Raw genomic sequence first — 115,343 nt, 5'->3', positions numbered from 1 at the left:
ACTATCTGACCGCCCGCGCCTTTCATAATTACCTGCGCGAGCACGATATTCCATGGCGGGTTGAGGACCTTGCCGGTGCCCATGCGCAAGTCAAACAGCTCGAGCGCGAGCTTGAGCAGCGCTTGAGTGCGCCGGATGCTCCCGAGCTCATCTGTAGCGTTTTTGCCGTTGGTTCCGAGGTGGTCGCTGACGCGCTTGTTTCGAGCGGCAAGGCCGGCAAGGTCATGGTAATCGGCAACGACCTGTTCCCCGAGAGCGCCCTGGCCTTACGCCGTGGCATTTTTACCAATATCGTCTATAAGGACCCGGTGAGCTTGGCCTACCGTGGTGCCAAGACCTTGGGCGAGTATTTGCTGTGGGGTAAAACTCCGGCGGAGCCCGTGCAGAAGGGTGCTGTGGAGATGGTGTTTGCCAGCAACGTCGACCGCTACTGCGAGCTTGCGGGAATTTAGCCGTTTGGTCAGGTACCCCCTCTTGCGACGTGCATTTTTTGGAGTATTCAGCAATGGCGTGTTCCGAAAGAGGCTCAGAACGACTGTTTTAAGTGCCTCCGATGGCGTAAATCGCCATCGGAGGCACTTTTTTATGCCGATCGGGCGCGATATGCGCATCAAATAGGGCGTCGAGGACGGTGCGCAGTACGCCCCGATGCTGAATATTCCCAAAAATGTACGCCGAGACATGACCCACCTGAGCAAAAACGCCCAGGTTCGGTGTTCGGGGACGTTAGTCCATCCGCAATGCATGCGTGTCACGGCTCCAACAACCGTTGAACGGACAAAATCGACCGTTCACCCCATGGTGGTTAGGTGAACGTTCACCTTTTAAGTCGCAATGAATTAGTATAGTGAACGTTCACCTAGAGGATAACGAGCGCATCGTGCGCCCGCTCCGCCAACAAAAGGGTTGTTTGATGAAAAACTTCATGGACGATCAGGATTTCCTGCTGAGCACCAAGACCGGCGAGGAGCTGTTCCACAACTTTGCCGAGGGCATGCCCATCGTCGACTACCACTGCCACATTTCTCCCAAGGAGATCTGGGACGACAAGCGTTTTGAGAACATCACCGAGGTTTGGCTGGGCGGTGACCACTACAAGTGGCGCCTGATGCGTGCCAACGGCGTCGACGAGCGCTTCATTACCGGCGATGCCCCTGCTCGCGAGAAGTTCCAGAAGTGGGCCGAGACCCTGGGCCGTTGCGTGGGCAACCCCGTCTTTGAGTGGAGCCACCTGGAGCTTAAGCGTTACTTTGGCTACGAGGGTGTCCTGAACGGCAAAACCGCTCAGGAGGTCTGGGACCTTGCCAACGCCAAGCTCGCTGAGGCTAGCTTTACCTGCCGCAACCTGATCAAGCAGTCCAACGTCCGCATGATCTGCACTACCGATGACCCCGCCGACAGCTTTGAGTGGCACAAGAAGATTGCCGCCGACGACAGTTTTGACGTTCAGGTCGTTCCTGCCATGCGCCCCGATGCCGCCCTGCGCATCGAACGTGGCCAGGAGTTCGCCGACTACTGCAAGCATCTCTCCGAGGTTGCTGGCGTTGAGATCAGCGACTTCGAGGGCATGAAGGCCGCCATCTCCAAGCGCTACGACGTTGCCCACGAGCTGGGCTGCCGCGCTTCCGACCACGCGCTCGACTACGTTATGTACGTTCCGGCTACCGCCGACGAGATCGAGACTATCTTTGCCAAGGGCCTTGCCGCCGAGCCGCTTGCCGAGGACGAGATCCTCAAGTACAAGACGGCCTTTATGCGGTTCGTCGCCGGCGAGTATGTCCGCCTTGGCTGGGCCATGCAGCTGCACTTTGGCTGCAAGCGTGACAACAACCGCGCTATGTTCGCCAAGCTCGGTCCCGACACCGGCTACGACTGCATCTCCAACTACACGCCGTCCGACCAGCTGGCCGATTTCCTCAACTCCATCCAGGAGTCCACGGGTCTGCCCAAAACCATCCTGTATAGCCTGAACCCCATTGACAACACCATGATCGATACCGTGATGGGCTGCTTCCAGGAGGCTCCGACCGCCGGCAAGATCCAGAACGGCTCTGCCTGGTGGTTCAACGACAACGAGGTCGGTATGCGCGAGCAGCTCACGGCTCTGGCTAACGAGGGCGTGCTGGGCAACTTTGTGGGCATGCTTACCGATTCGCGCTCCTTCCTGTCCTACCCGCGTCACGAGTACTTCCGTCGCGTGCTGTGCGGCGTGATCGGCGAGTGGGTCGAGCAGGGCAAGTATCCGGCCGACATGGAGCTGCTGGGCGACATCGTGCGCGACATCAGCTACAACAACGCAGTCCGCTACTTTGGCTTTGACCTGGATACCGTCGAGGCTTAAACCCGCATCGAATCACACCGAACTCGGGAGCGCCGTTGCCACACGCGGCGCCCCCGTTTTGCCTGCACGCTAACAGCAATCTAAGGAGAGACATCGATGGAGAACATCAGCTACGAGACGCTCGAGAAGATCGGCTACAAGGGCTACCTGCTGCCCAAGGACGCGCCCGAGAAGGTTCTGCAGTTTGGCGAGGGCAATTTCCTGCGCGCCTTTGTCGACCGCTTCTTTGACATGGGCAACGAGGCAACCGGCTGGAACGGCAAGGTTGTCATGGTCCAGCCCATCAGCGGTGCCTTTGGCTTTGCCGACGGCATTAACGCTCAGGATGACCTGTACACCGTGCTGGTGCGCGGCAAGGAGAACGGCAACACGGTCGACGAGTCTCGTGTGATCAGCGCCTGCAGCCGCTGCCTCAATCCGTATCGCGAGGACGACTACCGTGCCATGATGGAGGTCGCCGTCTCCGACGATTTGGAGATTATCGTCTCCAACACCACCGAGGCCGGCATTGCCTACGATCCGTCTTGCAAGGCCGACGACATGCCGCCCGCGAGCTTCCCCGCTAAGCTTGCCCAGGTGCTCCACACCCGCTGGGCCGCCGGCAAGCCGGGCGTCATCGTGCTCGCCTGTGAGCTCATCGATCACAACGGCGAGGAGCTGCTGCGCATCATGAACCAGTACGTGAGCGACTGGGGCTGGGAGGACGAGTTTGCGCAGTGGATGGCCAACGACTGCACCGTCTGCACCACGCTCGTCGACACTATCGTCCCCGGCCGTATCCGCGACCCCAAGGAGGCCGCTGCCGTGGCCGAGCGCCTGGGCTACGAGGATCCCTTCCTGGCCGTGCGCGAGCCCTTCCAGATGTGGGGTATCCAGGGCGATGAGTCGCTCAAGGAGCGTCTGCCCTTCGTGAAGGCCGGCCTGCCGGGTGTCTTTGTGACCCCCGATGTCACCCCGTACAAGAAGCGCAAGGTCCGCATCCTCAACGGCGCCCACACTGCCTTTGTTCCGGGCTCCTGGGTTGCCGGCTTTGACATCGTGCGCGATTGCATGCACGACGAGACCGTTCGTGGCTTCATGAACACCATGCTCTACGACGAGGTCATCCCGACGCTTGCCGCCGATCTTGATGTCGAGGACTGCAAGGCCTTCGCCGCCGCCGTCGAGAACCGCTTCGACAACCCGTTTATCGACCACGCGCTGCTCTCCATTTGCCTCAACTCAACCGCCAAATGGCGCGCTCGCGACCTGCCCACGCTCAAGGACTATGTTGCCGAGACCGGCAGCCTGCCCAAGTGCCTGGCGACGAGCCTCGCTACGCTCATTGCCTTCTATACGCAGGAGCTCGTTGCTCGCGAGGGCGATGGCCTGCACCTGCGCCGCGCCGACGGCACCGAGTACACCGCTCAGGACGATGCCTTCGTGCTCGACTTCTACGCCGCCCACGCCGGTGCAGACGATGCCGAGCTGGTGCACGACGTGCTCAGCAACGAGCAGATGTGGGGCGAGGACCTTACGCAGATTGCCAGCCTTGAGGAGTTTGTCGTCAACGCGCTTGCCGTCGTGCGCGTCGAGGGCGCCAAGCAGGCCTTCGCCAACGCCCAGGCCTAAATCCTTCTGTGCGCCCGCCGGGCAACTGGCGGGCGCCCGCTGACTTCTGCTCAACCTGTAGGGTTAGGACTCTTTGTAATGAATACTATCCAGATCAATCCGGCCGACAACGTGATCGTCGCGCTGTCGCCGCTTGCCAAGGGCACCGCCGTCGCGGTTCCCGGGGTGGGCGAGGTCGTTGCCGCGGAGGATATTCCGCAGGGCCACAAGATGGCCGTGCGTGCCATTGCGGCGGGGGAGGACGTCGTCAAGTACGGTCTTCCTATCGGTCACGTGACGGGCGACATCCAGCCCGGTCAGTGGCTTCATACGCATAACGTCAAGACCAACCTTTCGGGCGAGGTCGAGTACGCTTACAACCCGACGCATCCGGTCGTTGAACCGGTTGAGCCCGAGACCTTTATGGGCTTCCGCCGCGCTGACGGCCGCGCCGCCACGCGCAACGAGCTGTGGATCATCCCCACGGTCGGCTGCGTCAACGAGGTCGCACGTGCCATGTGCGAGCAGGCTCAGGATCTGGTCGAGGGCTCGCTGGAGGGCGTTTACTACTTCCCGCATCCCTTTGGCTGCTCGCAGACCGGTGCCGACCATGCCCAGACGCGCCGTCTGCTGGTGGCGCTCTCGCGTCACGCAAACGCTGCGGGTGTGCTGTTCCTGTCCCTCGGTTGCGAAAACTGCACGCACCAGCAGGTACTCGACGAGCTCGGTGACTTCGATCGCGAGCGCGTTCGATTCCTCGCCTGCCAGGATGTAGCCGACGAGCAGGTCGAGGGTCACAAGATCCTGTCCGAGCTTGCCGACCTGGCCAAGCAGGCCAAGCGTGAGCCCATTCCTGCCTCCGAGCTGGTCATTGGCCTTAAGTGCGGCGGCTCTGACGGTCTTTCGGGCATTACCGCCAACCCCACGATCGGTCGCGTGAGCGATATGGTTGTCGCCCGCGGCGGCACGTCGGTGCTCACCGAGGTTCCCGAGATGTTTGGCGCGGAGAGCATTCTGCTCGATCGCTGTGAGAGCCAGGACGTCTTTAACGCAGCTGCCGACATGCTCAACGGCTTTAAGGACTACTTTATCAGCCACGGCGAGGTCGTCTATGAGAACCCGAGCCCCGGCAACAAGGACGGCGGCATTACCACGCTCGAGGACAAGAGCTGCGGCTGCGTGCAAAAGGGCGGATCTGCCCCCATCGTCGACGTACTGCCGTATGCCGGTCAGGCTACCAAGCATGGCCTGAACATGCTGTGCGGTCCGGGCAACGACATGGTATCCACCACGGCCCTGACGGCTGCCGGCTGCCACGTAATCCTGTTCTCGACCGGCCGCGGCACGCCGTTTGGCGCACCGGCGCCTACCCTCAAGGTGTTCACCAACCAGCGTCTGTGCGACCACAAGGCCAACTGGATGGACTTTAACGCCGGCGTGGTGGCTACGGGCGAGCGCACGCTCGATGAGGCTGCCGACGACCTGTATCAGATGGTGCTGGACACGGCGAGCGGCAAGCTTACGAGTGCCGAGCGTCGCGGCTGTCACGAGATCAGCATCTGGAAGGATGGCGTCTGCCTGTAGCGGTAAATGGGTTCGCATAGGGCGCTATTGACCATGGCCCCGTCGGGAGTGTTCCCGGCGGGGCCATGTTTGTTCTGTCTGTTCGGGCGTGTCTTTCTGAGAGTACGGGAGCGGCGAAAACAATAAACGTTCACCTAATCGACCTCAAATTTAAACCCACTCAATACCCATGTAATCGTGATTTTTTTCAAGTCAGATGTCCGTTTAACGGCAAAAAACGACCGTTCAAGGATAATATACAAGTGAACGTTCACCTATCATATTCAATCGCGCATAATCTAGCTAAACGTTCACCCTACGAGTGGGCGATATGCAGACAGACATCGGTATGGACTCCAATGTCTTGTTACAAGACAATCGAGAAAAGAGAGGGAGCTCGATGACTAACAAGATCGGTAAAAAGCGCAAGATCACATTCTGGACGCGCTTGGGCTTTGGTATGGGCGGCATGCTCAACTCCGGTGCCCTGAGCTTTACGCACAGCTACATGGTGCTGTTCCTGTCCACGGAGTGCGGTCTGTCCGCAGGCGAGGCTGCGCTGATCAGCTCGTTCGCCATCTATCTCAACGCCATTCTGTGCCCGCTCATGGGCTTTGTGGCCGATAACTTCTACGCTACTAAGATCGGCCGCATCTTTGGCCGCCGCCGTTTCTGGATCTTGCTGGCTATCCCGATGATGGTCGCCGAGCCGCTCATCTTTGTGGCTACGCCGTTTGGTTTCCCGTACTACTTTGTGTTGTACCTGATCTACAACGTCGCGTACACGTTCTGCACCGCCAACCTGTCGCCGCTTACCATCGAGATGACCGATGACTTCAAGGAGCGTACGTACCTCACCGGCTACAAGCACCTCTTTGGTAACGCCGCCGGCTTCCTGATGGCAGCACTCGTCGGCTTTGGCTTTGGCACCTTCGGCGAGACCAACCCGTTCAGCTACTTCATTATTGCTACGATTAACGCTTCGGTCATGGCAATCTCGCTGCTCTGCGTGTACCTGTCTACGTGGGAGCACACCCCCGAGGAGGTCGCTCAGGAGAAGATCGAGAGCGTCGGCGAGGGTATCAAGAAGTTTTTCATCGACGTTATCTCTACCTTCCGCAACAAGTCCTTCCGCAAGGTCCTGTATGCGCAGGTCTCCACGAAGCTCGCCGCTGCCTGCTGGTCTGCGTGCCTGTCCTTCTTCATCGTCTACTGTCTGCAGATTCCTAAGTCCTACGAGTCCGTGATGGAGATGCCCGGCAAGGTCGTCGCTATCGTCTGCACCGCCATCTGGGTCGCCCTCATGGCCAAGAAGGGCTTCCACAAGTCTTGGTACCTGGCAAACGTCGGTTGCGCCGCGTGCATCATCGCCTACAACTACTTCGCCTTTGGTCAGATCAACGGCACCTCCACGGTCGCCATCGCCATGATCGCCTACCCCATCATCTTCGCCATCTGGAAGTTCTTCTACGTTGGCTTCCAGTATCTGCCCGATGTTCTGCTCAACTACATCCCCGATGTCGATGAGCTCATCACCCTGCGTCGTCGCGAGGGCATCTACAGCTCCGCACAGCAGCTCTGCCAGCAGATCGCCCAGGCTGTTGCCGTCAACGTATGGGCTATCGTCCTTGCTGCCTCCGGCTTCATTCAGACCGCCGGCAACAGCGACGCCGTGACCCAGCCCGCCACCGTGCCTCTGTACATCTGCGGCTGCATGCTCATCGGCTGCGCCGGCTTCTTCCTGCTCGCGGCCGTCCTTGCCCGCGGCATCAAGATCGACAAGGAGCAGTGCGACATCCTTTGCGACGAGATCCACCGTGTCAAGGAGGGTGGCAAGATGGCCGACGTCAAGCCCGAGGTCAAGGCGCTTTGCGAGGAGCTCTCCGGCTTTAAATACGAGGACTGCTTCGCCCACAACAATGTTGGCTTCCAGGACGGCAGCGTAATTCCCGCCGAGTAGGGCAGGCGCATCGTCCAAACCACAGGGCCGTGCCACCGGAGATCCACCGGCGGGTACGGCCCTTTTTTAAAAACGACTAGTATGAACTTCTGATTACATTTGAGGGAGAGACCCATGGAGACGAACGTTATCTGGCGCAATGCCCGCGCGGCCGTTATCGAGCTCGACGATGGCGGCTACTTTACCTGTGCCGATACGTGGGAGATCTTTGTCAACGATGAGCCCGCCGGTACCACGAATACGGTCGAGACCTATGTCGATGGCCTGACTCCCGGCAAGCGCAACCTGATCCGCTTTGTCTGCGGCGAGCGCGAGTTGAGCGTAGGCGTCACCACGCCGGCGGAGCCCTTTACCATCAACGTTCGCGACTGCGGAGCCAAGGGCGATGCCGAGCACGATGACACCACCAACATTCAGGCTGCCATCATGGCCTGCTCCAAGGGCGGGCGCGTGCTGATCCCCGCCGGCAACTACCGCATCAAGTCCCTCTTCCTTAAGAGCAATATCAACATCGAGCTTGCCGAGGGCGCGGTGCTGCTGGCCCGTCACGACCGCGCGGCGCTTGCCTACATTCCGGGCACGGTCACGGGCGACGAGGGCGCCGGGTATGCCGGCACCGACATGCTGCCCCTGGGCCGCTGGGAAGGCGAGAGCTTTTCGACCTACTGTTCGACCTTTACGGGCCTGAGCGTGCACGACGTGTGCATCTATGGCCGCGGCGCCATCGACGGCCAGACCGATTTTGCCGAGGACAACTGGTGGAACAAGGACTTTAAGAACATCTTCCGTCCCGAGGAGGGCCGCGAGGTCGCCCGCCCGCGCATGATTTTCCTGTCCGAGTGCGAAAACGTGAGCCTTGCCGGCTTTACCGTGCGCAACAGCCCGTCGTGGAATATCCATCCCATTCTGTGCGAGCACGTCGATGCCCTGTGCCTGTCCATCGAGGGTCCCAAGAACTCCCACAACACCGACGGTTTCGATCCCGAGAGCTGCGGTTTTGTCCGCATCCTTGGCTGTCAGTTCTCGGTGGGGGACGACTGCATCGCCATCAAGAGCGGCAAACTGGGCATTGAACCCGAGCTCCGTCCCGCCACGCACGACGTGCTGATCTCGCACTGCTACATGCACGACGGCCACGGCGCCGTGGTGCTGGGATCCGAGGCCGCCGGCGGCATCAAGGACCTCACCGTGAGCAAGTGCCTCTTTGAGCGCACCGACCGCGGCCTGCGCGTCAAGACACGCCGCGGACGCGGCAAGGACGCCGTCAACGAGGGCATCACCTTCGAGCACATTCGCATGGATAAGGTGCTCACGCCCTTCGTGGTCAACTCGTTCTACTTCTGCGACAAGGACGGCAAGACCGACTACGTGCAGTCTCGCGAGGCGCTGCCCGTCGACGACCGTACGCCCGGCTTTGGCGCCACGACGTTTTGCGATATCGAGGCCACCAACTGCCATGCGGCCGCGGCCTATATCACGGGCCTTCCCGAGAGCAAGGTGACGCGCCTGACGTTCCAGGATGTCCATGTGACCTTTGCCGCCGATGCCGAGCCCTTTGTGCCGGCCATGGCCTGCGGCGTGGAGCCCATGGTGCGCCAGGGCATCATCGCGCAGAACGTGAAAGTCCTCGACCTGCAGAACGTGCGCATCGAGGGTCAGGATGGCGACGAGCTGCAGCTGCAAAACGTCGACAAGGTTATCCGCGCGTAGGGTAGTGCTCCTGCACAAGTGAATACGGCATGTTGAGGCGTGCGACGGTCGGGTCTGCCCGGCTGTCGCACGCAATCTATAGGTGCCGGTACTGCACGGTGGGTGTTCTGTGACAGAAAGCGTAATGACAGATGAGTGGTAAAGAACAGCTCTTTGAGGTATCGCTCGAACGCGAAGGCGCGTATCGCAGCATTTCGGCGGCGCTCGAGGCGGCGGAGCGGTGTGTGCCCGATGTGACCGTGCCGGTGCGAGTGCTGGTGGCGCCGGGCGAGTATCGCGAGCAGGTCGAAATTCGTCGTCCGTATGTGACGCTCGAGGGCGAGACGGCCGACAGCGTGCGTATCGTGGGAGGCCTGGGTGCCAAGATGCCTTCGGAAGATGGTAGCGGCCAGGATGGAAGACTCGGCACCTTCCGTACGTACACGGTGCTGGTCGATGCCGACGACGTGACGCTTGCGGGTCTAACAATCGAAAACAACGCCGGTGATGGGCGCGAGGTCGGCCAGGCGATTGCCCTGTATGCCGATGGTGACCGCCTGGTTGTCGATGCCTGCTGCATTAAGGGACACCAGGACACGCTCTTTTTGGGGCCGCTGCCGCCGCGCGAGGCCAAGCCGGGCGGCTTTATAGGCCCCAAGCAGTTCGCCCCGCGCCGCGTGGGGCGGCAGTATTTTCGACGTTGCCGGATCGAGGGCGATGTCGACTTTATCTTTGGCGGCGCGCGTGCTTACTTTGAGGGGTGTGAGATTCGCTCGCTCAACCGCGATATGGATGTCAACGGGTATGTAACGGCAGCCTCCACGCCTCAGGGCGAGCCGTACGGATTTGTGTTTCATGGCTGTTCGTTTACAGCCGATGAGGGCATTGCCCCCGGATCGGTCTATCTGGGTCGTCCATGGCGCGAGTGGGCCCAGACCGTTTTGCTCGAATGCTGGCTGGGCCCCCATATTTCACTCGAGGGTTGGTGGGATTGGAATAAGCCAGCGGCACATGACGGCACCCTGTATGCCGGCGGTGCCCTGTTTGGCCCGGTGGGTGATACTGCCGCTTGGGTGACGTGGGCGCATTGCCTGACCGGTCAGGATTCCGAACGCTATGCGCGTGACCAAGTGCTTGCCGGCACGGATGGTTGGGATCCCGAGGGCGGCGACGGTGATGCGGTAGAGACGGCCGGGCTATCTGCCAATGGCCGCACCGTGCACATCGAGACGTACTACGAGGACGAACCTGCGCTGCGCGCCCGACTGAAGCGCGAGGGGCGCTCGGCCGCATTTACGGGCAAGACTCCCACAGACTTTGAGGCATGGAAGGCTGCGACCAGGACTCGTCTGTACGATATTTTGGGTCTTTCGCTTATGGACCGCGCCCCAATTGAGATTCGTGAGCTCAATCGCGTACGGGTTGCCGGCAGCATCGTGCGTACTCATGCGGTGTTGCAGGTTGAGCACGATGTGTGGATGCCGTTTTACCTGTTGGAGCCGTCCCGCCCCAAGCTTGACGAGCGGGGACTCAAGCGCTGCTATATCTGCCCGCATGGTCACCAGGGGGCGGGTGCTGCAAGCATAGCCGGCGTTGCGGGCGTGCCGGCGGTCGACGATGCCGTGCGTAAGTTCAATTACGACTACGGTCTGCGTTTGGCGCGCATGGGTTACGTGACCGTCTGCCCCGATGCGCGTGGTTGGGGATACCGTCGTGACTGGAAGGGTCAGGGCGACGACGAGAACAGCTACCTGCGCGGTACGTGTCTGAATCAAGCACGTATGGCCGAGCCGCTGGGTCTTACGGTCGCGGGCCTCAACGCCTGGGACAACATGCGCTTGATTGATTACTTGGAGACACGCGGTGACATTGCCATGGGCGACCTGGGCTGCTTTGGTTTTTCGGGCGGCGGTTACATGACGTTGTACCTGTCCGCGCTCGACCCGCGCGTGCGCAAGGCGTTTGTCTCGGGCTATCTGTACGGCGTTGATGATTCGCTACTGCACCTCAACGGCAATTGCAGCTGCAATTACACGCCTGGACTCTGGCGTCTACTCGACATGGGCGACATTGCATCGCTTGTTGCGCCACGGCCGCTCTTGGTTCAGAGCTGCGAGAAAGACCATCTCAACGGCGCCCGCGGGCTTGCGAACGTAGACGAGCAGCTCGATATCGTTCGCGACGCCTACGCGCTGCTGGGCAAGGACGAAAACCTTCTGCACGAGGTCTGCCCGGGTGGACACCACCTGGGCGTGGCGCATCTTGCCGAGGATATCGAATGGCTCGATTCGCAAGTTGCGGAATGCGCCCACGCATAGCCCCTCGGATGTTGCGAATGAACGGTATGTACCTGTATGACCGCCGGTGTGCGGGTGAGGAGAAGAATATGGAAACGAAAAACTTGAGCGAATCGACCATCTGCTGCTTTGGCGATTCGACCACCTGGGGCGATAACGGATGCGGCGGGGGAGGCAACGATATCTCCTGGACTTCGCACCTGGGTGCGCTGCTGGGCGGCGCTACGATCGAGAACTTTGGTATTAAGGGTTCGCGTATTGCCGTCAAGGCCGACCGTAGCGATTCGTTTGTCGAGCGCTTGGACGGCATCGATCACACGGCAGATATCTGCATCGTCTTTGGCGGCGTTAACGACTTTAGCCGTAACGTGCCGCTGGGAGAGCTGGGCAGCACGGACGTGCACGAGTTCTACGGTGCGCTCGACTACCTGATCCGCACCATCACGGCGCGCTCGCCTCAGGCAAAGCTGGTGTTTATGACGCCGTGCAAGACGAGCGGCAAACACGAGAAGGATATTCCGGCAAGCAACGAGGCCAACCATCTGGGCCTGACGCAAGACGCCTATGTGCGCGCGATGCTGGAGGTCTGCGATCGCTACTCGGTGCCGGTGATCGACCTGTATGCGCAAAGCGGCATCAGCCCGTTTTTGCCGGAGCACCGCGAGCTCTACATGCCGGACGGTCTGCATTACAGCCCTGCCGGCTATGAGCGCCTGGCGCATCGCATCGCTGCGGGCCTCACCGCCGTTTGCCGTTAAAAGTTTGCCGTTCGCGGGGATTATAGGGTTAACGTTCACCCTATAATCCCCGTTCGCGTTACACTAGGGGAAACGTTCACCCATCAATAACGTCAGAGGGGACAGCAATGGGTTGCAATCAGATTCTGGACCGTTATATCGAGCAGTTGATCGAGACCTCTACGCCTCAGGCACCGGCCTGGAATATCGAAAAGCTTCGCGCCGGCAAGGAGAACACCTGGAATTACATTGACGGCTGCATGATCAAGGCACTCATCGAGCTGTACGAGATCACCGGCGAGCAGCGCTACCTGACCTTCGCCGACGACTATATCGACTTCTTTGTCCAGGATGACGGCACCATCAAGCATTACGATCCCCAGGAGTACAACCTCGATAACGTCAACGCGGGCAAAACCCTCTACAAACTCTATGACCTGGTGGGCAAGCCCAAGTACCGTGCCGCCATGGATACCATCTATCGTCAGCTCGAAACCCAGCCGCGTACCAAAGAGGGTGTGTTTTGGCACAAGGCCGTCTACCCCAACCAGATCTGGCTCGACGGCATGTACATGGCGCAGCCGTTCTACATGCAGTACGAGCTGAGCTTCCACAACCGCCGTGCCTGCTCGGATAGCTTCCATATGTTCCAGGTCGTGCATGACCTGATGCGCAACCCCCTCAACGGCCTGTACTATCACGCTTACGACGCGAGCCGCAAGCAGTTCTGGTGCGATCCCGTCACCGGCCTTTCGGCCAACTTCTGGCTGCGCGCCGAGGGCTGGTTTGCCATGGCGCTCATCGATACCTGGGAGCTCATGCCGCCTTCGATGTCGGCCGAGAAGGACGAGATCCGCAAGATGTTCCACGACCTGATCGACGCCATGCTGCCGTATCAGGACGAGAAGACCGGCATGTGGCACCAGGTCATCAACCTGCCCAATATCGCCCCCAACTATCTGGAGGAGTCGGGCAGCGCCATCTTTGCCAACGCCATCATGAAGGGCGTGCGCCTGGGCGTGCTGGGCGAGCGCTACTACCAGTACGGCCGTCGCGCTTTTGATGGCATCTGCGACACGTGCCTGTCCGAGCGCGACGGGCAGTTGGCGCTTGACAATATCTGTCTGGTGGCGGGCCTTGGCAACACCGCGCACCGCGAGGGCACGTTTGGCTACTACATGAGTGAGCCCGTCGTCAAAAACGACGCGAAGGGCGTGGCGCCGCTGGTGCTCGCCTATATCGAGACCATGCATCATGACAAGCTTGCCGGTAAGCGCGATCCGCTTGCCCCTTCGGGCGTGTGCTCCATCGACGACCCGTTTGGCGGCTACACGCCGGGCATCAATGCTCATAAGGGGCGTGAATAGCGTGGGGGCCATTACTCCGGGCGTGCGTTTACACGACCTTCCGCAGGGGACCGTCGAGGAACGCATTCGCATGGCAGGAGAGCTGGGCTTTTCGTGCATTCAGCTGCCGAGCAAGGTGCTCTATGCATCAATGGGAATCGATCGATGCGGTCTGACCCGCGAGCTCGCCGACCATTTGCGTGCGGTGCTCGATGAGGCGGGCGTTTCGGTCGCCGTGCTCGGCTGTTATAAGAATCTGGCGACGCCCGATCGACAACAGCTCACGGATAACTTTGCCGAGTACGAGGCGTGCTTGAACTTTGCTCAGATGCTCGGCGGCTGTCCGGTTGGCACCGAGACCGGTCGTCCCAATGCGCAGAACCGCGTTGCTGACGACCGTATGACCGACGAGGCACTCGATGCGTTTATGGATGGACTCGCGCGCGTCTGCGAGTGCGCCGAGGCCGTGGGTGGGCAAATACTGATCGAGCCCGGCTGGAACGAGACGGTCAACACGCCAGATCGCTGCCGTGAGGTGCTGGAGCGCGTCCCGAGTCCGGCGCTCGGCGTGATCTACGACCCGGTGTCGCTGCTGCATCCCAGCGTCGTTGGCGAGGCGCAGGAAATCACCGCGCGTATGCTCTACTTATGCGGCAGTAAGATTCGCGTGCTGCACGCCAAGGATTTTGAGGTCGTCGACAACGAGGACGAAGCCGGCTGGTGCGACGGTACGGGTTCTCGCCTGGTGTGCCACGGCGTGGGCGAGACGGGCCGCTATGACTTTGAGCCCGTGGTGGCCTGGGCGGCTGCCGCCTGTTCGGGGATTCCTTGCGTGGTCGAGAACAGCGTGCCGGCGACGGCGGCTAGCTGCCTGGCGACACTCGAGCGCATGTCCGCTCGCTGCGGGGCTCCGCATCGCGAGATATAGCATTGGCTTTTGCCGTGGCGGCATATTGAGTTTGCTTGACTGGGGGCGGCGGTGAAGGGTTTTTATCGTCGCCTCATTGGATTACATCAAAAAGGGGAGTTGCGTGGCTATCCACATTATCGAAGAGGCGAACCGTTGCCTTGGGTGCAAGAAGGCGTTCTGCCAGCTTAAAGGCTGCCCGGTGCAGACGCCTATTCCGCAGGTCATTGACTTGTTCAAGCAGCGTCGTCTGGAAGAGGCAGGTGAGCTGCTGTTCCAGAACAACCCCATGAGCGCGGTCTGCTCCATGATCTGCAACTATTCGGGCCAGTGCGAGGGCGCGTGCATTCAGGGCCGCAAGGGCGCACCGGTGCATTTTTCGAGTATCGAGAACTATATCTCGACGGCATATTTGGACCGTAAGGAGTGGAAGCCCGCGCCGTCGTGCGGCAAGCAGGTTGCCGTGGTCGGTTCCGGTCCTGCCGGCATTACCGTGGCCATTAAGATGGCCCAGCTGGGCTGTGCCGTCACGGTGTTTGAGCAACGCCCCGAGATCGGCGGCGTGCTGGAGTACGGCATCCCCGAGTTTCGCCTGCCCCGTGCTCTCGTGCAAAAGTACCGTCACGTGATGTGCTCGCTTGGCGTACGCGTCCGTCCCTCGACCACCATTGGCGGCGCGCTGCATATCGACGACCTGTTGCGCGACGGCTACGATGCGGTCTTTGTCGGTACCGGTACCTGGCGCGCCCGCAAGCTGGGTATTCCCGGCGAGTCGCGTGGTAACGTACTGTTTGGTATCGATTACCTGGTCGATCCCACGAGCGTGGCGATCGGTCAGAACGTGGCGGTTATCGGCGCCGGCAACGTGGCCATGGATGTTGCCCGCACGGCTCTGCGCTCGGGCGCTCGCAAGGTTACCGTGTATGCCCGATCGCGCCATATCTCGGCCATCGATGACGAGGTGGAGCTGACCGAGCTTGACGGTGCCGAGATCGTGCGCGGCAAGGCGATTTGCGCCATCGACGATAACGGTCCGGTTTTCGAGACGGCTATCTTTGACGAGGACGACAACGTGGTGGGCTACGAGGAAGAACTTGACCATGTGCCCGCCGACACGGTTGTGATTGCGGCCTCGCAGGTGCCCAAGGACAAACTGGTGCTTACGACGGGCGGTCTGGAGACCGACCATCGCGGTCTTCTTTCGGTCGATGAGTGCGGCATGACCACCGTGCCTGGCGTCTTTGCCGCCGGCGACGTGGTCAACGGCCCGCTCACCGTGGTCCATGCCGTAGCCGGCGCCAAGCTCGCCGTCGAAGGCATGACCAGCTATCTGGGCCTCTAACCCACCCCGCCCATCAGTTGCGGTGGAATACGGACTGTTTTGGCTGTCAAAGGCCTTATCTACTCCGTATTCCACCGCAACTTTTTGTGGGCTGAGTAAAAGCCGGGGGAGCGTGTACGGTCGGGTACAGCGCAGTTGCTGATACGATAAGTACGTTAGCAACTGCCGCCGAGCGGCTCAAACGAAAGGAACCCTGTATGGAGTCTTCCGCCTACCCGATGCTCTTTAGCCCGATCAAGGTCGGTACGACCGAGGTCAAGAACCGCGTCTTTATGCCGCCGGTGTCCACGAACCTGGCCGATCATGGCTATGTGACCGACGACTTGGTCGATCATTACCGTGCCCGTGCCAAGGGCGGCGTGGGCCTCATCATCACCGAGGTCGTGACGGTCGAGCCCACCTATACCTATCTACCGGGTGACATGTGCTGCTACGACGACACGTTTATCCCTGGCTGGGAAAAGCTCGCCGCGGCCGTCCACGAGTATGGCTGCAAGATCATGCCGCAGCTCTTCCACCCCGCCTACATGGCCTTTAACATTCCGGGCACGCCGCGCCTGATCGCTCCGTCCTTTGTGGGCCCGTCCTATGCCCGCGAGGCGCCGCGCCCCATCACGGTCGATGAGATCCACGAGCTCACGCATCAGTTTGGTGACGCTGCTGTGCGCATGCAGAAGGCCGGTGTCGACGGCGTCGAGGTCCATGCGGCACACGCCCACGGCATGCTCGGCGGCTTTTTGACCCCGCTCTATAACAAGCGCACCGACGAGTACGGTGGCTCGCTCGACGCCCGCATGCGCTTCCTGCTCGAGGTCATCGCCGAGATTCGCGAGCGCTGCGGCAAGGACTTTATCATCGACGTCCGTATCTCGGGCGACGAGTACACCGATGGCGGCCTGACCCTCAACGACATGATCTACGTCTCGCGTCGCCTGGAGAAGGCTGGCGTCGACATGATTCACGTGTCGGGTGGCACTACCATCAAGCGCGGCTCCGCCATTCCCGCCGCCGGCACCCAGCAGGCCTCGCACGCCGCCTGCTCGCGCGAGATCAAGAAACACGTGAACATTCCCGTCGCCACGGTCGGCCGCATCAACGAGGCATGGATTGCCGAGGAGCTGATCGAGGACGGCGCCGCCGACATCTGCATGATGGGTCGCGCCAATCTGTGCGATGCCGAGTTCTGCAACAAGGCCGCTGCCGGCAACGCCGATGACATCCGCCCCTGCATCGGTTGCCTGCGCTGCCTGAACGGCATCATGTTCGGCAAGCGCATCTCCTGCACCGTCAACCCGGACGTGGAGCGTGACGAGGCTGGCTACGAGCCTGCCGCCGAGGCAAAGAACGTGCTCGTTGTGGGTGCCGGTCCCGCGGGCATGGAGGCAGCCTACATTGCCGCCAAGCGCGGCCATAACGTGGTGCTCGTGGATAAGCAGGACGAGCCGGGCGGCGAGATGCGCATTGCGGCCGTTCCGCCGGCAAAGCAGGAGCTCACGCGCGTGATCAAGTATCAGTACCGTCGCCTGGCCGAGGCCGGCGTCACGTGCGTCTTCGGTACCGAGCTTTCGGCCGAGGACATCCAGCGCGACTACGCGGGCTACGAGGTTGTCCTGGCCTACGGCGCCGAACCCATCGCGCCGGCCTTTATGCAGAGCTTTAAGCAGGTCATGACGGCTGATGACCTGCTGGGCGGCAAGGCTTTCCCGGGCAAGAAGATCGTCATTGTGGGCGGCGGCACCGTTGGCTGCGAGACGGCCGATTACCTGGCCCCGTTGGTCAACGATCTGTCGCCGGCCAACCGCGATGTCACCGTCATCGAGATGACCAAGACGCTTGCCGCCAACGAGGGTGGCGCCGGTCGCGCGGTGCTCATCACGCGCATGCTCTCCAAGGGCGTTCACGTGCTGACCGAGGCCAAGGTGACTGAGATTACCGAGGACGCCATCAGTTACGAAAAGGACGGCGAAGTCCACACCATCGCCGACGCCGATACGCTGGTGCTTGCCATGGGCTACCGTCCTAACACCAAGCTGGCCGATGACCTTGCCGCTGCCGGCGTTGCCATCCACGTGCTGGGCGATGCCCAGAAGTGCGGCAACATCCGCGACGCCATCGGCGATGGCTACAAGGTCGCCTGCGAGCTGTAGGCTCTTGGCAAATAGGGGAGCGGCCACCTTGCAGTGGCTCAAGCGATAGCCAACCAAAAAAGGCGCCGCGACACATGGATTGTCGCGGCGCCTTTTGCTTGGCGGTTTGTTGGGGGGTTGGTGCGCCCCGTGGGCCTTATTACAGACCCAAGAGCTCCTTGACCTTGGCGATGATGGCCTCGTCGGTAGCGTTGGCAAAGAAGTACTCCTGGAAGTGCTCGCCGGCAAGTGCGCCCTTCACCAGGTCCTGATCGATCTCGCCCAGGACGTCGACGAGCGGACGCATGGTCACAGCGCGCACGCCGTCGAGGATCTTCTTGTTGCGCTGCTCGGGCTCAACGCGCTCGGCGGGGTAGCCGTTGCCCGAGCCAAAGCCAAAGAGCTTCTCGAAGGTGTACTCGAGGTTGAGCTCCTGGCCCCAGCCGTTCTTGAGCGCGAAGGGCATGGCGACGGCGTTGCCATCGTTGACCTGGGCAAAGGTGTAGGCATCCAGCGGATCGGCAACGTGGCCGCACAGCACGCCGGGGAAGGAGTTGCAGGCGAGCATGGCGCCCTCGCCGGTGCCGCAGCCGGTCACGACGTAGTCGGCAGCGCCGGAGTTGAGCAGCACGGCGGCAAGGATGCCGTTCTGCACGTAGGTGAGGGGCTTGGAGTCGGCGTCGGCATACATGCCATAGTTAAAGACGGTGTGCCCCATGGGCTCGACAACCTTCTTAAGGGCAGCCTCGATCATAGGGTTCTTGGAGTTCTGAGAGTTCTCGTTGATCAGAGCGATCTTCATTTGAGTTAACCTTTCAACCAAATGTTTCTTTTTTTGTTTCTGTATGCGGGCGGCGGCTAATCCGACCCGCGATGAGCTGTGCGGGCGGTCGGCAGTTAAGTCTGTCGCGAGTTCCGCACGCAAAGGAAAGCACTTAATGTGCTTTCCGTCTTGCGCAGGACTGTCCGAGCAGCAGACTTAACTACCGACCGCCTCGCCCAGTTTCCTTATTGCGGCTGTTTGCCGATGTACGCCAGAATGCCGCCGTCCACGTACAGAATGTGCCCGTTGACGAAGTTCGATGCGTCGGAAGCCAGGAACACGGCGGGGCCCTTCAGGTCCTCGGGCGTGCCCCAACGGGCTGCGGGCGTCTTGGCAATGATGAACTGGTCAAACGGATGACGGCTGCCGTCAGGCTGCGTCTCGCGCAGCGGCGCGGTTTGCGGCGTGGCGATGTAGCCGGGCCCGATGCCATTGCACTGGATATTGGCCTCGCCAAACTCGGAGCAGATGTTCTTGGTGAGCATCTTGAGTCCGCCCTTGGCGGCGGCATAGCCGGCGATGGTCTCGCGGCCGAGCTCGCTCATCATGGAGCAGATGTTGATGATCTTGCCGTGGCCCTTGGCGATCATGCCCGGCAGGCAGGCCTTGGACACGATAAACGGGGCATTGAGGTCGATGTCGACGACGCGACGAAAGTCCTCGGCGCTCATGTCGAGCATCGGGGTGCGCTGGATGACGCCGGCGTTGTTGACCAGGATGTCGGGCGTGGTGCCAAAATCGGCTTCGATCTTGGCAACGAGCTCGGCGACGACAGCCTCGTCGGTGACGTCGGCAACATAGCCGTGAGCATAAAAGCCCAGCTCGCGGTAGTGCTTCTCGGCTTCGGCAACTTTGTCGGCGTGACGGGCGTTAAAGGCAATCTTGGCGCCTGCCTCTCCGAGCGCCTCGGCAATGGCCATGCCGATGCCATAGGTGGCGCCGGTCACGAGCGCGACCTTGCCGTCTAGGCGGAAGCTGTCCATAAGGTTAGACATTACAATCCTTCCAAAAGAAACGTTCATCTATATAAGTCTTGCTTCTATTACAAGTTCAGTATAGGAGAAGCGGAGGAATTAAAAGTCAGGTTTTCCTAGAATCAGGTGAACGTTCACTTTTAAAAGGTGAACGGTTGTAGCCGCTCGTCGCGATATCTGCTACATGGAGTAGCGCCCGTGCGCATCGCATTTCTCCTCTCATAGATGCGCGGCGCAAGAGGTCCCGAGTTCAACACGAGCTCGGGGCCTTTTTGTTTGGATTACGGACGCATTGCCGGACGAAAACACTATGCGTTTGGTAAATAGTCGTATGAACGTGAAATTTGTATCTAGTTTCCGTACGCAAATAAGACGAAAACAGTTTGCGTCTGGTTCTAAGCCGTACGCAAATGTTTTTCGTCTTATAATACGGTTCAGATGAGCATGAAAAGGAGAGGGACCGTACGTATGGTTGTCAGAGAGAGTCCTACCGTCGAATACAAGGAAAGCGTAACGCCGACGTTTCTTAAAACGGTGAGCGCCTATGCAAACTACGGGACGGGCAAGATAGAGTTTGGCGTTGACGACGGTGGTGTTGCAGTCGGTCTTTCTGACCCGGTTGCGGAGTGTCTGCGCATCGAGAACATGATTAATGACAGTCTGGATCCTGCGCCTCGTTACACGCTCGAGCTCGACGAGAACCGCGGAACTGTAACGCTTACGGTTTACGAGGGGCAGGACAAGCCCTATCGAAGCAAGGGGAAGGCCTACAGGCGAAATGATTCGGCGACGGTAGAGGTCGACCGTTTTGAGTACGGCAGGCTGACGCTCGAAGGCAGCAATCTGACGTTCGATGCGCTCACCTCGGCTCGCCAGGACCTGAGTTTTCATACGCTCGAACACAAGTGCATCGAGCATCTAGGCATTTCTGAGCTCACGTCGGATATCATGCGAACGCTTCGCCTGCTCGGCAAGGATGGCTATACCAATGCCGCGGCGATATTGGCGGATAACAACGAATTTCCGGGCATCGACTGCGTTCGTTTTGGCGACACCGAGGACGTGCTTTTAGATCGTGAGACGACGACGGGCCTGTCTGCAATTGAGCAGGTTGATAGAGCAGTTGCCATGTTCGCGCGCTACTATCGTTATGAGCGCATCGAAGGTGTCGAGCGTGTTCAGACCGACCGGATTCCCCTCGAGGCATTCCGCGAGGCAGTTGCAAACGCTCTAGTGCATCGGACGTGGGACGTGCAAGCGAATGTTCAGGTTGCTCTGTATGATGATCGCGTCGTTGTGACTTCACCCGGGTCGTTGCCCGCTGGCTTGACGACGGAGCAATACCTGTATGGACAGATATCCGTGCTCAGAAATCCCATCGTTGCCGAGGTCTTCTTAAAGTTGGACTATATCGAGAAGTTTGGAACGGGAATTGCGCGCATTAGGCGTGCCTATCGCGATTCGATTAATCAGCCGGTCTTTGATATTCGTGGCGGCGTGGTAGCTGTCGCGTTGCCCGTTACCGATGCCTTTGAAGGGTCTGGAGAAGAGGCTCAGGTTCTTAAGGCCTTGTCGGGCGGACGAATTATGTCGCGAAGTGAGATTGAGAAACAGACGGGGCTGAGCCGTGCGCGAACACTGTCCGCGCTCGAATCTCTGCTCAGCCGAAACGCGATCATGAAACAGGGGACAGGCCGCGCCACGAAATACGAGCGAGCGTAGTCCGAAAGACCTGTGTTACCAGGCAGGCCCCAAGCCGCGAATGGCTTGGGGCCTTTTGCATGCCGGCTGGCAATGGACCAATTTATGTCAAGTTATAGCAACATATAGCTCCGCTTGCGGGGTTTGCGACGGGCTATTCCTCATCGTCCGTATAGCGCGTGCGTCGTTATTTGCGACATCGATATGCCGGGCACTCGAGCCTCGTTTGCTCCGCGGCTGTTCGCTATTTGGCGCCAAACGCCATGCGGACGAATCGCTGGGCAAACAGCTTGTTGGCGAAGTTGATGATGTGGCCCAAGAACAGTGCCGAGATGGCGGTGGTTACGCCAAAGCCGCCTAAGTTGTGCATGCATACCAGCGACAGCGTGAACGAGGCGGCGACATGCGAGCAATCGAACATGACCTTTACGTCTCCAAAACGGCGCTTGAGCTTTTCCGCAATGACCTGCACCAAGCCGTCGGGTGCGTTGGGGACAACGCCCATGTTGACGACGAGACTGACGCCAAATGCGGTGATAGCGAGGGAGAGCAGCATGGTCGCAACCTGCGCGGGGAGCGCCGTGGGATGCAGCGGGTTGAACGCCATGAACAGATCGGTGAAGCCGCCCATTAGCGTTGAAAAGCAAAGCTCGAGCAAAATGCGCGGTTGAAATTCGCGTCGCAAGATGGCGAGCTGCGCCGCGATGTAAGCGACATAGGTAGTTGTAATCCAAAAGCCGAGCGTCTTGCCCGTGAGCATGGATAGGGTCGTGGCAAAGCACGTGAGCGCGGCGACGCCCAGGCCAGATGCCGTCTGGAGGCTCATACCGAGTGCCAGCACGGCAACGCCCGCCTGATACATCAGCATTCTTATGACGGTATGACGCCAGTCGATCTTCTCGCCATGCATGATGATGAGCGGTCGCATGCTGCTGCATCCTTTCGATTGAAGGATATTTAAAGAGAAATGTCTGACCTGGGCCGGCAAAAAGAGGGTTATCGGAGGCACTGCCTCAACGGCAGAAAAGCCGGCCCCATGGTCAGTCGTCTAGGAATGTCTCGTTGTGCCAGAATGGGACTGAAGGGCTCAACAAGACGGGAAGAAAGCAAATGGCATGGCATGGGCAATAGGATGCCAAGATGGTAGGGTGCGTCTTAGCATCCTATTGCCCAGGCTTGACGAAATCGGTTTCGTTGAGATTTAGTATACGTATGGGAATCCATTTGCAAAGCGAAATAGAAGAAATTAGGTGAACGTTCACCTAATTGCAACAACTTATCGGTCAAAAGCCGAATCCCGGCCCTACCCCTCAAACATCGCCGTGGGATGGGGGATGCGATAGTATTACGTGGAGTTATTCGACAAACCGTGGGCTTCATTCGAGGGCTTTATGGAACAGCACCAGCATTATCAGAGCCTGCAAGATCAGGCATACAACGCATTGCGCTCCAAGATCATCTATGCCGAGCTCAAGCCCGGCACGCGCCTTTCGGCGATTGGTCTGGAAAAGGAGACGGGAATCGGGCGCACGCCCATTCGCGAGTCCTTTGTGCGCCTGCGCGAGCAAGAGCTGGTGGAGACGCGTCCCAAAAGCGGCACCTATGTCTCAAAAATCAGTATGGAACGCGCCGAGAACGCCTGTTTCTTGCGCGAGAAACTCGAGAGAAGTGTGCTCATTAAATGCTGCTCTGCCGCCACGCCCGAGCAAAAGCATCGGCTCGAGCAGATTCTTGCCGAGTCCGAGTCGCTCGACCACAGCGAAACGCGTCGCTTTTTTGACCTGGACAACCTGTTTCATGAGACATGTTTTGAGATTGCCGGCCGCCACATGTTGTGGGATTGGATGAAGAGCGTCAACACGCATTTTGAGCGATACAACTGGTTGCGTATGGTGTCGCAGGATCTGGATTGGGAGCCGATTCGTCGGCAGCATCGCCGGATTCTCGAGGCCATTAAAAAGGGCGATACCGACACGGCGAGCTACCTGGCAGAGACGCACCTGCATCTGATGCCCGAGGAGCAGGGCCCGGTTATCGCCTTGCATCCCGACTATTTCGAGCTGTCCAAAGACTCGGCCATCTAACTCGTTCCCTACATTAGTTGCGGTGAAATAGGGACTGTTTTGCGGCTTTGACGACGTAGGCAGTCCGTATTTCACCGCAAGTGCGGGGGTGCAATCGGGGCATGAAAAGGCTGCGGCGCCGCTTGGAGGAAAAGACCGGAAGCAAGGGTCCATTCCCCCAGACGGCGCCGCAGCTGTTTTGGTGGACTGGATTATGTTGAGTCGGTTGATTGACCGGGAAAGCAAAGCGGCTTGGGGGCGTGTCGCTTCCGTCACGTTCTATCAGCATACAAGACGGTTTCGGTTCTTGTTCGTGACGGAAACGGCGCGCTTCCGAGCCGCTTTAAAAGAAAGGGGGCGAGGTCTAGGACACGCCCCCTTTCACGATAGAGAGCTAAACCTAGCCGCGGACCTTCTTGACGACGTCCATGGCCTCGCGGGCGATCTGCTCGACCTTGGAAAAGTCGCCGTCGGCGAACAGGGCCGGCTTGACCATCCAGGTGCCACCACAGGCGATGATGGCGCTGGAGCTCAGGTACTCCTCGACGTTGGCAGTGTTCACGCCGCCGGTGGGCATAAAGCGATGGCCGACAAACGGAGCAGCGAGGGCCTTGATGGTGTTGAGGCCCCCATACTGAGCCGCGGGGAAGAATTTGGTGACCTTGAGGCCCAGATTCTCGGCAGCAGTGACCTCGGAGGGGGTCACGGTGCCGGGAAGGACGGGCAGGTCGATGTCGATGCAGTGCTTCACGACGTCCTCGTTGTAACCCGGCGAGACGATGAACTTGGCACCGGCGGTGCGGGCCTGCTCAACCTGCTCGACGGTCAGGACAGTGCCGGCGCCGACGCACATCTCGGGCTCGGTCTCGGCCATAGCGGCGATGCACTCGGCGGCGCAGGCAGTGCGGAAGGTGACCTCGGCGGACTTCATGCCGGCTGCCATAAGGGCATGGGCGAGCGGTGCGGCGTCTTCGACCTTGTCGAGCACGACGACCGGCACGATGCCCAGGGATTCAAGCGTGGTGTAGAACTGATCGAACATAGTGTTCCTTTCGATGTGAGGCGCGCACGGGCGCGTGATTGCCAAAGAAGATTGGCCATGAGCCGGTTCCGGATTGGTTATCGGAGGCACTGCTTGGGTCACAAGCAATTTCGGAACCGGCTACGAGGCCAGTCGTGAAGGAATGCCAGACAAAACCGGAATGGGGCTAAGTGGTTCTACCTGGCCGGAGGAATCGGGGAGCGGGCTGCAGAGGTATGGGTATGGAAAGCTGCGGCCCGCGGAATGGGGACGGCTTAGCGCGCGACGCGGGTGCCACCGTCGGCGGCGGATGCCACGGCTGCGATCTCGTCTGCGGTCACCAGGTTGGAATCGCCCTTGATGGTGAGCTTGAGGATCGAGGCGGCGATGGCGTAGTTGACGGCGTCCTGCGGGGCAAAGTCGTTGATGAGGGCATGGACGAGGCCGGCGTTGAAAGCGTCGCCGGCGGCAACGCCCTCGAGCACGTGCACGTCGTGAGCAGGGGAGAACCAGTGCTCGCCGCTCTCGGCGTCAAAGAGCATGCCCATCCAAATGGAGCGCTCGACGCAGGAGATGTTGCGGACGACCGAGGCGACCTTCTTGCAACCGTACTCGGCGCAGATCTGACGGGCCATCTCGACGTAGGTGTCGCGCTCCTCGATGCCGTGGGCAAGGGAGCCGGAGACGCAGGTCATACCGAGGCCGGCAGGAGCGTCCTCGTCGTTGGCAATGCAGATGTCAACGAGCGGCAGGAGTTCCTTCATGGTGGCCTGCGACTTCTCGGGCGACCACATCTTGCCGCGATAGTTCACGTCGCAAACGGTGGTGATGCCCTTGGCGCGGCAGGCGGTGAGGGCATCCTTGCAGGCGGCGGCCATCTCGTCGGAGACGGCGGGCGTCACGCCGGAGAAGTAGAAGACATCGACACCCTTGAGGATCTCGTCCCAGTCAAAGACGTCGCGCTTGGCCATGTTGATGGCAGAGTACTTGCGGTCGTAGACGCAGCCGTTGCCGCGCTGCGAGGCGCCGACCTCAAACACATAGGAACCAAGACGGTCGCCCTGGCGCACGACGCGCGAGGTATCGACGTCGTAGACCTTCAGCGAACGCAGGGCGCACTCGCCCAGACGGTTGGCCGGGACAACGGAGACGTAAGCTGCCTTGTCACCCTGGTAGGCCAGGGAAAGCGCGGTGTTGGCTTCGGCGCCGCCGTAGCGGACATCAAACTCGATCGCCTGCTCAATGCGCAGATGGTCTTTGGGCGAGAGCCTCATCATGATCTCGCCGAAGGTAAGAACCGTTTTACCCATGGTCGCGCAGCTCCTTCTTGCTCGTGCGTACACCTTTGATATGGCGTTGGCACGGAGGTGCCAAGACGGTAGGGTACATCTTTGCACCTCCGTGCCAACGCTTGCCGAAATCGGTTTACGAAATCGGTTTCGTTTCGAGTTGTAGTATACTCACCTACAGCGTTTTGCAAGCGAGATTTTTAAAAAAATGCCTAAAATGGCTCAGACTGCCGACAATTGGGAAACGGGGTGCGCTATGGCGCAGATGAGGATTAAGGACATTGCCGCCGAGGCGGGCGTGAGCCCGGCCACGGTCTCGCGCTATCTCAACAACCGCCCCGGGCAGATGACCGAGGAAACCCGCGCTCGCATCGCGGCAGTTATCGAGCGCACCGGCTATCGTCCACGTGCCGCCGCGCGCAATCTGCGCAGCTCGCGTACCAACCTCATCGGCGTGATTTTGGCCGACATCGCCAACCCGTTCTCGAGCGCCATGCTCGAAGGGCTTTCCGCCAGTGCCGCCGCGCGCGGCTGCTCGCTCATGACGGCCATTAGTGGCAACGACCCCGCCAAGGAGGCAGAGTCGCTCACCAGACTTATCGATGCCGGCGTGGACGGCCTGGTCGTCAATACCTGCGGAGGCAACGACAAGGCGATCGCCGCGGCTGCGGGACGCCTGCCCGTCGTGCTGCTCGACCGCGATGTTGCCGACGGCGGTGTCGATCTGGTGACCTCCAACAACCGTGAGCTGGTCGCCGGCCTGGTAGACGCCTTGGCCTCTGCGGGCAGCGAGCGCCTGTGCCTGCTCACCGAGGCAAGCGACGACAGCCCCGTGCGTCGCGAACGCGCCGAGGCCTTTGTCGACGAGCTTTCGCGACGCGGCCTTGCGGGTGAGGTCGTCACCCTGGCCGATGGTGGCGTCGAGGGTGTCAGTCGCCTGGACGAGACCATCCGCGGCTATGCGGGTAAAAAGCTCGGCCTCATTGCCGTCAACGGCCTGGTCTTTCTGCGTCTGACCGAGGCGCTGGCACAGTTGGGACCCTCATTGCCGGCTGGCCTCAAGATTGCGACGTTTGACGACTATCCCTGGAACCACGTCCTCTTTGGCGGTGTGACCACGGCAGCGCAGGACACTCTTACCATTGCCGAGCGCGTAGTCGAGCGCCTGTCCGAGCGTATCGACGTCGTTACCACTACGGTGGGCGATGCCGCAAAGCTCGCCCCCAAGCGCATCGAGGTCCCCGGCCACATCGAACACCGCGCTTCGACCTCGCGCTAACTACTCGTTCGCAACTGCCTGTTCGCACACGTTTTTTGAGCGCTTGATACGCTTTAACCCTGCGGAAACATTTTTCTGCGATAGTATCTGCGATATAGACCAGTCGAAACCCGCCCGAAAGAAAGGGGAGCGACATGAACCAGCAGAACATCGATTACGTACTCCGCTCCGTAGAGCAGCGTGACATCCGCTTTGTGCGTCTGTGGTTTGTCGACATTCTCGGCCGCCTCAAGAACTTTGCCATTAGCCCCGAGGACCTCGAGGTCGCTTTTGAGGAGGGTATTGGCTTTGACGGCTCCGCTATCGAGGGCTTTGCCACGCCCGAGGAAGCCGACATGCTGGCGTTCCCCGATGCTTCGACCTTCCAGATCCTGCCGTGGCGCCCGAGCCACAACGGCGTAGCCCGCGTGTTCTGCGACGTGTGCACTCCCGATCGCAAGCCCTTCGCCGGCGACCCGCGCGATGCCCTGCGCCGCATGTTCCGCAAGGCCGAGAAGGCTGGCTATCTGCTCAACGTGGGTGCCGAGCTGGAGTATTACTACTTCCCCGACGAGCACACCCCCGAGCCGCTCGACAACGTGGGCTACTTCGATCTTTCGGTGAGCGATGCCGCCCGCGACCTGCGTCGCAACACGGTCCTCACGCTCGAGAAGATGTCCGTGCCCGTGGAGTACACCTTCCACGCCGCCGGTCGCTCGCAGCACGGTATGAGCCTGCGCCATGCCGAGGCCCTGAGTATGTCCGACGCCATCACTACGGCCAAACTCATCATTAAGCAGCAGGCCTACGAGAGCGGTTGCCACGCCTCCTTTATGCCCAAGCCGTTGGCTGGCGAGGACGGCAGCGCTATGTTCCTGTGCCAGTCGCTATTCGACCACGACGGCAACAACGTGTTTTGGGGCGAGGACGACGAGAAGTACCACCTCTCCGAAATCGCCAAGCACTACATGGCCGGCATCTTGGCGCACGCGCGCGAGATCAGTGCCATCACCAACCCCACGGTCAACTCGTACAAGCGCATCACCACGGGTGGCGACTCCGTGCCGCAGTACGCTACGTGGGGCCTGCGCAACCGCGCGAGTATGGTCCGCATTCCGGTCTACAAGCCCGGCAAGCCGCTGTCCACGCGCATCGAGCTGCGCAGTCCCGACCCCATGGCCAACCCGTACCTGGTCAACGCCGTCACGCTGGCGGCTGGTCTGGACGGCATCGAGCGCAAGCTGGAACTCCCGCCCGAGGCCACGGCCGAGACGCTCAAGCTTACCGACCGTCAGATGGTCGAGGCCGGCTACGCGCCGCTGCCTCGCTCGCTCAAAGAGGCGCTCGACGTGTTTGAGGACTCGCAGTTTATGAAGGATGCTCTCGGCGAGCACATCCACAGCTTCTTCCTCAAAAAGAAGCGCGACGAGTGGCATAAGTTTGAGTCTACGATCACCGAGTGGGAGATCAAGCACTATCTGGCGAACTCCTAATCGCGCTGGCTTGTTCCAGTACGATTGAGCTCATTTCTTTGGAGGCCGATATGTCCGAAAAGAGTGCCCTGTTCATGGCGCGCACGACGCGCTTCCACGAGTTTGCCCGCAGCCTGACGACCACCCTGGGTGTCGAGGTGAGCCTGGCAACCCCCGATTCGCCGACTGCGGCGCACGACTTTGACCTGCTGATTCTCGATTCAGATGGCATCCGCAGCGACCGCATCGATCAGATTGCCAAGTGGCTTGACGATCGTGGTGGCGTCCCCATGTTGGTGATCGTTGACGACGAGGCGCTCGGTACCCTGCGCCTGCCGAATCACGCGCATGCCGACTTTGTGTGCCCCACGGCGACGCCCAACGAGCTCAAGGCTCGCGCGCAGCGCCTGATGGGCGAGGAGGAGACCGTCACCGCCGATGATGTGCTCAACATCGATAACCTCGAGATTAATCTGGCTACCTACCAGGTGACACTCGATAACGAGCCCATCGACCTGACGCTGATGGAGTACTCGCTGCTGAGCTTTTTGGCGACGCACCCCAACCGCGCCTACAGTCGCGAGGTGCTGCTGCACCGCGTATGGGGCTTTGAGTACTGCGGCGGCACGCGCACCGTCGACGTGCACATCCGACGCATCCGCTCCAAGGTGGGCCCGCAGATCGCGGCGCACATCACCACCGTCCGCGGCGTGGGATATCTGTTTAAGGACTAGATTTCCACCACAAAGGGGACAGGCACCTTTGTGGTGGTTTTGCCGCAGGTGCGGGTTCCCTTCGAGTTTGCAGCAGAACTTAAGCCTTCCTAAAAGATTGCGTTCTCGTACACGTACGCCCGCATATTGGGGTACAACTCAACGTGAACAATGATGGCCCGCCACGTGTTTGGCGGGCCATTGGTTATTTGACGAAAGGATCGTAGCTATGAGCGAGAACGATTCCCAGCGTCCCCAGGATGTTGGCAATGCCGGCGAGACTCAGCAGCAGCCGCGCGTGCAGGTGGAGTCGACGCCTGCCGACGGCAACAACATTCCCTACGTGCAGGCCTACGACACGCAGACCGGAAAGCCGCTGGGCAGCCAGCAGGTTGTAAACAAGCACACGGTGGTCAAGACCAAGACCAAAAAGCTGCCGATCTTTATTACGGCGCTCGCCGGCTGCGCCTGTGGCGCCCTGCTGGTCATTGCGCTCATTATGAGCGGTACGCTCAACATTGGCGGCGGCAAGAATGCCGTGACGGCGGGTGCTTCGGGTTCATCGACGCAAAAGATCACCATCGATTCCGAGGACACCACGCTGGCCGAGGCCGTTTCTGCCAAGGCCCTGCCCTCCGTGGTTTCCATTACCGCCACTTCGAGCGGCGGCCAGAATGGCTCGCTTTCGCAGTCTGCCGACGAGTCGGACAACTCGGGCAGCGTCGGTTCGGGCGTGGTGCTCGATACCGAGGGCCACATCCTCACCAACAACCACGTGGTCGATGGCTATGACCAGTACGTGGTGACCATGGACGACGGCACCACCTACGAGGCCGAGTTCGTGGGCAACGATGCCTCGAGCGACCTAGCCGTCATCAAGCTCAAGGACGCCGACGCCTCCAAGCTCACGCCGATCGAGATTGGTGACTCCTCCAAGCTCAACGTGGGCGAGTGGGTCATGGCGATCGGTTCGCCGTTTGGCAACGAGCAGTCTGTCTCCACCGGTATCGTCTCGGCGCTCTACCGCTCCACGGCCATGAGCTCTACCAACGGTAACACCATCTATGCCAACATGATCCAGACCGATGCCGCCATCAACCCGGGCAACTCCGGCGGCGCGCTCGTTAACGACAATGGCGAGCTTGTGGGCATTAATTCGCTCATCGAGAGCTATTCGGGCTCCAGCTCGGGCGTGGGCTTTGCCATTCCGGTCAACTATGCCAAGAACATTGCCGACCAGATCATCGACGGCAAGACGCCGGTGCATCCGTACCTGGGCGCCACGCTTTCGAGCGTCAATGCACTTAACGCCCGCACCAACAAGCTGAGCACCGATAGCGGCGCGTATGTGGCAAGTGTCGTCGAAGACGGTCCTGCCGCCAAGGCCGGCATTCAGGAGGGCGACGTCATCACCAAGCTGGGTGACGACGAGATTACGAGCGCCGATGGCCTGATCATCGCACTGCGCAGCCACGAGGTGGGTGAGAAGGTCGAGATCACGCTCATGCGCGGCAAGGAAGAGAAGAAGGTCACGGTTGAGCTGGGCTCCGACGAGGAGCTGCAGAACCAGCAGCAGAACGACAGCGCGACCGATACCGGCAACGGCGGTATTACCGACGAGCAGCTGCGCCAGTATCTGGAGGAGCTGCTTGGCCAGCAGGGCCAGGGTCAGGGCAACGGCCAGGGTTTCTAACGAGCTGTATCGCACATATCGAAGCCAGAGGGGCTGTTCCGCCAGCGCGGGACAGCCCCTCTTTTCGCGATGATCCCTTGGAGACGGAGGAAAACGGATCATTTAGAAACGGCAAGGGCATGGTTTGAACGCGCGATCCACTCCAGTTTGATGGCTGCCGATTCGGTGCGGTTTGAGACCGCTATTCGGCCCCATGGTGACCGGTGGTACTCTTGTATCCGTTTGAAATCGAGCGAAGGAGTGCCGCTATGGAGCAATCGAGCCTGTTTGGTGACGGCGTGGACATCGATACCGAAACGCCCGCGAGCACGGATACCGCTGCACCGGCCGATGCCCGTGCCCAGGCGGCAGCGCGTGCGGCCGAGCTGCGCCACGAGCTCGATTACCACGCCTATCGCTACTACATGCTCGATGCGCCCGAGATCACGGACGCCGCCTTTGACAAAATGCTCGTTGAGCTGCAGCAGATCGAGGCGACCTACCCCGACCTGGTGACGCCCGACAGCTATACCCAGCGCGTGGGCGGCTACGTGAGCGAGCAGTTTACGCCGGTCACGCATATGGCGCGCATGTATTCCATGGACGATGCCATGGATCTGGACGAGCTCGACGCATGGCTCCAGCGCACCGAGGATGCGCTCGGTGCCGGCAGCGTCACCTATACCTGCGAGCTTAAGATCGACGGTCTGGGCGTGGCGCTTACCTACCAAAACGGCACCTTTGTGCGCGCCGCTACACGTGGCGATGGCACCACGGGCGAGGACGTGTCGCTCAACGTCCGTACCATCAAGGATGTGCCCATGCACCTGTCCGAGCCGGCGCTCGCCCACATGGGCATCGACCGCGAACGTACCATCGAGGTACGCGGTGAGGTCTACATGCCCAAGGGCAGCTTTGTGCGTCTGAACGACGAGGCCGATGCCGAGGGCCGTGGCCCCTTTGCCAACCCGCGCAACGCCGCTGCAGGATCCCTGCGCCAAAAAGACCCCAAGGTCACGGCGCGTCGCGACTTGGCCACCTTTATCTACGCCATCGCCGATACCGATCCGCTGCACGTCCACAGCCAGCGCGAGTTTCTGGACTGGCTGCGTAGCGCTGGCTTTAGCGTCAACCCCAACGTTGCCCGTTGCGCCACGCCGGCCGAGGTCCACGAGTTCTGCGCCCAGGCCCTCGAGCATCGCGGTGACCTGGACTACGACATCGACGGCGTGGTCGTAAAGGTTGACAGCTTCCAGCAGCAGCTCGACCTGGGCTTTACTGCCCGCGCACCGCGCTGGGCCATTGCCTTTAAGTTCCCACCCGAGGAAAAGCAGACCGTCCTGCGCGAAATTCGCATCCAGGTGGGTCGCACCGGTGTGCTCACGCCGGTCGCAGAGTTCGACCCGGTGACGGTCGCCGGCTCCACCATCGCGCGCGCCACGCTGCACAACATCGACGAGATCCGCCGCAAAAACGTGCGCGAGGGCGACACTATCATCGTGCACAAGGCAGGCGACGTGATTCCCGAGGTCGTGGGCCCCGTGCTCGACAAGCGCCCGGCCGACAGCGTTGACTGGCAGATGCCCGAGGTCTGCCCCGTGTGCGGTAGCCCCGTGGTCCATGAGGACGGTGAGGTGGCCTACCGCTGCGTGTCCATTGATTGCCCCGCGCAGCTCAAGGAGCGCCTGCTCCACTGGGTGAGTCGCGGCTGTATGGACGTGGACGGCTTGGGCGACGAGATCGTCGACAAGATGATCGCCGCCGGTCTGATCCATGATGTCGCGGACTTCTACCAGCTCACGGTCGACGACATCGCCGGCCTGGACACGGGCCGCGTGTACGCCAGCTCCAACAGCAAAAAGGGCGTCAAGAAGGGCGACCCCATTCCGGTGGGCCTCAAGACGGCCGAGAAAATCATCGCCGAGCTCAACAAGTCCAAGAGCCAGCCGCTCGGTCGCGTGCTGTTTGCCCTGGGCATCCGCCATGTGGGCAAGAGTGTGGGCGAGGTTATCGCCGAGCGATTCCTGTCGATTGACAAGCTCATCTTGGCGAGCGAAGAGGACATCGCCGAGTGTGAGGGCATCGGTCCCAAGATTGCGGCGAGCGTCAAGCAGTTCCTGGCCGTGCCCGAGAACCTTGCCGTGCTGGAGCGCCTGCGTCAGACGGGCCTGTCGCTCGAGGTCGACTTGGGCGCCGCTCATGCGCAAGCCGCAGCCGACGCTGGCGTGGCAGGCGAGCTCGCCGACACCCAGCCGCTCGCGGGCCTGACGTTTGTGCTGACTGGCACGCTCGTCAACCGCACTCGCGACGAGGCGGGCGCGGCGCTCAAGGTGCTTGGCGCCAAGGTTTCGGGCAGCGTGTCGAAGAAGACGAGCTATCTGGTCGCCGGCCCCAAAGCGGGCTCCAAGCTCACCAAAGCCGAGCAGTTGGGTGTGCCCGTACTGGACGAGGATGCGCTCGAGCGGATCTTGGCTACTGGCGAGGTGCCCCGGGCTTAGCGCATCGATAACCAAATTGAAGATCCGCCCGGAAAGCATGATACCTTTCGGGCGGATTTTATTTGGACGGGGAAACGGGCACCGTGATCTGCGTCACGTAGGTTGCCGGGTCGTCGCTGATGATGTCGTCGATGAGGGCGATCTCGCGCGAGGGGCCGGCGGGCGTCAGGTTGTGTTCGTGCATGTAGCCGAGCAGCCGCTCGTAGCGAGGGGCTGCTTGTCCGTGCGTGCCACGGAAACTTATGGTCAGGCAGCGCGCGGCAGGTCGCGTCTCAACATCGCCCAAGTACTCATCGGTGTCATCGAGCAGCAGGAAGACCTCGTCGTAGCCATCAAAGTCGCCGGCGGCGAGGCGTTCGGGCGCGATGCCCACACCCAGATTGCCCAGATAGGCAAAGGTTTCGTGCTGCCCCTGCTGAAGCTGGCGGATATGCCATCCCAGCGAATAGGCGTCGGTGGGATTGACGCGCTCGTGCAGCGTGGCGCAGCGAAGTTCGGGTTCCTCGATTTCGCTAATGGTGTCGAGATCAGCATTCAAAGCGCCATGAAGCAAGGCAAGCCGCTGGTCAATCTTGCGCGACATGCGCTCCAACTCACGCCGCCTGTGCTCAATTAACTCCTGTTGCTTGGTCAGTTGCCGTTGTATCAAATCCATATCGCGCGTAGTGACAAACTCGCGAATCTGCGCCAGCGGCAAGTCGAGAACGCGCAGGTTGCCGATGGTGTTGAGGGTGGAGAGCTGCCGCGATCCGTAGTAGCGGTACCCACTTGCCGGATCGACATATGCCGGCTCCAACAGCCCCATCTGCTCGTAATGACGCAGTGTGCCCACGCTTAAATTGAGCAGGCGCGCCACCTCGCCAATGCGGAGCAGGCCCTCGGTGTGTTCACTTGGCATGTCGGTCACAGGACCACTCCTTTCGGTAAAAACAGGGGAGAGGCGCTAGGCCCGCGTCGCCCCGCTACGCCACCAGCTTGTCAAAAGCCCCGCGCCGGTTGAGCACGGTAAATGCAATCACGCAGATGCCCGCCGACAGAATCGACCCGCACGGTGAGGCGATGCCCATGGGGAACAGCGTGTCGGAATAGGCGTTCGACAGCAGCCATGCGCCGGGCACGCGAATGAGCACCACGGCCAGCACGTTGTGCGCAAAGCCAATGTAGCTCTTGCCATACGCAGCGAAAAAGCCGCTAAAGCAAATGTGGATGCCGGCAAAGATCGCGTCGAAAATATAGCTGCGCATATAGCCGGTACCGGCGGCGACTACTGCAGCGTCCTTGGCAAAAAAGCCGATAAACGCCGGCGCCACCAGCCACATCAGCACCGTGATCAGGCAGCCGTACACCACCGAGATGGTCATGGCGTCCTTGAGTACCTGACGCGCGCGGTCGCCCTTGCCCGCGCCGGCGTTTTGCGCCGTGAGCGCGCTGACGGTAGCGCCCATGGAACTCGGCACGATAAACAAAAAGCTGATCATCTTCTCGACTAGGCCCACGGCGGCGGCGTCGACTAGCCCACGGTGGTTGGCGATGACGGTGATGAACATAAACGCCACCTGGATGCAGCCGTCCTGCACAGCCACGGGCACGCCGATTTTAAGAATGCTGCCGAGCACCTCGGGCTGGGGGCGCAGGTCGCTGCGCTTAACGTGGATGTTTGTGCGACGGCTCTTGAGCCACACGAGCGCGAGGGCAACGCTGGCCGTCTGTGCGATGACCGTGCCGAGTGCGGCGCCCACGGGGCCGAGCCCCATGTGGCCGATAAACAGAAAATCAAGCGCGATGTTGATGATGCATGCCACGCCGATCACGTACATAGGCGAGCGCGAATCGCCCAGCCCGCGAAAGATGGCCGAAAGAATGTTGTACGCGGCAATAAACGGAATGCCGACAAAGCAGATACGCAGGTAGGCGGCAGTGCCTTCGACGGCTTCGGCGGGAGTGCCAATGAGCGCCACGATCTGCGGGCAAAGCGCGAGCAGGACAGCGGCCAGTACCACCGAGACACCCATAAAGAGCGTGATGGTATTGCCGATGGCGGTCTCGGCGCGATCGAAGCGGCGCGAGCCCACGGCGTGGCCGACGATGACCGTCGTTCCCATGGCCAGACCAACGAGCGTCACGGTAATGATATAGAGCGTCTGTGCGCCGTTGCCCACGGCGGTGATGCCGGCAGCGCCGCTAAACTGCCCCATCATGTACAGATCGGCCATGCCGTAGAGCATCTGCAAAAAGTACGAGAGCATATAGGGCAGGGCAAAGACCGCGATGGTCTTAAGGACATTGCCGCGTGTGAGGTCGTGTTCCATGGGCGGGGCTTTCTGGCTTGGTCTGTTTACGTACCAGTGTAGTGAAAACCCTACAACGATTGTAGAGTCAAGGTTTGTGTTGGCGGCGGGGAGAAAAAAGTCACGCTCGCGTTCATTTCCAATTGAATACAGGGGCGCGTCCTGCGAGCTTGGCGCCTGCACTAGCATTGCAGAAATCGATTTCGGAGCACTTGACACCGATGCACGGCGCGCCATAATACCTGGGTTTGCGAACAACGTTTGATGGGGGATGAACCTGCGTGCGCAATCTCAAGATTTTGTTTTCCTATCTGGGGGCATACCGCCGCGATGCCATACTCGGCGTGTTCTTTGTGACGGCAGAGACGGCGCTCGAGCTGTTTATCCCGGTCATCATGGCAAATATCATCGATGTGGGCGTGCCCGCGGGCGACATCAACTACATGCTGTTGCAGGGCACGTATATGTTGGTATGCGCCGCATGTTCGCTGGTACTTGGCTTGGGCTATGCACGCACGTCTGCTCGCGTCGCCTCGGGGCTGGGCGCTAACTTGCGCGAGGCGGAGTACCGCAAGATCCAGACGCTCGCTTTTGGCAATCTGGATAACTACGACGCCAGCTCGCTCGTCACCCGCATGACTACCGATATCACCGTCATCCAAAATGCCATCGGCAATGGCTTTCGCCCCATGGTGCGCGGTCCCGTGACGCTCATCGTCGGCTTGGTCTATGCGCTGGTGCTGTCGCGTCCGCTCGCCACCGTTTTCGCGATCATCCTGCCGGTGCTGGCGATCGTGCTGGGCGTTATCACCTATCGCGTCAGTCCGCTCTACCGCCAGCTGCAGACCTCGATGGACCATCTCAACGGTGTGGTGCAGGAGGACCTCACCGCCGTGCGCGCCGTCAAGGCGTACGTGCGTGCCGAGCACGAGGAGGCCAAGTTCGATGCCGTCAATACCGAGCTTGCGCGCACCGCGACGAAGACCTTTGGCAACGCCGTGCTCAACCTGCCGGTGTTTCAGCTGTCGATGTACGTGGCGGCGCTTTCCATTCTGTGGATCGGCGGGCGCATGATTCTTGCCGGCGAGCTCGGCGTGGGCTCGCTCACGGGCTTTATGAGCTATGTGCTGCTGATCATGAACTCGCTCATGATGATTTCCAACGTGTTTTTGCTGCTCACGCGCGCACTTGCCAGCGTGGAACGCATCTCGCGGGTGCTCGACGAGCGTTCGCTTATCCAGGCGCCCGACGCTGCCGCTGCCGTGCACGAGGTGGCCGACGGAAGCATCGAGTTTCGCGACGTTTCCTTTAAATACCGCGCGGATGCAGCCGAGGATGTGCTCGAGCATATTGACCTTTGCATTGAAGCAGGCTCCACGGTGGGCGTGCTCGGCGGCACGGGCTCGGGCAAGAGTTCGCTTGTGCAGCTGATTGCGCGCTTGTACGACGCCACCGAGGGCACCGTGCTTGTGGGCGGACACGACGTGCGCGACTACGACTTGGCTACCTTGCGCGACGCCGTGGGTATCGTGCTGCAAAAGAACGTGCTGTTTACGGGTACCGTGCGCGAGAACCTGCAGTGGGGCAATCCACAGGCGTCGGACAATGAGCTCCTCGCGGCTTGCCGCGCGGCGTGCGTGGATGAGTTCCTCGATCGCATCGGCGGGCTGGACGGCTATCTGGGCCAGGGCGGTGCCGGTGTCTCGGGCGGGCAGAAGCAGCGCCTGTGCATCGCGCGTACATTGCTCAAGCATCCGCGTGTGCTCATCTTTGACGATTCGACCAGCGCGGTCGATATGGCGACCGACGCCAAGATCCGCGAGCATATCGCTCAGATTCCCAACACGACGGTGATTGTCATTGCGCAGCGCATTGCGAGCGTCATGGATGCCGATTGCATTGTGGTGTTGGACGACGGTCGTGTCCACGGCGTGGGCACGCACGAGGAACTGCTGGCGGGCGATGCCATTTATCAGGAGATTTACGCCTCGCAGATGGAGTTTGCGGGGGATGCGGGCATCGTGGATGGCGCAAATGCCCTGTCTTCCTCTGGCCCCAGTGGATCGCTTCAGGCTGCGAAAGGAGATGAGCATCGTGCCTAAGACATCCGCTCAGGCCCGTCCCGCCAATCTGGCGCAGACGCTTCGCCGCCTGCTCTCCTACATGGGGCATGCCAAGTTCTCGCTGCTCGTAGTGGGTGTGCTTGCCTCTGTGGCCGCCATCGCAAGCCTTGCCGGTACCTACATGGTGCGCCCCATCGTCAACGGTTTGGCAACGGGCGGCGAGGAACTGCTCGCCAAGCAGGTTATCTTTACCGCTGCCATCTACGCCGCGGGCGTGCTCTCGGCTCTGGGCTACTCACAGATTATGGTGCGCGCGGCCCAGCGCGTGGTCTCCGATATCCGCCGCGACCTGTTTGCGCACATCCAGATGCTGCCGCTGAGCTACTTCGACAGCACGCGCTCGGGTGACATCATGAGCTTCTTTACCAACGACGTCGACACCGTCTCCGAGGCGCTCAACAACAGCTTTGCCAACGTGTTTCAGGCGAGCATCCAGGTGGTCGGCACCACGGCCATGCTCATCATCCTCAACTGGCAGCTCACGATTATCACGCTCGTGTGCGATGTGGCCATTGTGCTGTACGCGCGCTACTCGGGCATGCGTTCCAAGCGCTTTTTTGCCGCCCAACAGGCGTCGCTGGGCGATTTGGACGGATATATCGAAGAGATGGTCTCGGGCCAAAAGGTCATCAAGGTCTTTAATCACGAACAGGCCAACGTGGCTGGTTTTGACGCGCGCAACCAAGAGCTGCGCCGCACCGGTGGTGCCGCGCAGGCCTACGCCAACTCGATGGTGCCCATGACCGTGGTGATCGGCTATGCCAACTACGCCATCGTTGCGGTGGCAGGCGGCATGCTCTGCATCAACGGTCTGGCCGATGTAGGTGCGCTCGCAAGCTACCTGGTCTTTGTGCGTCAGGCCGCCATGCCCATCAATCAGTTTACGCAGCTGGGCAACTTCTTGCTCAACGCGCTGGCCGGAGCCGAGCGCCTGTTTGCCGCCATGGATCTTGAGCCCGAGGTGGACGAGGGCTGCGTGGAGCTGGTGCAGACGGGCGACGCCGCGTGGGCATGGAAGATTCCCGAGGGCCAGGGCGTGGGCGCGTACGGGCACCTGCATGATGTGGCTGCCGTTGATGAGTCGGGCCGTGCGGTGGCTGCCGACGGCACCGAGCTCACGTGCGGCTTGGTCCCGCTCGCCGGCGACGTGCGCTTCCATGCCGTGGACTTTTCCTACGTGCCGGGCACCCGTGTGCTCACGGACCTCAACCTGTTTGCCAAACCGGGGCAAAAGATCGCCTTTGTGGGCTCCACAGGCGCAGGTAAGACGACCATCACCAACCTCATCAACCGCTTCTACGAGGTCGATGACGGCGAGATCACGTACGACGGCATTGACGTCAAGCACATTGCCAAGGCCAGCCTGCGCGGATCGCTCGGCATTGTGCTGCAGGACACGCACCTGTTTAGCGGCACCATTGCGCAGAACATCCGCTTTGGCAAGCTCGACGCGACTGACGAGGAGGTGCGCGCCGCAGCCGAGGCAGCCTGCGCGGATTCGTTTATCCGCCGCCTGCCTAGAGGGTACGACACACCGGTTACGGCCGACGGCGCCAACCTGTCGCAGGGCCAACGCCAGCTGCTCGCCATTGCGCGCGTGGCTGTTGCCGACCCGCCCGTGCTCATCTTGGACGAGGCCACGAGCTCTATCGACACGCGCACCGAAAAGCTCATCGAACGCGGTATGGACCGCATCATGCGCGGACGCACCACGTTTATGATTGCGCACCGCCTGTCCACCGTCCGCGACGCCGACGCCATCATGGTCCTCGAACACGGCCGCATCATCGAGCGCGGTACCCACGAAGAGTTGCTCGCCCAGCACGGCGAGTACTGGCAGCTGGCGCATGGCTTAAAAGAGTTGGATTAACCCGTTCGAGCACGATGCTTTGGCCCTTCCGTGCCCCTCACCTCGCCTCAAACCATCACAACATTCGACGTTTTTTGCCAAAAACGGGAAAAGCATCGAATGTTGCGATGGTTTTTCTACCACTCGATCGGGCGGAATCGCTTTCTTGCGCACGAAGGTGTGCGGACCCGTGGGCAGGGGAATAAGGTTGGTTATCCGACTCCATTGGAGGGCTCATGGACCTGCCGATCGTCCTGTCCCATAAGACTGCTTGGCTGTACCACAACGTGGCGCGCCCGTCCGAGCCGCTCTCGCGAGCAAGCAGCCTATACGACGAGGACTCGCTTGCTAGCGAGGCGGAGCCGGCTGCGAGCCTGTCCAAATTGGGACTCGATGTCAAGGGGCTGAGGGCTTCAGCGGCAGTTGGGATCGTTACCGACTATCTGGTTTCGCTTGGTATTCCACGAGAAGAGCTCGGTCATATCGACACGCTCGTCAACTTCGATTTTGAGCGCTCGACGCCGGCTGGATTTAGGTGCCACGTGTTTGGGGCACCGGTACCTCCAGACCATCTTCTTGAGGTGGCAGAGGGCCTTCTAGTGGTTGATGAGGTCATGTGCTTTGTCCAAGCGGGTTCGTGGATGAGCGAGCCCGAGCAGCTGGAATATGGGTATGAAATCTGCGCCCGATACCATTTGAATCATCTGTCGACAGACGATTATATCGAGATGGGGCAGAGGTATACCGTTGCCGACTTGATTGCTTATTGCGATGAGAATCGATCTCGTCAGGGGGCCATACGCGCGGCCGCCGTGCTCAAACGCGTGCACGATGGCGCGCGATCGCCCATGGAGACGGCCACCGCAATCATGGTCGTAGCAAAACGTTCCCAGGGAGGGCTGGGATACGCCAAGATCGAGCTCAACCATCGGGTCGATGTTCCCAGCGAGTTCAAGTATCTCGCTAAGGCCGGGTATTTCGAGATTGACGTATATGCGCCTGCGAGCGGTACGGGAATTGAATACAACGGTTCGGACCATCTTGATAAACAGCGCAGCGCGTCGGATGCGGAGCGTATGACCGTGCTGAGCGCGCTGGGCTTTAGGATGATCGTCCTCACCGGGACTCAGTTTGCCCACCAGCTGCAATTGCACCGGGCGGTGAACGCCATCGCACTCGCTATGGGTCTCACGTGCGACCGAAGCGAAGCGTTCCAGAAACGTCAAAACGACCTGCGAGAATTCGTGATTCGACACTGGGGTGGTGGCCTTTAGGGGCGTTCTGGCCCTTCTACGGGGTGCTGTGGGCAGGCAGACCATCACAACATTCGACGTTTTTCGCCAAAATCGGAAAAAGCATCGAATGTTGTGATGGTTTGTATGCTGAGGATGGGCTTGGAAAGTCCGTTTTGCTCGAAGCGACCTGTCCTGTCGTACGGGTGTCGGCATGATTCTCTCGTGCGGTATTATGTTTTCCGAAGAATAAAACGCCGCGTGAGGGGAGGCTGCGTGGACGGGCACGTGCAACATGACGGCTTTGGTCGCGATATCAACTACCTGCGCATTGCCGTTACCGACAAGTGCAATTTCCGCTGCATTTACTGCATGCCGGCCGATGGCGTGGCGCCCCGCGCGCACGACGAGCTGCTCAGCGCCGAGGAAATCGCCCGCTTTGTGCGCCTGGTGGCGGGGGAGGGAATTCGCCGCGTACGCCTGACGGGTGGCGAGCCGCTGGTCAGCCGCCGTATTATCCCGCTCATTCGCGACATCCGCGCGATTCCGCAGATCGAGGACATCTCGCTTACCACCAACGGCGCCCTGCTGCCCAAGCTGGCGCCGCAGCTCAAAGACGCGGGGCTTAATCGCGTCAACATCTCGCTCGACACGCTCGACCCTACGCTCTTTGGAAAGATCACGCACCTGGGCCGGCTCGAACAGACCATGGCCGGCATCGACGCGGCGCTGGCTTGGGGCTTTGAGCCCGTTAAGGTCAACTGCGTTGTGGTGCGTCGGCTCAACCAGGATGTGGCGGCTCTTACGCGGCTGACCGTCGACCGCCCCATCCACCTGCGCTTTATCGAGTACATGCCCATCGGCGACGAGCGTACGAGCTCGCATTGCGCTGTGGACCCGCATGCGCCCGCGCTCAATCCCGAGCTGTGGGACGCGAGCGATACCGTGCCGAGCGACGAACTGCGGGCGCGCATCAATACCGGGGTCGCCGCGACGGGGCTGGCCGAGCTCGAGCCGCTCGACATCAACGACGCTCCTGCCGGCGCGGGCCCTGCGCGCTACTGGCACTTTCCGGGTGCGGCGGGAACGGTCGGCTTCATTAGCGCCATGTCCAACCATTTTTGCGCGAATTGCAACCGTCTGCGCCTGACGGCCGATGGCAACGTGCGTCCGTGCCTGTTCAGCGATGCTGAGTATTCGGTGCGTGAAGCGCTGCGCCGTGGTGATGATATGCAGGTACTTTCGATTTGGCGCGATGCCGTGGCCCACAAACCGCAGGAACACGCGATAATTGAGGGCACGCAACGATTTATGTCCCAAATCGGAGGATGATCATATGGCCAAGAGCAGGTACGCCGATGCCACCAAGGCCGCTCGCAGGGCCGCGATGTCTGCCCACAAAGTCACGGCTGCAGCGAATGCTGGCAACGCCGCCGTGCCCGCGCAGCCGACTGCCAGCGCTGTCACCGAGCCCGCCCGCGACGCCCGTCGCGACGAGCTGACGCATGTGGACGCCAAGGGCGAGGTTCGCATGGTCGACGTGTCCGACAAGGCCGAGACCCATCGCATTGCCATCGCCGAGGGCACCATCCTCATGCATCCCGAGACGCAGGCCATGGTGCTGCAGGACCGCGCCAAAAAGGGCGACGTGCTTGCCTGCGCGCGCGTGGCGGGCATCATGGCCATCAAACGCACGAGCGACATCATCCCCATGTGCCATCCGCTGCTCATTACCAAGAGCAAGTGCGACATTGCGCCCATCGCTCCGGCGGGGACGCCGGCCGAGGACGTGCCCGAGGGCTGGGCGCCGGCGCGCACGGATGGGCAGGTTGGCTTTCACGTACTGGTTACGGCCGGCGTGACGGGCAAGACCGGCATCGAGATGGAGGCCCTGACCGGCGCGAGTGCCGCGTGCCTTACGATCTATGACATGTGCAAGGCCGTCGATCGCGGCATGGAGATCGTCGACGTGCGCCTGCTGCACAAGGAGGGCGGCCGCTCGGGCGTGTGGGATCGCGCAGAGCGTCAGGCCGCTGCTGTTGAGGCCGTGGGAGCCGCGGGCGACGCACCCGCAAGCGCACCTGCCGCCATCGCGCCCGCAGCTCCCGCTCCGGCTGTCCCCGCGATCGCGTTTATCGGCTACCAAAACTCGGGCAAGACCACGCTCGTCGAGAAGGTCATCGCCGAGCTCACGCGCCGCGGCCTGCGTGTGGGTTCGCTCAAGCATCATGGACACCATGGCTTTGATATCGATGTTCCCGCTAAGGATACGTGGCGCCATCACCAGGCTGGCTCCAAGCACGTGGGGCTCATTTGCGCCACGCGCTGGGCGGAGTACGCCGACACGCGCGAGGAGGACGAGATGCCCGCGCGCGAGCTGCTGTCGCGCTACAACGATGTCGACGTGGTGATCATCGAGGGCTACAAGACCGAGGGCTTCGACAACATCGTCGTCGCGCGCTCCGGTGTCGACCGTCTGCGCGGCAAGAGCTCGCTCGACCTGGTCGACGGTCACACGCTGGCCCTTGCCTGCAACGAAGCCCTGGCGCGTCAGGCCTTCGACGCCGGCTTTGCGACCCGAGCCATCAACATCAACGACGCCCGAGCCATCTGCGATCTCATCCAAGACCACCTTTAAGGCTTGACGCTGCGCCGGCCCCAAGCACCCCATCTCGCCCCTCAAGCCGTCGCTCGCGTACCAAAGTACGCGTCGCTCCTCTTTCGGGGCGACCTGGGACACTTGGAACCGGCTCGCTGCGCTGCCATAACATGCCAAAAAGGGACAGGCATCTTTGTGGTGGTTTTTGCAAAAAAGCTTTGACTTAAAGTTAGCTCAAGGTGTCATAATCGCTGACAAACGATTGCGATCACGGAGGCCTCATGTCAAAACTGTACTTTATGCGTCACGGTCAAACGCTCTTTAACTTGCTTCGTCGCAAGCAGGGCTGGTGTGACTCGCCGCTCACCGAGCTGGGAATCGAGCAGGCTAAAACTGTCGGTGCGACCCTGCGAGGGCGTGGCCTTACGTTTGACCATGCGTACAGTTCGACGTCCGAGCGTGCGTGCGACACGCTTGAGCTTGCGTTCCCCGGTCAGCCTTACGAGCGCGTCAAGGGCCTTAAGGAGTGGAACTTTGGCAAATTTGAGGGCGCGAGCGAGGATTTGAATCCGCGCCTGCCGTACGGCGATTTTTACAAGCAGTATGACGGCGAGGGCGAAGTCGAGTTTCGCGAGCGTATGATGGCGACCATCACCGAGTTCATGCAGCGCCCTGGACATGAGAGCGTGTTGTGCGTGAGCCATGGCGCCGCAGCGGCTCAGGTCATGCGCGGCGTGGGCGTGGAGCCGCTCAAGATGAAGCACCGCATTGGCAACTGCTGTGTGCTCGAACTCGACTTTGATGCTACTACCGGCACATTTGCTCTTGCAGATTTGTACAACCCCTACGGCACCCCGCGCGAGTAACATCGGGGCATCAGCCAAAACCACCACAAAGGGGCCAGGCACCTTTGTGGTGGTTTTGCCGTTTACAGGCGATTTCCTACCGTTCAGCGGACTTTCGCACCAATGGGGCTTACGCTGCATGCAAGTTTCATCCTACAATCGCCCACGTGCTCACAAGTTTGTTACTCCTCTGGAGGCATCACTTGCGCATAATAGAAGACGAGGAATATCGCCCCGTCGTCTAGCGCCGATGTCCGAGGAGTTTTTTCATGCTCATTTTAAAGAAGATCAACAATAACGTTGCTCTCGCCGCCAGCGATGACGGCCGAGAGGTTGTTGTCTTTGGCAAGGGCATCGGTTTTCACGAGATGCCCTACGAGCTTGCCGATGAGTCGCTCATCCAGCGCAAATTCTATAACGTTCCCGAGAGCCTGCAGGATATGGTCGGCACACTTCCCGACGACGTTCTGCTCGCGGCAAGCGACATTGCCTGCTTCGCATCCCAGCAGCTTGGTTGCAAGCTGTCCGGTGGCCTGCCCTTTATCCTGGCAGATCACCTGCAGTTTGCCGTTCAGCGCGACGACGACCAGATCAGCGCTCCCAACCCGCTCGAGCATGAGGTGGCTTTCATCTACCCGCGTGAGCTCGAAATCGGTCAGGCCGCGCTCGCCATCGTGCAAAAGCACACCGGCGCCAAGCTGGGTCAGAACGAGGCCACGAGCATCGCGCTCCACATCGTTAACGCCGAGGTCGACGGCATGGGCCGCGCCAAGGACATGGACTTCATCATGAAGAGCACCCGCGTGCTTGACGAGGTAACCCATTCCGTGGAAAAGCAGCTCGGCTGCTCGCTCGACACGGCGTCGTACTGCTACATTCGCTTTCTTGCGCACCTGCGCTTTTTGGTTCGCCGCCTTGTTAAGGGCAGCTGCACGCAGACCGAGAACTCCTCACTGTTTATGCAGGCCGCCCGCGATTTTCCCGAGGCCTACCAGTGTGCGTACGCCATCAACCGCGTGTTCGAGAAAGAGTTCAAGCAGAGCTGCTCGGACGAGGAGCTCTTGTATCTGATGATGCATATCAACCGTCTGCGATCGGCTTCGCAGACCGAGTGAGTAAAGCCGCCAGCCCGGCGGCAATCGCAACAATTCTTTTTGGTTTCTAACTGCGGGCAAGGTACCGGCTCGCGGTAGGGGATATTTTTGTCGAAATTTGGAAAAGAGAGGACAGATCATGGCAGGTAAATACGACGATCTTGCTGCCCAGATCGTAGAGCTGGTTGGCGGCAAGTCCAACGTCAAATGCGTCGCACACTGCATTACCCGTGTTCGTTTTAAGCTCAAGGACGAGTCGAAGGCCAATGACGAGGCAATCTCCGAGCTGCCCAACGTCATCAAGGTCATGCACGCCAACGGCCAGTACCAGGTTGTTGTGGGCAACATCGTCGAGGACGTCTACGACGCCGTTCTCAAGGCCGGCGGTTTTAGCGACGGCGGCGCCGTCGACGCCGATGACGACGATGCCGCTCCCAAGGGCGTTACCGATGTGATCAGCGACCTCATCTCGGGCATCTTCGCCCCCATGCTCGGCACCTTCGCCGCTGCCGGTATCATGAAGGGCCTGCTGGCGCTCGCTACCTTCCTGGTCCCGAGCTTTGCCAACGACGGCGCCTACACGCTGCTCTACACCGTCGCTGACGGCATGTTCTACTTCCTGCCCGTGGTGCTTGGCTTTACCGCGGCCAAGAAGTTCAAGATGAGCGAGTTCAACGGCATGGCCATCGCCTTTGCCCTGGTGTATCCCACCATGGTTGCCCTGACCTCGGGCGAGGTTGTCGGCTCCGTCGAGCTCGGCTTTGCTGGCACCTTCTCTTGGTACACCACGTTCCTGGGCCTGCCGCTCATCATGCCTGCCTCGGGTTACACCAGCTCCGTTATCCCCATCCTGCTCATGGTCTGGTTTGGCTCCACCCTCGAGCACTGGGTTAAGAAGTGGATGCCCGCTTCTATGAAGATGTTCTTCACCCCGCTGATCGTCGTCACCGTTACCGTCACCCTTGGCTATCTGGTCATTGGCCCCATCGCCACGCTCATCACCAACCTGCTTGGTGAGTTCTTCGCGCTGCTGTTTGGCCTGCCCATGATCGGCTCCCTCCTGGGCTGCACCCTCGTCGGTGCCTTCTGGATGTGCCTGGTCATCTTTGGCTTCCACTGGTCGCTCGTGCCCATCGCGCTGGTCAACCTGTCCACTCTGGGCCACGACTACATCCTGGGCTCCGTTATCGCCCACTCCTTCTCGCTGGGCGCCGTGCTCTTCGCCATGTATCTCAAGAACAAGGACGAGAAGTTCCGCGGTATCGCGCTGCCGGCCATGATCTCCGCCTTCTTCTTTGGTGTCACCGAGCCCGCTATCTACGGTGTCGCCCTGCCCGATAAGAAGGCCTTCATCAACGCCAGCATCGGTTCTGCTGTGGGCGGCCTCATCATTGGTCTCTCCGGCGCCGTGGTGTACATGTCCGGTGGTCTGGGCGTCTTCAACTGGCTGTCCTTCATCGACCCCTCCGGTGTTAACGGCATCAACCACATGATCTGGGCTATCGTTGCCTCTTTCGTGGGTGCCGCCGTGGGCTTTGCGATCGAGTTTGCCACCTACAAGCCCGAGGCTGCCAAGTAGCCCAAACGACAAAGACTCGGTACCAAGCCGGCGGGGGGGGCCCCGCCGGTTTTTTTCAAAGGGGCTAGATGCCATGCGCTCGTCCGAGCGACTGCCCAAAATCAAAACCATGCCGGATTACGGGGCTGAAACGGTGAGTGCTGACCATACCCCGTTTTTCCGTAAACTGACAAGCCTCCTACCTGCGGTTTTGTCCTTGCCGTTTCTGGCATGCTCAAGGGGCACTGGTTCTGCCCCGTAAACCGGCATGGTTTTGAACCTGCCAATAAGGGACAGGTTTATTTTGGTCGGTTTTATCTGGGCAAACGTCGTCTCCGTCAGCTCCGTCCGCATATCTTAAGCCGGCATAGTTTCGATGGGTCGGTCCGTGCGCGTCCCGCAACATGCCTCGCCACGAAACCGGCCTATCTACTACGTTTAAGTGGTAGGGGCCAACCACACGGTGGTTTTTCGAAAACCGCCAAGCCGTCTACCTGCGGTTTTATTTTTGACAATTGCGGCGTGGTCGGGGGTTCACGACTAAACGTAGTAGATGGGCCGGTTTCGTGGCGGCCGACTCAACGCGAACTCCGATCGGGACGCAAATTACCTCGTGGACGCCGCTTCGGCGTCCACGCAACATCCCAACACGTACGAAAGGAGCCAACATGGCTTTTCCCGATGGATTTCTGTGGGGCGGTGCCACTGCCGCCAATCAGTGCGAAGGCGGATACAACGAGGACGGCAAGGGCCTCGGCGTTCCCGACATCATGACCGGCGGCACGGTCTCCGAGCCGCGCCACATTACCGACGGCATTCTGCCCCAGTACCACTATCCCAGCCACGAGGCCGTGGACATGTACCATCACTATCTCGACGACATCAAGCTTTTTGGCGAGATGGGCTTTAAGTGCTACCGCATGTCCATCAACTGGAGCCGTATCTTCCCCAACGGCGACGAGGCCGAGCCCAACCAGGCCGGCATCGAGTTCTACCGCCGTGTGTTCCAGGCCTGTCAGGAGCAGGGCATCGAGCCCATGGTCACCCTTAGCCACTATGAGCTGCCTTATGGTCTGTCCAAAAACTACGGAGGCTGGAAGAACCCCAAGCTCATCGATTTCTACCTCAACTACGCCCGCACCGTCATGACCGAGTACAAGGGCCTGGTGCGCTACTGGCTCACCTTTAACGAAATCAATTGCCTGCTCATGGGCGGCTTTGGCGGCGTGATGGGCGGCGGCATGGTGCCCGAGGCAACCGACACGCCCATGGCCTTTGGCGACTGCGACTGGGACGACCCGCAGGCGCGCTTCGATGCCCTGCACCATCAGTTCCTGGCGAGCGCCAAGTGCGTCACCATGGGCCATCAGATCGATCCCCAGAACAAGATCGGCTGCATGATCGCCGGCAACGCCTGCTACCCGCACACGTGCAATCCGGCAGACGTTCTGGCCGCACAAAAGCAGCAGCGCGAGATGAACTTCTACTGCGGCGACGTGCAGGTGCGCGGTGCGTATCCCTCGTGGGCGCCCAGCGTGTGGCGCCGCGAAGGCGTGCACGTGGAGGTTTCGCCCGAGGACGCCGCCACGCTGGCCGCCGGCAAGGTCGACTTCTACAGCTTTAGCTACTACATGAGCGCCACGGCCACGGCTGACCCGGTGCTGCTGGAGCAGGGCAACATCTTTGGTGGCGCCGGCAACGAGTACCTCAAGAAGAGCGATTGGGGTTGGGCGATCGACCCCGAGGGCCTGCGTTACTACCTGGAGGAGGTCTACGACCGCTACCAGGTGCCGCTGATGATCGTCGAGAACGGCCTGGGCGCGGTGGACGAGGTCGAGGCGGACGGTGCGATTCACGACGGCTACCGCATCGATTACCTGCGCGAGCATATCAAGCAGATGGAGATTGCCATCGAGGACGGCGTGGACCTGATGGGCTACACCATGTGGGGCTGCATCGATTTGGTGAGCGCCTCGACCGGCGAGATGAAGAAGCGCTACGGCTTCATCTACGTCGACAAGGACAACGACGGCAACGGCACGCTCGCCCGCAGCCGCAAGGACAGCTTCTTCTGGTACAAGAAGGTCATCGCCACCAACGGCGCCGACCTGGCCTAGCCAAGTCTCAACCAGCGTAAACGTCGCAACCACCACAAAGGGGCCAGGCGCCTTTGTGGTGGTTTTTGCTTTGGTAGATGTGTGGGACATGCCTTACAATCTACCAAGTAGTTCATGACGGGCGAAAAACGGAGAGAAGGGTCCTGATGCGTCCTTAATGTTTCATGCGGATAGATTGATTTGACAGACGGTGGCGAATGCCCACCGCCCGTATTCGTATGAAACAAGGAGTCTCCATGCTCGCATCTCTTTTCTCAAAGCCTCAATCATCGCTGTCCGTGCAGGCCAAGCGGCTGGTGGCGATGCGCTTTCTCATCTACACCGGGTTTCAGACCAGTTATTTTATCGGCGTCATCGGAACGCTCACCTATGCAGACGATGCCTCAGTCGTGGCGACATCGCTGGCCGTTCTGTTTATGAACGTTTTCGTGATCCTGGGATCCTTTGCGGGTGGCGCTGCGCTCGACGCCTGGGGTCCGCGCCGCCATTTCTTGCTGAGCATCATCGGCGCTCTTGCAGCTGGCACGGCAATCATCGCCTTTGGTAGCGCGACCGGCGTCGTCCTGCTCGGCGCGGTGTTTCTGGGCTTTGTGATGGGATTCGCCCAGCCTATCGCCACGTCCTATCCGGCCTACCTCACCGACGATCCTGTCGAGCTCAAAGACATCAACTCCGCCATCGCCATGTTTTCAAACGTGAGTATCATCGTTGGCCCCACGCTGGGTGGCTTTGTCGCGGCTGCTGCGTCGTCGCGCGCGGTGTTTGTTCTCATGATGCTCTTTACCGTGCTGGCGCTCATCGCCGGTTGGGGCTTTAGGCCGCAGACCAGCCATGTCGCCGGGGATGCGGATGCCGATTCGGCGGAGGAAGGGGAGCGTGCGGGACAAAGCTCCAACCCCAGCACATCCACCCGCGCCACCTTCGCAGCCAGCATCAAGACAGTCTTCACCAACAGTGTCCTCGCGCTACTTTTCTGCATCATTTTTCTTTCGAACTTTGGCTACGGAGCCTTCGATCCGCTCGAGTCGTTTTTCTATCGCGATGTCCTACGCGTCGGCGTTGAGTGGATGGGCTGGCTCTCGTCGGCCTCGGGCGTGGGCGCGGTACTGGGTGCCGTGCTCGCGCTCCGCTTGCCGCCGCACTTGGTCAACCTAAAAACGCTGCTCGTGGCACTTATGTCCGTGGGCCTGGGAAGCCTGCTCTATGTGGGGACGCCGTACGTGGGTGTGGCCCTTGTCGGTCAGGTCGCCCTGGGCATAGCTTGGGGTGTCGTCAACCCGCTCCACAACACCATCGTGCAGACGACGGCGCCGCTCGAGCAGCTTGGTCGCGTCAATTCGGTCATGGGCTTTGGCAATATGTTCGCTGGCGTGGCCCCGCTGGCGATTGCTCCGTGGCTGGCGGCGACGTTTGGCGTGCAGCAGACGCTCATCGGAGCAGGCATGGTCGTGACGGCAGTCCCCGCGGCGTTGCTGCTGTTTGGGCGCCGGCATTTTGATCGTGCCGCAAGGCAGTAAAGACCATCACAACATTCGATGAAAATCGCGATTTTGCCGAAAAACATCGAATGTTGTGATGGTTTGGCCCACAAACGCCACTTCCCCCACAAAGGGGGCCAGGCACCTTTGTGGTGGTTTTTGCTTTGACGGGCCGCGCCTGTGCCTTGGTATACCATGTACGCCGTTTGCGAATACACCCCACACCGCCGCACAACTCAGAAAGGCCCCCATGGACGCCACCTTCAGCCATATCAAAGCCGTGTTCTGCGATATCGACGGCACGCTGCTCACGAGCCAGCACACGGTGTCACCGCGCACCGTGGCGGCGATTCGCGCCCTGCGCGAGCGCGGCGTGCTCTTTGGCCTGTGCACCGGGCGCGACGCCCACGCGACCGAGGCCATGTACGAGCTCTGGGGCATCGAAGGCCTGGTGGACGTGATGGTGGGCTGCGGTGGCGCCGAGGTCATCGACCGCGCGCACGACATCAACGAGCTGAGCTATCCGCTGCCGGGCGAGACCATCGCGCGCATCTGCAAGCACATGGCGGACCTTCCGGCAACGCCCGTCTGCCCCCGAGACGGCGTGTTCTACGTACCCGAGAGCAACGCGTGCGTCGAGCACCTGTCGCGCGTCGACGGTGTGCCCTACCAGGTGGTCGATTTTGCCGAGTTTTTGCGCGAGCCGCAGCCCAAGGTGATGTTTACCATGGCGCCCGAGGTAATGCCGCGGGTGATTGAGCGGGCGTCGACGTTTGCCGATAACACTGTTAAGGCGGCGGCTCTGCAAACCACGCAGCGGCTCTACGAGTTCATGGATCCGCGCGTGTCCAAGACGCGCGGCCTTGTGCGCGTGGCAGAGCTCAACGACATGGATCTCCAGGACATCTGCGTGTTTGGCGATGCCGATAACGACACCTGCATGGTGGCTGACGCCGGCGTGGGCGTGGCTATGGCAAACGGCAGCGACGCCACCCGCGCCGCCGCCGATTTTGTAACCGCCAGCAACGACAAAGACGGCATCGCGATCTTTATTGAGGAACATCTGCTGTAGCGGGGGGGGGAACTACCACAAAGGGGGCAGGCGCCTTTGCGGTGGCCTCAGGCGATTTGGGCGAATTGATACCTAAAATCTGCGCGCAAATTCAAATATGGTCGTCAGAACATCATGCTTCTAACCACCGATGGGTTTTTAGATATTCTCATCAATTTGGTAGGATATTCATCCCGGTTAATGACCCCCGCTCACGGTCGATTTTCGACCGTTCACAGGATGCTCGCTCTTGAGCAAAATGTTGTGCAAATAAAACTAATGCCATTAAAAAATAATACGCAACTAAATTACCAGCAGAAACAAAAAATAGATAGCGAATAAACGAAGGTAAATCTGAGCAAATGTCAAGAGAATTGAGAACTCGCTACAAAAATGTCGGTTTTGTTGCTCAGATGTTTAAACAATCGTTATAATTGCATTACTAAACGAGCGCAATTACAGATTGCGCAGATACGTTTGATGGTGAAAGAGCAAGATCGCGGTCTCTTGGGGAGGAGACATCGATGAAAGCGAATTCGGACAAATCTAAGCAGAGTAATAAAGCGACGCGCCGTGTACTGGCAGGCGTTTTGTGCGGAGCCTCCGTTTTGAGCCTGGTACTGTCGCTCGTCATGCCCCCGATCTCGCAGGCCATTGCCAACGATGCCCAGACGGTTTCTACCGAGGAAACTGTAATGGGGGGGGGTTCCTCAAGTGAGTCCGCTGCTGTAGATAACACCAGCGAGGATGCCGAAAACCAGAATAGCGACGAGACCAATGGCGGCGAGGCTGGCTCTTCAAATAGTGCTGAGCAGGCTCAGAGTGCGAATGCGGCTTCAGCGAGAGCGACGGCCACCGTGGAGAAGGGAATTTATGTTCCCACGTCTATCGGTATCGGTACGAATATCGATGTCTCCACCCCCGATCCCGGCGTGGCCACCTACGTCGGCCGCGACATGTACATCGGTGGTAAGCCGAGCGACACTAGTAATCTTGATGCGAAGAACGCCCCCACCGGCTCATATGCCGCTGAGGCGGAGGGCCTTACCTTGGTCCGTGGCAAGCTTGCCATGAATCCAGTCAAAGAGAGCTGGCCCTATCAATCAATTGGTGCTGGTTTCCGCTTTGGCACCGTTGGTTTTGGTTCCCAGTTCCGTCCTGTCGCCGGCAGCACCGTGCTTGCGGTGGCCGGAATTAAAAGTGCGATCACCAAGATGAGCGTTGGTTATAGCGGCGACTCGCCGGAGACGACTACCGTTGGCGCTTGGAAGAAAGGCGCTTGGGTCGGACGGCAGAAATCTTCTGAGGGCGCGACTCCTTCCGGCTTTGCCTACACTGCGCAGATCGCAGGCCCCATCACATACTGGCGCGATAACAATGAACGCCAATCCGTGGTGACAACGCAGGGTAATTGGTACGAGGGCATGAACTCTCAGGAAAGCAACCTGTTCAATCAAACTGTTGATTTGACTAATGTCAACAATAACGATTATTCGAGCTACAACGGTGAAGATGGGTACCTCTCGAAGCTATCGAAACAGCTCAACTCGTTTGCAAATACCGGCACGCTCGAGGTTGGTTTCGCGAGCAATCACAACAACTACGTAATCAACAAGTACGACAAGACGGATTGTAATTATGGCCTGGTGTTTGATGAGTCGTATAAGACCATATATTCGGACTGCGCCGATACGTCGCTCAATGGTAAGAAATTCAAGAATAGCGAGCGTCTTATCACGTTTAAGGGCGACAACACCTCTATGCAGCAGGTGTTCACCATCGATGCTTCTCAGCTGAGCAATACATACAACAACGAGTATTATCGTGGCGTTGATTTCGCATTCGAGGGCATTCCCAAGGGCGCCTCGGTTGTTGTGAACGTTACCGGATCTTCGAATATTGAGTTTCACAATGGCTGGCGCTTTTGGTGGAACGGTACCGAGATTTCGCGTGGTTACGAAACTCAATATTCCGGCAAGGAGCTGGGCGAGGCATACGCGACGGCTTCCCAGTCCATCATGTGGAACTTTGTCGATACGCAAAGCCTTACCATTCGAGGCGGCATCGCGGGAGAAAACCGCGCGGACTGGGGATACGGCGGCACAGCCACCGGTGCCAAGTGGACTGACGACGATCCTGCGGCGGCTATGATCGGATCGATTCTCGTTCCCAACGGAAGTTTCGACGACCATGTGACTACCAACGGCCGCGTTTATGTGGGCGTCGATTTCTCAATGAACAGCCCGAAGGTTGCCGCAGCATTTGGTGAGGGTAACTCGGCTTCCGTCATCGATATGGATCAGGAGCGTCACAACTTCCCGTGGTCTGGGTCGTATACGCCCGACGGCTCCGCCGTTGCGTGGAGCAAGGTCGATGCGGCGAACGGCAACACGTCGCTTCCTGGTTCCTCGTGGGCTATCTATGGTTCTGTCGAGAATGCTGTCGCGGGCAAGGACGCTATCGTGACGGTGACTGACGGTGGCGCAAATGATTACGCTTCGGGTGATGGCAAGCTTCAGTTCAACTATCTGAACCAGAAGGCAAACATCGGCAATTCCAACGATACCAACTACTTCACGTATTACATCAAAGAGGAGACGGCGCCGGCTGGCTACCAGAAGTCAGACACCATCTACTATGCCACTATGAACAATACTGGCGAGAAGCCGAACTACGTTCAGGGTTACGTGGATGAGAACGGCAAAAATGTTCCGTTCGAGAATAACCCCACAGGTGCCATTCCCAACACCAAGATCATCACCGGTACGGTGTCTTGGACCAAGGTGGGGGAGGGCGACACAAAACACACTCCTTTGGCTGGTTCTGAGTGGAAACTCACCAAGACTAATGACGCCGATGGTGCGGCCGTTAACCAGTCCTGGACCGTGAGAGATCAGGTGAGCGACCAGTCGACTTCGAGCGATACCACGTGGGTAGACACCGACACCGCGCCTGGCAAGTTCAAGCTCGAGGGCCTGCTGCCGGGCACGTACACGCTTGTTGAGACCCAGGCTCCGTTTGGCTACGAACTGAACAAGAACACCTACAAGTTCACGGTGGACAGCACAAACGGCTCCATTACGTGGAAAGAGAACGAGCAGCCGAACATCGTTGGCGGCACTACGTACATCTCCGACAAGTGCAGTGCTACGTCCGTGAAGATCCCGGTGACCAAATCCGTTCGCAATACGGATTGGCCGAAGGATGCTGACGGCAACTATGTGCCGTTCGAGTTCAGCATTGTGGCTACGGGTGACTATGCAGCCAAAGCCCCCATGCCCGAAGCGCCCAAGATTTCTGTTGCCCCAAAGGCAAGGGAGACCGACGCCGACAAGCCCAACAACATCACGGCGACCTTTGGCGCCATGACGTTCAACAAGTCGCACCTGTCCGATACCCCCGGTACGGCGGGTGACTACGCCAGGACCTACACCTACACGGTGAAGGAGGTCGCGCCTACCACCGGTGCCATCGATAAGCTCCGCTACTCCAAGGCCGAGTACCAGGTTGCCGTCACGGTGGAGGCCGAGCTGAATAAGGCCGGCAAGTACTCCGGCCTCACCACTTCCACCACGGTCACGCAGATGAAGGACGACATGGGCAACGCCCTGGGTGAGAACGGGCAGGGCGTCGTGGTTCAACCCTCCGCCGCCGCGCCCGACGCCATTCCCGACTCCACCTTCACCAACACCTACTCCACCACTCTGCCCCTTTCTGGTATGTCGGGCGTCACTCTGACGTACCTTGCCGGCGCGGCGGCGCTTTGCGCTGCTGCGGCCTGGATGCACATTCGTCGCAAGGCGAATGCGAAGGGAGGCGAGCGTCGTGAATAAGAAAGTTTGCTCCTTCCCGATCTTGTTTGCGCTGCTCGCCCTCTTGATCGGCACCTGCGCGGTTGTGTTCCCCGCATCCGCGCAGGCCGCGCCGAGCGCGACCGGATCCATCACGGTGACAGGCACCGTGGCGCGCAGCTACGACGCCTACCAGATCTTTGACGCCAACGTCGTCGATGACGACAACGACGCCAAGATCGCCACCGACCTTGTCTGGGCAAGCGATGCCGTGCGCGACGCCGCGCTGCCTGTGTTGCACAGCGCCGGCATGCCCAATTCCCAGACCACCGCACAGGAAGCTGCCGAGTGGCTCAACACCGATTCCCGCCTTACGAGCGCGCTGAGCGCACAGCTCGCTCGTTCCCTCCAGAGCTCTGGCGCCGTGTCCGTGGCCCTTAACGCGGGCACGACGGCCGAGCTGCCCTGTGGCTACTGGCTCATCGTCGCCAAAGACGACGCCATCTCCCAAAACGAGGCCGGCACCGCGCCGATCATGGCCCTGGTCGGCGGCAGCGCCGTCACCGTCAAGCCCAAGGCCGCGACGCCCAAGGTCCAAAAGCACGTGCTGGAGGACAGCACCGCCGCATGGCAGAAGGCCGCCGACGCCACGGTCGCCGACGACCTGTACTGGCGCCTCTCGGCCACGGTCCCGGCCGGGCTCACCGCCTACGACACCTATACGGTGCGGTTCGTCGACACCATGAGCGCGGGGCTCGACCCCTCCAAGGTGGCCGCGAGCATGCGTGTGTACGTGGCGGCGGGCGCGGACGGCGGCTTCGACGCCGTCTCGGCCGGCAAGGACGGACGCGCCGGCACCGAGCCCGCGAAGGGCTGGACCGACATCACGGCCCAGTGCGCCACCAAGGTAGCGGCTGACGGCAAGACCTTCACCGTGCGCACCGGCGACCTGATCGCCGCGCTCGGCGGGGCCGACGCCTTCACCGCGGGCGCTCGCGTGGTCGCCGTGTACAATGCGCCGCTCAGTAGCGCGTGCAACCACGGCATCGCGAAGGGCAACCCCAACGAGGTCTACCTGCGCTACCCGCGCTCTCCCTTTGCCGACCAGTCCGGCGACGCCGGCTTCACCCGCACGCCGAGCGACGACGCGTGCGCCTACACCTGGGATCTCGCACTCACCAAGCGCGGCAGCGACGGCGACAAGCCGCTTGCCGGGGCGGTCCTGAGCATCGCCGACGACCGCGGCCGCACACTGGCGGCCGACGGCACGTGGGATGCGGAGGGCAAGGCCACCGTCACCACGGGCGAGGACGGCCACGTGACCGTCTCGGGCGTGGACTCGGGCAAGCTGGAGGTCCGCGAGCTCAAGGCGCCCAAGGGCTACACCGCCTTTGAGGGCACGCGCTCCGTGATGGTCAAGGCCGAGGGTCTGGACGTCGACCAGGTGGCCGCCGCCAAGCCCAAGCTCACCATCACGGCCGAGTCGCCCCTGCGCGCCGACAGCGCGGACGGGTCGACGGGCAGCCTGGAGGCGTCGCTCATCAACACGCCCACCGGCACACCCCCTAGCATTACCACCGGAGGCTTTATGCCCTCGACTGGCGATATGGCAATGTACGCCGCGGCCGCCGCAGCGGTCGCCGGAGCCGCGCTCGTCGTGGTCGCGCTCCTGGTCAAGCGGGGAGGTGGCAGCCATAAAGAGTAGCTGGCAGCCCCACAGAGAGCGGGGCGAGACGTAGCGAAGTAGATGCTAAGACACAGACAGATGATGACCGATCGAATGAGAATCAAACGGAAAACGGAGGAAAAGAAGATGAGCATGAGCAAGAACATCGCACGCCTGGCAGTAACCGCCGGCCTCACGGCAGCGCTGAGCTTCGGCGGCGTGATGGCGCCCGTGACCATGGCGTTTGCTGAGGGTACGAGGTCGACCGTCACGTTCGAGGACGCCGATTACGCTGCGTCCACGACCTATAAGGGTATCCAGATCTTCAAGGCAAAGGTCACGACGACCGGTGGGAATACGACGGTGAGTAGCATCGAATGGGCCAGCTCCGATGCCCAAACTGCTGTCGTAAACGCCATCAAGAAAAAGGATGCATCCTACAAAAGCGAGAACGCACAGGATGCTGCCGATTGGCTTAGCACCAAATCTGAAGTTACCGGGACCGATTCGAAGGTTGCTAGCGACAACGTTCTCAGTCTAATTGCCGATGGCCTGAAGAACAGCACCACCTGGAAGGTGACGAGCGAGGGCAGTGCATCCCTTTCCGGACTCGGCGCCGGCTACTGGCTCTTCCTCACCGCTACTCCCGGTAAGCCTGCTGACAAGTCGACCGATGTGTCCACCTCTCCCGTCTACGCCGTGATCGACGGCGTGAACGCGACGACCGTTACGCCAAAGAAGGGCGTGCCTACTGTCGAGAAGAAGGTCCTCGACGATGCCGACGCCGCCGATGCCACCGACATCAAGGGCTCCAACAAATGGAATGATGTCGCCGATTCCCAGATCGGCCAGGAAGTTAACTACAAGCTTACCGGCACGATCGCCAGCAACTACGCTACCTTTGGCACGTATGCTTACAAGTTCACCGACGGGCTTTCCAATGGCCTTGACTATGTCAAAGGCTCGGTTAAGGTGTACGCGCTGAACGGCGAGACTTACAGCGAGATTGAGTCGAGCAATTATACCGTGACGGATGCTGATGCTAGCAACAACAACACGCTGACGGTCGAGTTCAAGACCGGAGACGGCAAGAAGGGCCTCAAGGACGTCGCGAGCGTGACCGCCGACACCAAGATCGTTGTCTTCTACAAGGCAAAGCTCAACGGCAACGCCGTGATTGGCAATGCAACCGACGGCAACAAGGGCGGTAACCCCAACACCGTCAAGCTCGAGTACTCCAACAACCCGTATGCCGAGGGCACGGGCGAGACGATCGAGGATACCGTCGCCGACTTCGCGTTCAAGCTCAACCTCAACAAGGTCGACCAGGGCACCGAGAGGGGCCTTGCGGGCGCCGTCTTCACCATCCAGTCCGCTGATTCGAACACTCAAGACCAGTATATCGCCTCGAAGGACGACCCCACCGCGGGCGTCGTCGCGGGCCAGCTCGTGACCGTTGCCGACGTCAACCACCTGCCTGACTACGTGACGTTCACGTCCGACAAAGACGGCAAGATCCCCGTCTCCGGCCTCGACGCCGGCTCCTACAAGGTGACCGAGGTCAAGGCCCCCGGCGACTCCTACACCAAGGCCAAACCCTTCACCTTCAAGATCACCCCGACGTATGACGCCGTGACCATGAAGGTGACGGAGCTTAAGGCGGAGGTTTCCGAGTACGACAAGGGCCGCAACGACATCGCCTTCGGTACGCTTGACGACACTGCCGGTGACAACAAACTGAACGGCACGGAAGGCGCCGGCACCAACGCCGCCACCGGTGAGATCACCATCAACGTCGGCAATACCAAGTCCGTCGGCCTCCCGCTGACCGGTCTCAACGGTGTGACCTTCACTTGGATCGCTGGTGGCGCGGTGCTGTGCATCGGCGTGGCGCACCTCATCCGCAGCCGTAAGCAGGCCGAGGAGTCCGAGCAGGAGTAACGCTCGCTCACCCATCCCTTTGGCAGGTGGGATGCGATGGCCATGAGACTTGCGGACACTTTTCTCGTCCATTGACGCTCTTGCTTTGCCATTCTCTTTTCGGGGCAGACTCCGCACTGGAGTCTGCCCCGTTCTTTTTGGGATAACGCAGTCAGCCTCCATCGTCCGATGCGGGCACGCTCGTCATCGCGTTTCTTGACTCGTATGAGGTTCGGTTTAAGGTCCGTAGGCGCACGCGCGATACGGACGGTGGACGGCATTTGCGCCGAAAGCGCAAATAAGAATGCCCGGGGGTCGGATCCCGGGCATTTAACAAAAACTGAAAACTAGGCCGCCCGCGCTCCCAAACATTTACGCGGGGTGCGTCGTTTTCTATTGAGATTGTATCCCGAATCACCCCGCCGATCCGGGATATTTTGAAAACTCAAATGTAGGCTTAGGCACGAACGGTATCTCTTTAATTCCGAAAATTATGTATAATTCCAATACAAACTGGAATCGAACGAAAACAATGGAAATGAACGAAGCGTTAATCTACTTACAAGAAGCACTAGGCCTCTCCGCCAAGACCAAAACTTGGCCTGGATCCGCACGCTTGCCGCTGCATCTGCGGGCGATTGAAGTCCGCGCTGTTGACGCAAACGGTTTTTCGTTTTTGCTTGCAAGTTTGCCTACTGGCGTCGGGCTTCCCGAGGCTAAGAGGGTCTATAGTCAGCTAGCCTTGCGTGCGGAGACTCCTGTTGTCGTTTCGTTTCCTGATGCCGATGCACGTCAGCGCAAAGCATTGGTCGCACAAGGGATTCCGTTTGTTTGCCCCGGCAGACAGGCTTTTCTTCCATTTATGGGCACGGCCTGCACGGAGAGGGGCGGTGCCCGGTTTCGCAATCACGCGACCAAGATGTCACCCAACGCACAGGCTGCCGCAATCTGGGGAGCAGCCCAGGAGCCATATCGCCCCCATGACCTTTGTCGTGCGCTTGGGATCTCGGCAAGCCGCGCGAGTGAGGCCATAACCGAGCTTGTTGACAGGGGGCTCGCGAGGCGCGAGCGTTGCGAGCGACGTGTCGTCGTGTTCCCTGTTGCCGTTGATCTTCTGCTCAGTGAGCACATGGCAGAGCTCTCCTCGCCTGTCTTGAAGGTCTTATTTGCAAGGAAGACGCCGCAGATCGAGTATCTTGTTGACGCCGGGGAGACGGCGCTCGCTGCGCGTTCGATGCTCGCTGCGCCGGGTATGGAACAAAAGGCCGTCTTAAGAAGTGCATGGCGTCAACTGAGTGACCTCGAAGTCGCAGACGGGGAGTTGCCGGATAACGAAACGGCGATGATCCAAGTGTGGCGCTATGCGCCCGTGTTTGCCAACTCCTCCCGTGTCGATGACATTTCGCTTGCGCTATCTTTGGCGGCAATCGACGATGAGCGAATTCAACTCGAAGTCGATCGCATGTTTGGAAAGGAATATCCATGGCAAGAAGCGCTGTAGAAGGTCTCCAAGAATTCGAACCGTAGGCGGCGTTTCGGTCCTAGCTGCGTTGTCCGGTGCATGAGTTTGCTAATCGGCTATTATTTGTTTAGACAACCTGAGTTGTAGAGGAGTGACCGGCGATGGTGCAGGGCGCCAAACATATGAAGAGCAATAACGCTGCGGCCAACGGCGGCTCAAGCCCTCAGCCCAAACCTCAACCAAAGCCCAAGCGCCGCCGCAAGCGGCTGCCGCGCTGGGCCGACCGGCTCATCACCATCGTCATCATCCTTATCGGCGTGGGCCTTATGACCTGGCCGTGGATCTTGGACCGGCTCGAGGCCTCGGGCGTGTTCAACCAGATCAGCACCGTGTCCAGCACCGTGGACGCGCTGTCTGCCGAGGAGCGCGAGCGCATCCTGCTCCAGGCGCGCTCCTTTAACGAACAGCTGGCGGGCGAGGCCACCGAGCTTCCCGCCGACCAGATCGAGCCCTACGCTCAGCAGCTCATCTTTGACCGCGACCCTATGATGAGCTGGGTCGAGATCCCCTCCATCGACGTGAGCATGCCCATCTACCACGGTACGAGCGAGGAAGTCCTTATGGCGGGCGTCGGCCACCTGGAGGGCACGAGCCTGCTGGTGGGCGGCACCTCGACGCATTGCGTGCTCACCGCGCACTCGGGCATGCGCAACCTGAGCATGTTCGACGACATCCACTCGCTGGAGCCCGGCGACCTGGTGCTGCTGCACACCATGAACAAGACGCTCGCCTACAAGATGGTGGACTCCGAGGTGGTGCTGCCCGAGGAGATGGAGTCGCTGACCATCGAGCCCGGCGCCGACAAGGTGACGCTCGTCACCTGCACGCCCTACGGCGTGAACGACCATCGCCTGCTGGTGCATTGCGTGCGCACCAAGTACAACAAGAAGGACGTCGACAAGCAAAAGTCGCTGGCCGGCCGCCACTGGGGCAAGCGCGAGTTTGCCGTGCTCATCGTGGTCCTAGCCATTGTGCTGTTGCTGCTGGACATCGTGATCCACGCGGTCCGCAAGCACCGCAAGGCCAAGGCCTCGGCATAAGACATCGTCCAGAACCACCACAAAGGGGACAGGCACCTTTGTGGTGGTCGGGGCTTCCAAACCATCACAACATTCGATGAAAATTTCGATTTTGGCGAAAAGTGTCGAATGTTGTGATGGTCTTCGTTGTGGGCGAGACGGTTTTCATTGCGGGCGGGATGCTTTTCGTTGCGGACGGGACGGTTTTCGCTATGGACGGTGCGGTTTTGCTGCAGAATCGCCGGCCCGTCGCCTGCCAATCCACCGCTCTCGTTACGTTTTCGCTGCATTTGGGTAAAGCACCTGCTCCAAGCGGCGTTGCCCTGTATACTAGAGCGGTTTAACTGTTATGCGGAAGGGAGCGCCTATGGCACTCAGCGAGAAAGACGTGCGCGGCATCGCCGAGTACGCAAAGATCGCACTGACCGATGACGAGCTCACCCAGATGACGTCCTACATGAACGACGCCGTCCAGATGCTCGAACCCGTCCTGCAATATGACTTGCCCGACGTGGAGCCCACGTTCCATCCTATCGGAAGCCTGTCCAACGTGATGGGCGATGACCTGCGCGAGCCCGAGCGCGATCTGCCGCTCGACGTCGCGCTCGAAAACGCCGGCAGCGCGCGCGACCGCTACTTCCGCGTGCCGTCCATTTTGGGAGAGGGGGAGAGCGAGTAATGGCGCTAAGCTTCGATTCCCTTACCGCCGCCCAGATCGCCGCGGGCGTTGCCGCCGGCGACTTTACCGCTACCGAGGTGGCCCAGGCCTCCCTTGCCGCCATCGAGGCGCGCGAGGGCGGGGTCCAGGCATTCCTGCAGGTGGCGCCCGAGCTTGCGCTCGAGGCCGCTGCGCGCGTGGATGCCGACCGTGCCGCAGGCAAGCCGTTGCCCCCGCTCGCGGGCGTGCCGCTGGCCATTAAGGACAACATGAACCTCGTGGGCACGCGCACCACCTGCGCCTCCCGCATGCTCGGGGACTACCAGAGCGTCTACACCGCCACCTGCGTCCAGCGCATGCTCGATGCCGGCTGCCTGCCCATGGGCAAGGCCAACATGGACGAGTTTGCCTTTGGCAGCTCCACCGAGAGCTCGGCGTTCCACCGCACCAACAACCCCTGGGATACCGAGCGCGTGCCTGGCGGCTCCTCGGGCGGCTCCGCTGCCGCCGTCGCCGCGGGCGAGGTCGCGCTCTCGCTGGGCTCGGACACCGGCGGCTCCATTCGCCAGCCGGCGTCGCTGTGCGGCGTGGTGGGCTTTAAGCCCACGTATGGCGCCGTGAGCCGTTACGGCGTGGTCGCCTTTGGCTCGTCGCTCGACCAGGTGGGTCCCTTTGGCCGCACGGTCGAGGATGTCGCGCTGGCCATGAACGCGCTTACCGGCGCGGGCCACGATCCGTACGACTGCACCAGCCAGGATTGCGCCGTCGACTTTACCGAGCATCTCAACGACAGCATCGAGGGCAAGCGCGTGGGCATCATCCCCGCGTTTATGGAGGCCGAGGGCCTGACCCCCGAGGTCAAGGCCGCTGTTCAGCGCGCCGCCCAGGAGCTGCAGAACCAGGGCGCCGAGCTGGTCGAGGTCGACCTGCCGCACCTGGACGCCGCTATCGCCGCCTACTACGTCATCGGCCCGGCCGAGGCGTTCTCCAACCTGGCCCGCTTCGACGGCATTCGCTACGGCTATCAGGAGGAGGGCTGCGCCAACCTGTCCGACCAGAGCTCGCTTTCGCGCGCCCACGGCTTTGGTGCCGAGGCCAAGCGACGTCAGATGCTCGGCGCCTACCTGCTGAGCTCGGGCGTGTACGACAAGTACTACTACGCTGCGCAAAAGGCCCGCACGCTCATCACGCAGGACTACGACGCCGCGTATGCCAAGGTGGACACCATCCTCATGCCCGCCTCGCCGCGCACGGCCTTTAAGTTTGGCGAGATCAGCGATCCCACGCAGATGTACCTCTCCGACCTGTACACCATTTCGCTTAACATCTGCGGCAACGGCGGAATCTCGGTGCCGCTGGGCCTGGGCGAGGACAGCAAGCTGCCCGTTTCTGCCCAGCTGGTGGGTCCGGCCTTTAAGGACCGTCAGCTGCTCACGTTTGCCCGCGCCTTGGAGCGCGGCTTTGCCGATGCCGCCACGGGTGCGCCCGCGCTTTCCGTCGCGCCCGATTTTGCTGGGAAGGGAGGCGAGCTGTAATGAAGGAGCTTTCCGAGGTCCTGCAGGATTGGGAGGCTGTGATCGGCCTGGAGATCCATACCGAGCTCACCGCACTCGATACCAAGATGTTCTGCAACTGCAAGCTCAGCCACGATGACGAGCCCAACGCCAACGTGTGCCCGGTGTGCCTGGGCCTGCCCGGCGCCCTGCCAGTGCCCAACAAGCGCGCCATCGAGAGCATCGTCAAGGCCGGTCTCGCCACCAACTGCGAGATCCAGCGCCACTCGATGTTCTACCGCAAGCACTACTTCTATCCCGATATGGCCAAGAACTTCCAGACCACGCAGGGCCCGGTCGCCTTTGCCATGTACGGTCACCTGGACCTGGACGTGACCGGTCGCGGTGCCGCCGAGCGCCCCGACTGCGCGTTTGGCGAGGCCGAGGCTCAGAGCCTGGCGAGCGCCTCGGCCAATGCCGAGGGCCTGTCCACGTCCATGTCCTCCACGATGCGCGAGGGCAATCAGCGCGCCGGCCACCTGGCCAGCTATGACGCGTCCAACCTGCAGATGCCCGAGCGTCGCGAGGACGGTTCCTACACGGTGCCCATCCGCATCCTGCGCATCCACATGGAGGAAGACGCCGCCAAGATGGTCCACGTGGGTGGCGCCGAGGGTCGCATTACCGCCGCGGCCGAGTCGCTCGTCGACTACAACCGCTGCGGCACGCCTTTGATTGAGCTCGTGACTGAGCCCGACTTGCGCACGCCCGAGGAAGCACGCCTGTTTATGGAGAAGCTCCGTCGCATCTTTGTGACGCTGGGCATTTCCGATTGCTCCATGGAGAAGGGCTCCATGCGCTGCGACGGCAACGTGTCGCTGCGCCGCCGCGGCGAGACCAAGCTGGGCACCAAGACCGAGCTCAAGAACCTTAACTCGTTTAAGAGTCTGCACGATGGCCTTGCCTACGAGATCTGCCGCCAGGCCGAGGTGCTCGAGGAGGGCGGCATTATCTACCAGGAGACCCGCCACTGGGAGCCCAGCCGCAAGCGCACCGTGGTCATGCGTGTGAAGGAGACGGCCGATGACTATCGTCTGTTCCCCGACCCCGACCTGGCGCCGTTCGACCTGGACGACGAGTTTATCGACCGCTGCCGTGGCGAGATCCCCGAGCTGCCCGATGCCAAGCGCGTCCGTTTTGAGGCCGACTTTGGCATTAAGGCGGCCGACGCCGAGCAGATCGCCGGCGACCCGGAGTTTGCCGACTTCTTTGAGGCCGCCGCTGCCGGTATGGCCGGCAAGGAGGCCCAGACGGTCGCAAACCTGCTGGTCAACGAGATGATCGCCTACCTTAAGGGCGCGGGCGTGTCGCTCGCCGAGTCCGGCATCGCGCCGGCTCAGGTGGCGGCACTCGCCAAGCTGCTGGCGACCGATGCCATCAGCTCCAATCAGGCGCACGAGGTCTTTGAGGCCATGGCTCAGACCGGCGACGATCCCAACAAGATCGTCGACGAGCGCGGCATGCGTCAGGTGAGCGATGCCGGCGCGCTGCAGCCGATCGTGGACGAGGTGCTGGCAAACTGTGCCGATCAGGCGCAGCAGTATCGTGACGGCAACCAGAAGGTCATCGGCTTTTTGGTGGGCCAGTGCATGAAGGCGAGCCGCGGCAAGGGCAACCCGAAGCTCTTCAACGAGTTGCTGAGAACGTCGCTCTCGTAGCTGCGAGGCCGGGGAAGCCCCGAGTCGCCGGGGTATTTCCTCCAAATTTCAAACAGTCCTATGCAAGACGAAGGCCACATTTAGTGGCCTTCTTTGCATGCGGAACTCATTTGGAGCAAACACCCCGGCGACTCGGGGCTTCCCCGGCCAGACGACTCGGCCGTTCGGGTCAGGTGGGCTGGATTGAATTTGGTGAATGAGGGCGTCGTTGGCGCCCTCATTCTTTATAAATGTTGGGAGCGCCAGGTGGTGGGGGTGGTGCCGGTGTGTTGCTTGAAGGCTTGGGCGAAGGCGGCCTGCTGAGGGTAGCCTAGACGCTCTGCCACCTGCGCTATCGTGAGCGCGCTATCGGCCAAAAGGTCCTGTGCTCGCTCCATACGGCGTCTGCGAATGTAGACGCCCAGGGACTCGCCAGTTTGGGCTTTAAAGGTGGCGCATAGCTTGGAGCGGCTTGTGTAGAGCCTCTCGGCCACCTCGTTGATACCCACACGCCTGCCTTTGTCGAGCGCGCGCTCAATCATTACCGTTGCTTCCTCGGCAATGGTCACGCTGGCGCGTGTGTCTGCCGCCTGCTGCGCCTGCTTGTGGGCCGCGCGCGAACAGGCGAGCTCCGCGACCATGGTCTCCACGATGCCTTGCATATAGACGTGTCCGCCTACGGTGCGGGCGCGGTCCTCGTTAATCCGGTGCAGTGTGTGGCAGATGGCGGACGTCGCTTCCTCGTGCCATGGCTCGGCAAACGCCTCAAAGACCCCTGCGAACTCGGTGGGATAGCGGTGCTCCAGTTCGTCAAAATATCCAGGCAAAAAGAGGACCGAGCGCGAGTGGTAGAGCTGCCCTGCAAACAGCGGGCTTAGCTCCTCACCGCAGCTATCTTGGACAAAGCTGCAGATCGCGCTGTTCGGCCACGGTCCATGCAGCGGCTTGAGGTTCGCAGGCGTTATGCCGGCTTCGGGCATGCACATGAGCGTGGGCGCGCTGACCTCGCTCACGCACGCGTACGGTTCGGGCGTGTATTCGGCTAGCTGCATGTTGTGCGTCGGGGCAATGAAATGCTCCATGACGATGCAGGTGGGGGAAAGGGGCATGATCCATGCGCGTCCGTGTGCCCGATCGTTTGCCACCTCGCCGGTAAAGACGGCGCCCTTGCCGGAAAGCTCCAGGCCAAACTGCTCAAACTGCGGTGCGTAGAGCTCGGTTATATCGGTTGCTGCCCGCCGCATTTTCAAAAGCGTCCCCTTCATTTGCGAAAACGTCCACGCCTGGCCCAATTGTGTGCCCTGGCTAACACGCCCATGATAAGTTTCTTACGGTTAACTCTCAAGCCGTTAGAAAGGAATCTCATGGCAAAGGGATCAAAAAAGGAAGGCGGCGGCATCGGCGAGCTACTTGCATATGCCGGTGACCGTAAATTCCTAACGTATTTGGGCATGGCCCTCTCGGCGTTCTCGCAGCTGTTGAGCTTTGGCCCGTACGTGTGCATCTGGCTTGTTGCGCGAGACCTGATTGCCGTGGCGCCCAACTGGAGCGAGGCCGCCGACATCGCGATGTATGGTTGGTGGGCTGTTGGTTTTGCCCTGGCAAGCATCGTGGTCTATTTCGTGGGGCTCATGTGCACGCACCTGTCCGCGTTTCGCTGCGCATCCAATATCCGCAAGGCTACGAGCGAGCATCTGCTTAAGCTGCCGCTCGGCTACTTTGACGCGCACGCCACCGGTGAGCTGCGCCGTATCGTAGACGGCTGTGCCGCCTCCACCGAGACGCTGCTCGCGCACATGCTGCCCGATATCGCCGGTGCCACCGCCATGGTCGTGGGTCTGCTTGTGCTGCTATTTGCCCTCGATTGGCGTTTGGGCGCGGCATGCTTAATCTCGGTCGTCGTTTCGTTTTGCGCCATGGCCGCCATGATGAGCGGCAAGGGCGCCGAGTTTATGAAGGCTTACATGGGCGCGCTGGTCAAGATGAACAAGACCGGCACCGAATACGTACGCGGCATCCCCGTGGTCAAGGTATTCCAGCAGACGGTCTACTCCTTTAAGGCGTTCCACGATGCGATCGCCGAATACGCCGATATGGCACAAAGCTATGCGGGCACGTTTTGCCGAGGTCCGCAGGTACTCAACCTTACCGCGCTCAATGGTCTTGTGACATTCCTGTTGCCCGTGGCGTTGCTGTTGGCGCCGGGCGAGACGGACTTCGCGCATTTTATGGCAAACTTCACGTTTTACGCGATCTTTTCGGCCGTGGTACCGACGGCCATGACCAAGCTCATGTTTGTGGGCGAGGCCTCTCAGATGAGTGCCGATTCGCTGGCTCGCATCCGAAGCGTTATGGATTCCAAGCAGCTCTCCGTGCCCGCCCTGCCCAAGCACCCTGCTGGCAGCGATGTGCGATTTGAGGACGTGAGCTTTACGTACGAGGGTGCCGAGGCGCCTGCCGTCAACCATGCGAGCTTTAGCGTTTCCGCGGGTAGCACCCTCGCCCTGGTGGGTCCCTCGGGCGGCGGTAAGTCAACCTGCGCCAGCCTGATCCCGCGTTTTTGGGATGTTTCCGCAGGCCGTGTGCTCGTAGGCGGTGTGGACGTTCGCGACATGGACCCGCACGAGCTTATGGACCAGGTCGCCTTCGTGTTCCAGACCAACCAGCTGTTCCGGCAAACACTTGCCGATAACGTGCGCGCTTCCAAGCCTACGGCCACTGACGACGAAGTGCGTGCGGCCCTCTCCGCAGCTCAGTGCGACGACATTGTGGCCAAGCTTCCACAGGGCATCAATACCATACTCGGTGCCGGCGGAGCATATCTTTCGGGCGGCGAGGTCCAGCGCGTGGCACTCGCCCGCGCGATCCTTAAAGACGCGCCTATCGTGGTGCTCGATGAGGCCACGGCGTTTGCCGACCCCGAGAACGAGGCGCTCATCCAGCGCGCCTTTAGCAAGCTGGCGGCGGGTCGCACGGTCATTATGATTGCGCACCGACTCTCGACTGTAGTGGGGGCCGACAAGATCGTGGTGCTCAACCAGGGTAGCGTGCAGGAGTCGGGTACCCATGCCGAGTTGCTGTCCCAAGAGGGTCTGTATGCCAAGATGTGGGCCGAATACGAACAGGCCGCGAGCTGGAAAATCACTGCAGCGACCGCGGATGCCGCTGTCACGAAGGGAGGCGAGGCCTAAATGTTCGCCTCATTCCAAAAGAAGTACTTCCTATCCGATAAAGGCGTCGCCGGCGTAAAACGCGGCATTTTCTGGACCACGCTCACCAATCTCATTACCATGGCCGGCATGGGCTTTTTATTCCTGGTTATGGCCGGCTTTGTCGAGCGTCTCGCCAGCGGGGCTGACCTGCCGGATGCCCTGCCGATCGTGGGCGGCCTCCTGGTCTTTTTTGTGTTGCTCTTTGCTTCTAACTGGCAGCAGTATTACTACACCTACTGCATCTTTTACGAGGAGTGCGGCAAGCAGCGTATGGAGATCGCCGAGCGCTTGCGCAAGCTGCCGTTGTCGTTTTTCGGCCGTCGTGATCTGGCCGATCTAACCGAAACCATCATGGGCGACGTTCAGACTATGGAGCACGCCTACAGCCACGTGCTGGGAGAGCTTTGGGGTGCCATCATCGCAAGCGCCATTGTGTTCGTGGCGTCGCTGTTCTTTTGCTGGCAGCTGGCGATCGCGGCGTTTTGGAGCGTTCCCGTGGCCTTTGCCGTGCTGTATCTGACGCGCGGCCCCATGATCCCGGTGTTCGACCATGTGCGTGCCGAGAAGGTCAAGGTCACCGAGGCGATCCAGGAGACGCTCGACTGCGTGCGCGAGATCCGCGCCACCAACCAGGAGGCCCATTATCTTGAGGGACTCAACGCCGTGATCGATGCCGAGGAGCGCGAGACCACCAAAGGCGAGCTCGCCAACGGGCTTTTGGTCAACTCCGCCTTTGCCATCCTGCGCCTGGGGATTGCCACCACGTTGGTCACGGGCGCTGCGATGGTCGCCTCCGGCCAGGTCGACTTTTTGATGATGTTTGCCTTCCTGCTTATGGTGAGCCGCATCTATGCGCCCTTTGATCAGGCGCTGATGCTGATGTCCGAGCTGTTTGCCGCCGAGTCGTCGGCCAAGCGCATGCGTTCCATCATGGAAGAGCCCGTGGCGCGGGGCAGCGAGCAGTTTGAGCCCGTAGGCCACGATGTGGTGTTCGATCACGTGGCATTTGGCTATGGTGCGGGCGAGGACGGCCGCGCCGGCGAGAAAGTTCTTACCGATGTGAGCTTTACCGCCAAGGAAGGCGAGGTCACGGCACTGGTCGGTCCTTCGGGCTCCGGTAAGTCCACGGTGAGCCGCCTGGCCGCGCGCTTTTGGGACGCCACCGAAGGCACGGTCACCGTGGGCGGCGTGGATGTTGCGAGCGTGGATCCCGAGGTGTTGCTGCGCGACTACGCCATTGTGTTCCAAGACGTGCTGCTCTTTGACGACACGGTGATGGGAAACATCCGCCTCGGGCGTCGTGGCGCCACCGATGAGCAAGTGCTTGCGGCTGCGCGTGCCGCCAACTGCGATGAGTTTGTGAGCCGCATGCCGCAGGGTTACAACACCATGATCGGCGAGAACGGCTCCAAGCTGTCCGGCGGTGAGCGCCAGCGCATCTCTATCGCCCGTGCGCTGCTCAAAGACGCGCCTATCGTGCTGTTGGACGAGGCGACGGCGAGCTTGGATGTGGAGAACGAGACCGTGGTTCAGCAGGCGCTCTCCCGTCTGCTTGCAGGTAAGACGGTTATCGTTATTGCCCACCGTATGCGTACGGTGGAAAATGCCGATAAGATCGTTGTACTCAAGGATGGTGTGGTTGCCGAGCAGGGCACTCCGGCGCAGCTCAAGGCGGCAGGTGGAGAATTCGCCCGCATGGTGGCGCTGCAAAAGGAAGCAGCTACCTGGCAGTTGTAAGAAGGGGCAAAGGGACAGTCCCTTTGTCACATTGACAATCGGTTACTCCGCATCGTTAATTTTCAAAAGGTTAGCCATGGCTGACCTAGATAGTTAGATAAAATTGAGATATTTCAAAAGCGTGCTCGAGCAAACTTATTTACTCGGGTGCTGAGGCACCGTGCCGCGTCCAATGCGGCAAAAGGGAGAAGCAACATGAAGAAGTCGACGTTCAATACCCTGCTTGTCGGTGGCGGTTTTCTGCTTGGCACGGCCGGCATCAAGCTGCTTACCAGCGCTCCGGTCAAGAATGCCTGCGTGCAGGGTATCGCGTGTGGCATGCGCATCAAGAACGGCTACCAGGACATGGTCGAGCAGGCCAAGGCTAATGTCGACGACATGGTTGCCGAGGCTGCTTACATCACCCAGAGCGAGGCCGCTGCTGACGAGGCAGCCGAGTAACGCTCCCAGGCACAAACTATGAGATTCTCGATTATTAGCGAGATCCCCGGCAGGACCCGTCTTCAATTGGCGGGTCCTGTGCCAGAGAGCGATCTCGATGCACTTCTTAAGCTTGGCGGCGACATCGACGGCGTGCACAAGGTGCGCGTCTACGGCCGCATCGGCCAGATGGCACTCGAATACGACGAGTCGCGCCGCGATGCCGTGCTGGCCGCCGTCGGTGCGCTCGACGCTCAGGCCATTGCCGACGCAAAGACAGGCTACGTGATGCAGCTTGAGCCACGCAAGCACAAGCTCGTCATGGATCTTGCCACACTTATCGGTGCCCATTACGCACGTCGCTGGTTCTTGCCGACGCCTCTGCGTGCGGTGTTTGTCGTGGCCGGTTACATGGCATTTTTGCGCGCTGCCCTTCATGAGCTCGCGCAGCCGCGCCTGACCGTTCCCGTGCTCGACGCTTCGGCCATCGGCATTTCGTTCGTCAAGCGTGATGTCGACACCGCGGGCCAGACGATGTTCCTGCTCAACGTGGGCGAGCTGCTCGAGGACTACACCCGCGCCATGAGCGAAAACGAGCTCATCAACTCGCTGCTCGATGTGCCCGACAAGGCGCAAAAGGTCGTCGGCGACACCGAGGTAAGCGTTGCCGCCACCGAGCTCGAGCACGGCGACTTGGTCGCCGTGCGCACCGGCATGTCCATCTGCATCGACGGTGTTGTCGAGCAGGGGAGCGCTATGGTCAACCAGGCGACCCTGACCGGCGAGCCGCTGGCCGTCGAGCGCAGCGTGGGCGACGACGTGTTCGCCGGTACCGTCGTGGAAGACGGCGGCATCTTGGTGCGCGTGCGCGCCAATACGGCGCAAACCAAACTGCGCTCAATCGTCTCGCTCGTGCAGACGGCCGACTCGCTCAAGTCCGAGGGCCAGTCGCATATGGAGGACCTTGCCAACAAGATCGTCCCGTGGAACTTCCTGCTCGCGGGCCTGGTTGCGCTTACTACCCGCAGCCTCATCAAGACCTCGGCGGCACTGATGGTCGACTACTCGTGCGCACTCAAGCTCACGGGTTCCGTTGCCGTCATGACCGCTATGAGCGATGCTGCCAAGATGGGCGTCATGGTCAAGGGCGCGAAGTACTTTGAGTCGTTTGCCAAGGCCGACACCATTGTGTTTGACAAGACCGGCACGCTTACCGAGGCGCAGCCGCGTCTTGCCTGCGTGCTCACCACCGATGGCTGGAGCGAGGACGAGGTCCTGCGCCTTTCCGCTTGCTTGGAGGAGCATTTTCCGCATCCGGTGGCGCGTGCCGTGGTCAATGCGGCACGCGAGCGTGGGCTCGAGCACCGCGAGCGCCATGCTGCTGTCGAATACATCGTGGCGCACGGCATCGCTTCGTCCATTGAAGGGCGTCGCGCGATTATCGGCTCGGCACACTTTGTGTTTGAGGACGAGGGCGCGCAGCTCGATTCCGACATTAAGGAGCGCATTGAGTCTCAGATGCAGGGCCTGTCACCGCTGTATCTGGCGGTCGATGGCAAGGTCGTCGGCGTGCTCGGCATCGAGGATCCGCTCAAGCCCGGGGTCCGCGAGGCAATCGCCGACCTGCATGCGCTGGGCGTCAAGCATGTCGTTATGCTCACGGGCGACTCCGAGCGCACGGCCGAGCGCATTGCGCGAGAGGCGGGTGTCGACGAGTTTAAGGCCGAACTGCTGCCCGAGGACAAGTACGCCTATGTGGAGCGCATTAAGAGCGAGGGGCGCCATGTTGCCATGGTGGGCGACGGCGTCAACGATTCGCCGGCGCTCGGTTTGGCCGACGTGGGCTTGGCGATGGGTGGCGGAAGCGACATCGCCAAGGAGGTCGCCGATATCATCCTGACCGATACGGATCTTGCCGCAATCGTGCGCCTGCGCCGCATGAGTCAGGGCCTCATTGATCGTCTGACGAGCTCCTACTCTAAGGTGATGCTCACCAACTCGGCGCTGTTGGCATTGGGTATTACCGGCATGATCACTCCGCAGACGTCGTCACTGCTGCACAACGGCTCAACGATCGCCTACAGCCTGGGCAACGCAAAGGCGTACCTGCGTTAGCAGACGTGTTCGCCCACGTTATCTGGCCTGCGCCCAGACGGCATCGGTGTCGTCCGAGCGCAGGCCTTTTGCGTTTGACCATGTGCTAGCTTCTCTATATAGTGTTGCTAGCAGGGCTAGCAATTGAAGGGAGCGGGATCGGCGTGGGTGCTGTTAGCGGCATGGCGCAGGTGAACGTTCGCGTAGATCGCCAGGTCAAGAACCGTGCCGAGGAGGTGCTGCGGCTTTCGGGTGGGTCACTGCCCGAGCTCATCAAAAAGGTGGTGGCTAAGGTCGCGCAGGGTGGCGGGCAGTGCGAGGAAGTGCTTGCGGCCGTCGACGACCGGCAGCAGACCGTCGCGCCCGATGCACCGTTCGCCGCATCATGGGCGGTGGCGGATCAGCTTTACGCGGATCTGGGCATCGCTACGTCGCCCGTATCCGACGATCGCGATTGGGACACAATCTATTCCGAAGCCATGGACGAGCGCTATCGCCAAAAGGGGATGATCCTGTGAGCAGGGCTTCCCTCAAAATAATGGTGGATGCCAACGTATGGGTTGATTCGTTTTGCGTCGACCATGCCGAGTCGCTTGCCGCGCGTGCGTTTATTGGGCGGGCGACGGAATCGGGCGCAACGTTGCTCTTTCCGGTACATATCGCCAAGGACGTGCTGTACGTTGTCCAGCACGAACTGAAGCGTAGCGTTCTTGCCAGCGGGGGAGCGCTCGACGAGGCTTCTGCCCGCGCGATTGGCGATGCGGCGCTGGCGTTTGTTCGGAATATGACCGAAAACGCCACGGCCGTGGGTGCAGATGCGTCGGACCTTTGGCTGGCCGACAAATACGTAGCGCTCCATCGCGATTACGAGGACAACTTGGTGCTCGCCGCGTGCAAGCGCGCGCAGGTCGATTACTTGGTGACCAACGATCGCAAGCTGCTCGAACATGCCGATCTTGCAGCAAAGACCCCGCGCCAAATGATGCCGATTCTGGCTTTGGCCGAACGCGGCCGCGCGGCTATCGGTTGACGCAAACTGTTTGCGGGCCTCTTGGACGACGATGCGCCAAGGGGCCCGCGTCTGCTATTTACAAAAGCTCGGCCTTAATGGCGGGACTTTCTGCGAGCTGCTCGGCTGCCTTTTCGTCGGAGCTATCGAGTGCTGCCAGGCTTCGGTAGACCCACTCGTTGACCTGGGTGTTCTTGACGCCTGCGGTCTGCATAAGGGCGCCTACCTCGCGGATTGCTGCGAACAGATCGGCCTTGGGGCCCGCGAGCTCGACCTCGATACCGTGGTAGGCAGCCACGCCGCGGTTCTCACTCACGTGGTCGATAAAGCCCTCGACGGTCTCAAGCTGCTGAGTGAGAGCTGCATCATCGTCAGCGTCCAGCGCGACGAGTGCGTTCGATACCGTGAGGGCGGGATGTCCGCAGGGGACAAAGCCCTCGATGACATCCATAGCTTCGGTAATGGTTGCGCCTAGGCCTGCGAGGGCATTGACGAGTTGCTGCTTGGTATCCATAACGGTCCTTTCGACGGGTCAATTTTGCTTGGCGAAAATATACGTGACGCGATCGGTAGCAAAAGTGCGAAGTGTGGCGCACATTGGGGTCTTCACAGCTCGTGCATAGAACAGCTGTCCGCTTTCAGAACGTGGTAAGATAACACTCCACAAGCGGGGCTTGCCCCGCATGTTCCTTGAAAAGTCGACGGTTATCGGGTGTTTGCAGGCCCGATACCATCCAGACTTTCCCGACATTCGGGGGCGACTGGTTTCGACACGATAGCTCTGAGAGAGGAAGCAAGCCGAGGTCTCCTCGCCTCGTTAAACAGGGGTACCGTCAAATTGAATTGACAACAACTCTTCTTTTGAGCCTATGGCTCTCGCTGCTTAGTTTATAGCGGCGCGTCAACCCGGTGATTTCCCCGACACCGGCGCGACGTCATGTTAGGGGAATGCTCCTGCGCACGTAATCGGTATGGCGCAGGCTAAGACCGAACCGGTTAGGACACCGCGAGCGTGTCGCTGCGCGCAAAGCGTCCGAGACTAAACCAGCGACTGAGCTTGGAGATGCCAATCAGGGGGCTTTCGTGGACCGGAGTTCGATTCTCCGCGCCTCCACCATAAGTAACAGGCAGGTAGATACTCATATCTACCTGCCTTTTTATTTCTTGTCCGCACCGCGGAGAATCGAACTCTGTGCAGGGCGCGGGCGTAAAGAAAACGCGTAAGCGTTTTTAGCCCGCGGGCGAGGACGCCGGCAGGTGGCCGAAGCCGGTGCGGATTTGCGAAGCAAATACGCGGATTCTCCGCGCAAAGCCCCAGCCAAAACAGATGTGCTGCCGACGGCATTTCTGCTGGCTGTGCCCCGCGCCGACAGATCCCCTTCATCCGCGGAGAATCGAACTCTGTTTAGGGCGCGGACGTTAAGCAAACGCTACGGCAACGCAGGGTGGGACACGCTTTCCTAACGGCGGCCCAGGCGGAAAATCCATCCCGGAATTCCGGCTCAGACTGGGGTGCAGTTTCCGGATGACGCCTCAAGCGGAAACTGCATCCCGGAATCTTCATCCGGAATGGGATGCAATTTCCAAATGAATGGCTAGCGGAAAGTATATCCCGGAATCCGCGCTCAGAACGGGTCGCGCTTTCCCAACGGCGGTCCAAGCGGAAAGCGCATCCCGTAATCCCGCCTCAAACTGGGACGCACTTTCCGCTGCACCTGCCGCCTCGAAAAACCTGCGCGCCCTCCATTCCAAAACTGGGTAGAAGAAAGCCAAAACGCAATCGCAGGAGGTCAATATGACTGCAGAAGATAAGGCAAAGAACGCCGGCAAGGTCGCGCTCGTCTTGGAGGGTGGCAGTTTTCGTGGGCAGTTTACCGCCGGCGTGCTCGACGTTCTCATGGAGGCCGGTGTCGAAATTCCGGCGGTATATGGCGTATCGGCCGGTGCGCTCAACGGCGTCAACTACAAGTCACACCAGATCGGTCGCGTCAATCGCATCAACCTGACCTTCTGCAATGACAACCGCTACATGGGTGCCGCATCCTTCGCATCCACGGGCTCCATCGTGGGTTACGACTTTATCTTCAACGATATCCAGGACCGCCTGGATCCCTTTGACAACGAGGCGTTCGACGCGAGCCCCATCGAGATGTACGCCGTCGCGACGGACATGCTGTTTGGAACCGCTGCCTACCTGCCGGTCAAAAGCGCCGTGCTCGACCTCGATGCTGTGCGCGCCTCCACCTCGCTGCCGCTGGTGACGCCGCCGGTCGAGATCGACGGGCACAAATACGTCGACGGCGGCGTGGCCGATTCGGTTCCTATCGAGCATGTGCTCGAGGAGGCGGGCTTCGACCGTGCGGTCGTCATCGTCACCCAGGACCGCTCGTACGAGAAAAAGCCCTACGAGTTTATGCCTGCCGCGCGCGCCCGCTATGCCGACTACCCCTACCTGCTCGAGGCTATCGAGACGCGCCACGACCGCTATAACCTCCAGCGCATGCACCTGTGGAAGTATGAGCGCGAGGGCCGCGCGCTGGTCATCGCTCCGCAAAAGCCGGTCGAGGTCGGCCATGTCGAGCACGATCCGGCAAAGCTTTTGGACCTGTATATCCAGGGCCGTCAGGAGGCAAAGCGCCTGCTCGCGGAAATCCAAGAGTTCGTTGAGCGCTAGCGACGGCGAACCCTCAAAAAATGACAACAGCTAAAGAGTTGGAAAAATCACGGCTCGTGGATGACATGTGCAGAAACTCTGGTCGGAGCCAAAATACCTGTTGACTCGTACGGCGAGCGGGGTAATATGGACGGGTTACTTGCAGAGCCCCGTGAATCTCTGTAACAACACGTACTGTACATGGAGGAGTCTAAGTGATTTCGAAATCGACTCACTACGCCAAGCAGGGCGAGGTCCAGCGCAACTGGGTTCTCGTCGACGCCGATGGTGCTGTCCTGGGCCGTCTTGCCACCCAGATCGCAATGATCCTGCGCGGTAAGAACAAGCCCCAGTTCACGCCCAACAGCGACTGCGGCGACTTCGTTGTCGTCATCAACGCCGATAAGGTCCAGCTTACCGGTAACAAGGCCGACACGAAGACCTATTATCGCCACAGCGGCTACAACGGCGGCCTCAAGGCTGAGAGCTTCCGCCAGGCTATGGAGAAGCACCCGGAGAAGGTCATCGAGCGCGCCGTTCGCGGTATGCTGCCCAAGACCACCCTCGGCCGTGCCCAGATGACCAAGCTTAAGGTCTACGCTGGTGCCGAGCATCCGCATGCTGCCCAGAACCCCACGAAGATTGAGCTGGAGGCTTAAAGATGGCTGAGAACACCGTTGTCTACCAGGGTACCGGCCGTCGTAAGAACGCCGTCGCCCGCGTCCGTCTCGTCCCCGGCACCGGCAAGGTGACCATCAACAAGCGTGACGCCGAGCAGTATTTCGGCCGTCATCAGCTCGTTGAGAACGCCCTTGCTCCCTTCAAGGTGACCGACACCGCCGGTCAGTTCGACGTTATCGCTCTGTGCGATGGCGGCGGCATCTCCGGTCAGTCCGGCGCTCTGCGTCTGGGCATCGCTCGCGCTCTTCTGAACGCTGGCGACTACCGTGCTGACCTCAAGAAGGCCGGTTTCCTTACGCGCGATGCTCGCGTGGTCGAGCGCAAGAAGTACGGCCTCAAGAAGGCCCGCCGCGCTCCCCAGTTCTCCAAGCGCTAAGGTTTTATCTCCTTTCGAGATACAATGTACAAGCGGGGCCTGCCGATTCCTCGGCGGGTCCCGCTTTTCTTTTTCGACTAGGGCGGGCGGTTGTATATCGCCTGCTAGGGAAGGAGCGATCCTATGCCCCAGAACATCTTCGGTACCGACGGCGTCCGTGGCGTCGCCAATGCCGACCTCTCGTGCGACCTCGCGTTTCGCCTGGGCCGCGCGGCGACCAAGTTCCTTGGCCCGGACATCTGCATCGGCCGCGACACGCGCCTTTCGGGTACCATGCTCGAGAGTGCTCTGACCGCTGGCATTATGGCAGAGGGCGGCCGTCCGCATTGCTGCGGCGTTATCCCTACGCCGGCCGTGGCGCTGCTCACCGTCCAAAACGAGCTCGACGGCGGCATCGTCATCTCCGCTTCGCATAATCCGCCGGAGTTCAACGGCATCAAGTTCTTTAGCCGCAAGGGCATGAAGCTTCCCGATGCTGTCGAGGAAGAGATCAGCGCCTGGGTCATGTCCGAGGAGGCCATGGCTGCCGACACGCTGCCGACCGGCGCCTGTGTGGGTCACATCATCAAGATGAAAGACGCCCGCAAGGCCTATGTCGATCATGCCATCAGCACGCTCGACGGCCTTAAGCTCGATGGCCTGGTTGTTGCCGTCGACTGCGGTCACGGTGCTTCCTGCCAGACCACGCCCGCTGCGCTGCAGCGCCTGGGCGCCACGGTCCATGCCATCAACACCGATTACTGCGGCACCGACATTAACGTTGAGTGCGGCTCCACTCACCTTGAGCCCCTGCGCGAGCTCGTGCTGCGCACCCACGCCGATATCGGCCTGGCCCACGACGGCGACGCCGACCGCGTGCTGTTCGTCGACGGCGAGGGCAATGAGATCGACGGTGACTACATCCTGGCTATCTGCGGTTCTGACCTCGCCGCCCGCGGCAAGCTCGCCAACTCCGAGATCGTCTCGACCGTCATGTGCAACCTTGGCTTCTCCATCGCTATGAAGGAGCAGGGCTTCGAGATGGTTCAGACCGCCGTGGGTGACCGCTACGTTTTGGAGCGCATGCTCGCGGATGGCGCCGTCATCGGCGGCGAACAGTCCGGCCACATCATCTTCCTGGAGCACAACACCACCGGTGACGGCCTGGTGACGGCTCTGCAGCTGCTGGCCGTGCTCAAGCGCACCGGTCGTACCCTCACCGATCTTGCCGGCATCATGAAGAAGTACCCGCAGGTACTCGTCAACGTGCATTCCGACAACAAGGCCGGCCTGGACGATTGCCAGCCCATTTGGGACGCCGTCGCTGCCGCCGAGAAGGAGCTTGACGGCCGCGGCCGCATTCTGGTGCGCCCGAGCGGTACCGAGCCGCTGGTCCGTGTTATGGCCGAGGCGGAGACGCACGAGCTCACTCAGCGTGTTGTCGACGACATCGTCGAGGTTGTCAAGCGCGAACTTCCCTAATGGTCAAAAACGGGTGCCAAGTGGTAAACTGTTAAAGCTATTTTGATTGATTGGTATGTCCGAGGGGGAGCATGTTCACTAAAGTCCTAAGGTCTTTTGGTATGCGTGGACGAGTTCTTACGCTGGATGCTCCCATCTCGGGCGACGTCATTCCGTTGTCCGAGGTCAATGACCAGACATTTGCCACCGGCCTTTTGGGCCAGGGCGTGGCGATTCAGCCTACCGGCACGCGTGTGATTGCGCCGGCAGACGCCAAGGTCGAGGCCATTTTTCCCACGGGTCACGCCGTTGCGCTCAACACGGTCGATGGCCTAGACGTGCTCATCCACGTTGGCTTGGACACTGTTCAGCTTGAGGGCAAGCATTTTAGCGTGCATGCACAGGTGGGCGATGTCGTCCATAAGGGTGACGTGCTCATCGAGTTCGATCGCGAGGCAATTGCTGCCGAGGGCTACGATGTGACGGTTCCCATCTTGGTGTGCAACTCCGTTGAGTTCTCGAGTATCAAGGGCTCCGTTGGTGCGCATGTCGAAGAGATGGACCAGCTCATCGTTGCTCGCGAGCGCTAGTAAGTGCACGTGGCCATTAGCCTACAATTCAAACACGTTTATGGAGGGCGCCCTTGAAAGAGGGCGCCCTCCGTGGCAAGATGGGATTTGTCCGAAGCTAAACGGCTTTGGGTCACCGTGGACGGGCAGGGGCCTCGACGCGGCTAGACACGAGACACATACATTACGCGACCTCGCCCTGGTGGCCGCACACGTTGGTTGCGGCCGACGCGGGCCGCGGGCAAGTGCTTGTAAGGGGAGCCTTGCCTCTCTTGTACGAGAAAGGACGCGTAATGAAGATCATTAAAGCTAAAGACTACGAGGATATGAGCCGCAAGGCCGCCAATATCATCTCGGCGCAGGTTATCCTCAAGCCCGATTGCGTGCTGGGTCTTGCCACCGGCTCCACCCCGATCGGTGCCTACAAGCAGCTCGCTGCTTGGTACGAGAAGGGCGACGTCGACTTTGCCGAGGTCAGCACTTACAACCTGGACGAGTATCGCGGCCTTTCGCACGACGATCCCCAGAGCTATCACTACTTCATGCGTGAGAACTTCTTCGATCACATCAACATCGACCTGAACAACACGCATGTGCCCGACGGTTCCAACCCCGACGCCGCCGCTGCCTGCTCTGAGTACGACAAGATCGTCGCCGCCGCCGGTTACCCGGATCTGCAGCTGCTCGGCATTGGCAACAACGGCCACATTGGTTTCAACGAGCCCGATGACCACTTCTCCAAGGGCACGCACTGCGTCGACCTCACCGAGAGCACCATTCAGGCCAACAGCCGCCTGTTCGACAGCATCGACGATGTTCCCCGTCAGGCCTACACCATGGGTACCCAGACCATCATGTATGCCCGCATGATCCTAGTCGTCGCCAACGGCGAGGCCAAGGCTCAGGCCGTGCATGACATGTGCTATGGTCCGGTTACGCCCGCGTGCCCGGCTTCGATCCTGCAGCTGCACACCAACTGCGTTGTCGTTGCCGACGAGGCCGCCCTTTCGCTCTGCGAGTAGCGCGAATCCTGCATCTCGACATAGCCTTGCCTAAGGCCTCCGCTTTGCGGGGGCCTTTTTGTTATCCCTCTCCGCCCGCTTGACCAAAATCTTGCCGCAAGCTTGACGAATGCCGGATGCCCAACAGCTTGATTCATTCCATACCAGATTCTATGCAAAAATGCCACTAAAAGGTCGTAGACGGTAGCGGGTGCTAGGCGAGTTGAATGACATAGCTGAACCTTGTTCATTTGCGTTACACTGCCGCTTAGATGGGACAAGCTGACAAGCTCATTTACCTGCTTAAAGACCGATTAGTCGGGGGATTAATAACAATCGGCCCTCGCTGTACAAAAACTTGCCGCTTGCGTACCAAAAGACAACCTAGAACACAAGGTCGCTCTATTCATAGCGCGGCTTGTATGGTCTTGCGGTTACAGTGTCCATACGGTCGAGTTGAGGAGCGGGCATGGTAAACGATTTGGGCAGTATGGACGACCTCGAGCTGATGCCGCTGGGCGGTGGCTATATGGTGCGACGCGAACGCTTGATGAATGAGCTTCTCGCCAAGGGCCGAAAGGCCGGCATCGTGGTTCTTTATGCGCCCGACGGGTTTGGGAAGACCTCGGTGCTGCTGCAGTACACCCATGAGGTTAAATGCGACCCGACGCGAGGCCCCGTGCGGATTATCGAGGCCGATCGCGCCACTGGGCGCGAGGTGTTTATGCAGCTCGAGGTGGTTACCGAAGAACTCAAAGACAAACCGCACTCCCTTATCGCGATTGATAATGTGCCAAACCTCGATCAGCACGATACCGAAGACCTCATCGACAGGATTCGCGGCCTGCGCGCTATGGGGGTGGGGGTCTTTATCTCCTGCCGTCCTTCAAATCGTCAACTGATTCATGGGCTGGGCGATTCGGTTAAGATCAATGCGCAGATGCTCAAGGTGCATGCCTATGAGTATTCGGCGTGGGCATCGGCGTTTTCGATCAGCACATCGCTCGACTTTTATCAGCTCACGCAGGGCGTGCCCGAGCTCGTTTCGGCATTGCAGACGGGTCTGTATGGCCAAGGCGACGTAGCCGGTCTGCTCGAAAACGAGATTGTCAACGTATATGGCGCGGCACTTGTCGACCTGGCTTCGCTCGACAATAATGCACTGTTTTGCGTGGCATGTCTCATGATTTTGATGGGCGAGGGCAATATCGCAGAACTCGAGGCTTGCGGGGTGAGGCTATCGATGGTCGACCAGTCCTACTTCGTACGCGACTACCCGATCTTTGGCTTGGACCCCGCCGAGCGGAGTTTTACGTGTCTGGGCACGGAGGATAACGGACGCTTGCGCTTGCGTAAGTTGGTGGCCGAGGTTCGCCCCGAACTTGTTCCGAGGGCGGCCCGGATTTTGCTTAAGGCGGGCCGATGCGATGCGGCGATGGGCCTGGCGGACGCCTTTTTGGACCGTGATGCGGTCCTTGAACTTGCTGGGCAGTATGGGGTCGATCTGGCTCTGACGGGGCACGGGGCCGATATCTGCCGAGCAGCGCTGGGCACGATCGATGCCGAGGATCCGGCTCCAGAGCCAACGCCTGCCGAGGCGCTTGGCGTATATCTGGCAGCGGTCAGCGTGTCCAATACAAAGCTCGTTCGCTATATGGCATCGGTCATCGAGCGCGGGGGCGAACGGGCGGCCTGCGAAATAGACCCTGTTTCATGGAGGGTGGCCCAGACACTGACGGCTGTTTGCTATGGGGACAACGGGCTTGGGCTTCCTACGAACCTGGCCGTGCCAGAAATAGAGACGTCCCACACCGCACTCGACATGCTGTCCGCGCATATCGAGGTCAAGCGATGCCTGACCGAACGGGGAGATGACGGCGGCGTTCTACAGCAGCTCAAAACGAGCAAGGCCTACGACTGTGAGCTCGACATCGCGGGGATTGTTATACGGGCCGATAGCATGCTGGTGGAGCTCTTTGACGGGTCGTTTGCGGGAACCGACGAGCGCGACGACGAGATGACGGTGGTGCGGGAGGCGCTCGACGTACGTGGGCTTAAGGCGATGGCTATCTGGGTGCGCATGGTGCTGGCGGCACGGCGGCTCCTTTCCGGCCTGCCGGTAACCGACGACGCGGCGTTCAACGAGCTCGATCGTTTTGCCGTGCGCATGCGCGATAACCAGATTCAGCTGTTTGGCCTGTTGCTAGAAGGCTGGCAGTCGCTGGCAGAGGGACGGCCGGTTAATGCAAAGTTCCGTGCGGTCCAAGTGCTCAAACTTGCCGAAGAGTCGATTGCGTACATGCGCGATAACGCATTGCTGCTGGAGCGCGCGGCGTATCTGCGTAACACCTCGATGGTTTCGGTACGTGAGGAAGCGGAGTTGCTCGATATAAGCCAGACGCAGGTTGGTGGAGCGGAGGCCTGGATGGTGGCGCTGCATTTGGCCTGTGCGGGGCGAGATAGCGATCTTGCGGCCTGGATGTCCATGAATCGTGCGGGGATTCTAGAGCCATCGTATCGGCTCTTTGCGCGCCTTGCCATGCATTGTCTGGGCGAGCCGGCGACCAGGATTCGCAAGAAGCTTCCCGTGCGCGAGCTGTCGCGGTACTCGCTGCGCGACGATTTGGAAGGGGAGGGCGAGCGCCTGTTCCAGGCCGGCGAGGTTGAAGCCGTTGATACCATCGACCATATCGAGATTCGCATGTTTGGCGCGTTTCGCGCCGAGCGCGACGGGTTTCCCATCACAGACAAAATGTGGCGCCGCAAGAAGGCGGCGACACTTGCCGAGCGGCTTGCACTGGGCATGGATGCGCTCGTCGATCGTGAGACGCTGGCCATGGAGCTGTGGCCCCATGCCGAGTTCAATAGCGCCCGCAACAACCTGTACTCGACGATATCGCGCTTGCGGTCGGCTTTGGGACCGACGCCGGATGGCAAGTCGTGTGTGCTCATCCAAAATGAATGCATCGGACTCAACGGCGACTACGTCAAGACCGATGTACGGCTGTTTGACCAGATAAGCCGCGAGGTTTTGGGAAATCGCACGGGCGCACGCGGGCCCCATTTAGTTGAGCTGTGCCTTAAGATTGAGCAGCTTTATGCCGGACCGCTGTATGTTCCCAATGGCTGTAACCCCACCTACTTTTTGCGTATGCGACGCATTATGCAGTCAAAGTACATCGATTGCATGATTAAGGGAGCAAATGCCGCTCTAGAAGAAAACGATCTGCAGTCGGCGATTTGGCTGGCGGAGTCGGGGCTTCGACAGGAAACGGCGCGTGAGGATATGGTGCGCTGCGCCATGCGCGTCTACAGTGCGGCGGGGCGGCGGCGCGATATCGTCGAGCTGTACAGCGGGCATATGCACCATCTGAGGGAGCAGGTCAATGGCGTGCCCGAGCCCGAGACGCGGCGTCTATACGAGCGCTTGGTGGAGGGGCGGCTCAATCGCGTGCTGGTCGAGCGATAAAAAACGGGCGCCCGAAGTACTTGGGCACCCGAAAGCTTGCTATGTGTTGGCTCGCAGAATCATTGGCTCTTAGACGAGCTTGATCTTCTCGATGTCCTTGCGCGAGGACTCGCGATACAGCGAGAACTTGCGGCCGATGACCTGGACGACCTCGGCGTGGCAACGCTCGGAGAGCTCTTCGGCGGCCTCGCGGGCGGAAAGACTGGAGCCATCGAGCACGGAGCACTTAACGAGCTCATGCTTCTCCAGGTAGGCGACCGTCTGCTCGACGGTGCCCTCGTTGACATCGGACTTACCGATGATGATGGCGGGGTTGAGGTGATGGGCCATGCTGCGAAGCTGCTTGACCTGGGCTCCTGTCAGTGCCATGGGTTCTCGCTTTCTATGTATGGGGTGCCCCGCGACGGGGCCTTAATCTACGTGAGCTGTCCCACGATAGCGCAGGAACGGCGCGGTGTGGAGCGCGTTTGCCCAGTTCGCAAAGAATGCGGATGCCGAGGTGATGGGCAGCTCGGGCTGTGAACGGGCTACGAGCGGGATTCAGAGACCGGTTCCCATGCAATAAACGCCCAGCGAACCTTACGGATATGGTCGAGCATATAGCGCCCCTGCGGCACGCCCTTGGACCCTGGCTCGCCGGCATGGGGATTTTCAATCATATGCTGAGCGACGTAGACGCGCAGACGGTCGATCTTATCCTCGTTACCGTGCTCGAGCATGCGGGAGAAGTCCGCCACGCCCGCCTCAAGGCTATCGAAGGTATCGCGACGAGGCGATTCAAAGTACGTAACCTGCGGCAGGGCACCCATCTGAATGAGGATATTAAAAGCATACACAAAGCCATTACTGCAGGTAACCGAGGCGCCGATAGCGTTCATCAAGTGCAGATCATAGCGCGGGCTGGAGTTGGCGACCATCGTGACAGCACAACGCCGACGAGCCGTTCGATCAAGCTTGGCAAGCGCATCTTTTAGATTGGTCGTCGTAACCGACCGACTGGCAAAGGCAACATCCACCGCTTTCGCGACCGGTCCAACCAAATCCCAATCATCATCCCAAGCAAGCTCAAGCGGCGTAATGCGATCCTCGAGCCCATAGTACTCAATGCCAGCATCAAGCGTGCCCAACATGGCAGGGGAAAAGTCAGCAGCAATCACAGGATGCCCAGCCTGAGCAAGCGGAATGGCAATCGACCCAGCCCCACACCCCATATCAAGCACCGATTCACCAGGCTTTAACGCCAACAGCTTCATAAAGTCCCGGGCATACGGAGCAGTCTCAAGCGGCCGAAAATGCCGAGCCCGCTTATCCCACTCAAAAGAGTCATCAGCCCGCCGCCGACCAGCCTGCAGGCGCATCCATTCCTGGTTCCAATCTGTGGAAAGCAGCTCAGAGCGAGCATCCCCATCAACCACGGGCCAACCTCCTAGCAACAAAAAAGCGACTCCTCCCAAAAGAAGAGCCGCAACCAGCATATATCAGAAAGAACCGATCCAACGCCAAACCGCCGTATCAACCATGTGGTGCAGGAGCGAAGCAACTGCAACCGGGATAGAACCCAACCGAGGTCCCGTTGTGCGGGAGCCCCGGGGAGGGCAAATATATAAGGTCGATCGCGAGTTCCGCACGAGCCGGAGAGCACTTAATGTGCTCTCCGTGCGAGTCAGGACTGTCCGAGCAGGCGACCTTATATATTTGCCCTCCCCGGGGCTCCTCGCCCGAACCCCTCAGCTAGTTCTTCAGCGAGTTCAGCGGTGCCGGGAAGCGTCCACCACGGTGGGCGAGCACGGTGCCGGCGTTGGGGTTCACCGGCATGATGGGTGCACGGCCGAACAGGCCGCCGTACTCGACGCAGTCACCCACGCCCTTGCCGATGGCGGGAATCACGCGGACGGCCGTGGTCTTGTTGTTGATGACGCCGATGGCCATCTCGTCGGCGATGATGCCGGCGATGGTCTCGACCGGGGTGTCGCCGGGGATGGCGATCATGTCCAGGCCGACGGAGCACACGCAGGTCATGGCCTCGAGCTTCTCGAGCGAAAGCGCACCGGCTTCGACGGCGGCGATCATGCCGGCGTCCTCGGACACGGGGATGAAAGCGCCGGAGAGACCGCCCACGCTGGAGCTGGCCATGACGCCGCCCTTCTTGACGGCATCGTTGAGCATGGCGAGCGCGCAGGTCGTGCCGGGGCCACCGCAGGTGCCCACGCCGATGATCTCGAGGATGCGCGCGACGGAGTCGCCGATGGCGGGCGTGGGGGCCAGCGACAGGTCGACAATGCCCTTCTCGACTCCCAGGCGATGGGCGGCCTCGCGGCTCATGAGCTCGCCGGCGCGGGTGATCTTAAAGGCGGTCTGCTTAATCTTTTCGGCGACTTCCATCATCGAGGCGGAATCGGGCAGCGTCTCCAGGGCTGCGGCCATAACACCGGGGCCCGAGACGCCTACGTTGATGACGGCGTCGGCCTCGCCACCGCCGTGGACGGCGCCCGCCATAAACGGGGAGTCCTCGACCATGTTGGCAAAGCAGACAAACTTGGAAGCGCCGACGGAATCCTGGTCGGCCGTGAGTCTAGCGGCATCGATGATGGTCTGGGCCGCCATAAGCACGGCGTCCATGTTGATGCCAGCGCGCAGGCTAGCAACATTGACGCTGGAGCAGACGCGGCTGGTGGTAGCGAGCGCCTGGGGGATGGACTGGATAACGCGGCGATCGGCGTCGCCGATGCCCTTCTGGACGAGTGCGGAGAAGCCGCCCAGGTAGTCGATGCCGAGCGTCTCGGCCGCGCGGTCGAGGGCGTGCGCGATAGGGGTGAGGTCCTCATCCTTGCAGCAAGCGGCGATCTGCGCCACCGGGGTAACGGAGACGCGCTTGTTGACGATGGGGATACCGTACTCGCGCTCGAGGTTCTCGGCGGTCTCGACCAGATGCTCAGCCGTGTGCGTCACGTGGTCGTAGATCTTCGTGCACATGCGGTCGAGGTTCTCGTCACCGCAACCCATGAGCGAAACACCCATGGTGATGGTCCTGATGTCGAGGTTCTGCTCCTCAACCATGCCGCGGGTTTCCGCGATTTCTGCGGGCGTGATCGCCATCCTTGCGCTCCTATCTGCCAAAACGAGCATAGTCTTTTCTATTCTAACGTGCCGCACGTGCCAAGTGGCGCATGCGGCACGTTTTGGTGCTCGGTTGTTTCCGTTGTGTTACTGCCCAAAGACCTCTTCGGCGATGCGCGCGCTTTCGGCGGCATCCTTGGCGTAGTAGTCCGCGCCGATCTGCTTGGCGTATTCGGGGGTGAGCACGGCGCCGCCTACGATGATCTTGACGCCCGGCACCTCGGCATGGAGCAACTTGATGGTCTCCTCCATGGCGACGACGGTGGTGGTCATAAGCGCCGAGAGGCCGACGAGCTTGATGTCACGCTCCCGCACGGTCTTGAGCACCTCTTGCGGGTCGACGTCGCGGCCTAGGTCAAAGACGGTATAGCCGTAGTTATCGAGCAGCATCTTGACGATGTTCTTACCGATGTCGTGGATGTCGCCCTTGACGGTGGCCACGCAGATCTTGCCCTTGTCGGCGATCTCGCCGGCGGGCATCAGGCGCTTGATGGTGTCGAAGCCCACGCGTGCGGCTTCGGCCGAGGCCATAAGCTGCGGCAAGAAGAACTTGCCCTGGTCAAAGAGGACGCCAACCTCGTCGAGGGCGGGGATAAAGTGATTGTTGATGAGGTCCATGGCGTCGTGGTCTGCCAGCAGACGCTCGGTCTCGGCAGCGATCTCGCCTTTGCGGCCCGAGACGACCATGCGACGAATCGGGTCGTCGTTGCCGTCGGTGCCGTCGGTGCCGGCAGCGGGCACGGTGTCGGTCGATGCGGCCTGAGCTGCTGCCGGGTTGGCGGCGATCTTATACGGATCGGTCCAGCCGGCATAGCGCTCGATGTATCCGGTCGAGCCCTCGTCCTCAACGCTCAGGACGCGATAGCTGTAGACGGTATCCATAAAGCGCTTGGAGCCCGGGTTCATGATGGGGGCGTCCAGACCCGCGCCAAAAGCGGCGGCCAAAAAGACCGAACCCAGCAGCGGGCGAGCGGGCAGGCCAAAGCTGATGTTCGACACGCCGAGCGCGCATTTGACGCCCAGGCGCTCCTTGCACAGGGACATGGCGCGCAGGATCTGCTCGGCCTGGCGTTGATTGGTCGAGGCGGTCATGACCAGGCAGTCGATGAGGATGCGGTCCGGGCCAATGCCGTAGCGGGCGGCCTCGGCCACGATGCGCTCGGCGATGGCGAAGCGGGCCTCGGCGGTATCGGGGATGCCGCCTTCGTCGAGCGTAAGGCCGACGACGTTGGTGCCGTAGTGGGCAACCAACGGAAAGATCTCATCCATGATCTGCTGCTTGCCGTTAACCGAGTTGATGATGGGCTTGCCGGCGTATCGGCGCACGGCGGCCTCGACGGCAGCGGGGTCGGTGGAGTCGATCTGCAGCGGCAGGAGCGTGGAGCCTTGGAGCTGTTCGGTTGCCTGCTGGATGATCTTGACCTCGTCGATCTCGGGCAGGCCCACGTTGACGTCCAGGATGTCGGCGCCCTGTTCCTGCTGGCTGATGCCCTGGCTTACGACGTAGTCCAGGTCGCCGTCGCGTAGGGCCTGCTGCAGGCGCTTTTTGCCGGTGGGGTTGATGCGCTCGCCGATGACAGCGATCTTGTGGCCGTCGCAGGGAAGGTCCACGACCGTTTGGGCGCTCGTGACCGACATGCTGGGCTTGCGGTGGCGCGGGCTGGACGTGTGGTTGTCGATAAGCGTGCGCAAGGCCGCCATGTGCGCCGGCGTGGTGCCGCAGCAACCGCCCACGACGCTCACGCCGTCGGCGATCATGCCGGCGACGGCCTTGGCGTATTCGGGAGCCTGGATATCAAAGACGGTGTTGCCGTCGTCGTCCACGCGGGGCAGTCCTGCGTTGGCCTGCACCATGATGGGCTTGTCGGTAACGGTGAGCATGCGTGCGGCGAGCCCTCGGAGCTCGGCCGGTCCCTGGCTGCAGTTGATGCCCAGAACGTCGGCGTCGATAGCGTCGAGCGTGATGGCGGCGACCTCGGGGCTCGTTCCCAGGAAGGTACGGCCGTCTTCCTCGAAGGTCATGGTGGCAAAGACGGGCAGGTCGGAGTTCTCGCGGCAGGCGAGGACGGCTGCCTTGATCTCGGCCAGGTCGGTCATAGTCTCGATAATAAAGAGGTCCACGCCCGCATCGACGCCGGCACGCACTTCCTCGGCAAAGAGGTCGTAGGCCTCGTCGAAGCTGAGGGTGCCCAGGGGGCGAAGCAGCGCACCGATGGGGCCGATGTCGCCGGCGACGTAATGGGCACCGGCCGCGCGGGCGCAAGAGACCGCGGCGGCAAAGACATCTGCCACGGTGGCGGCGCCATCGAGCTTGTGCGCGTTGGCGCCAAAGGTGTTGGCGGTGATCACGTCACAGCCTGCCTCGACATATTGACGTTGGATATCGGTGATGACCTGGGGCTCCTCAAAGTTGAGCAGCTCGGGCAGGGCGCCCGCCTTCATGCCAGCGGCCTGCAACATGGTGCCCATGCCGCCGTCAAACAGCAGGTGCCCGGTGCCCTTGATGGCGGCGCGCAGACGATCGTCCTTAATGCGAAGGTCGTCGATCGTGCGCGTCTTGTACACAGCGCCGTTGCAGCGCGCAGTATTGACAGGTGCCGCCAGTGCAGTACCGTCAGAATCATGAGTGATAAGCGGAGTAGACATCGATGGCTCCTAATGGCTGGAATAGCAGGTGGTGTGGGCGGCATGGAAGCGGCAGTGCTCACGCATGCGGCAGATATTGCAGGTGGGGCGGCTCTGGGCGTCGTGGACCTCGCCGTCAAACAGACCGATCACCGCGGTCACGCTCTTGGTGGGCATGAGCAGGCTGGTGGGGGTAACGGTAAGCCCGATGAGCCGTGTGGCGTTGAGCGCAGCCACGATTGAGCGCTGGGCCGAGAGCGGGCAGTCGCCATAGCCGGGACTAAAGCGCCAGTTACCGGCGAGCCCGTGTGCAGCGGCCGCAGCCTTGACCTGCTGGTCCATCTGCTCGACGGCGGCTTCTACATAGGCAGAGCATGCGGCGTCGAGCACGGCTCCCTCCAGGGGCTGCTGGGCTCCCGTGGTACGCAGGCGGCGCTCGGCGTCCATGCCGAGGGTGCATGCCATGAGCGCGGCAAAGCGGGCGTCTTTGAGATGTCGATAGATGTCGCGACCGCGCAGCTCAACGTTGGTGCCAACCAGACGGATGCAAGGCTCTCCCTGCTCGTCCACGCCCGTGGCATCGACGGTAAACACGCGCCGCACGCCGCGGGGCTCAATGTCCAGCTCAAGGCGCTCGACCACAAGCTCAATACGTCGTGACAGCTCGGGCTCAATCTGCTGGCCGCCGTAACCCAGATACCGCAGCATCTCGGCACGGTCGACACGGGGATGGTGCGCAGCATCGACACGGTAAAGCGCCGGCGACGCAAGGTCGGCCGGCACTTCGACAGCGGTTGTATCGATGTGCGGTTTTTCCATTACCCCAGGCGCTCCATAATGGTCGCGGCGATCGCAGGACGATTCATAGTGTACAGGTGCAGACCGGCGGCACCGTGCTCCTTGAGGTCGCAAAGCTGACGGGCGGCATAATCTACACCGGCTGCCTGCAGGCTCTCGGGGTCGTTCTCGTACTTGGCGAGAATCTTGATGACGGGGGAGGGCAGTGACGCGCCGCACATAAAGACCATGCGGCTGATCTGCGACTTGCCCATAAACGGCATGATGCCCGCGGTAATGGGCACGGTGATGCCGGCCTTGTCGGCAAGCTCGCGAAAACGATAGAAGCACTCGTTATCAAAAAAGAGCTGCGTCACAAAGAAGCTCGCGCTGGCGTCCTGTTTTTGCTTGAGGTGTTCGACCGAGAGGTTGAGATCCTCGCAGGCAATGTGGCCCTCGGGGTAGGCTGCGGCACCCACGCAAAAGCCGGCGTCGACGAGCTCGGGGATGAGGTCGCGGGCGTAGGCGTAGTCGGAGGCGGGCTTGTCGTCCTCGGTCGCGCCGGCAGGGAGATCGCCGCGCAGGGCCAGGATGTTTTCCACGCCGGCGGTGCGGTACTCATCGATCTTGGCGGCGATATCGGCGTGCGAACGGCCCACGCAGGTAAGGTGTGCCACCGAGGGTGTATCGAATTCGCTCGTAATCATATGCGCAATGGGGGCGGTGGTGGCACCGTTGCCCGAGCCGCCGGCCGAGCAAGTAACCGAGACAAAGCTCGGCGAAAGCTTGCACAGGTTGCCCGCCACCTCGCGGGCCGTGTCGAGGGTAAGCTCGCCCTTGGGCGGGAACATCTCAAACGAAACGGGTGCGGTGCCCTGGGATGCTGCCTGCTTAAAAACCTCGTCGACGCGCATATCGTGCTCCTCTAGATACGTAATAGTGTGATGTGTTGTAAGGATTCTACAGCACCACTGTGTCACGGTGGAGTTTCACTCGCTATTTGGGGATACCAATCAAAGATGCCTTGCTATCGGCATTCCCTATAACATGGCGGTCAATCTAAGATGGGGCAGTAAAGACTGGTATCTGATGCGAAATACCAGTTAATAGAGCCCCATCCCAAATTGACTACCCTTAAACCATGGGGAGAGGTCTGCAATTTATACAGTTGATTGGCTGTTGAGGGCGGCAACGCCGCCGCGATGCGGTAACCTCATTGATTGGTTTCGTGACAGCAACATAACGGTAATGTTGCGGAAACACGACGAGCCTAATCTATGACTCGTTCGTTAGTAATCAACACCGCTTCTCACGCGGTGCCGATACGAAGGGAGTTCCGTATGGCCGAACTTACTGACCGCTTCGGGACCATGGTGTTCTCTGAGGAAGTCATGAAGGACTACCTCCCCAAGGACATTTGGAAGCGCCTTGCTGCAACCCTCGAGGACGGTGAGCCGCTTGACCTGGATGTGGCCAACGCCGTTGCCCACGCCATGAAGGTCTGGGCCATCTCCAAGGGCGCGACGCACTACGCGCACTGGTTCCAGCCGCTTTCGGGCATTACTTCCGAGAAGCACGACAGCTTCCTCGAGCCCAACCACGACGGCACCGCCATTACCAAGTTTACGGGCAAGAACCTCATCCAGGGCGAGCCGGACGCCTCCAGCTTCCCCAACGGCGGCCTGCGTGCCACCTTCGAGGCCCGTGGCTACACCGCTTGGGATCCCACCAGCCCCGCATTCATTAAGGACGATGTCCTGTGCATCCCCACGGCTTTTTGCTCCTACACGGGCGAGGCCCTGGACAAGAAGACCCCGCTGCTGCGCTCCATGACCGCACTCTCGCGTGAGTCCAAGCGCGTTTTGGCGCTGTTTGGTAAGACCCCCAAGAAGGTCGTTCCTTCCGTGGGCGATGAGCAGGAGTACTTCCTGATCAAGAAGGACGCTTACCGCAAGCGCAGGGACCTGGTCATCACCGGGCGCACCCTCTTTGGTGCTGCTCCCTGCAAGGGCCAGGAGCTCGAGGAACACTACTTTGGCGCTATCCGCCCCACCGTCTCGTCCTATATGAAGGACCTGGACGATGAACTGTGGGCGCTTGGCATTCCTGCCAAGACCAAGCACAACGAGGTCGCTCCCTGCCAGCATGAGCTCGCCCCTGTCTACGGCGAGGTCAACGAGGCCATCGACCAGAATCTGGTCATGATGGAGAAGATGAAGCTCATCGCCTCCCGTCACGACTTGGTCTGCCTGCTGCACGAGAAGCCCTTTGAGGGCATCAACGGTTCGGGCAAGCACAACAACTGGTCGCTTGGCACCGAGTCCGAGAACCTGCTCGACCCGGGCGACACCCCGCTCGACAACCTGCAGTTCATCGTCTTCCTCACCGCGGTGATCGAGGCCGTCGATAACTATCAGGAGCTCCTGCGTGCCTCCGTTGCCTCGGCCGGCAACGATCATCGTCTGGGCGCCAACGAGGCTCCTCCGGCGATTATGTCCATCTTCCTGGGCGACCAGCTTACCGAGGTTGTCGAGAAGATCATCGATGGCAAGGCTTCCGTCCATGCCACGCGCGGCGTGCTTGACTTGGGCGCCGATACCCTGCCCAAACTGATGCAGGACAACACCGACCGCAACCGCACCTCCCCGTTCGCCTTCACCGGCAACAAGTTCGAGTTCCGTGCCTGCGGCTCCGAGCAAAACGTTTCCGACTCCAACCTGGTGCTCGATGCCGCCGTTGCCAAGTCGCTCAAGTCCTTCGCCGATGCGCTCGAGGGTACGCCCGAGGATAAGTTCCAGGACGCCGCGCTCGAGTACTGCAAGAAGGTGCTGACCGATCACCAGCGCATCCTGTTCTCCGGCGACGGTTACTCCGACGAGTGGCCCATCGAGGCCGAGAAGCGCGGCCTTGCCAACAACAAGACCACGGCCGACGCTCTTCCCGCCTTTGTTTCCGATAAGGCCATTGCGCTCTTTGAGGAGACGGGCGTCCTGACCAGGGCCGAGGCCCAGTGCCGCTATGACTGCAAGCTCGAGAAGTACAACAAGCTCATGAACATCGAGGCCACCACGATGGTTCGCGAGGCGCGTCGTACCTATCGCCCGGTCATTACCGCCTATGCCACCAAGGTCGCTAAGGGCCTTGAGACTATTCGTGCCGCCGGTGCTGAGGCTGCCATGCAGTGCGAGCAGAACACGCTCAACAAGCTCTGCAACGGTATCACCGCCATCAACGACTCCATCAAGGCGCTCGACGCCGTGCATCAGAAGGCCGAGGCTCTCGATGGCCAGGAGCAGGCCAACGTGTACGCGCACGAGGTCGTTCCCGCTATGGATACGCTGCGTGCTGCCGTGGACGCCATGGAGGAGATCGTGGCCGCCGACTACTGGCCGGTTCCGACCTACGACGACATCCTGTTCTACGTGTAGAGCGTAACTGACATATCGTCACGGTATTGAGCCGGGGTCCGCATCGCGCGGGCCCCGGCTATTTGTTTGCGAAGGACGCTTTGGATCCCGCTTTGCAACTGATTCGCCCACACAATAAGGGGTCGTGGGGAAAAAACGTCAAATATGAGTACTGTCACAAGCCCTGTAGCATTATCTTTTTGCAAAATATGCAGTGTTACGCAACATATGTCCAAGTACTTAGCTGATAAATGCCTGCAATTCCTCCGCCGTAGGACGCCTTGTGTCCAAATCGCCTTCTGATGGCATGAAATCGCTGTTACTAAATTGGTAACAGTACTCATATTTGCTATTTTTTGTCCACGGGCCCTTGGATGACAGTGTGATTTTATGCCTTCGGGGTTCGAATCCCGGCGTATGGGTAGGAAAAAGCCCGCTACCGAATTGGTAACGGGCTTCACAGATTCTGTGGTGCCCCCAGCGGGATGTCCGCGTGCGGCTGGCGCCGCCCGCTTTCGCTGCGTCGCTCCGCTCCTTGCGTGCTGCGCTGGAAAACGCTTGCGCGTTTCCTCAGCTCCGCACCCTGTCGGGTTCGAATCCCGGCGTTGGAGAAGAAAAAAGCCCGTCACCACAAGGGTAACGGGCTTTGCATTTCAAATGGTGCCCCCAGCGGGATTCGAACCCGCGATATCCACCTTGAAAGGGTGGCGTCCTTGGCCGCTAGACGATGGGGACAGCGGGAAAGAGTATAGCAGACTTTTTTGCCGGCGCGTATATCGTTGGCAAACTGGAAAACCACCACAAAGGTACCTGTCCCCTTTGTGGTGGTGGGGTGCTAGGGGAGGAGCTTCATGGCGGCGTCGTGGGCGGCGTGCTCGTAGGCGTCGTCGAGGGGTTTGAGCGGCAACAGGGCGGCGGCCTGTGCGTCGCCACGGCGTTCGAGGGCGTGGGCGATGAGCCAGTCGGCGAGTTCGGGGTTCTTGGGCAGCGCCGGGCCATGCAGGTACGTGCCGATGACACCCTTGTAGATGAGACCCTCAAAGCCATCGTCGCCGTTGTTGCCGGTGCCCGTGACGACGGACGTTCCGAGCGGCGTGGCATCGGCATCCAAAAGCGTGCGGCCACCGTGGTTCTCGAATCCCACAAAGGGCTCGGGTGCCAGGTCGGTCTTGACGGCGACGTTGCCGATCAGGCGGTCGGAGCCGCGTACGGTCTCGGCGGCAATGACGCCCAGGCCCTCGATGCGATTTTCGCCCATATAGTACGAACGGCCGAGCAGCTGATAGCTGCCGCAGATGGCGAGCAGCGAACCGCCGTCCTCAACATAGGCTGCGACCTTGTCTTTTTGGGCGAGCAGCTCGTGTGCCACGGCTAGCTGGTCGCGATCGGATCCGCCGCCCATCATGACGATATCGGCATCATGCAGATCGAGCACCTCGCCCATGCGGACCTCATCCACGCGAACGGGGATGCCGCGCCAGGCGCAGCGGCGCTCGAGGGCGATGACGTTGCCGCCGTCGCCATAGAGGTTGAGGGCATCGGGATACAGGTAGACGATGCGCAGCGGGCGCGAGAGCTCGACTGGCGCGATACCGACAGGAAGAGCGCTGCCGTCGGCACGGACTGCGGCGCGGGCGGCAACCGTGGCTGCATCGGCACCCTTACGCCCGTCGAGTTCTTTGACCAGCGGCGGGAAGGCCGTGTAGTTGGCGACGGCGTAGAAGGTGTCATCGGCGGCCTCGTCTGCCATGGCACCAATTGCCTGCGCGACGTCCGAGATAATGGCGGCGTCGATGCCGGCGTACTTGAGGCGCACCTGCATATCGTGTGCACGCGTGCCGCCGGCAAAGGCGACAAGCCCCGGGGTATCGGCGATGCGCTCGAAGTCGACGTCGTAGATCCACGAGACATCGTGGCCGTCGGCGTCGTTGTCATTGAGGAAGAAAGCGCAGAGTCTGCCGCCTGCCGTCTTGATGGACTGGATTTGTCGATCGAAGCCTACGGGATTCTTGGCCAGGTTGGCCTTGACGGTGCGGCCGGCGATATCCCAGCGCCCCATACGACCGCCGGCAGGCACATAGGCATCGAGCGTAGGCTGTAGAAGCGCCGTGTTCACGCCCAACTCGTGTGTGGCAAAGAAGGCGGCGGCAACGTTATAGACCATGTACAGACCGTTGTAGCGCGTGGCGATGTGCGTTGCGGGTGCGTCGGTATCGGGTCCAAAGACAAGGTCAAAGCCGTAGCCGTCGCAGCCGAGTTCCACGCCCGTCACGCGACGGACAAGCGCAGGGCGGGCCCAGCCGCACGAGGGGCAATGGTAGGCGCCGAGTTGACCATACTGTACGTAGTCGTACTCCAACGGGGCGTTGCACTGCGAGCAAAAGCGCGAGTCGCTAATGCGGTCGGACTCGGTGCCCGTGGCGCCATCGATGCCAAAGGCAATACTCGCGTTGGGAACGCGCGCGGCAATCGAGGCGCACAGCGGGTCGTCGGCGTTGTAGATGAGCGTCGTTGCCGGCGAAAGCTCCAACGCGTGGGCGATGACCTCCTGGGTGTGATCGATCTCGCCATAGCGATCTAGCTGGTCACGGAACAGGTTGAGCAGCACGAAGTACGTCGGCTTGAGCTTGGGCAGGACGCGCACAGTGTAGAGCTCATCGCATTCAAAAACGCCTACGCGCTTGCTGCTGGCGGTTCGCTTAAGGTTGCCGCGGGCCTCGAGCAGAGCGCCCACCACACCAGGCTCCATATTGTTGCCGGCACGGTTGCACACCACGGTAGCACCGCTGGCAGCAACGGCGTCGGCGATGAGGTTGGAGGTGGTGGTCTTGCCGTTGGTGCCGGTGATCACCACGCTGCGGTCGACCAGGCTCGCGAGGTCGCTTAGCAGCTCGGGGTCGATCTTCATGGCGATGCGGCCGGGGAGTACGCCGCCCTGGCGCTTAAGGACGGAGCGCAGCCCCCAGCGGGCGATATCGCTCGAGGCACAGGCGAGAGATGAGCGGAAGTTCATGAAGCCGTTCCTAACGTGAATGACATGGTCGTGGCGTTTGCGCCGTTAAAAGCCGTAACGGCGCGCAAATTCCTGGGCAAGCTGCGATACATCTTCGCAGGCGTTGGCCCAGGGGGCAAAGTCGGGGGTGTCCGAGATGATGCCGTCGGCTTCCCAAACTGCCTGATGCGAAAGGTCCCAGGGGTCGTGCGGTTCGGGCCGGCAGGGAAGGTACGGTGTCTGATACATGGGGTTCAGCAAAAAGAACGCGCCGCCCTCGCAGCGGTTAGCGAACTCACGCAGCGCGCGCGTCGCCGGGCGCATCTTGTTTGTTTTGAACAGCAGAATCGTGCGGGCGAGCAGGTACCAAGGAGAGTTTTCGAGTGCGTCTGCCCCCATCTGTTCCTCGAGCTGGTGGGCTAGGGCAAAAAAGCCGTCCTGGTCTTCCAGGCGAGCGAGAGCGAGCAACACGGTGCCGGCAGCTCGGGTGGGATAGCCTTCTGCCTTAAGGACGCGGCGGGCGTAGTTGGCAGCAGCGCGGTAGCGGGCGCTTGCCATGCACAGCTGCGAGATGGCCTCGAGTGTGTGGAGCCACCCGATAAGGGCCGGCTCGCTCACGGTAAGGTCCGCCGCGGTGACACCGTCGGCCAAAACATTATTGGCCCAGTAGTGCGGGGCCTCCATATCAAACCCGGGCACGCTTCGCTGCAGGTAATCGGCCGTGGTCGCCTCGAGCTTCATCAGGTCGCCCAGGCAAGCGTCAACGGGCGTGTCGGCCAGGATGATGGCGAGCAGCTGCGCGTCGACGGCCAGTGCATCGACGCGGACAATCTTGAGCAGCTCATCGCGCATGTCGTCGAACAGGCGATTGCGCGTCTGCTCGAACTCCTCGTCGCTGCCCATGTCCTCGATGCGATGGAGCTCGTCGAGCAGGTGGCGATGAACACCGGCATAGGACAGCAGCGCCTGGGCATGCTCGGACTGCGCATACTTTTGGGGATTCGCGCTCATGTCGTTATGGACAAGCTCGCGTGCTGCATCGGTGAGCTCGGGGTGCGACGCCAGATAGGTGCGCTCCAGGTAGGCGGGGATGTAGACGCTCGGATCCATTAGAGGTCTCCTCCCTTAAATGGAAGCCCCTGCTCGGCTGCGCGCAGGATGCGCTCGTCGATCTGGGAACGCACGATGTCGTTGGTGGCGACCCAGGCGGCAAAGCTGGCGTTGTCGGGAGCGCCCAGGCCCTCCTGCAGTACCGGCGTCGCCTCGGACAGTGCAAGGACGAGCTCGTCGGTGGAGCCTGCACCCACGTTGACGCGGGCATAGACGCCATCGGGAAACTCGGTTTGGAAGTAGAGCGCCTCGGCCGCGTGCGGACACGAGCGCGCAAGGATACGCAGGTAGTGCTCGGCGCCCTCGTAGTCCAGCTCGCGCCAGGCTGCGCTCATCAGTGCGATGAGCGTCCACGGGTCCAAGTCGCGCTCCGCATCTTTGGGGCGGCGGCGCAGCGGGGTATTCGCGAGATAGGGTACGGAGTGGGCGGAGCGAAATCTTTTGAGCTCCTCGGCGGGGTATTCGAGCTTTGCCATGGCGAGCATCGCGGTGTGGCGGACGCCGGCCGGATCGTTGGGGGCAAAGTCGAGGCTGCGGTTTGCGGCTTCGAGCGACATGCGATAGCGGCCGCTAATGAGGGCGCGCGACGCAAGGGCGGCAAGCCAGCGCAGGTAGGGGCGGCGCATAAGGTCGCCAGCGGCCTCGCGCTCGTAGGGGTCCTGCGCCGAGGCGATTTTGAGTGCCAGGTCGTGCTCGACTTCATCGCGCTTAGATACCAAGTACTGTACGTACTCCTCGTTGGAGTTGGCGGTGAGGGCGGTCAGCATGCGCTGGGCGTCCCAGTTGGTGGGGTCGAGCGCGGCTGCCTCGCGAAGCATGTTCTCGGCAGCGCCCTCTTCTTGCTCTGCCTGGGTATCGTCAGGGATAAAGGGAATGCGGTAGTCGACAGCCTCGACCACCTTGGCAATGAGATGCCCGGCGCGGTCACGGTCGTGCACGATGAGCGGCGCGGGGTTGCGGGTGAATTGTTCCATCAGACGTTCTACGGCGGTGCCGTCGGTGAGCGGGATATTGTCGCGGCGCAAGGCCTCAAGAACGAGGCGATGGCAATCCTCTTGAATGGGATCGAATGCCATGGGGCCTCCTTTGCTGCGGTTAGGGTTCAAATGTCTCTATATAAGGTTCTAGTTTACCCGCATGTGGCACACCGGGGGTGCCGCACTTGGACATGCACCTTTGCACCACGAAGACGGATGTCGCACAAATGTCGGCACCTTGGACGACTGAGTGGTATCACGGTGCCGCAAACGGTCGATTTTTGGCGGCGAACGGGGCGCATTTTGGAGGGGCACAGTCCTGCCCGGGATATGTGGTCAACCTTGATAAAACGTTTGCCCAGCTTGGGAGTATGAATGCCCCACAAGGGTCTTCAGGGATAGAAAAAACGTTTCATCATTGTCGGCTTTAGGTGAATAACTGACCAACCAGAACGGTAGAATAGTGTTTGTCTGAGCGTTGAGACGTTTAGACATCGCGCATTGTCATCGCCGGCAACGCGCAAACCGGTCCTAACGGAGCCAATTGGGTGCTCCGTTATATACGCAAGTCTAAGAGGGGCTTGTTTAGGAGGCACAGTATGGGACGTTTTACCAATCCTCGCGATCTGTACTTTGGTGAGGGCGCTCGCCACGAGGTGAAGAACCTCAAGGGCAAGAAGGCCATCATCGTTTCTGGCGGCAGCTCTATGCGCCGTGGCGGGTTCCTGCAGGACGTCGAGAACGACCTTAAGGAAGGCGGTTTCGAGGTCAAGCTGTTCGAGGGCGTCGAGTCCGACCCGTCCATCGAGACGGTCATGAAGGGCGCCGAGGCCATGCGCGAGTTCGAGCCCGACTGGATTATCGCCATCGGTGGCGGCTCGCCCATCGATGCCGCTAAGGCCATGTGGGTCTTCTACGAGTATCCCGAGGAGTCCTTCGATAACATCATCCAGCCGTTCAGCTTCCCGGAGCTGCGTCAGAAGGCTCATTTCTGCGCCATCTCCTCTACCTCCGGCACCGCTACCGAGGTCACCGCGTTCTCCGTCATTACCGACTACGCCAAGGGCATCAAGTACCCGCTGGCCGACTTCAACATCACCCCTGATGTCGCCATCGTCGACCCCGAGCTCACCTACACCATGCCCGCCAAGCTGTGCGCTCACACCGGCATGGATGCTCTGACCCACTGCATGGAGGCCTACGTTTCCACCTGCGCCTCTATGTTCACCGACGCCAACGCCCTGCACGGCATCCGCGAGATCGTCGAGTGGCTGCCCAAGTCCTATGCTGGCGACCATGAGGCCCGTCAGCACATGCACGAGGCTCAGTGCATCGCCGGTATCGCCTTCTCCTCGGGCCTGCTCGGCATCGTTCACTCCATGGCTCACAAGACCGGTGCTGCCTTCGAGAACGGCCACATCATCCACGGTGCCGCTAACGCCATGTACCTGGGCAAGGTTATCCAGTGGAACTCCAAGGATCCGCGTGCTGCTGAGCGTTACGCTTACGTGGCCAAGGAGATCCTGCACCTTCCCGGCGAGACCAACGAGGAGCTCATCGCTGCGCTCGTCCAGAAGATTCGCGACCTCAATGACCAGCTCAACATTCCGCAGTCCATCAAGGATTACGCGAATGGTGGCGTGAAGGTCGACGCCGAGAACCCGCAGATGGTTTCCGAGGAGGAGTTCCTCGCCAAGCTGCCCGAGATCGCTGCGAACGCCGAGACCGACGCCTGCACGCCCGAGAACCCGCGTGAGACCAAGGCTGCCGACTTCGAGAAGATCCTCAAGGCCTGCTACTACGACACCGACATCGATTTCTAATCGACTCTTGTTATCGTAACGAGGGGCTCCGCACGTATCCGTACGGAGCCCCTTTCTTTTTTCTTTTAGAGAATGGGATAGTTATGGCTGCAATTTTCAATAGCCCCAGCAAGTACATCCAGGGTCCGGACGAGCTCGCCAAGCTCGGCTCCTATGTCGAGCCGCTCGGCGCTAAGGCCCTCGTCATCGTGACGCCTTCGGGCAAGAAGCGCGTCGGTGCCAAGATCGAGGGCGGCTTTGCCGAGGCTAAGGCCGAGCTGCTGTTTGAGGACTTTAACGGTGAGTGCTCCAAGGGCGAGGTCGATCGCCTGGTTGCGCTCGCTCGCGACAACGGTTGCGACATCATCGTCGGCGTCGGTGGCGGCAAAATCCTCGACACCGCGAAGGCCGTCGCCTATTACCTGGAGTCCCCGGTTATCATTTGCCCCACCATTGCTTCGACCGATGCCCCGTGTTCGGCGCTTTCGGTGCTCTATACCGATGACGGCCAGTTCGACAAGTATCTCTTCCTTAAGGCAAACCCCAACATTGTCCTTATGGACACGACGGTTATCGCGGCGAGCCCGGTGCGCCTGACGGTTTCCGGTATGGGCGATGCGCTCGCAACCTATTTCGAGGCTCAGGCGACGCACGATGCCGACGGCGGCACCTGCGCTGGCGGTAAGGGCGGAATGGCCGGCCTGGCGCTCGCCAAGCTCTGCTATGAGACGCTCATGGCCGATGGCGTCAAGGCCAAGGTTGCGCTGGAGAAGGGTGCGCTCACGCCTGCCGTCGAGCATATCATCGAGGCCAATACGCTGCTTTCGGGCATTGGCTTTGAGAGCTCGGGCCTTGCTGCTGCTCATGCCATCCACAATGGCCTGACGATGCTGCCCGAGTGCCACGGCATGTATCACGGCGAGAAGGTCGCCTTTGGCACTATCGTCCAGCTGGTACTCGAGGATGCCCCGACTGAGAAGCTCGAGGAAGTCTTGGGCTTCTGCATTGAGCTGGGCCTGCCGGTCACGATGAAGGAACTTGGCGTTGCCGAGCTTACGCGTGAGCAGGCCATGATTGTTGCCGAGGCCGCCTGCGCGCCCGATGACACCATGTGCAACATGCCGTTTGAGGTGACGCCCGAGATGGTCGCAAACGCCATTCTGGGTGCAGACGCACTGGGCCACTACTACCTTATGGATGAGTAAATCAAGCTAAGGAAGGGGCAAAGCCAGCAGATGGCTTTGCCCCTTTTTGCTAAGGTGCAAAGGGGTCAGGTTACTTTGCACCAATCGTTGTTTGATGAAGGGTGGATTCTCGTATGGCGCTTCCTATGGTTTACGGCGGTCCCGGCCGGTATGTTCAGGGGCCGGGGGAGCTTTCGCGCCAGGGCAAGTATTTGTCATGGTTGGGCTGCGCTGCCTATGTCTTGTTTGACCAGGGCACCGAGGATCGGCTGTGCGGGCAGATCGTCGATGGATTTCTGGACGACGATCTGAGTGAACCGTTCTTTAAGATTTATGACGGTCCGTGTACGGAAGAGGCCGTTGTAAAAATGGCTAAGGAAGCCCAGGCTGAGTATTGCGACATGGTGGTGGGTATTGGCGGCGGCAAGATGCTCGATATCGCCAAGGCCGTTGCGTTTTATGCCGAGTTGCCGTTGTGCGTATGTCCCACGGCGGCCTCAATGGACGGTCCGTGCAGCGCGATTTCGGTGCTGTATCACGAGGATGGATCGTTCGACCGCTACCTGATGCTTGAGAAGAATCCAGACCTAGTTGTGGTCGACACCAACGTGCTCGCGGCAGCCCCGCTGCGTATGACGGTCGCCGGCATGGGCGACGCGCTGGCAACGTACTTCGAGGCACGTTCGTGCGCCGCGGCGCATGGCGCCAACGAGCATGGTGGCGCGCCGGGACACTTGGCCTTGGTTGCGGCTCGTGCCTGCTATGACACGCTTATGGAGTGCGGCGTCGCTGCCAAGCGCGATCTCAAGAAGGGGCGTATATCGCCGGCGGTTGAGCGTCTGATCGAGTGCAACATCCTGCTTTCGGGCGTTGGCTTTGAGAGCGGTGGCTTGGCGTTGGCGCATGCCATCGCCAACGGCCTGACGATTTTGCCCGAGTGCAAGGCTATGCACGGCGAGGCCGTGGCGTTTGGTCTGGTGGTCCAGCTTCGTCTGGAGCGTGCGCCCGAGCTTGAACAGGTGCTCGAGTTTTGCCAGCGCGTCGGTCTGCCGACGACGCTTGAGGAGCTGGGGCTTGATGAGATTACCGATGCCGATTTGCTGAGCGTTGCTGACGCAACTTTTAAGAACGAGCGCAACATGGCCAACGAACAGACAAAGGTGACCAGGCAAAAGCTCGTGCAGCTCATGTGCGAGGCATAGTTTGGCGCTTGATTGGCCTTGTGCAATCGAGGCGGCGATAGGCCATGGGCTATTTGCCGCAAAGATGCTCCGCGTGTAATTTGCCCGAGGCGTGGGCCGATAGCGTATCATTATCTCTTGCTTGTTTGCACTGCTCAGGGAGGGGCCGCGCATGGCGCAGGAACACGATCTGTTTGATGACATTATCGAGATCAGCAAGGGTTTCGACTTTCTTAAAAACCCGCTTGGCGGTGTGACCGATGCGCTCGATCCGTCGGCGCCGCAGTGGAATCCTGCTGACTACAAGGAGCGTCCGCGCGGCAACACCATTCCGTGCTTGACCTGCAAAAACGAAAAGAGTGGCTGCACCGCGTGCATGGACGTGTGCCCGGTCAACGCCATCGAGGTCGAGGAAGATGCCATCGAGATCCTCGATTCCTGTCGCAAGTGTGGCCTGTGCGCCGCTGCCTGTCCGACTGAGGCGATCATCTCGCCGCGCCTGGCGCCCAAAAACCTGTATGACGACATTGTCTCGGCGGCTACAAGTCACGAGACCGCCTACGTTACCTGCACGCGCGCCCTTAAGCGCATGCCGCGCGAGAACGAGGTCGTCGTTGCCTGCGTGGGCGATATTACAGCCGAGACCTGGTTCTCGGTGCTGGCCGACTATCCCAACGTGAGTGTGTATCTGCCGCTGGGCGTGTGCGATAAATGCCGCAACACCGGTGGCGAGGACATGCTGGGCGAGGCGATTGCGAAGGCCGAGGAATGGGCTGGTACGGGTATGGGCCTGGAGGTCGACCCCAAGAGCCTCAAATGCCATAAGCGCCGCGAGTACGAGCGCAAGGAATACATGGAAAAGATCGCCCGTACCACGGGCCTGACCGTGACCAAACTCAATCCGGCGACGGCGGCACTGGCTTCGGTGACGCAGAAGCTCAAAGCCCATCGCCATCAGATCACCCAGCTGGAGCGCACGCTCAACACCATGTGCGGCACCACGACGACCAAGCGTCGCCGTTCGCTCACCCATGGGCGCCAGCTGGTGCTCTCGACGCTGCAAAACCACCCCGAGCTTGCCCAGAACATGCAGGTGAGCACGCCGGAATGCGATTTTGACAAGTGCACGTCGTGTGGCGAGTGCGTCAACGTGTGCCCCACGTTTGCCTGCGATTTGGTGGGAAGCGGCCGCTTTGCACTGGAGTCCACGTATTGCCTAGGCTGCGGAGCCTGCGTCAAGGTGTGCCCCGAGCATGCGCTTAAGTTGGTTGAACATGATGCATCCAACCTAGTCGTCGTCGATCCCGAGGCCGAGGAAAAGGCCGCCCAGAAGGCCAGGGCCCACGAAGAAGCCCAGAAGGTCAAGGCTGAGGCGAAGGCCAAGCTCGACAAGATGCTCGATCAGGTGGAGAAGCTCGCGGACTAGTCAGCGACCCCTATCTCTGCTTCATTCGTGCCGCCGTGGCGTCCGGGTTAGCCCAGATGCTGCGGCGGCGCTATACTTATGCAGTTTGAAATGCTTGTACCAAAAGGAGCTGTCGTGTCCCTTTCCATCGGTATCGTGGGCCTGCCCAACGTGGGCAAGTCGACGCTGTTCACCGCGCTTACCAAAAAGACCGGCCTTGCCGCCAACTATCCGTTCGCCACGATCGACCCCAACGTGGGTATCGTCGACGTGCCCGATAGCCGCCTGCAAAAGCTCGCCGACATCGTTAACCCGGGTCGCATCGTGCCGGCGACGGTCGAGTTCGTCGACATCGCAGGTCTGGTGAAGGGCGCCAACGAGGGCGAGGGCTTGGGCAACCAGTTCCTGGCCAACATTCGCGAGACCGACGCCATCTGCGAGGTCGTGCGCTACTTTAAGGACCCCAACGTCATGCGTGAGGTGGGCCGCACGGGCGAGTTCGTCGATCCCGCCGGTGACGCCGATACCATCATGACCGAGCTCATCCTGGCCGACATGGGCACGCTCGAGAAGCAGCTGCCCAAGCTCGAGAAGGAGGCCAAGCGCGACAAGGAGCTCATGCCCAAGTTCGAGGTCGCCAAGCGTCTGCTTGCCTGGCTCAACGAGGGCAAGCGCGCCGCGTCCATGGAGATGACCGACGAGGAGCGCGCCGCTGCCAAGGGCCTGTTCCTGCTCACTATGAAGCCCATCCTGTATGTGGCCAACGTGGACGAGGATATGCTCAACGACGATCTGGCGCCCATCGATGGTGTTAAGCCGCTGCCCATCTGCGCCAAGATCGAGGCCGAGCTTTCCGAGCTCGATCCCGAGGACACCGCCGACTACCTGGAGAGCTTGGGCTTGGAGCAGCCCGGCCTGGACGTGCTCGCACAGGCGGCCTATAAGCTGCTTGGCCTGCAGTCGTTCTTTACGGCCGGCGAGATGGAGGTCAAGGCCTGGACGGTTCGTCAGGGCGCGACCGCCCCGCAGGCCGCCGGCGTCATCCACACCGACTTTGAGCGCGGCTTTATTAAGGCCGAGGTCATTGGCTATGACGACTACATCGAGCTCGGCGGCGAGCAAGGCGCCAAGGCCGCCGGCAAGCTGCGTATTGAGGGCAAGGACTATGTCATGGCCGATGGCGACGTCGTGCACTTCCGCTTTAACGTGTAAGGACGACGCACATGTTTAAATATGGCAAAAAAGCCGGCTACATGGGTATTGCGCTGCTCATACTTGCGGTGATTCCGCTGGTGGTCGCAGCGTGTGTTATCCCCAACATTGGTCCCGAGGTGGCAACAAAGTTTAATGCCGCCGGCGAGGCGACGCGCTGGGGCAAGAGCTACGAGTTGCTGGCGCTGCCGGTGCTCAACCTGCTGCTGAGCGTGGTGACGTACTTTACGGCAGGACGCCAGGCTAAAAACAATGATGACTCCGCCGCCATGGCGCGTATCGTGTGCGAACGCTACCTGCGCAACGGTTGCATCACGGGTGTGTTCCTCAACGTGATTAACGTTTACTTTATGTACTCGGCGATTACCGGAACGGGCTTTGGCTTTGGTTTCTAACTTGTTCTTCTAGGCAACGAGCCTGCACGCATATTCAATGGCTGCTGCGAGGCCGCCGCTCGATCGTGGTTTAAAGACCATGTCGGCGGCGGCCTCGTTTTCGTATCCGGCGCCGCGAAGGGTGAGCGCGGTACCGGCTTCCAGGAGAAGGGGCAGACCGCGTTGGCTGGTTGCGATTACGGCAGCCTGATTGAGCGAGCAGCTGTGCGCTTGGCATTGGATGGCAAGTTCGCCTTGCGCCGGGCAAGGGACCAGAACGGCGGCGACGCGACTTGATAGCAATGCAAATGCTGTGCGCTCATCGGGCGAAAGACATTCTGCTTCAACGACGACGAGCTTGGGCGGTGCGCTGTTTGTGCGAAGCGTGGCTCGGTACGTGCGGACCGAAGAACCCGACATAGAAAACTCCTGTGTATTCGGCAAAACGTAAACTATAGTTTACGTTTATGTTCGGCTCCATTTCAAACTCGTCTGCATGGACGAACGTGCTAAACAGATTCTTGGCAGGCGGGTCGAAGAGACACGCAGGGACCTTGGTATCTCCAAGGTTGATTTTTGTGTGGCGACAGGAATCAGCCGACCCTACCTCGACCGAATCGAAGATGGGACGGCAAATTTCACGCTCAAGGTTCTATTTAAGATCGCGCCCGCCCTTGGCATGACGGTGTCAGAGCTTCTCGAGGGTATCGAATAGGGGATACCCGTCGACAACTGAATTAGGCCATCGGGATGCGGTCGTGGTTGACTTGGCTGTAGAACAGGCGCTGGATCTCGGCGGCATCGCGTGACTGGCCGAGCGCCCACATGGTCTTGGCCACGAGCGTCTCGGTGGTCATGTCGTCGCCGCGCAGAATGCCCGGATGATCGGCGTAAGCACGGCCGACCTCATAAACGCCCAGATCGAGGCCCTCTTCGGGGACCTGTGTGGTCATAACGACGGTGCGGCCCGAATCGACCCAGCGGAAAATTGCCTCTTGGAACGGCTCGCCCGACTCACCAAACTCGGGAATACCGCCGATGCCAAAGGTCTCAAGGATTACGGCATCGTAGCTATCGGCTAGGGCGTCCAGGATACCCGGGTTCACGCCGGGCGTCAGCTTAAGGACAAACACGCGCGGGTCGATACTGTCGTAGAAACGAACCGGGCTCTCATTCTGATGAGTGCCGTGAAGCCCGTTGCGCACGATGCGGTCGTTGCGGATATAGGCGATGGGCGGATAGTTGACGCTAATGAACGCGTTAAAGCTCATGGTGCGCTGTTTGCGGGCGCGCGTGCCGGCAATGGCTACGCCGCCAAACACGATTGAGACGTCGTGCGAGTGTTCGTCGAGCGCATAGAGCAGGCTCTGGTACAGGTTGAGCTTGGCGTCGGTAAAGGGATTGCCCATGGGCTTTTGCGAGCCGGTGAGTACGATGGGCTTGGGGCTGTCCTGAATCAAGTAGGAAAGCGCCGCCGCGGTGTAGCTCATGGTGTCGGTGCCGTGCAGAATCACGAAGCCGTCGTGGTCGGCATAACCCTCGACGATGACGTCGCGGATACGCATCCAGTCACTGGGGCGCATATTGGTGCTGTCGATGTTCATGGGCTGCACCACGTCGAGCTCGCAGAGGCCTGAGATCTCGGGGACGCTCTGGGCGAGCTCCTCACCGGTCAGGGCGGGGGAGAGGCCGTTGCCGTCCTCGGTCGATGCGATGGTGCCGCCCGTGGCGATGAGAAGGATGCGCTTCATGCTGGTATTCCTATCGTATTTGCCGCCGCAGAGGCGGAGTCGTTCGGCAGTATTGTGGCACAGGGCGTCCGATGTTCAAACGTATTACATCATCTGTAATGTTTGGTAACACTTCAATTGCCGTCAAATAAGGGCCCAGGTCGTGCGTTTGCCGTGCGCTGATGGCCGCGAGGGACGAGAAACCCCATATAACGTGTACACTATGGAAGTTATTTTCGTTCATTCACGCGGGTGGGCACCGGCTCCCCGCCAACAAGAGGGGGAAACCATGGATCAAAAGGCTTCCGCAAAGGTCCTCGTACTCGACTTTGGTGCGCAGTACGGTCAGCTCATTGCCCGTCGCGTCCGCGACCTCAACGTGTATTCCGAGATCGTTCCCTGCGACATCTCAGCCGACGAGATTCGCGAGATGAACGCCTCTGCGCTCATCCTTTCTGGCGGCCCGGCCTCCGTGTATGCTGAGGACGCTCCATCCATCGATCCTGCCATCTTTGACCTGGGCCTTCCCGTCCTGGGCTTTTGCTACGGCCATCAGATCACGGCCGTGACGCTCGGCGGCAAGGTCGGCCACTCCGAGGTGGGCGAGTACGGCCGCGCCACCATCACGCGCACGGCCGGCGCCAAGCTCTTTAACTCCACGCCCATGGAGCAGACCGTGTGGATGAGCCACCGCGACGCCGTGTCCGAGGTGCCCGAGGGCTTTACCGTTACCGCCAGCACCGACGTGTGCCCGGTTGCCGCCATGGAGTGCGTCGAGCGCAAGATTTTCACCACTCAGTTCCACCCCGAGGTCAAGCACTCCGAGTACGGTCAGCAGCTGCTGAGCAACTTCCTGTTTGAGATCTGCGGCCTGGAGCCCAACTGGAGCATGGACAACCTGGTCGAGACCATGACGGCCGAGTTCCGCGAGAAGGTCGGCGACGACCGCGTGATTCTGGCCCTGTCCGGCGGCGTCGACTCCTCCGTCGTGGCTGCGCTGGGCGCTCGCGCCGTGGGCAAGCAGATGACCTGCGTGTTCATCAACCACGGCCTGCTGCGTAAGGGCGAGCCCGAGCAGGTGGAGGAGGTCTTCACCAAGCAGTTCGACGTCGACTTTATCCACGTCCACGCCGAGGACCGTTATGCCGAGCTTCTGGCCGGCGTGACCGAGCCCGAGGAGAAGCGCCGCATCATCGGTACGCAGTTCTGGAAAGAGTTCTTCGCCGTGGCGCAGCAGCTCGAGACCGATGGCAAGCCGGTCAAGTACCTGGCTCAGGGCACCATCTACCCCGACATCATCGAGTCCGGCGCTCGCAAGACGGGCGGCAAGACGGCCACCATCAAGAGCCACCACAACCTGATTCCGTTCCCCGAGGGCGTGCACTTCGACCTCATTGAGCCGCTCGATCACTTCTTTAAGGACGAGGTCCGCGCGCTTGGCCTGGCGCTGGGCCTGCCGGGTCACATCGTGTTCCGTCAGCCCTTCCCGGGCCCGGGCCTGGCCATCCGCATCATCGGTGCGGTCGACAAGGAGAAGCTCGAGATCCTCAAGAATGCCGACGCCATCGTGCGCGAGGAGCTCGACGCCTATAACCAGCGTCTGTTTGAGCAGACCGGCGAGCGCAACTCCGAGCACAGCTGCTGGCAGTATTTTGCGGTCCTGCCCGACATCAAGTCCGTTGGCGTTATGGGCGACGAGCGCACCTATCAGCGCCCGATCATCTTGCGCGCCGTGGAGTCCAGCGACGCCATGACCGCCGACTGGGCCAAGCTGCCCTACGACGTCCTGGCCCGCATCTCCGGCCGCATCGTTGCCGAGGTCCCTGGCGCCAACCGCGTATGCTACGACATTACGTCCAAGCCGCCCGCGACCATCGAGTGGGAATAGAACATACGTTCGATAAAATAATATAGTATCAGATAGCGGGCACGGTTTCAATTGAATCCGTGCCCGCTGCTGTATGCGTGTCCTTGCACGCCCAATATGCGCCGTAAAAGCCGTCTTCTTCGACGTCAAAGTGAATGCGCTTCGTTTTCGCCTCTCAAAATCTTATTTTCACGATTTGCATTTTCATCCCGTTGTCACCGACCCTTGCGAGAAACCGGAAAAAGCAGCTGACAGAAGAGTCTCTCAAATCGTTGTAGCCCAGCATATAGCCGCGACTTGTGACCTGCAGACGGCTGTCCCACGTGCCGATTTCCTTGGCGGCATCCGAAACCGCAAAATATGCCCCCACATCCTTGATTTTTGCAGTCTTAAGCCATGTTTTTGCGATCATCTTTACCGCCGTCCGATTGGCAGCATCAAAGACCAGCACACTGCCGGGGAAAGCGTCCGCCATCCCCCGCACCAGTTCCCGGACCTGCTGGGTCAGAAAGTAATAGAACACCCCGGAGGCAAAGAACACCGCCCCGCGGGAGGCATCGATTTTGCTAAACCATGCGGTGTCTTTCAGGTCGCAGGGGATATTTTGTTCTCGATCCCCGGCGGGCAGTAGCTGCTGCCGCAAGGCAATCACATCCGGGAAGTCCAGATTGTAGATCTTGCATCTACCGTTGTCGCAGGTTCTGCCGGTGTTGTCCAGCCCGCAGCCCAGATTGACCACCGCCGCATTGGGGTGGCCTTTCAGGTAATCCCGCACCTCGAAAGCAAGATCACTCTGCCGTGTGGCCACCTCCAGCGCACCAAAGCGCTGTATCAGGCTGCGGGAGTTTTTCTCTGCCTCTGAAAAGTCGTAGTCGATCTGGTCGAGCAGACGAACCGCTGTTTCATCCCTGTAAAGGTTCGGGTACAACTCCGTACACAGCTTCCGGGAATACAGCGGGAGGATCAGCGTCTCCTGCACGGTGTTTTTCTCAATTTTACATTTCATAGGTTTCTTCCTCAGTGAATAAAAACTGTCATAATTGCCGCCAGCATAGCCGCTATGACCGTCATGCCTATCGCCATGTGCAGGATGGATGCAAAAATGCCCGTGCTTGATACCCCTACTTCCGCGCCGTGACGCAGAGCCACTTTTTCTTTTTGTGTATCTGCACCTCGTGAAAACCCGCCTGCTCCAGACATGCCTTTAATTCAATGTCCTTGTAGATGGTCATGCCGCCGATGATCTGCGTCCACCTCTCGTCCTTGTCCGTATCGCCATTGCTCTCGTTGCAGATAAGAATTGTCCCGCCTGGCTTCAGCGTCCGCCAGACCTCACGGAAGCATCGGGGCAAATCAGGCCAAAAATAGACGGTCTCAAAGGCCGTGGCGGCATCGAAGTAGCTATCCTCAAACACCATATCCGCCACACTGCCTTGCAGAGCGGCGCAACGCCCCTCCTGAATTGCAATTCGGTTGAGCTTTCTAGTCTTCTCCACGCTGACGGGCGAATAGTCGACGCCCTTGACGACGCCATGCGGGCATTTTTTCAGCAGCCGTTTTATGTTCGCCCCGCCGCCGCAGCCGCAATCCAGCACCTTGGCATTTGGCGCAAGTCGTAGAAATCGAAGTCCCCACCGCGCCACAGGGCTGTGGCCCAGATTCATCATGGCAACCATAAGTTTTCCGCCGAGGCCCACGGGCTTGCGGGTGTTTTCAAAGAACGACATCTGGCCCCTCCGATTTCGTGCATTCCGCATAGGTCAATGGGAACGAGGCCTTCAGCACCGCGCTTTTCTGCACCGCCCAGCCGTTTTGACGCAGGAAACGCAGGTATTCCTCGCTTGTCCACCTGCTGTGGAGGGGGAATCCCGCCATACTCATGAAAAAGGCTTTTGCCTTGCCGGAAACCGAGTTCCCCGCGTGGGTGAAGGTTGGCGCGATGAGCACGCCGTCGTCCTTCAGTACCCGCCTGATTTCTTGCAGTGCCTTTTCCGGATGCGGCACTATGTGAAGCGCGTTGGACGCGATCACCACTTCGAAGGACTTCTGTGCATAGGGCAGGCGGAACATATCTTGTACGGAAAAGTGCAGCTTTGCGGATTGATTGTCCCGCTTTGCTTCAAGGATCATCTGTGCAGAAGCGTCCGTAGCCTCGATGTGCACCGCCGCATCCACGATGCTCTTTGCGATAAGCCCCGTGCCGGTGGCAACCTCCAGTACGGTTTTTGCTTTCACCACCGGCCTGATCAGCTCATACATCTTCTCATACGCCGCCCGGTCCTTTCGCATGAAACGGTCGTACCGACCGGCATTCTTGTCCCAGAAGCCCTTGCGTTCGTGCATGGCTATCGCCCCCCAAACAGTTAGAGCAATCTAACTATAACACACGAATCATGCAGTAAGATAAGGCTAACCTTATTTCTTGGCCAAGACGCATCTCTTCGGTTTTGCTTATAACGGTGTGAGTCAGATACTAAGCTGGAGCTGAAGAAGGAGCTTGGCGGACAGGTAGGTCGATACCGGTTCCCGGAACGGTGATCCAGCCAATTACACCAGGGCTCTAGTCATGCAGGTAAACCCAATCCATGACGGGAAATAGGTCCTTTTCTCTAGCTCGACGTCTTTCGGAGCTTGACGATTTGGACTGATGGAGGTGAGAAGTCCCTCACTGCGCCAATACCAGAAGATTGCGCTATAGACATCTCTCCGACCCTTTGAATCACCCCTTTTCACGCCACCCGCTACGAACCCCGGCGGAAACTAGGGAGTGATTAAAAAGGCGACCTGCGGTTTTGCGAATCAATTGAGTCATTCACAAAATCGCGAATTAAGGGCCTGATTCGCCCAAATTGCGCACGAATTGGCCCTTAGGCGGTACGACGCGACACGCATCGACAACACTCGGCCTGGATTAGTCACTGAGCGGGAATAGCGGGAACTGGCTTTTGAACTCGCGTTTTGATACCGTCGAGTACCGCCTGATGCTGTTTCGGCGCCGCCATAGAGTAAAGCCACCAGCGAAATAACGGGAATAAAAGCCTCCGGACCCTCTGGTTCGGAGGCTATCTTTTTGCATATCTGCCTAAAACGACTCCTTGCCAAAGCCCCTTGAGCATCGGGCGGCATTATTGAGTGTGGGCGTTATCGTAGGTATTTTTGATTTCTTCTGGCAAATTATCGGGAATCAGCGCCTTCACTCTATCCTCGTTGCCATCTTGGATTGCCTGCTCGTAGTACCAGCATTTGAACTTCAGCATGTCGAGCGCGCGGTTCATGTTCACGATCTCCGACTCCATGTGGGCCTTGCGCTCCTCGAACATGGCCTTGCGTTTGGGGTATGTTGAGGGACCCTCTGCGCACCATTCCATGAACAGCCGGATGTCCTTGATCTCCATTCCAGCCTTCTTTAGGCATTCGATGACCCGAAGCGCTTCGAGTTCCGTATCGCTGAATCGGCGAATGCCGGATGCCCGCTCCAGCCCCGGGAACAATCCCTGCTTGTCGTAATATCGCAGCGTTGAAGCGGGCAAACCGAACATTTCCGCCACCTGTCCGATTGTGTACATGGCTCCTCCGAAACAATGTCGAATTCATTCCTTGACCTAAAGTCAGGTTTAGGTATTACCTTCATTCTCGTCAATGTAAATCGGGAGCGCAAGGGGTATTCCGTAATGGGCAAAACGGTTTTGATAGTTTCTTCAAGTCCACGAAAGAATGGCAATTCCGAGACGCTGGCGGAGGCTTTCGCCAACGGCGCGCGGGAGGCAGGTCACAGCGTTGAGACCGTGCGTCTGCGCGAGAAGCAAATGGGCTTCTGCAGGGGCTGCCTTGCCTGCTTAAAGTTGGGGCGTTGCGTCATCCAAGACGATGCCGTGGAAATTGCCGCCAAAATGCACGATGCGGATGTGCTGGTGTTTGCAACGCCCGTCTACTACTACAGCGTCTGCGGCCAGCTCAAAACCATGCTGGACCGCGCTAACCCGCTTTTTGGCTCCGATTATGCATTCACCGAGGCATATCTGTTGGCGACGGCGGCGGAGAACGGGCGCTCGACCTTCGACGGGGCGAAAAAGGCGATGCAGGGATGGGTTGACTGTTTCTCCCGCTGCACGCTCGCTGGAACGGTTTTCGCCGGCGGCGTGAACGGCGTGGGCGAAATCGCCGGGCATCCCGCTCTGGAGCAGGCGCGGCGAATGGGCATGGGAATCTAGCCGGGCTGTTTGGCCGCGCGGAAACAGATTTGTGCCAAAACTATCGACAGGAGGAAATCGATCATGGCAGTTAAACAGACGGCAGGCAGAGACGCCCTGGGGGAGTTCGCTCCCAAATTCGCACAGCTCAACGACGACGTGCTGTTCGGCGAGGTGTGGAGCCGAGAGAGTGAGCTCTCCCTGCGCGACCGCAGCGTGGTGACGGTGGTTGCCCTGATGTCGCAGGGGCTGACGGACTCTTCGTTCAAATATCACCTGATGTCCGCAAAGAACAATGGAGTGACCAGGACGGAGATAGCGGAAATCCTTACGCACGCGGCGTTTTATGCGGGTTGGCCCAAGGCGTGGGCTGCCTTCCGCATGGCGAAGGAGGTCTGGGCGGCCGACGATGCCGCCGACGCAAGGGCTCAGCACCAAAACGAGATGGTTTTCCCCATCGGTGCCCCCAACGACGCCTTCGCGAAGTACTTTATCGGGCAAAGCTACCTCGCGCCCCTTTCCACCGAGCAGGTCGGTGTCCACAACGTGACGTTCGAGCCCGGCTGCCGCAACAACTGGCACGTCCATCACGCCAAAAGCGGCGGTGGGCAGATCCTCGTCTGCGTGGCTGGTCGAGGGTTTTACCAGGAGTGGGGAAAGCCGGCACAGGAGCTGCGCCCCGGCGACGTGGTCAACATCGCCCCGGGGGTGAAGCACTGGCACGGCGCCGCGCCCGACAGCTGGTTCTCGCATCTCGCGTTGGAGGTTCCGGGCGAGGAGACCTCCAACGAGTGGCTGGAGCCCGTGGGCGACGATGCATACCTTAAAGCGACCAACAAGGAGGCTTAAGCACCGTCGCCCGTCCGCGCCGCCGAGAGCAGCGCGCCCAAATCTGCCTGAATCGCCTCTGCCTTGCTTCCGAGCTGCAGCGGAGCCGAGCCGTTCGAGATGTTGACGCTCAACAGGTGCGCATCCGGCAGCTTCGCGGTCATGCTCCAGAACGGGAGCGTGATGATGCCGGGGGTCATCTCGCCCACGCCGAGCTCCAGCAACAGCACGCGGCGATCGCTGCGCTCGCGCACGAAGCGCTCGTATCGTCCGAGGCTCTCGCGCCAGGCCGCACCCTGCAGAAACGTGTCGTCGCGCACCCACGGCACAAGCTGCCAGCCGCAGTGCGGGCATCGGGGGACATCCTCGCTGAGGACCTCGAACCCCGCCATGCCCGCGAGCATGCGCTCGACGTAGGGGCTCGCGTCGAAGAGCTCGTCACAGCATGGCTGCTTGCACTGAAGGTGCGCGAAGCTTCCCTGATAGTTACAGGTTCTCTCGTCGGGAAACGTCTTCTCGGCC

The 115,343-nt window shown here is 60.4% G+C and carries 86 protein-coding genes, 1 tRNA gene, 1 other RNA gene and 1 pseudogene (1 of these 89 running past the window's edge); 63 read left to right on the top strand and 26 right to left on the bottom strand.

From position 1 onward, the window contains the following. From DXD48_RS01215 to DXD48_RS01160, 12 genes are all read left to right on the top strand, one after another. A protein-coding gene (locus DXD48_RS01215; RefSeq protein ID WP_117563666.1) for a LacI family DNA-binding transcriptional regulator crosses the window boundary here: on the top strand, positions 1-452 show its final stretch. The gene continues 628 nt to the left of window position 1, outside the view; 452 of the gene's 1,080 nt are visible here — the last part of the coding sequence; its start codon lies off the left edge, out of view; it ends in the stop codon at positions 450-452. 461 nt (positions 453-913) lie between these two features. Then, on the top strand, positions 914-2,341 hold the full coding sequence (gene uxaC, locus DXD48_RS01210) for a glucuronate isomerase (RefSeq protein ID WP_117563665.1): 1,428 nt from the start codon (positions 914-916) through the stop codon (positions 2,339-2,341). A gap of 96 nt (positions 2,342-2,437) precedes the next feature. After that, a complete protein-coding gene (locus DXD48_RS01205) occupies positions 2,438-3,952 on the top strand; it encodes a tagaturonate reductase (protein ID WP_117563664.1) in 1,515 nt (504 codons plus the stop codon). Positions 3,953-4,030: 78 nt separating this feature from the next. After that, positions 4,031-5,515 carry a UxaA family hydrolase gene (locus DXD48_RS01200; protein ID WP_117563663.1) on the top strand — a complete coding sequence of 495 codons (1,485 nt, stop codon included), beginning with the start codon at positions 4,031-4,033 and terminating at the stop codon, positions 5,513-5,515. Between the two features lie 379 nt (positions 5,516-5,894). Continuing rightward, the gene (locus DXD48_RS01195) at positions 5,895-7,454 is read left to right on the top strand and encodes an MFS transporter (protein ID WP_158548903.1); all 1,560 of its coding nucleotides are present in this window, start codon (positions 5,895-5,897) and stop codon (positions 7,452-7,454) included. Between the two features lie 114 nt (positions 7,455-7,568). Then, positions 7,569-9,164 (top strand): glycoside hydrolase family 28 protein, encoded by a 1,596-nt coding sequence (locus tag DXD48_RS01190; protein WP_117563661.1) that lies wholly within the window; start codon positions 7,569-7,571, stop codon positions 9,162-9,164. 131 nt (positions 9,165-9,295) lie between these two features. Continuing rightward, on the top strand, positions 9,296-11,461 hold the full coding sequence (locus DXD48_RS01185; protein ID WP_117563660.1) for a pectinesterase family protein: 2,166 nt from the start codon (positions 9,296-9,298) through the stop codon (positions 11,459-11,461). Between the two features lie 68 nt (positions 11,462-11,529). Beyond that, positions 11,530-12,198 (top strand): SGNH/GDSL hydrolase family protein, encoded by a 669-nt coding sequence (locus DXD48_RS01180; protein WP_233502287.1) that lies wholly within the window; start codon positions 11,530-11,532, stop codon positions 12,196-12,198. Positions 12,199-12,305: 107 nt separating this feature from the next. Beyond that, entirely contained in the window at positions 12,306-13,544 is a 1,239-nt protein-coding gene (locus DXD48_RS01175) for a glycoside hydrolase family 105 protein (RefSeq protein WP_099432661.1), read from the top strand. 1 nt (position 13,545) lies between these two features. Continuing rightward, positions 13,546-14,451 (top strand): sugar phosphate isomerase/epimerase, encoded by a 906-nt coding sequence (locus tag DXD48_RS01170; RefSeq protein WP_158548902.1) that lies wholly within the window; start codon positions 13,546-13,548, stop codon positions 14,449-14,451. Positions 14,452-14,554: 103 nt separating this feature from the next. Then, positions 14,555-15,772, top strand: coding sequence for an FAD-dependent oxidoreductase (locus DXD48_RS01165; RefSeq protein ID WP_117563657.1), 1,218 nt, complete (start codon positions 14,555-14,557; stop codon positions 15,770-15,772). A gap of 197 nt (positions 15,773-15,969) precedes the next feature. After that, positions 15,970-17,919: an NAD(P)/FAD-dependent oxidoreductase gene (locus DXD48_RS01160; RefSeq protein ID WP_117563656.1), complete on the top strand. Its 1,950-nt coding sequence runs from the start codon at positions 15,970-15,972 to the stop codon at positions 17,917-17,919. Between the two features lie 139 nt (positions 17,920-18,058). Here DXD48_RS01160 and DXD48_RS01155 read toward each other — a convergent pair whose 3' ends face one another. Both DXD48_RS01155 and DXD48_RS01150 read right to left on the bottom strand, forming a co-directional pair. Then, complete coding sequence (locus DXD48_RS01155; protein WP_117563655.1) at positions 18,059-18,700, bottom strand: RpiB/LacA/LacB family sugar-phosphate isomerase; 642 nt, start codon at positions 18,698-18,700, stop codon at positions 18,059-18,061. Positions 18,701-18,906: 206 nt separating this feature from the next. Beyond that, complete coding sequence (locus tag DXD48_RS01150) at positions 18,907-19,716, bottom strand: gluconate 5-dehydrogenase (protein ID WP_117563654.1); 810 nt, start codon at positions 19,714-19,716, stop codon at positions 18,907-18,909. A gap of 447 nt (positions 19,717-20,163) precedes the next feature. Here DXD48_RS01150 and DXD48_RS01145 point away from each other — a divergent pair, with 447 nt between their 5' ends. Continuing rightward, positions 20,164-21,417, top strand: coding sequence for an ATP-binding protein (locus tag DXD48_RS01145; RefSeq protein WP_158548901.1), 1,254 nt, complete (start codon positions 20,164-20,166; stop codon positions 21,415-21,417). Positions 21,418-21,640: 223 nt separating this feature from the next. On the opposite strand, the gene DXD48_RS01140 is transcribed toward DXD48_RS01145, so the two are convergent. After that, the gene (locus DXD48_RS01140) at positions 21,641-22,324 is read right to left on the bottom strand and encodes a YitT family protein (protein WP_117563652.1); all 684 of its coding nucleotides are present in this window, start codon (positions 22,322-22,324) and stop codon (positions 21,641-21,643) included. A gap of 463 nt (positions 22,325-22,787) precedes the next feature. On the opposite strand from DXD48_RS01140, the gene DXD48_RS01135 reads away from it, so the two are divergent. Continuing rightward, positions 22,788-23,480 (top strand): GntR family transcriptional regulator, encoded by a 693-nt coding sequence (locus DXD48_RS01135; protein WP_117563651.1) that lies wholly within the window; start codon positions 22,788-22,790, stop codon positions 23,478-23,480. 379 nt (positions 23,481-23,859) lie between these two features. Here the strand turns inward: DXD48_RS01135 and eda are convergent, their stop codons facing one another. Continuing rightward, positions 23,860-24,501 (bottom strand): bifunctional 4-hydroxy-2-oxoglutarate aldolase/2-dehydro-3-deoxy-phosphogluconate aldolase, encoded by a 642-nt coding sequence (gene eda, locus DXD48_RS01130; RefSeq protein WP_117563650.1) that lies wholly within the window; start codon positions 24,499-24,501, stop codon positions 23,860-23,862. A 254-nt stretch (positions 24,502-24,755) separates the two neighbouring features. Then, positions 24,756-25,790 (bottom strand): sugar kinase, encoded by a 1,035-nt coding sequence (locus tag DXD48_RS01125; RefSeq protein WP_117563649.1) that lies wholly within the window; start codon positions 25,788-25,790, stop codon positions 24,756-24,758. 235 nt (positions 25,791-26,025) lie between these two features. Here DXD48_RS01125 and DXD48_RS01120 point away from each other — a divergent pair, with 235 nt between their 5' ends. From DXD48_RS01120 to ligA, 5 genes are all read left to right on the top strand, one after another. Then, on the top strand, positions 26,026-27,048 hold the full coding sequence (locus DXD48_RS01120; protein ID WP_158548900.1) for a LacI family DNA-binding transcriptional regulator: 1,023 nt from the start codon (positions 26,026-26,028) through the stop codon (positions 27,046-27,048). A gap of 134 nt (positions 27,049-27,182) precedes the next feature. Further along, positions 27,183-28,520 (top strand): glutamine synthetase family protein, encoded by a 1,338-nt coding sequence (locus DXD48_RS01115; protein ID WP_117563647.1) that lies wholly within the window; start codon positions 27,183-27,185, stop codon positions 28,518-28,520. Between the two features lie 50 nt (positions 28,521-28,570). Next, a complete protein-coding gene (locus DXD48_RS01110) occupies positions 28,571-29,233 on the top strand; it encodes a response regulator transcription factor (protein WP_006234733.1) in 663 nt (220 codons plus the stop codon). A gap of 208 nt (positions 29,234-29,441) precedes the next feature. Next, on the top strand, positions 29,442-30,905 hold the full coding sequence (locus DXD48_RS01105; RefSeq protein ID WP_117563646.1) for a S1C family serine protease: 1,464 nt from the start codon (positions 29,442-29,444) through the stop codon (positions 30,903-30,905). Positions 30,906-31,153: 248 nt separating this feature from the next. Beyond that, positions 31,154-33,382, top strand: coding sequence for an NAD-dependent DNA ligase LigA (gene ligA, locus DXD48_RS01100; protein ID WP_117563645.1), 2,229 nt, complete (start codon positions 31,154-31,156; stop codon positions 33,380-33,382). Between the two features lie 58 nt (positions 33,383-33,440). Here the strand turns inward: ligA and DXD48_RS01095 are convergent, their stop codons facing one another. Then, complete coding sequence (locus DXD48_RS01095) at positions 33,441-34,280, bottom strand: MerR family transcriptional regulator (protein WP_233502298.1); 840 nt, start codon at positions 34,278-34,280, stop codon at positions 33,441-33,443. 64 nt (positions 34,281-34,344) lie between these two features. After that, positions 34,345-35,691: an MATE family efflux transporter gene (locus DXD48_RS01090; RefSeq protein WP_117563643.1), complete on the bottom strand. Its 1,347-nt coding sequence runs from the start codon at positions 35,689-35,691 to the stop codon at positions 34,345-34,347. 260 nt (positions 35,692-35,951) lie between these two features. On the opposite strand from DXD48_RS01090, the gene DXD48_RS01085 reads away from it, so the two are divergent. The 19 genes from DXD48_RS01085 to gatB all read left to right on the top strand — a co-directional run bounded on the left by DXD48_RS01085 (position 35,952) and on the right by gatB (position 65,403). After that, positions 35,952-37,772, top strand: coding sequence for an ABC transporter ATP-binding protein (locus DXD48_RS01085; protein ID WP_233502286.1), 1,821 nt, complete (start codon positions 35,952-35,954; stop codon positions 37,770-37,772). Beyond that, on the top strand, positions 37,756-39,663 hold the full coding sequence (locus DXD48_RS01080) for an ABC transporter ATP-binding protein (RefSeq protein ID WP_199407865.1): 1,908 nt from the start codon (positions 37,756-37,758) through the stop codon (positions 39,661-39,663). The genes DXD48_RS01085 and DXD48_RS01080 overlap by 17 nt, the downstream gene beginning before the upstream one ends. Before the next feature lie 215 nt (positions 39,664-39,878). Then, on the top strand, positions 39,879-40,916 hold the full coding sequence (locus DXD48_RS01075; RefSeq protein ID WP_117563642.1) for a hypothetical protein: 1,038 nt from the start codon (positions 39,879-39,881) through the stop codon (positions 40,914-40,916). A gap of 234 nt (positions 40,917-41,150) precedes the next feature. Next, entirely contained in the window at positions 41,151-42,206 is a 1,056-nt protein-coding gene (gene moaA, locus DXD48_RS01070) for a GTP 3',8-cyclase MoaA (protein ID WP_233502285.1), read from the top strand. Positions 42,207-42,210: 4 nt separating this feature from the next. Further along, positions 42,211-43,512, top strand: coding sequence for a molybdopterin-guanine dinucleotide biosynthesis protein B (mobB, locus tag DXD48_RS10345; protein WP_117563641.1), 1,302 nt, complete (start codon positions 42,211-42,213; stop codon positions 43,510-43,512). Positions 43,513-43,754: 242 nt separating this feature from the next. After that, positions 43,755-44,339 carry a histidine phosphatase family protein gene (locus tag DXD48_RS01060; protein WP_117563640.1) on the top strand — a complete coding sequence of 195 codons (585 nt, stop codon included), beginning with the start codon at positions 43,755-43,757 and terminating at the stop codon, positions 44,337-44,339. Between the two features lie 248 nt (positions 44,340-44,587). After that, positions 44,588-45,433 carry a PRD domain-containing protein gene (locus DXD48_RS01055; protein WP_117563639.1) on the top strand — a complete coding sequence of 282 codons (846 nt, stop codon included), beginning with the start codon at positions 44,588-44,590 and terminating at the stop codon, positions 45,431-45,433. A gap of 118 nt (positions 45,434-45,551) precedes the next feature. Next, positions 45,552-46,991: a PTS transporter subunit EIIC gene (locus DXD48_RS01050; protein ID WP_117563638.1), complete on the top strand. Its 1,440-nt coding sequence runs from the start codon at positions 45,552-45,554 to the stop codon at positions 46,989-46,991. 647 nt (positions 46,992-47,638) lie between these two features. Then, entirely contained in the window at positions 47,639-49,087 is a 1,449-nt protein-coding gene (locus tag DXD48_RS01045; protein WP_117563637.1) for a glycoside hydrolase family 1 protein, read from the top strand. Between the two features lie 236 nt (positions 49,088-49,323). Beyond that, positions 49,324-50,604: an MFS transporter gene (locus DXD48_RS01040; RefSeq protein ID WP_158548899.1), complete on the top strand. Its 1,281-nt coding sequence runs from the start codon at positions 49,324-49,326 to the stop codon at positions 50,602-50,604. 211 nt (positions 50,605-50,815) lie between these two features. After that, on the top strand, positions 50,816-51,637 hold the full coding sequence (locus tag DXD48_RS01035; protein ID WP_117563635.1) for an HAD family hydrolase: 822 nt from the start codon (positions 50,816-50,818) through the stop codon (positions 51,635-51,637). A gap of 503 nt (positions 51,638-52,140) precedes the next feature. Further along, positions 52,141-55,449: a SpaA isopeptide-forming pilin-related protein gene (locus DXD48_RS01030; protein WP_117563634.1), complete on the top strand. Its 3,309-nt coding sequence runs from the start codon at positions 52,141-52,143 to the stop codon at positions 55,447-55,449. Next, the gene (locus DXD48_RS01025; protein ID WP_158548898.1) at positions 55,442-57,112 is read left to right on the top strand and encodes a SpaA isopeptide-forming pilin-related protein; all 1,671 of its coding nucleotides are present in this window, start codon (positions 55,442-55,444) and stop codon (positions 57,110-57,112) included. The genes DXD48_RS01030 and DXD48_RS01025 overlap by 8 nt, the downstream gene beginning before the upstream one ends. 114 nt (positions 57,113-57,226) lie before the next feature. Then, on the top strand, positions 57,227-59,014 hold the full coding sequence (locus DXD48_RS01020) for a SpaA isopeptide-forming pilin-related protein (RefSeq protein WP_158548897.1): 1,788 nt from the start codon (positions 57,227-57,229) through the stop codon (positions 59,012-59,014). Between the two features lie 511 nt (positions 59,015-59,525). Next, positions 59,526-60,494 carry a MarR family transcriptional regulator gene (locus tag DXD48_RS01015; protein WP_117563631.1) on the top strand — a complete coding sequence of 323 codons (969 nt, stop codon included), beginning with the start codon at positions 59,526-59,528 and terminating at the stop codon, positions 60,492-60,494. Between the two features lie 143 nt (positions 60,495-60,637). Further along, a complete protein-coding gene (locus DXD48_RS01010) occupies positions 60,638-61,555 on the top strand; it encodes a class C sortase (protein ID WP_158548896.1) in 918 nt (305 codons plus the stop codon). Positions 61,556-61,901: 346 nt separating this feature from the next. Further along, positions 61,902-62,213: an Asp-tRNA(Asn)/Glu-tRNA(Gln) amidotransferase subunit GatC gene (gene gatC, locus DXD48_RS01000; protein ID WP_055250987.1), complete on the top strand. Its 312-nt coding sequence runs from the start codon at positions 61,902-61,904 to the stop codon at positions 62,211-62,213. Further along, the gene (gene gatA / locus DXD48_RS00995; RefSeq protein WP_117563628.1) at positions 62,213-63,727 is read left to right on the top strand and encodes an Asp-tRNA(Asn)/Glu-tRNA(Gln) amidotransferase subunit GatA; all 1,515 of its coding nucleotides are present in this window, start codon (positions 62,213-62,215) and stop codon (positions 63,725-63,727) included. The genes gatC and gatA overlap by 1 nt, the downstream gene beginning before the upstream one ends. Continuing rightward, complete coding sequence (gene gatB / locus DXD48_RS00990) at positions 63,727-65,403, top strand: Asp-tRNA(Asn)/Glu-tRNA(Gln) amidotransferase subunit GatB (RefSeq protein WP_117563627.1); 1,677 nt, start codon at positions 63,727-63,729, stop codon at positions 65,401-65,403. The genes gatA and gatB overlap by 1 nt, the downstream gene beginning before the upstream one ends. Before the next feature lie 224 nt (positions 65,404-65,627). Here gatB and DXD48_RS00985 read toward each other — a convergent pair whose 3' ends face one another. Next, positions 65,628-66,626, bottom strand: coding sequence for an AraC family transcriptional regulator (locus tag DXD48_RS00985; RefSeq protein ID WP_158548895.1), 999 nt, complete (start codon positions 66,624-66,626; stop codon positions 65,628-65,630). 120 nt (positions 66,627-66,746) lie between these two features. On the opposite strand from DXD48_RS00985, the gene DXD48_RS00980 reads away from it, so the two are divergent. The 6 genes from DXD48_RS00980 (at position 66,747) to DXD48_RS00960 (ending at position 73,875) form a co-directional block, all read left to right on the top strand. Beyond that, positions 66,747-68,573: an ABC transporter ATP-binding protein gene (locus DXD48_RS00980; RefSeq protein ID WP_199407864.1), complete on the top strand. Its 1,827-nt coding sequence runs from the start codon at positions 66,747-66,749 to the stop codon at positions 68,571-68,573. Further along, positions 68,574-70,331 (top strand): ABC transporter ATP-binding protein, encoded by a 1,758-nt coding sequence (locus tag DXD48_RS00975; RefSeq protein WP_117563625.1) that lies wholly within the window; start codon positions 68,574-68,576, stop codon positions 70,329-70,331. It begins immediately after the preceding gene. A gap of 195 nt (positions 70,332-70,526) precedes the next feature. After that, on the top strand, positions 70,527-70,772 hold the full coding sequence (locus tag DXD48_RS00970; RefSeq protein WP_055250999.1) for a DUF6110 family protein: 246 nt from the start codon (positions 70,527-70,529) through the stop codon (positions 70,770-70,772). A 78-nt stretch (positions 70,773-70,850) separates the two neighbouring features. Next, positions 70,851-72,866 carry a heavy metal translocating P-type ATPase gene (locus tag DXD48_RS00965; RefSeq protein WP_233509121.1) on the top strand — a complete coding sequence of 672 codons (2,016 nt, stop codon included), beginning with the start codon at positions 70,851-70,853 and terminating at the stop codon, positions 72,864-72,866. Between the two features lie 143 nt (positions 72,867-73,009). Beyond that, positions 73,010-73,363, top strand: a complete 354-nt coding sequence (locus tag DXD48_RS10060; protein WP_055251003.1) for a hypothetical protein — start codon at positions 73,010-73,012, stop codon at positions 73,361-73,363. Then, complete coding sequence (locus DXD48_RS00960) at positions 73,360-73,875, top strand: PIN domain-containing protein (protein ID WP_158548894.1); 516 nt, start codon at positions 73,360-73,362, stop codon at positions 73,873-73,875. The genes DXD48_RS10060 and DXD48_RS00960 overlap by 4 nt, the downstream gene beginning before the upstream one ends. A gap of 58 nt (positions 73,876-73,933) precedes the next feature. On the opposite strand, the gene DXD48_RS00955 is transcribed toward DXD48_RS00960, so the two are convergent. Then, complete coding sequence (locus DXD48_RS00955; RefSeq protein WP_117563622.1) at positions 73,934-74,368, bottom strand: hypothetical protein; 435 nt, start codon at positions 74,366-74,368, stop codon at positions 73,934-73,936. 239 nt (positions 74,369-74,607) lie between these two features. Between DXD48_RS00955 and ssrA the strand changes: the two genes are divergently transcribed. From ssrA to DXD48_RS00915, 8 genes are all read left to right on the top strand, one after another. Next, positions 74,608-74,971, top strand: a transfer-messenger RNA (tmRNA) gene (gene ssrA, locus DXD48_RS00950). Positions 74,972-75,649: 678 nt separating this feature from the next. Continuing rightward, positions 75,650-76,528: a patatin family protein gene (locus tag DXD48_RS00945; RefSeq protein WP_055251009.1), complete on the top strand. Its 879-nt coding sequence runs from the start codon at positions 75,650-75,652 to the stop codon at positions 76,526-76,528. A gap of 194 nt (positions 76,529-76,722) precedes the next feature. Next, positions 76,723-77,166: a 50S ribosomal protein L13 gene (gene rplM / locus DXD48_RS00940; protein WP_022094635.1), complete on the top strand. Its 444-nt coding sequence runs from the start codon at positions 76,723-76,725 to the stop codon at positions 77,164-77,166. Between the two features lie 2 nt (positions 77,167-77,168). After that, complete coding sequence (rpsI, locus tag DXD48_RS00935; RefSeq protein WP_022094634.1) at positions 77,169-77,564, top strand: 30S ribosomal protein S9; 396 nt, start codon at positions 77,169-77,171, stop codon at positions 77,562-77,564. A gap of 123 nt (positions 77,565-77,687) precedes the next feature. After that, positions 77,688-79,025 carry a phosphoglucosamine mutase gene (glmM, locus tag DXD48_RS00930; protein ID WP_117563621.1) on the top strand — a complete coding sequence of 446 codons (1,338 nt, stop codon included), beginning with the start codon at positions 77,688-77,690 and terminating at the stop codon, positions 79,023-79,025. Between the two features lie 101 nt (positions 79,026-79,126). After that, positions 79,127-79,594 (top strand): PTS glucose transporter subunit IIA, encoded by a 468-nt coding sequence (locus DXD48_RS00925; protein WP_316242586.1) that lies wholly within the window; start codon positions 79,127-79,129, stop codon positions 79,592-79,594. A gap of 272 nt (positions 79,595-79,866) precedes the next feature. Beyond that, a complete protein-coding gene (gene nagB, locus DXD48_RS00920; protein WP_055251013.1) occupies positions 79,867-80,595 on the top strand; it encodes a glucosamine-6-phosphate deaminase in 729 nt (242 codons plus the stop codon). A 448-nt stretch (positions 80,596-81,043) separates the two neighbouring features. Next, positions 81,044-84,043, top strand: coding sequence for a BTAD domain-containing putative transcriptional regulator (locus tag DXD48_RS00915; protein ID WP_117563619.1), 3,000 nt, complete (start codon positions 81,044-81,046; stop codon positions 84,041-84,043). Positions 84,044-84,112: 69 nt separating this feature from the next. Here the strand turns inward: DXD48_RS00915 and DXD48_RS00910 are convergent, their stop codons facing one another. The 6 genes from DXD48_RS00910 to DXD48_RS00885 form a co-directional block, all read right to left on the bottom strand. Then, entirely contained in the window at positions 84,113-84,412 is a 300-nt protein-coding gene (locus DXD48_RS00910) for a YhbY family RNA-binding protein (protein ID WP_117563618.1), read from the bottom strand. A gap of 158 nt (positions 84,413-84,570) precedes the next feature. Beyond that, a complete protein-coding gene (locus tag DXD48_RS00905) occupies positions 84,571-85,458 on the bottom strand; it encodes a methyltransferase domain-containing protein (RefSeq protein ID WP_233509122.1) in 888 nt (295 codons plus the stop codon). 316 nt (positions 85,459-85,774) lie between these two features. Further along, positions 85,775-87,139 (bottom strand): PFL family protein, encoded by a 1,365-nt coding sequence (locus DXD48_RS00900; RefSeq protein ID WP_117563617.1) that lies wholly within the window; start codon positions 87,137-87,139, stop codon positions 85,775-85,777. 108 nt (positions 87,140-87,247) lie between these two features. Beyond that, on the bottom strand, positions 87,248-89,806 hold the full coding sequence (locus DXD48_RS00895; protein WP_199407863.1) for a homocysteine S-methyltransferase family protein: 2,559 nt from the start codon (positions 89,804-89,806) through the stop codon (positions 87,248-87,250). A gap of 9 nt (positions 89,807-89,815) precedes the next feature. Beyond that, positions 89,816-90,604: a hypothetical protein gene (locus DXD48_RS00890; protein WP_117563616.1), complete on the bottom strand. Its 789-nt coding sequence runs from the start codon at positions 90,602-90,604 to the stop codon at positions 89,816-89,818. After that, complete coding sequence (locus DXD48_RS00885) at positions 90,604-91,476, bottom strand: methylenetetrahydrofolate reductase (protein WP_117563615.1); 873 nt, start codon at positions 91,474-91,476, stop codon at positions 90,604-90,606. Before DXD48_RS00885 ends, DXD48_RS00890 begins: the two co-directional genes overlap by 1 nt. 426 nt (positions 91,477-91,902) lie before the next feature. Here DXD48_RS00885 and DXD48_RS00880 point away from each other — a divergent pair, with 426 nt between their 5' ends. Next, positions 91,903-93,990 carry a glutamine synthetase III gene (locus tag DXD48_RS00880; protein ID WP_117563614.1) on the top strand — a complete coding sequence of 696 codons (2,088 nt, stop codon included), beginning with the start codon at positions 91,903-91,905 and terminating at the stop codon, positions 93,988-93,990. 637 nt (positions 93,991-94,627) lie between these two features. Here DXD48_RS00880 and DXD48_RS00875 read toward each other — a convergent pair. The 4 genes from DXD48_RS00875 to DXD48_RS00860 all read right to left on the bottom strand — a co-directional run bounded on the left by DXD48_RS00875 (position 94,628) and on the right by DXD48_RS00860 (position 99,147). Then, positions 94,628-94,704 (bottom strand) — tRNA-Glu (locus DXD48_RS00875). Positions 94,705-94,804: 100 nt separating this feature from the next. Continuing rightward, the gene (locus DXD48_RS10195; protein WP_233514950.1) at positions 94,805-96,982 is read right to left on the bottom strand and encodes a MurT ligase domain-containing protein; all 2,178 of its coding nucleotides are present in this window, start codon (positions 96,980-96,982) and stop codon (positions 94,805-94,807) included. A gap of 45 nt (positions 96,983-97,027) precedes the next feature. Next, positions 97,028-98,071, bottom strand: coding sequence for a hypothetical protein (locus DXD48_RS00865; RefSeq protein WP_117563613.1), 1,044 nt, complete (start codon positions 98,069-98,071; stop codon positions 97,028-97,030). Beyond that, positions 98,071-99,147 (bottom strand): hypothetical protein, encoded by a 1,077-nt coding sequence (locus DXD48_RS00860; protein ID WP_117563612.1) that lies wholly within the window; start codon positions 99,145-99,147, stop codon positions 98,071-98,073. Before DXD48_RS00860 ends, DXD48_RS00865 begins: the two co-directional genes overlap by 1 nt. A 500-nt stretch (positions 99,148-99,647) precedes the next feature. On the opposite strand from DXD48_RS00860, the gene DXD48_RS00855 reads away from it, so the two are divergent. The 6 genes from DXD48_RS00855 (at position 99,648) to DXD48_RS00830 (ending at position 106,227) form a co-directional block, all read left to right on the top strand. Then, positions 99,648-100,871 (top strand): iron-containing alcohol dehydrogenase, encoded by a 1,224-nt coding sequence (locus DXD48_RS00855; RefSeq protein WP_089572776.1) that lies wholly within the window; start codon positions 99,648-99,650, stop codon positions 100,869-100,871. Positions 100,872-100,954: 83 nt separating this feature from the next. Beyond that, a complete protein-coding gene (locus tag DXD48_RS00850) occupies positions 100,955-102,055 on the top strand; it encodes a glycerol dehydrogenase (protein WP_117563611.1) in 1,101 nt (366 codons plus the stop codon). A 113-nt stretch (positions 102,056-102,168) separates the two neighbouring features. Then, positions 102,169-103,236, top strand: a complete 1,068-nt coding sequence (locus tag DXD48_RS00845; protein ID WP_117563610.1) for a glycerol dehydrogenase — start codon at positions 102,169-102,171, stop codon at positions 103,234-103,236. Positions 103,237-103,387: 151 nt separating this feature from the next. Continuing rightward, positions 103,388-104,641, top strand: coding sequence for a 4Fe-4S binding protein (locus tag DXD48_RS00840; protein ID WP_117563609.1), 1,254 nt, complete (start codon positions 103,388-103,390; stop codon positions 104,639-104,641). A gap of 114 nt (positions 104,642-104,755) precedes the next feature. Beyond that, a complete protein-coding gene (gene ychF, locus DXD48_RS00835; RefSeq protein WP_117563608.1) occupies positions 104,756-105,832 on the top strand; it encodes a redox-regulated ATPase YchF in 1,077 nt (358 codons plus the stop codon). Between the two features lie 11 nt (positions 105,833-105,843). Next, positions 105,844-106,227: a DUF1648 domain-containing protein gene (locus DXD48_RS00830; RefSeq protein ID WP_117563607.1), complete on the top strand. Its 384-nt coding sequence runs from the start codon at positions 105,844-105,846 to the stop codon at positions 106,225-106,227. 9 nt (positions 106,228-106,236) lie between these two features. Here DXD48_RS00830 and DXD48_RS00825 read toward each other — a convergent pair whose 3' ends face one another. Beyond that, positions 106,237-106,626 (bottom strand): hypothetical protein, encoded by a 390-nt coding sequence (locus DXD48_RS00825; protein ID WP_117563606.1) that lies wholly within the window; start codon positions 106,624-106,626, stop codon positions 106,237-106,239. Positions 106,627-106,702: 76 nt separating this feature from the next. Between DXD48_RS00825 and DXD48_RS10355 the strand changes: the two genes are divergently transcribed. Further along, positions 106,703-106,921: a helix-turn-helix domain-containing protein gene (locus DXD48_RS10355; RefSeq protein ID WP_035136926.1), complete on the top strand. Its 219-nt coding sequence runs from the start codon at positions 106,703-106,705 to the stop codon at positions 106,919-106,921. Between the two features lie 22 nt (positions 106,922-106,943). Here the strand turns inward: DXD48_RS10355 and DXD48_RS00815 are convergent, their stop codons facing one another. Beyond that, positions 106,944-107,957, bottom strand: coding sequence for an asparaginase (locus DXD48_RS00815; RefSeq protein ID WP_117563605.1), 1,014 nt, complete (start codon positions 107,955-107,957; stop codon positions 106,944-106,946). A 268-nt stretch (positions 107,958-108,225) separates the two neighbouring features. On the opposite strand from DXD48_RS00815, the gene guaA reads away from it, so the two are divergent. After that, positions 108,226-109,824 carry a glutamine-hydrolyzing GMP synthase gene (gene guaA, locus DXD48_RS00810; protein WP_035136929.1) on the top strand — a complete coding sequence of 533 codons (1,599 nt, stop codon included), beginning with the start codon at positions 108,226-108,228 and terminating at the stop codon, positions 109,822-109,824. Between the two features lie 154 nt (positions 109,825-109,978). On the opposite strand, the gene DXD48_RS00805 is transcribed toward guaA, so the two are convergent. The 4 genes from DXD48_RS00805 to DXD48_RS00790 form a co-directional block, all read right to left on the bottom strand. Continuing rightward, the gene (locus DXD48_RS00805) at positions 109,979-110,809 is read right to left on the bottom strand and encodes a class I SAM-dependent methyltransferase (RefSeq protein ID WP_055251056.1); all 831 of its coding nucleotides are present in this window, start codon (positions 110,807-110,809) and stop codon (positions 109,979-109,981) included. Positions 110,810-110,924: 115 nt separating this feature from the next. Then, positions 110,925-111,530, bottom strand: coding sequence for a class I SAM-dependent methyltransferase (locus DXD48_RS00800; protein ID WP_117563604.1), 606 nt, complete (start codon positions 111,528-111,530; stop codon positions 110,925-110,927). Further along, positions 111,517-112,146, bottom strand: a complete 630-nt coding sequence (locus DXD48_RS00795; RefSeq protein ID WP_117563603.1) for a class I SAM-dependent methyltransferase — start codon at positions 112,144-112,146, stop codon at positions 111,517-111,519. Before DXD48_RS00795 ends, DXD48_RS00800 begins: the two co-directional genes overlap by 14 nt. Before the next feature lie 782 nt (positions 112,147-112,928). After that, a complete protein-coding gene (locus tag DXD48_RS00790; RefSeq protein WP_117563602.1) occupies positions 112,929-113,369 on the bottom strand; it encodes a MerR family transcriptional regulator in 441 nt (146 codons plus the stop codon). Between the two features lie 15 nt (positions 113,370-113,384). Between DXD48_RS00790 and DXD48_RS00785 the strand changes: the two genes are divergently transcribed. Both DXD48_RS00785 and DXD48_RS00780 read left to right on the top strand, forming a co-directional pair. Next, positions 113,385-114,014 carry a flavodoxin family protein gene (locus DXD48_RS00785; protein WP_197032839.1) on the top strand — a complete coding sequence of 210 codons (630 nt, stop codon included), beginning with the start codon at positions 113,385-113,387 and terminating at the stop codon, positions 114,012-114,014. A 63-nt stretch (positions 114,015-114,077) separates the two neighbouring features. Then, positions 114,078-114,842: a carboxymuconolactone decarboxylase family protein gene (locus DXD48_RS00780; RefSeq protein WP_055251066.1), complete on the top strand. Its 765-nt coding sequence runs from the start codon at positions 114,078-114,080 to the stop codon at positions 114,840-114,842. On the opposite strand, the pseudogene DXD48_RS00775 reads toward DXD48_RS00780, so the two are convergent. After that, a pseudogene (locus tag DXD48_RS00775) lies at positions 114,839-115,343 on the bottom strand (hypothetical protein); the annotation flags it as partial. The gene DXD48_RS00780 and the pseudogene DXD48_RS00775 overlap by 4 nt on opposite strands.

The organism is Collinsella sp. TM05-37 (genome assembly GCF_003436455.1).
Taxonomy (GTDB): domain Bacteria; phylum Actinomycetota; class Coriobacteriia; order Coriobacteriales; family Coriobacteriaceae; genus Collinsella.
This window is presented reverse-complemented; position numbering and strand designations above follow the sequence as displayed.

Excerpts from the sequence above, each read along its gene's own strand:
- uxaC (WP_117563665.1), top strand. The coding sequence starts at position 914 with ATGAAAAACTTCATGGACGATCAGGATTTCCTGCTGAGCACCAAGACC.
- DXD48_RS01205 (WP_117563664.1), top strand. The coding sequence starts at position 2,438 with ATGGAGAACATCAGCTACGAGACGCTCGAGAAGATCGGCTACAAGGGC.
- DXD48_RS01200 (WP_117563663.1), top strand. The coding sequence starts at position 4,031 with ATGAATACTATCCAGATCAATCCGGCCGACAACGTGATCGTCGCGCTG.
- DXD48_RS01195 (WP_158548903.1), top strand. The coding sequence starts at position 5,895 with ATGACTAACAAGATCGGTAAAAAGCGCAAGATCACATTCTGGACGCGC.
- DXD48_RS01190 (WP_117563661.1), top strand. The coding sequence starts at position 7,569 with ATGGAGACGAACGTTATCTGGCGCAATGCCCGCGCGGCCGTTATCGAG.
- DXD48_RS01185 (WP_117563660.1), top strand. The coding sequence starts at position 9,296 with ATGAGTGGTAAAGAACAGCTCTTTGAGGTATCGCTCGAACGCGAAGGC.
- DXD48_RS01180 (WP_233502287.1), top strand. The coding sequence starts at position 11,530 with ATGGAAACGAAAAACTTGAGCGAATCGACCATCTGCTGCTTTGGCGAT.
- DXD48_RS01175 (WP_099432661.1), top strand. The coding sequence starts at position 12,306 with ATGGGTTGCAATCAGATTCTGGACCGTTATATCGAGCAGTTGATCGAG.
- DXD48_RS01160 (WP_117563656.1), top strand. The coding sequence starts at position 15,970 with ATGGAGTCTTCCGCCTACCCGATGCTCTTTAGCCCGATCAAGGTCGGT.
- DXD48_RS01155 (WP_117563655.1), bottom strand. The coding sequence starts at position 18,700 with ATGAAGATCGCTCTGATCAACGAGAACTCTCAGAACTCCAAGAACCCT.
- DXD48_RS01150 (WP_117563654.1), bottom strand. The coding sequence starts at position 19,716 with ATGTCTAACCTTATGGACAGCTTCCGCCTAGACGGCAAGGTCGCGCTC.
- DXD48_RS01145 (WP_158548901.1), top strand. The coding sequence starts at position 20,164 with ATGGTTGTCAGAGAGAGTCCTACCGTCGAATACAAGGAAAGCGTAACG.
- DXD48_RS01140 (WP_117563652.1), bottom strand. The coding sequence starts at position 22,324 with ATGCGACCGCTCATCATCATGCATGGCGAGAAGATCGACTGGCGTCAT.
- DXD48_RS01135 (WP_117563651.1), top strand. The coding sequence starts at position 22,788 with ATGGAACAGCACCAGCATTATCAGAGCCTGCAAGATCAGGCATACAAC.
- eda (WP_117563650.1), bottom strand. The coding sequence starts at position 24,501 with ATGTTCGATCAGTTCTACACCACGCTTGAATCCCTGGGCATCGTGCCG.
- DXD48_RS01125 (WP_117563649.1), bottom strand. The coding sequence starts at position 25,790 with ATGGGTAAAACGGTTCTTACCTTCGGCGAGATCATGATGAGGCTCTCG.
- DXD48_RS01120 (WP_158548900.1), top strand. The coding sequence starts at position 26,026 with ATGGCGCAGATGAGGATTAAGGACATTGCCGCCGAGGCGGGCGTGAGC.
- DXD48_RS01115 (WP_117563647.1), top strand. The coding sequence starts at position 27,183 with ATGAACCAGCAGAACATCGATTACGTACTCCGCTCCGTAGAGCAGCGT.
- DXD48_RS01110 (WP_006234733.1), top strand. The coding sequence starts at position 28,571 with ATGTCCGAAAAGAGTGCCCTGTTCATGGCGCGCACGACGCGCTTCCAC.
- DXD48_RS01105 (WP_117563646.1), top strand. The coding sequence starts at position 29,442 with ATGAGCGAGAACGATTCCCAGCGTCCCCAGGATGTTGGCAATGCCGGC.
- ligA (WP_117563645.1), top strand. The coding sequence starts at position 31,154 with ATGGAGCAATCGAGCCTGTTTGGTGACGGCGTGGACATCGATACCGAA.
- DXD48_RS01095 (WP_233502298.1), bottom strand. The coding sequence starts at position 34,280 with ATGCCAAGTGAACACACCGAGGGCCTGCTCCGCATTGGCGAGGTGGCG.
- DXD48_RS01090 (WP_117563643.1), bottom strand. The coding sequence starts at position 35,691 with ATGGAACACGACCTCACACGCGGCAATGTCCTTAAGACCATCGCGGTC.
- DXD48_RS01080 (WP_199407865.1), top strand. The coding sequence starts at position 37,756 with ATGAGCATCGTGCCTAAGACATCCGCTCAGGCCCGTCCCGCCAATCTG.
- DXD48_RS01075 (WP_117563642.1), top strand. The coding sequence starts at position 39,879 with ATGGACCTGCCGATCGTCCTGTCCCATAAGACTGCTTGGCTGTACCAC.
- mobB (WP_117563641.1), top strand. The coding sequence starts at position 42,211 with ATGGCCAAGAGCAGGTACGCCGATGCCACCAAGGCCGCTCGCAGGGCC.
- DXD48_RS01060 (WP_117563640.1), top strand. The coding sequence starts at position 43,755 with ATGTCAAAACTGTACTTTATGCGTCACGGTCAAACGCTCTTTAACTTG.
- DXD48_RS01055 (WP_117563639.1), top strand. The coding sequence starts at position 44,588 with ATGCTCATTTTAAAGAAGATCAACAATAACGTTGCTCTCGCCGCCAGC.
- DXD48_RS01050 (WP_117563638.1), top strand. The coding sequence starts at position 45,552 with ATGGCAGGTAAATACGACGATCTTGCTGCCCAGATCGTAGAGCTGGTT.
- DXD48_RS01045 (WP_117563637.1), top strand. The coding sequence starts at position 47,639 with ATGGCTTTTCCCGATGGATTTCTGTGGGGCGGTGCCACTGCCGCCAAT.
- DXD48_RS01040 (WP_158548899.1), top strand. The coding sequence starts at position 49,324 with ATGCTCGCATCTCTTTTCTCAAAGCCTCAATCATCGCTGTCCGTGCAG.
- DXD48_RS01035 (WP_117563635.1), top strand. The coding sequence starts at position 50,816 with ATGGACGCCACCTTCAGCCATATCAAAGCCGTGTTCTGCGATATCGAC.
- DXD48_RS01030 (WP_117563634.1), top strand. The coding sequence starts at position 52,141 with ATGAAAGCGAATTCGGACAAATCTAAGCAGAGTAATAAAGCGACGCGC.
- DXD48_RS01020 (WP_158548897.1), top strand. The coding sequence starts at position 57,227 with ATGAGCAAGAACATCGCACGCCTGGCAGTAACCGCCGGCCTCACGGCA.
- DXD48_RS01015 (WP_117563631.1), top strand. The coding sequence starts at position 59,526 with ATGGAAATGAACGAAGCGTTAATCTACTTACAAGAAGCACTAGGCCTC.
- DXD48_RS01010 (WP_158548896.1), top strand. The coding sequence starts at position 60,638 with ATGAAGAGCAATAACGCTGCGGCCAACGGCGGCTCAAGCCCTCAGCCC.
- gatC (WP_055250987.1), top strand. The coding sequence starts at position 61,902 with ATGGCACTCAGCGAGAAAGACGTGCGCGGCATCGCCGAGTACGCAAAG.
- gatA (WP_117563628.1), top strand. The coding sequence starts at position 62,213 with ATGGCGCTAAGCTTCGATTCCCTTACCGCCGCCCAGATCGCCGCGGGC.
- gatB (WP_117563627.1), top strand. The coding sequence starts at position 63,727 with ATGAAGGAGCTTTCCGAGGTCCTGCAGGATTGGGAGGCTGTGATCGGC.
- DXD48_RS00985 (WP_158548895.1), bottom strand. The coding sequence starts at position 66,626 with ATGCGGCGGGCAGCAACCGATATAACCGAGCTCTACGCACCGCAGTTT.
- DXD48_RS00980 (WP_199407864.1), top strand. The coding sequence starts at position 66,747 with ATGGCAAAGGGATCAAAAAAGGAAGGCGGCGGCATCGGCGAGCTACTT.
- DXD48_RS00975 (WP_117563625.1), top strand. The coding sequence starts at position 68,574 with ATGTTCGCCTCATTCCAAAAGAAGTACTTCCTATCCGATAAAGGCGTC.
- DXD48_RS00970 (WP_055250999.1), top strand. The coding sequence starts at position 70,527 with ATGAAGAAGTCGACGTTCAATACCCTGCTTGTCGGTGGCGGTTTTCTG.
- DXD48_RS00955 (WP_117563622.1), bottom strand. The coding sequence starts at position 74,368 with ATGGATACCAAGCAGCAACTCGTCAATGCCCTCGCAGGCCTAGGCGCA.
- DXD48_RS00945 (WP_055251009.1), top strand. The coding sequence starts at position 75,650 with ATGACTGCAGAAGATAAGGCAAAGAACGCCGGCAAGGTCGCGCTCGTC.
- rpsI (WP_022094634.1), top strand. The coding sequence starts at position 77,169 with ATGGCTGAGAACACCGTTGTCTACCAGGGTACCGGCCGTCGTAAGAAC.
- glmM (WP_117563621.1), top strand. The coding sequence starts at position 77,688 with ATGCCCCAGAACATCTTCGGTACCGACGGCGTCCGTGGCGTCGCCAAT.
- DXD48_RS00925 (WP_316242586.1), top strand. The coding sequence starts at position 79,127 with ATGCGTGGACGAGTTCTTACGCTGGATGCTCCCATCTCGGGCGACGTC.
- nagB (WP_055251013.1), top strand. The coding sequence starts at position 79,867 with ATGAAGATCATTAAAGCTAAAGACTACGAGGATATGAGCCGCAAGGCC.
- DXD48_RS00915 (WP_117563619.1), top strand. The coding sequence starts at position 81,044 with ATGGTAAACGATTTGGGCAGTATGGACGACCTCGAGCTGATGCCGCTG.
- DXD48_RS00910 (WP_117563618.1), bottom strand. The coding sequence starts at position 84,412 with ATGGCACTGACAGGAGCCCAGGTCAAGCAGCTTCGCAGCATGGCCCAT.
- DXD48_RS00900 (WP_117563617.1), bottom strand. The coding sequence starts at position 87,139 with ATGGCGATCACGCCCGCAGAAATCGCGGAAACCCGCGGCATGGTTGAG.
- DXD48_RS00895 (WP_199407863.1), bottom strand. The coding sequence starts at position 89,806 with ATGTCTACTCCGCTTATCACTCATGATTCTGACGGTACTGCACTGGCG.
- DXD48_RS00890 (WP_117563616.1), bottom strand. The coding sequence starts at position 90,604 with ATGGAAAAACCGCACATCGATACAACCGCTGTCGAAGTGCCGGCCGAC.
- DXD48_RS00885 (WP_117563615.1), bottom strand. The coding sequence starts at position 91,476 with ATGCGCGTCGACGAGGTTTTTAAGCAGGCAGCATCCCAGGGCACCGCA.
- DXD48_RS00880 (WP_117563614.1), top strand. The coding sequence starts at position 91,903 with ATGGCCGAACTTACTGACCGCTTCGGGACCATGGTGTTCTCTGAGGAA.
- DXD48_RS10195 (WP_233514950.1), bottom strand. The coding sequence starts at position 96,982 with ATGAACTTCCGCTCATCTCTCGCCTGTGCCTCGAGCGATATCGCCCGC.
- DXD48_RS00865 (WP_117563613.1), bottom strand. The coding sequence starts at position 98,071 with ATGGATCCGAGCGTCTACATCCCCGCCTACCTGGAGCGCACCTATCTG.
- DXD48_RS00860 (WP_117563612.1), bottom strand. The coding sequence starts at position 99,147 with ATGGCATTCGATCCCATTCAAGAGGATTGCCATCGCCTCGTTCTTGAG.
- DXD48_RS00855 (WP_089572776.1), top strand. The coding sequence starts at position 99,648 with ATGGGACGTTTTACCAATCCTCGCGATCTGTACTTTGGTGAGGGCGCT.
- DXD48_RS00850 (WP_117563611.1), top strand. The coding sequence starts at position 100,955 with ATGGCTGCAATTTTCAATAGCCCCAGCAAGTACATCCAGGGTCCGGAC.
- DXD48_RS00845 (WP_117563610.1), top strand. The coding sequence starts at position 102,169 with ATGGCGCTTCCTATGGTTTACGGCGGTCCCGGCCGGTATGTTCAGGGG.
- DXD48_RS00840 (WP_117563609.1), top strand. The coding sequence starts at position 103,388 with ATGGCGCAGGAACACGATCTGTTTGATGACATTATCGAGATCAGCAAG.
- DXD48_RS00830 (WP_117563607.1), top strand. The coding sequence starts at position 105,844 with ATGTTTAAATATGGCAAAAAAGCCGGCTACATGGGTATTGCGCTGCTC.
- DXD48_RS00825 (WP_117563606.1), bottom strand. The coding sequence starts at position 106,626 with ATGTCGGGTTCTTCGGTCCGCACGTACCGAGCCACGCTTCGCACAAAC.
- DXD48_RS10355 (WP_035136926.1), top strand. The coding sequence starts at position 106,703 with ATGGACGAACGTGCTAAACAGATTCTTGGCAGGCGGGTCGAAGAGACA.
- DXD48_RS00815 (WP_117563605.1), bottom strand. The coding sequence starts at position 107,957 with ATGAAGCGCATCCTTCTCATCGCCACGGGCGGCACCATCGCATCGACC.
- guaA (WP_035136929.1), top strand. The coding sequence starts at position 108,226 with ATGGATCAAAAGGCTTCCGCAAAGGTCCTCGTACTCGACTTTGGTGCG.
- DXD48_RS00805 (WP_055251056.1), bottom strand. The coding sequence starts at position 110,809 with ATGAAATGTAAAATTGAGAAAAACACCGTGCAGGAGACGCTGATCCTC.
- DXD48_RS00800 (WP_117563604.1), bottom strand. The coding sequence starts at position 111,530 with ATGTCGTTCTTTGAAAACACCCGCAAGCCCGTGGGCCTCGGCGGAAAA.
- DXD48_RS00795 (WP_117563603.1), bottom strand. The coding sequence starts at position 112,146 with ATGCACGAACGCAAGGGCTTCTGGGACAAGAATGCCGGTCGGTACGAC.
- DXD48_RS00790 (WP_117563602.1), bottom strand. The coding sequence starts at position 113,369 with ATGTACACAATCGGACAGGTGGCGGAAATGTTCGGTTTGCCCGCTTCA.
- DXD48_RS00785 (WP_197032839.1), top strand. The coding sequence starts at position 113,385 with ATGTCGAATTCATTCCTTGACCTAAAGTCAGGTTTAGGTATTACCTTC.
- DXD48_RS00780 (WP_055251066.1), top strand. The coding sequence starts at position 114,078 with ATGGCAGTTAAACAGACGGCAGGCAGAGACGCCCTGGGGGAGTTCGCT.